The organism is Ornatilinea apprima, from assembly GCF_001306115.1.
GTDB classification, from domain to species: domain Bacteria; phylum Chloroflexota; class Anaerolineae; order Anaerolineales; family Anaerolineaceae; genus Ornatilinea; species Ornatilinea apprima.
On sequence record NZ_LGCL01000019.1, the window covers coordinates 115,344 to 230,686 of the forward strand.

The window sequence follows — 115,343 nt, forward strand, 5'->3', positions numbered from 1 at the left end:
GAAAGCGGCCCGGTGATCGGCGCCTGGCGCAAATCGCAACAAGCCAGGTCACAGGCGCAACCCGTTTTATTCAGAAATATGCTGCTTTCGCTACAAGACAGCCAGCCCGGTTGGCAGGTCTTGGAACAGGCCATTATTTTAGCCCGTAAGGAAAACGCGCAAATCTCCGCTTTACACCTGGTGGAAAATGAAACCCAGGTCAACACCCCGCAAACCCAATCGCTCATCGGGCGGTTTAATCAGCGCATGCATGAAGCCGGTTTGCAAGGCAGCCTGGCAGTTCATCCCGGCACCGCCGCCGCGGTGATCAGTGAGCGCGCGCGTTGGTGCGACATGGTGATCGTCAACCTGGCGCACGCCCCGGGCGGGCTGCCTATTGAAAAGATTCGCTCCGGGTTTCACACTTTGCTGCACAAAGTCGGCCAGCCCATCCTGGCCGTTCCCGGGGTGGCGCTTCCCATGCACAAAGCGCTGCTGGCTTATGATGGCAGCCCTAAAGCCAATGAAGCCCTTTACGTAGCCGCTTACCTGGCGCAAAGATGGAAGCTGGAGCTAACCCTTCTTACCGTCTTCAGCGACGATGCTGGCGCCATCCGCAGCGAAGCTCGCGCCCATCAATACGCCATGGACTATCTCACATCACACCATGTTGCTTTCGTCAACATGCTGTCCGAAGGAGACCCGGCTGAAGGCATTCTCAACACCGCCAGAGATATCCACGCCGATTTAATCATCATGGGGAGTTACGGTTATAACCCATTGTTGGAGGTTTTTCTGGGCAGCGCCATCGACCAGGTCCTGCAGAGCACCGTCTGCCCAGTACTCATCTGCCGATGACCCATCTTATCGAATCAGGCCTGGAGAAAAAACCCTAAAAGATGGATTGAAGAATGGTGTTGAGGCTCAACCCGATGATCAACAAACCAACCATCGCCATCATGACACGCGGCTTTACCACCTGAACCAGCCTCGCTCCCAGCGGCGCGGCCAGCACGCCTCCGGCCGCTAATCCCAGAACCAGATCCCAGCGCAGCTCTTTTAGCAGCGCTACAAAAGTAACGGCCTGGGCAAACGTAACAAAGAACTCGCTGAGATTAACGGTGCCAATTACTTTACGCGGTTCATTTCCGCGCGCGATCATCGTCGTAGTAACGATGGGCCCCCATCCCCCTCCGCCGATGGCATCCATCAACCCCCCAATAAAACCTAAAAACGCCAGGCGCGACTCCTTTTCATGGTGCGGTGTATTGCGAATGGCCCGCAAAACAATTTGTCCGCCCATCAACAACAGATACGCCGAAATGTACGGCTTGATCACCTCGCCATTGAGGTGCGTTAAGATATACGCCCCCAACACCCCGCCCAGCACACCAGGAACCGCCAACCGGATCAACCGCTGGCGGACGACATTCCCCAGTTTCCAGTGTGAATAGCCGGAGATGGCTGTGGTGATCACTTCCGAAAGATGCACACTGGCGCTGGCAGTCGCGGGTAAGATCCCCAGGTTCAGCAAAAAAGAGTTGGCGCTTACCCCGTAAGCCATCCCCAGGCTGCCATCGATCATCTGGGCAATAAACCCGACCAAAATGAATCCGATAACCGTCCAATCCATATCTTTCAGCCTTTACCTTGGTTTCATGCCCACGGATCTGTTGAAGATCAGCTCCCTATTTTCCAAACAGCTCGCGGTTGCGAAAAGGAACCAGCGCCAGAATCACAGCATGCTCATATAGTGCCGTGCGGTCAATCACGTCTTGGGTTAATATGCCAATCGCTCCATTCGACTGTTTGGAGTTGTAACGTTGAAACACCATGTCATCCGCTTTGCCCAATTCCACACCAGAATGCACCAGGTCGCGGATCACCGATGGCAGTTCAAAAGACCCTGACCGGCTCTTGCCAATCCCATCCGGGGATCGAACCACAACCCAGGCAAAGGCGTGCAGGTCATTCTCGTGCTCGTACACACCGCCTTCGATACCAACCCAATAATCCGCGTTAGAGATCAGCTCGCGCGCCCGCTGACTGCGATTCAACGCCCCTTGCAAAGTTTCTTCATCCGTCATCGGCTGGTCGCTGACCCCTGAAGGCACTTCAAGTGTTTGGATCTCGAAGGTCTCTTCCGTAAACATGCGCTGGAAGCCCTGTAAAACGGCTTTGGCCTTCACCGGATTTGCAGATGCCATCACGATTTTCTTCATTTTTCACACCCTGTCACACCAAGATACACAAATTTTACCTGTTTTTGCCTTTATGCAGCCACCCTGCTACACCTTAAAAAACAAATGGCCTCGCCAATCGCGACAGCCATTTGTTTTGGTAAGTATCTTCAAGAATGCGGGGTAAGAAAACTCGCCGGTTACTCCACGCGCAGGCTCTCAATCACCCCATCCAGCGCGTCCAAACCGGGGTTAAAACTTTCATCCGGCTCAGCGCGTAGTTGCTCGCCAATTTCCATCAGGTAGCCCAAAAAATTCTCTTCAAACTCAGCCGTGTATTCAAAATCATCGTAGGGTTCCAAAATCGCGTGCGATTCCGGAAAAACCGCCGAAATGTAATATTTTCCATCAGTGGTAATCCCCTGAAAGGTGTAGATCATCTGCCCATTCTGAATCGGGTAGGTCGCCTGTTGGAACTGCGTCAGGTAGCGCAGCCCATTAACCGAATCCGTGTTGATAAACTCCACTTTGGTGAAAAAGCTCTGTGCCGCGTTGAAAATTGGCAAGAAAGGTAGTCCGTCTGGCCGGCTGGCTCCCAAACTCTGCCAGCTGATCAGGTCCTTAAGCAGCGTTATTTGCGCCGCGGCTCCGGGATTCACCCGTTGGTATTCTTCCAGCGGATAAACATTGATCAGCGGGGTCAAAAAATGGTCTGCCAGGCTGTAATTTTGAAATTCAAAAACCCGGTGGTCCACTTCAATGAGAAAATAAGGGTCGTCCGCGTTGGGTGGCGGCGCGTCATAAATGCTTGCCGCAACATCACTGGCCAGCCATGCCGGGTACTCAAAGTAAACTCCATTCACGTTGTTCACCCGTTTGGTTTCGTCCGCGGTAGGCACCTCAGCCGGAGCGCTGGTGGGCGGCGCTGCTGGTTCCGCCGGAGCTGCTGGAACCGCCATCGCGGTTTGCGTTGCCGCCAGCTGGTCGGCCTGGATCGACAGCTGCGTGGCTTGCAGCGCCAGCTGTGTTTTCTGCAGGTCCACTTCACTGTCGCCAGTATCGGCAGGCGCCAGGCCCGATAGGCTGCAAGCCATCATCACCAGCCCGCATACCAGACCACCAATCATCCATTTCAATGTGTTATGGTTTCTCATCGTCTTATCCTTAATCTCCATATCTGTGATTCGCCTGGGAGGCAATCGCGCATTAACCAGACGGTAATTAAGGAACCTGCGCCTTCCTCCCCTCTTGCTATAATTCTAATCCTGCATCCAATTATTCGCTCTACCTTCAAAATCAAATCCAGGTAGAATATTCATATCGGTTGCCGGTTGTTGAGAAATGAGTTAAAAGATGACCGCTGAAATTCATCCCATTAAAATCATCCAGTCCGCCTTCCCCGGCATACAAGATTCATTGGCGCAAGAATTGGTCGAGGCCGGCAAAGAAATCCAGGTTGCCCCGCAAACGGTCATCTGCCGCGAAGGCGCGGTCGAGAACACTTTCTATATCATCCTCAACGGAGAAGTGCGTGTGACCAAGCTGATCAACGAAGCAGAAAACCGTCTTCTCACCCACCTGCGCCCCGGCGATTTTTTTGGTGAAATGGCCATCATCCACAATGCCCCGCGCGCGGCCACCGTTACCGCTGTTCAACCCACCACCCTGCTGGAAATCAGCAGTCAGGTCTTCTCTGACCTGATTGAGCGTAGCAGCAGCATGTCACTTGCTATGGTTCGCGCGGTCAGCAACCGCCTGCGCGACAATGATGAAATGGCCATCGAAGACCTGCGCCAGAAAACGCGCGAGTTGGCCCACGCCTACCAGCAGTTAGCCGAACAGGAAAAGGCTCGCAGTCAGTTTCTCACCACCATTGCCCACGAGCTGCGCACGCCGCTGATGGCCGCCGCGGGTTTTCTCCAGGTCGTGCGTACCGGGCAGTTGCAGGGTGATTCACTTAATTCCGCTCTTGAGACCATCTCATCCAACCTCCAGCAGATCATGAACCTGACCAACGACATTCTTTTCTTGCAGGAGATGGACCTGATTCTAGCTGAATTTCAGCTCACCGACGTGACCGCGCTTCTGCATACCTGCGTGGAAAAGCTGCGCCTGCCTACCACAAAATCGCCCATCACCATTCACTTCAATCTTCCCACCGGCCTGCCGCGCGTCCCGGCCGACCCCAAAAGCCTGGAGCGCTCACTTTCCGCCGTGCTCGACAATGCGGTTAAGTTCAGCCCCGAGGGTGGCGTGATTGAAATCAGCGCCAGCTTCGACGCGCAGACCCTCTCCATTCAAATCACTGATCACGGGGTCGGCATCCCTGCCGAAGCCCTTCCTCACATTTTTGACCGTTTCTTCCACCTCGATCAGGCTGGCAACCACCTTTTCCGCGGTGTTGGCCTGGGCCTTTCAATTGCCCGCCAGGTGATCGAACAGCATCACGGGAACATCCAGGTGCAAAGTCCTCTCGGCCTGGGCAGCACCTTCACCATCACCCTTCCACGCTGAAGGCGCGTCAACAGCTTCCACCAACAAACAACAATTCTTTCAGCCAGCGCCTGTTGAAGCAGACAATGCCATCCCTGCCTGCGCCGTGCGCGGCAGCACCAACCCGCTAGGGCGCTCTATTCCTTGCTTTCTCCTTACATTTATGAAAAGAAAATGAAACGGCTTGCAATTAACCTTCGATTCGTTTATACTGTGCATAAAAGTGGTAGAAAGTGGGAGAAAGTGGAGCGCCGGATCATTCCGGCGTTTGCCAGTTATACCAGGGGTAGAACTTATGTTCTTAGGTCAATACGAGCATTCCATCGACAGCAAAGGCCGGCTCACCATTCCGGCCCGTTTTCGCGACTTGCTGGAAGATGGCGCTTACATCACGCTGGGGTTCGACAGCAGCTTGATGGTGATGACCTCTGATTATTTTAACCGCATGGTGCAAAAGATCAACGCCATGAACATGGCCGACCCCACCTCCCGCCAGTTCCGCCGCTTCATTTTCTCCAAGGCCGACCACCAGGAGATCGACCGCGCCGGGCGCATTCTCATCCAGCAGTTTCTTCGTGATGCGGTAGGCCTGCAAGACACGGTCATTGTCGTTGGCGTGGGCGAGTATGTTGAAATCTGGACGCCGGAAGCATGGAACCGGCAAAATGAAGCCCTGCTAAATGCCGAAGAGACAGCGGAACGCTTTGCCTCTCTCGACCTTACTGTGAGCCGGCCATGAACGCGCCCATTCCAGGCGATTCGTCGCCGCACTTACCTGTACTTTACCAGGAAGTCATCCAGGCCCTGCAGCCGGTGAACCGTGGACGATATCTCGACGCCACATTGGGGGCAGGCGGACACTCCTGGGGGATACTGACCGCGTCCAGCCCTGCCGGAGAAGTACTCGGACTGGATCTAGACCCCCAGGCGCTGGCCATCGCGAGCCAGCGCTTGTCCGTTTTCGGATCGCGCGCGCATCTGGTTCAGGCATCCTATGTAACTCTGCTCGACCAGATTCACGCCCTGGGCTGGCAGACAGTGGATGGCATTGTCATCGATCTGGGCGTGTCTTCCATGCAGGTGGATACGCCCGAGCGCGGCTTCTCGTTCCTGGCTGACGGCCCGCTGGATATGCGCTTCAGCCCAACCCAGCCCGCCACCGCCGCCGACCTGGTTAACCATCTCTCCGAGCAGGACCTTTCGGAGATCATTTGGAAGTACGGTGAAGAGCGCCATGCCCGGCGTGTGGCGCGCGCCATTGTGGAAAACCGTCCATTTTCCACCACCGCGCAGCTGGCCGCGCTGATCGCCAAAACACTTAAAGGTCAGCACGAACGCATTCACCCGGCCACGCGCACCTTTCAGGCTTTGCGCATCGCCGTGAATCAGGAGCTCCAGGCGCTGGAAGACTTTCTGCCGCGGGCGTTACAGGCACTCCATCCGGGCGGACGCTTGGCGGTCATATCGTTTCATTCGCTGGAAGACCGCATCGTCAAGCAGGTCTTCAAGCGCGAAAGTCAGGACTGCATCTGCCCGCCAGAGCAGATCATCTGTACCTGTGGGCATAAAGCTCAAATCCGACTCATCACCCGCCGTCCGCTGATGGCCGGTGAAGATGAAATTCAGAACAATCCGCGCGCGCGCAGCGCTCGCTTAAGGATCGCAGAGAAGATATAATTGGCACGCTTTTTGCATGTTTTTTGGGTAACTTACCCATATCAATAAAGGCGAAATTAGGAAATGGCTCAACAACTTATCCAGGCATACAAACAGGCTCCCTGGCGCGTCCAAATTCAACGGATCGGCGTCTTTATGCTGATTCTGGTAGTTGCGCTGGTTATTGCGGGCTTGTATTTGTATGTCAGTGCCCAATCGGCGCAGGCTGCCATTGAGCTGCGAAACTTAAAGAACGACATAGCCATTTCTCAGCACAACGCATCAGACCTCTCTACCCAACTGGCCAACATCACCTCGGCTGAAGCCATGCAGCAGCGCGCCTCAGAAATGGGTTTTGTCCCTTACCGCTCCGAAGAAGCCAGCTATCTCATCATCCCTGGCTATTACGGGCGCAAGCCGGCCATTGCCGCCCCGGCACCCGGCCGTCAGCCCCTTCCGCAACCGCTGGTCAAACCCGCCTACTCGCAGTCACTCTGGGACTGGATGACCGAATCCTATCAGATGTGGACGGAACCGCCAGCCATCGGAGGCGTCCAATGAAATACAATTTCAAGGCACGTCTTGCGACGATCAACTTTGTCCTCTTCGTCATGGGAGGTCTGATCATTTTTCAGGTAGGCCGCTTGCAATTTAGCACCAGCGCTGACGCGAACACGCTGCGCACCAGAATCGAAAAAGATTACGGCGAAAGGTCGGAGGTCATCCAACCAGTGCGCGGGCAGATTTACGACCGCTGGGGAAATCTGCTGGCCGGCAACCGCGAAATGTTTGAACTTGGCGTCGACTTGAACCAGGTTCGCCTGGCGCAAAACCAGGACACCATCGCCAACGTCCTGGCGGCTACCTTACAGTTGAAACCGTACGATAAACCGCATGATATTGACTACTACACCAATGCGTTCAATGGTGCGCTGGCAAACGAAAACTCTGTTTACCTGATGCTGGAAAACCAGGTTTCACCAGAGCAAATCAGCCAGATCGAAGCGCTGGTCAAGCAATACAGCAAGAATTACGACTCAAAAAGCAAAACGCCCGGCAAAGATACCCTGGCCGGGCTTACCTGGTCGCCGAAGCTGATGCGCTTCTACCCCGAAGGCGATCTGGCCGGCAATGTGTTGGGCTTTGTGACTGAATTTAACGGTCCCTTCTACGGCGTGGAAGAAAAATACAACGATCTGCTCAGCGGCGTGCCGCTCACCACCACCGTCTCCTATGATCCCAACAAGATCAACAATGAGCAGTCCATCCCGCATGGAGCGGACCTGGTGCTGACCATCGACCGCGATGTCCAGCTGGCCATGGAACAGATCCTTGACCAATCGGTTCAGGATACCGGTTCTGAAGGCGGTGTGATCATTGTGATGGATCCGCGCAACGGCGAAATTTTGGCTATGGCCACAAATCCCCGCCCCAACCTCAATGAATTTCTAACGTTTGTGAATAATAATAAATATTTCAACCCTGCCATCGACAAAACCTACGAGCCGGGTTCGGTCTTTAAGCTCATCACCATGGGCGCCGCGATCGACGTGGGAGCGGTTACCCCCGATACGCCCTATTTCGACCAGGGTTATTACTACAACGGCGGCATTACCATCCGCAACTGGAACGGCGGCGCCTGGTATGACCAGACCATGACCACCTGTATGGTGCACTCGCTCAACGTCTGCCTCGCAGAGATGGCCTTTGAGAAGCTTCAGCAAGATCGTTTCTACGATTATCTCAACCGCTTCCAGTTCAACCGCCGCACCAACATCGACCTGGCCGGTGAAAGCATGCAGCGCCCGCCCCTCCCTGGTGATAATGGCTGGTATCTGGCCACCTTCTTAACCCAGTCTTTCGGACAGGGTATTGCGGTGACTCCCATTCAAATGACCATGGCCGCTTCCTCGCTGGCCAACGATGGAAAAATGATGGCTCCCCGCGTTGTACGCTCCATCATTCAAGATGGTATCCAATACAACACGCAAGAAGTGGTGGCGGGAATGCCGATCAAGCCCGAGACCGCCAAAACGATGACGGAGATGATGGCCGTATCCGTGGAGGACGAAGCCTCCAAAGCCAAATCAGAACACTATCGCATGGCCGGAAAAACTGGCACGGCCTCGGTAGTCATTGATGGCCAGTATTCAGACTCGGTAACGAACACCTCTTTCTTGGGTTGGGGCCCGGTAGATGATCCCCGCATGCTGGTTTATATCTGGCTGGAAAAACCAGAGTCGTCTGAATGGAGCTCCGTGGTCACCGCCCCAGTCTTCAAAGAAGTGGTGGAAAAACTGGGCGTTTTATTAGAAATACCGCCCGATGATATTCGCAAGCAAATTCTGGCGCAGAACTAGGAGCAGCGCGTGATTTTACTGGCCGACTTGATCGAAGCCCTTAGCGGAGTCCGACCGCCCAACGCCCCACTGATGATCAGCGAGGCGGCTGTTGATTCTCGCCAGGTCATTCCCGCAGGGTTGTTCGTGGCCCTGCCCGGCGAGCGGGTAGACGGTCACGACTATGTGGAAGAAGCTTTCCGCAAAGGGGCTTCGGTTGCCCTGGTACAGAAAGACCTTTCCATCCCGTACCCCACCATCACACTGACCCCCGGGCAATTTTCCGCCCAGAATACCATGCCACGCGCTCCCTTCTGCATCCGGGTAGAAAACACCCTCACCGCCCTGCAGAAAATTGCCCAGTTTTGGCGCTCCAAACTGGACCTGCGCGTGATCGGCATCACGGGCAGCGTTGGCAAATCCACCACCAAGGAACTGGTAGCGGGCGTGCTCAGCCAGCGTTACCGCACCCTGAAGAACATCGGCAACCTTAATAACGAGATTGGTCTGCCGCTTACTATTCTGCGCCTCGGCCCAGGCCACCAGCGCGCCGTTTTAGAGATGGGCTTTTACGTTCCCGGCGAAATCGCCCTGCTTTGCGAAATTGCCCGGCCGCATGTGGGCATAGTGACCAACATCGGCGCCGTTCACGCCGAGCGCGCGGGCAGCATCGAAGCCATCGCCCGCGGCAAAAGCGAGCTGGTGCAGGCCCTGCCGCCTGCTCCCGCTGGAACCGCGATCCTCAATTACGACGACGACCTGGTGCGCCCGATGGCCAACCTGACCCACGCCAATATCTTTTTCTACGGTCTCGACCCCAAAGCCGACCTGTGGGCCGACCAGATTGAAAGCCTCGGGCTGGAAGGCATTCGCTTCCGCCTGCACTATCGCAAAGAATCTATCCAGCTCCGCGCCCCGCTGATTGGTCAGCACTCGGTTCACACCGCCCTGCGCGCGGCAGCCGTGGGTCTGGTGGAAGGCCTCAAATGGCAGGAGATCGTCACTGGCCTGCAAAAAGGCCACACCCAACTGCGCCTGGTAACCGTTCGCGCTCAAAACGGCGCGCTGCTGCTGGATGACACCTACAACGCGTCGCCCGAATCCACCCTGGCCGCTCTCAATCTGCTCGGCGAACTGGAAGGCCGCAAAATCGCCGTGCTGGGTGACATGCTCGAACTGGGACAATACGAGGAAAAAGGCCATCACATGGTTGGTGTGCGCGCCGCCGAAGTGTGCGCGGAGCTGATCGCGGTTGGCGAGCGCAGCCAGATGATTGTTGACGGCGCGAAATCGGCCGGCATGCGCCCTTCGCGCATCTCCTGGGTCAGCGACGTTCCCGAAGCCATCGAGCTGCTCAAGAAAAAGCTCAAGGCCAACGATGTGGTCCTACTCAAAGGATCGCATGGGCTGCATATGGAACGCATCACCGCCGCGTTGGAGGCAGACTCATGACCGAAGCATCCCTCTCCCTCGCGCTTAGCACGCTCAGTTTCATGATGGCCGTCATTTGGGGCGGACCGCTCATCCGCATTCTCCGCCACCTGCGCATTGGCAAGCTCATTCGCGTGGAAGGCCCCAACAGCCATATCACCAAGATGGGCACCCCCACCATGGGCGGGCTGATGATTATTGTGCCGGTCGTGTTGCTCACCGGCTTGTTGAACGCCGCTTCACTGATTGGCCTGCGCACCCAGGTGATGGGACAGTCGGTTCTGCTGCCCATGCTTGTTATGGTATTTTACGGTCTGCTCGGTATGATTGACGACTGGGAAGGCGTGCGCGGCCCCCGCCGTGGATTGGGCATGCGCGCCCGTACCAAATTTGCCTTTCAGGCTATCTTCGCTTTCGTTATCGCCATCATTTTGCGCTACGTTCTTCACGTGCCAGAAATGTACTGGCTGGGAGTAAACCGGCCCTTTGAGCTGGGCATCATCTTCCTGCCGATTGCTATGTTCATCATCATCGGCGGCTCCAACGCCATAAACTTCACCGACGGTCTGGATGGCCTTGCCGGGCTGATCTCGGCTACCGCTTTCGCGGCCTACGGCGCCATCGCCCTGCTGCAGGGCCAGGTTTATCTCACCCGGTTCTGCTTCACCCTGGTGGGCGCGCTGTTTGGCTTCCTATGGTTCAATGTTCACCCCGCTGAATTGTTCATGGGTGATACCGGTTCGCTCTCGTTGGGCGCCACCCTGGGCGTCATCGCCCTGATGACCGGACAGTGGCTCTTGCTGCCCATCATCATCATTATCCCGGTCAGCGAAGCCCTCAGTGTCATCATTCAGATTGTCTACTTCAAGCTGACCGGCGGCAAGCGCTTCTTCAAAATGGCACCCCTCCACCACCACTTTGAGCTAACCGGCTGGAGCGAAACCCAGGTTGTGCAGCGCTTCTGGTTGGTCAGCCTGTTATCCGCCATGTTGGGCATCGCCCTCATGTTTGTAAAGGTTTAGCACCCATGCAAAATTGGCAGAATCGCAACGTCATCATACTTGGGGCAGCCCGCCAGGGGCTGGCTCTGGCCCGTTATTTAACGGCTCAGGGCGCGCTCGTTACCATCAGTGACCAGCGTTCTCCCGCGCAGCTTGAACAGGCTCGCCAATCCCTGCAGGGGAAGAATATCCGCTGGGTGTTGGGCGAGCATCCCTTCTCCCTGCTTGAAGATGCTGACCTGCTCTGCCTTTCGGGCGGCATTCCGTTCACCCTGCCCATCGTCATCGAAGCGCAGCGCCGCGGTATTCCGCTCTCCAACGACTCGCAAATCTTCATGCAGGCCGCGCCCTGCCCTGTCATCGGGATTACCGGCTCGGCGGGTAAAACCACCACAACAACCCTGGTTGGGCGCATCCTGCAGGCCGCTTTTATGCCCGAACATACGGTGTGGGTGGGCGGCAACATTGGCCTGCCGCTGATTGATCTGGTGGGCGATATCCAGCCCGCAGACCGGGTTGTTTTGGAGCTTTCCAGCTTCCAGCTCGAGCAGATGACCCTCTCGCCGCAGATCGCCGCCGTGCTCAACATCACCCCCAATCATCTCGACCGGCACGGCACCCTCGAAGCATACACCGCTGCCAAGGCCCGCATTCTGGATTTTCAAACGCCCGATTCCACCGCCGTGCTCAACCGCGAGGATCCCGGCTCCTGGAATTTGCACTCGCGCGTTCGGGGAAGGCTGGTTTCTTTTGGCCTTCAGCGCCCGCAGGAAGCCTTCCAGGGCGCGTATGTGGAAAACGGCTGGTGCTGCCTCTTCGACGGGCAGAAAACCCTGCGTGTGGTTCCGCTGAAAGACATCCAATTGCGCGGCGAGCACAATCGTCTCAACATCCTGGCTGCCTTCGCCATTGCTTTTGCCGCGGGCTGCCCGGTCCAGGCCATGATCGCCGGCCTGCAAGACTTCAAAGGCGTCAAACACCGTCTTGAGTTCGTGCGCGAGTACCGCGGTGCATATTGGTACAACGACTCCATCGCCACCGCCCCCGAGCGCACCATGGCCGCCGTCCGATCCTTTGACGAGCCGCTGCTCCTCTTGCTCGGCGGCCGCGATAAGAACCTGCCCTGGCAGGATCTGGCCCAAATGGCCGTCCGGCGCGTAGACCAGGTGGTGATCTTTGGAGAGGCAGCCCCGCTCATTGAGAAAGCCCTGCGCGACGCGCAAAACGGCGGGAAAAGCCCTCATATCCAGGTCGTTTCACATCTTCACGAAGCGGTACAGGCCGCGGCGAAGGTGGTTACCCCCGGCATGGTGGTGCTTTTCTCCCCCGGCGGCACCAGTTTTGATGAGTTCAAAGATTTTGAAGAACGCGGTGAAAGGTATTGCGAATGGGTGAATCAACTTTCGTAGCATCCCAAGAGACGACGCAGCCGCGCGCGCGACAGCGACCGGTGCATTCTCTGCGCCTGCAGATGGATGTGCCGCTTGTGCTGATTGTGGCCAGCCTTCTGGTGATTGGGCTGCTGGCTGTCTACTCTTCCAGCTGGGAATTCTCCCTGCGCGAGTACGAAGATACCAGCGGTGTATTCCTGCGCCAGGTTGGTTTTGTGCTGCTGGGCTCAGGTGTGGCCGTTGTTTTGAGCATGTTTGACTACCACCTCTACCGCAAGCTGGCCGTCCCCATGATGCTCGCCACCATCGGCCTGCTCGTGCTGGTCATCATCCTCAACCGCAACAATGATGCGGAATACAGCCGCACCCTGTTTGGCGCCAGCGTTCAACCGTCCGAGCTGGCCAAATTGGTCGCCATTATTTACCTGACCGTCTGGCTGGCCTCTAAACAAGCGCAATTGAACAGCTTATCCATCGGTCTGGTGCCCATGATGGTCATCCTCGGTATTACCGCCGCCATTATCATGATCCAGCCCGATTTTTCCGCTGCTATCACCGTCGTCCTGCTTGGCATCACGCTCTTCTTCCTGGCCGGCAGCGACCTGCGGCAAATTATTCTGCTCGTCCTGATTATTGCTCTGATGGGCGTGCTGGTGTATTTCATCAGCGATACCGCCCAGGAGCGCATTAACAACTTTGAAATCGGCCTGAAAACACCCACCGAAGCCGCTTATCACGTCAAGCGCGCTTTTGAAGCCGTCATCAAAGGCGGACTCTTTGGCGTAGGCATTGGACGCGGCACCACCAAGTATATGGGCGGCCTGCCGGTTCCCTGGACAGACAGTATCTTCGCCATCGTCGCTGAAGAAACCGGTCTGATCGGCGCCAGCGTTCTGGTGCTGCTTTTCCTTGCATTTATTTGGCGCGGCACCCTTATCGCAAACCGCGCCCCCGACCTCAGCGGAAAGCTGCTGGCCGGTGGTGTAACCTTTTGGATTGGCTTTGAAGCCATTTTGAATATCGCCGGGCTGCTTAACCTGGCTCCTGTGGCTGGCAACGCGCTGCCGCTGATCAGCGCCGGGGGCTCCAACATGGTGGCAACTCTGGCAGGCATTGGCATTTTATTCAATGTCGCTCGCAGCGACCATCGCAAGCAGACTGATACGGAAGGGAGAAACTATCGTGCGGTTGTTGATCTGCGCGGGCGGAACGGGGGGCGGCGTGTATCCCGCCGCGGCCGTTCTGCAGGCCGCATCAGCCAGTAAAACGCTCCCACTCGAAACGCTGTGGGTTGGCGGTCAGGGCGGCATGGAGGCCGATCTGGTCGCGCGCCTGGGCGTTGCCTACCAGAGCATCCCCGCCGCGGGCGTCCACGGCGTCAGCCTGCTGCGCCTGCCCGGTAACCTGTGGAAGCTCTTCCAGGGCTGGCTGGCTTCCCGCCGCATCCTGCGCGAGTTCAAACCCGATGTGCTTCTGCTCACCGGCGGATACCTGGCCGTGCCAATGGCCATCGCCGCCCGGCGCGTGCCTACCCTTCTCTACGTTCCCGATATCGAACCCGGTCTGGCGCTGAAAACTCTGGCGCGCTTTGCGGACCGGATTGCCGTCACCGCGGAGGACAGCCGCGCGTTCTTCCAACCCTCCGCTCCCATTGTGGAGACTGGCTACCCCACCCGGCCGGAACTGGCCGCCTGGGAGCGCGCCGCCGCCTTGCGGCATCTTGGGCTTTCGGACGACAGCCCGGTCTTGCTCGTCTTCGGCGGCAGCAAAGGCGCCCGCACCATCAACCGCGCCCTGCTCTCCATCCTGGAAGACCTGCTTGCCCGCGTGCAGGTGGTTCACATCAGCGGCTCGCTCGATTGGGAAGAAGTGCAGGCCGCCCGCCAGAATCTGCCCGCTCACCTTCAGCCGCGCTACCATGCCTTCCCCTACCTGCACGAAGACATGGGCGCCGCCCTGGCCAGCGCTGACCTGGTGGTCTCCCGCGCCGGCGCGTCTTCGCTTGGCGAATACCCGCTCTTTGGCCTGCCCGCCATTCTGGTGCCGTACCCGTATGCCTGGCGCTATCAAAAAGTCAACGCCGAATACCTCGCCAGCCGCGGCGCTGCCCTGCTGCTGCGCGATGAGCACATGCCCCAACAGCTGCACGCGCTTATCACTCAACTTCTGGACGATCCCCAGAAACTACAGGCCATGCGTGCCGCCATGCGCTCGCTGGCGCTGCCCAATCCCGCACAAAAAATATCCAGCCTGCTTTCTGAGCTGGCCGGTGAAAAACCCATCTCAGGAGGGGAACATGGTCGGTCTTAATGTCTTATTCTGGTTTTTCATCGTCCTGTTTGCCGTTATCGGTGTGATGCGCGGCTGGGCCAAAGAGCTGCTGGTATTATCATCGGCCATCCTGGGCTTGTTCCTCATCACCATGCTCGAGACCTTTGTGCCCTTCATCAAAAACAATCTGGCGGTCTCTCCCGGTCCGGGCCTTTTTTGGTTGCGCATGATCATCTTCATTGTCCTGGCTTTCTTTGGCTACCAGACGCCCAATATCCCCAAGCTGGCCTCCTCCGGTCGCTTCGTTCGCGAGCGCCTTCAAGACGCCCTGCTTGGTTTCTTTCTCGGCGCGGTGAACGGGTATTTCCTCTTTGGCAGCGTGTGGTACTTCCTGCAAGACGCCGGCTATCCCTACCCCGGTGTGGTATCTGACCCGTCTGGCACCCAGTTTGCCGAGACCGCGGCCTCCCTGATGAAACTTCTCCCGCCCGTCTGGTTGGGTTCACCCGCCATCTACTTTGCCGTGGCGGTGGTATTTGTGTTTATCCTGGTGGTGTTCTTATGATGCATGTGCACCTCATTGGAATCGGTGGCACCGGCCTATCGGCCATTGCCCGCGTCCTGCTGGAGAGCGGTTACCAGGTCAGCGGATCTGACCAGACGCTCTCTGACCTGGCGCAAGATGTGATGCGCCTGGGCGCGCGGGTGTTTGTGGGCCACCACGCCGATAACATCCTCGGCGCGGACTTGGTCGTGCGCTCCTCAGCCATCTCCGATGCCAATGTGGAAGTCGCCGCCGCCCGCGCCGCCGGCATTCCGGTTCTCAAGCGTTCCGAGTTCCTCGGCCGCCTGATCGCCGATCGGGACAGCATCGCCATCGCCGGCACGCACGGCAAAACTACCACCACCGCCATGATCGCCTACCTGCTCACCGCTCTTGGTGAAGACCCCTCTTACATCATTGGCGGCGTGGCCAAAGACCTGCACTCCAACGCCCACGCCGGCCAGGGGCGTGCCTTTGTCATCGAAGCTGACGAGTACGACCGCATGTTCCTGGGCCTGCACCCCGCCGTGATGGTGGTCACCAACCTCGAACACGACCACCCCGACTGCTACCCCACCCTGGCTGAATACCAATCCGCCTTCAGCGAATTTGTCAGCCAGCTCAAGCCCGAAGGCATTTTGCTGGCCTGCGCCGACGACCTGGCCGCCAAGACCATGCTCTTCTCACTTCCCCAGGGCTGTCGCGCCTTCACCTACGGTCTCGACCCCTCCGCCGATTACCAGGCCCGTCAGGTGCGTGTCGACGACGCGGGCGGCATTCAGTTTGATCTGTGGCTCAACGCACCCGGCGGCGAGCGCCAGTTGGTTTCTGCCAGTCTGGCGATCCCTGGCCTGCACAATGTTCGCAACGCAGCGGCAGCGCTGGCCGTCATTCACCAGATGGGCCTGCCCCTCGAAACCGCCGCCTACAAGCTGCAAAGTTTCAGCGGAACCGGCCGCCGCTTTGATATTCTCGGTGAAGCGTTGGGCATTACCCTGATTGACGATTACGCCCACCACCCCACCGAAATCAAAGCCACCCTGGCCGCCGCTCGCGCGCGCTTCAAAAACCGCCGCATTTGGGCCGTCTGGCAGCCGCATACCTTCTCACGCACCCAAACGCTCTTGCAAGATTACCTGACTGCGTTTGGCGACGCCGATCAGGTGATCATCACCGAGATCTACGCCTCGCGCGAAGCCCCATGCGATTTCTCCTCTCAACAGGTCGCGGCGAAGATGAGCCAGCCCACCGCGCGCTACGCCGCCACCCTGCAGGCCGCCAAAGAACTGCTCGTATCCGAGCTGCGGCCCGGTGACGTAGTGATCGTGCTTTCCGCCGGGGACGCCGCTCAAATGAATGCCGATCTGCTCCAGGATCTGCGCCGGAAGGAAGGTTTAGCATGACAAAAACTATCCAAGCGCCCCTCCAGCCCGCTCCCAAGGCAGGGGAAGAAAACGCAAAAGCCCTCTTTCCTCCCCCTGCACAGGCCGCGCCCCGACCTGCCGGTTCACCGGTTAACCCTGAGACGCTCAAACGTCTCATTACGACTCTGAAAACTCTTTAAGGCGAATTGACTGACGTGATGGATGAAACTGTTCTGACCAACCTTAAGCAGCTCTTTGGCTCCCGGCTCAAAGAGAATGCCCCCGTTTCCGCGTTCTGCACCGCGCAGACCGGCGGAAAAGCGGACATCTTGTTGGTCGTTAATTCCGCGACCGAGCTGCGCGAGGCGGCCTTGCGGTTGTGGCAGGCCAACCTGCCCTTCCGCGTGCTCGGCGCCGGTTCCAATGTTCTCATCGCCGACAAGGGATATCGCGGAGCGGTGATTATCAATCGCGCCAAAGCCTACCAGATCCATGCCGAAGCCGATCCTCCTTACCTCTGGGCCGAATCGGGCGCCAATTTGGGCGGGCTGGCCCGCCAGGCCGCCATCCAGGGCCTTTCCGGCCTCGAATGGGCCGCTCCTGTGCCTGGCACATTGGGCGGTGCGGTTTACGGCAACGCTGGCGCGCATGGCGGCGATATGGCTGGCAATTTGGCCCTGGCAGACATCTTGCATCCTTCAGGAGAAATGACGCAGTGGAATGCCAGCCAGATGGCGTATCAATACCGCTCCAGCGCTCTCAAGCGCAGCGCGGAAAAGGCCGTGATCCTTTCCGCGTCTTTGCATCTCTCGCGCTCCACGCGCCAGCAGGTTACCGCGCTGATGACAAAAAATCTGGAACAGCGCCGCCGCACCCAGCCTCCTGGCGCGAGTATGGGCTCCATGTTCAAGAATCCCCCCGGCGACTACGCCGGACGCCTGATCGAAGCCGCGGGTCTCAAAGGCGCGCGCGTGGGCGGTGTGCAAATCAGCCCGCTGCATGCCAATTTCTTTGTCAATACTGGCAGCGCCACCGCTGCCGATATTTACCAGCTTATCCATCAGGCTCGCCAGGCCGTTCAAGAACGCTTCGGCGTCTTGTTGGATTTAGAAATCGAGCTGCTCGGCGATTTTGAAGCAGCTTAACCATAAGGACAGGTAACGATGAAGACGGATCGTAAAATTCATATTGGTGTGCTGTTCGGCGGCCGCTCAGGCGAGCATGAAGTATCCCTCATGTCTGCCCGTTCAGTGCTTTCGGTTCTTGATCCTCAAAAGTATGAGATTATTCGTGTGGGCATCACCCACCAGGGTGAATGGTTTGCCGGTGAGAACGCCCTTGAGGCTCTCCAAAACGGCGATACCAGCGGACTGACCCGCGTTACGCTGCTGCCGCAGCCGGGCCTGAACCAGCTTTATGCCATTGAAGAGCAAGATGGCCGCGCCACTCTACGCCCTTACGCCCCCCTCGATGTGGTCTTCCCCGTCCTCCACGGCACTTTTGGAGAAGACGGAACCCTGCAAGGCCTGCTGGAAATGGCCGACCTGGCCTATGTGGGCGGCGGTGTGCTGGCCTCTTCGGTGGGTATGGACAAAGCCCTCTTCAAAGAGATTTTGCGCTCGCGCGGCATCCGCGTGGTGCCATCGCTCACCTTCACCCGCCGCCAGATCCAGACCGATATCGAAGCGGTGCTCGACCAGGCCGAAACCATCAGCCACTACCCCCTGTTCGTCAAGCCGGTCAACCTGGGTTCGTCCGTAGGGGTGAGCAAATGCCGTGACCGCCGCCAGTTGCGCCTTGGGCTGGAAAACGCCGCCCGCTACGACCGCCGCATACTGGTGGAATTGGGCGTCAACGCTCGCGAGATCGAAGTATCGGTGCTGGGCAACGACCAGCCCATCGCTTCCATCCCTGGTGAAATCCTGCCTGCGGGTGATTTCTACTCCTACGAATCAAAATACATCGATGAACGCTCCGAGCTGGTCATCCCCGCCCCATTGGATGAAATCACCATGGAAGAGATCCGCCGCATCGCCGTGGAAGTCTACCGTGCCATGGATGGCGCGGGCATGGCGCGCATTGATTTCCTGCTCGATCGCGAGACGGGCATTGCCTACGTCAACGAAGCCAATACCATCCCCGGCTTCACCAAGATCAGCATGTACCCCAAACTCTGGGAAGCTTCTGGCCTATCGTATCAAGAACTGGTAGATCAGCTCATCGAACTGGCTTTTGACCGCAAGAAAGACCGCGATCAGACCATTCGGGAATATGGGAGTGCTGCATAATGGCAGAGCGATCTTCGGCCACCACCCGTGCAGACCAGGTGCGCGCGCGGCGTTCCACGCAAAGCAGCCAGCGCGCAACCCAGGCCAAACAGCGCATTCGCTACGCATCCGAGGCCCCTCAGGTCATCGTGCGTGGCAACATTGGCACGCCCGTGGCGCGCCGCGCCAGCACGCACCCGCGCCGAAAAATCGCTATTCCACTGGGCCAGCCCGGCGCCGAGCTGCACATGCCCGCCATCCCCATGGTGAACCCCGGCTGGAAACTGCTCTCGGCACTTATCACAATTGCAATGCTCGCGTTGATCAGCCTTATGTATAATCTTCCTGTCTTTCAAGTTGGCATTCCAGAAGTGGAAGGGGTTTCGCGCATCAGCCCCCTGGATGTTGCCGCCGCCCTCAACTTGCAGGGTCTGCCTGTCTTCACCATCGACCCGCAGACCGTTCAGCAGCAGGTGGAGCGGGCCTTTATTGACCTCAAAGACGTCAAAGTCTCAGTGGCTTTCCCGAATCAGGTGCGCATCACCGCCGTGGAACGCCAGCCCATTATCCGTTGGCACGCCGAAGGATTGGAGTACTGGTCGGATAACGAAGGGGTCCTTCTACCAGTGCGGGGAGATATGGAAAATCTTCTCCTCATTGAGGTCAACGGCGCTCTGCCGGTGGTTAAAGCGGAACCCGTTGCGAAGGAAGAACAAACGCCCGAAATGGCCGCCATCCAGGCGCTGAACCCGGTTCAAGCGCGGCAGGTGCAGCCAGAAGCCACCGAAGCCGCGATTAAGCTGCGAACCTTTCTACCCGCCGAGATCACCAGCCTGGCCTACAGCGAAGCCGACGGCATTGGCTGGACAGACCCCCGCGGATGGCAGGTATTTATCGGTAACAATCTTGAAAACCTGGATGAAAAAATGGCAGTGTATGAGGCCATCGTGAGTCAGCTGCAAGATCAGGGGATCACCCCCGCCATGATTAGCGTGGAATTCATACACGCCCCATTCTACCGCCTGGAGCAATAGCAGTATGGACGAATCTATTGTTGTTGGTATTGATATCGGCACCACCAAGGTCTGTACCCTGGTTGCCAGAATTGAGGGGGAGCGCAACCTGCGCATCCTGGGCGTGGGCATTGCCCCGTCGCAGGGCATTCGCAAAGGCAACATCATCGACCTCGCCGCCGCATCCCAGGCCATTGCCCGATCCGTGGAAAAAGCCCAACGTACCTCCGGCCTCGAAATCACCTCGGCGCTGGTCAGCCTGGCCGGGTCGCACGTCTCATCCGTCAACAGCCGCGGCGTCGTGGGCATTTCGGGCCGCGTCATTGACCAGTATGATGTGGACCGCGCCCTGGAATCCGCACAGGCCGTTGCCATCCCCCACAACCGTGAGATTATCCACGTCATCCAGCGCGGCTTCACCGTCGACGGGCAAGACGGCATCCGCATGCCGGTTGGCATGCACGGCTACCGTCTGGAAGTCGAAGCCCACATCATCACCGCGGCTGCCGCCACCGTGGAAAACCTGCGCCAGTGCGTGCAGGCCGCCGGTGTACAGGTTTCTCAGTTTGTGTTGAACCCGCTCGCTTCAGCCGAAGTGGTGCTCACCGAAACCGAGCGCCAGATGGGCTGCGTGGTGGTGGATATCGGCGGCGGAACCACCGATATGGCCATTTATATTGACGGCGACGTGTGGCACACCATGGTTATCGCCATTGGCGGCAACCTGGTTACCTCCGACATTGCCCAGGGGCTGCGCCTGCCCATCTCGCAGGCCGAAGAGGTGAAGAAAGAGCACGCCTTCGCGGTTGAAAGCGCCATCTCAGCCGACGACGTCTTCACCACCCGCCCCTTCGGAGAAGACCAGCCCATCCAGTTCAGCCGGAAAGACCTTGCCATGATCACCGAAGCCCGCCTGGAAGAAATCTTTACCTTTGTCATGCAAGAGATCAAGCGGTCCGGCTACGATGGTCTCCTGCCGGCAGGCATGATCCTTACCGGTGGCTCCAGCCTCATCCCCGGCATTAAAGACCTTGCCAGCCGTGTGATGAACATGCCCACCCGCGTTGCCCGCCCGGAGAATCTCATCGGTCTCGTCGACCAGCTCAACTCTCCGGCCTATTCAACCAGCGTTGGACTGCTCTACTGGGCCATGTTTCTCAATGAAACCGCCCCCAAAACACACCGCAAACCCGGTCCGCAGATCAATGTGAACTGGGATACGATCAAAAACATATTTAAGAACTTGCTGCCGTAAACAGAGGTATCCACCTGGATTAAATTTCTGCCAACCAAGGCATTCACAAAACTGTGTCAGTCATTTAGCGGAGGAACAAAATGGAACAACTCAACCAATCATTCTCAGAATCGTTTGCCCGTATCAAAGTTGTGGGCGTCGGAGGCGGCGGCTGTAATGCAGTCAATCGCATGATTGCAGAAGGGCTGCAGGGAATCGAGTTCATCGCCGTCAACACCGATGCGCAGGCGCTGCTCATGTCTCAGGCCAAGACGCGCGTTCGCATCGGAGATAAAGTAACCCGTGGTTTGGGCGCGGGCGGCAACCCCGATAATGGTAAAAAAGCGGCCGAAGAATCCGCGGATGAGCTGTACGAAGTCCTCAAAGGCTCTGATATGGTCTTCATCACCGCGGGTTTGGGCGGCGGCACCGGCACCGGCGCGGCCCCCATTATCGCCCAGATCTCCAAAGAGATCGGCGCGCTGACCATTGGCGTAGTTACGCGGCCCTTTACCTTTGAAGGCTCCAAACGCCAGACATCCGCCGAGAACGGCATCGCCAACCTCAAAGAAAAGGCCGATACCCTCATCGTCATCCCCAATGACCGTCTGCTCCAGATTGTGGACAAGCGCGCCAGCCTCAACGAAGCTTTCCATGTAGCCGACGACGTTCTGCGCCAGGGCATTCAAGGCATCTCCGAACTGATCACCGTCCCCGGGCTCATCAACCTCGACTTCGCCGACGTCCGCACCATCATGTCCGAAGGCGGCGCGGCCCTGATGGCGGTTGGCAAAGCCTCTGGCGAAGACCGCGCCCGGGTTGCCGCGGAAATGGCCATTTCCAGCCAGCTCCTCGACATTACCATTGATGGCGCGCGCGGAATCCTCTTCAATGTTACCGGCGGCGAAGGCCTGACCCTCTTCGAGGTCAACACGGCTGCCGCCATCATCAAAGAGACCGCCCACCCCGATGTCAACCTCATCTTTGGCGCTGTGGTTGATCCGACCATGGGTGATGAAATCCGCGTAACCGTTATTGCCACGGGTTTTGACCACACCGGCGGCGTGCGCCCGATCTCCACTCCTCGCACCATGCGCACAGAGCAATCTGCACCTCGCCGGCCAACCATGCAAGACCACGTCGACCCCATTGATCAGCGCAGCCCGGCCCCGGCAGAGTTTGCGCCGCGCGTCCTCAATACCGAAAACCTCGATATTCCGGCCTTCTTGCGAAATCGGAACGGACGGTGATCGGACGCGGGTAACATCCATATCCATCTTCCAGGCGGCTTGATATCTGGCTGGCCTGGAATAAGACCCTGCCGCAACGCAGCCTCACCGCGCTGGTCTTTATTCCTGCCTGGATCCACTCCCTTCCCCCTCCGCGGGGTGGCTTCATACCGCTTGCCAGTTATTCTCAATCTGCCCTGACACAGAAAGAAACCAGGTTCCCGCTAAGAACCTGGTTTCAATTTAATCTCGTTGTTTTGCGATGCGCGCGCCCCCCTTAAGCTTCGCTGCGCTCTCTCTCTTGGCTGATGCGCTTTTGCACCTGCCGCCAGGCCACCGAAGGGTGTGTGGGCGCCACCTTGCGGTGCGACTCTTTGCTCAGGCGAAAAGCGGCGTCTTCCAGCAGCCCCGACACATCCGGGTTAGTTCCACCGTAGAGCAGCGGCTTGCCAATATTAATGGCGCGGATAAAGTCTTGCGACGCAAAGGGAATTTCCAGACGGATCTTGACATTCAGGGCATCTTCAATTTTGCGTGCCGTCAACCCCGTAGATTCGGCCACATGGTTTAGCACCAGTTGAATTTTGTCCATCTTGTAGCCAAGTTTGTCATACGTGTCCAGCGCCACCGCCGCCCCACGAATGGAAGCCATCTCCGGCGCCAGTACCAGCAGAATGGTATCCACCGCGTCCAGCATGTGAATACTTGTCTCGCTGAAATCGTGCGGAATATCAATCACCATGTACTCATATTTGGTGCGCAGAATGTTAATCGCCGAACGCAGCGTGTCGTTTGGCACCATCTCTGCTTCGGCTGGCCGCGCCGGGCCGGTGATGAAATGCAGGCCGTGCTTGTGCGCCCCAATAATCGACTTAAGCGCCTCAATATCCAGGTCGGCTGGTGAAATTTGCGCCAGGTCGGCCCAGGTTCGCTTCATCGGCGCGTTGAGCATCAGCGCCACCGAACCGGCCGTCATCACCGAATCGACGATCAGCGTTGGCTTCTGCCAGATCTCCCAAAAGGCAATCGCCAGGTTCACTGCGATGCTGCTGCAGCCCACCCCGCCGCGCAGGCTGTGCACGCCAATCAAGCGCGCCTGTTCAATTTTAACCTTCTCTACATCTTTTACATTTCTCAGCAGGTCGGCCCGGCGCAGCAGCACGGTCATGCGCGCCACCAGCTCTTCCGGGTCAAACGGCTTGCTCATATAATCGTCCGACCCCGATTCAAAGGCGCTCAGTTTATCTCCCAACTCCGAACGGCTCGTCAGCACCAAAATGGGTGTCAGCGTGAAGCGCGGATTTTTTCGCAGCTGCCGCGCCACTTCATAGCCGCTCATGCCTGGCATCATCACGTCCGTGATCACCACGTCCGGTTCCAGCGCCGAGGCTGCGTTTAAGCCTTGCATTCCATCCAGAGCAAAGTAGACCTCATACCCCAGCGGCCGCAGGGCGTGGTCAATCATTTGGTGGTAAATGGGCTCATCATCAATAACCAGAATGCGGGCCATAGGGCTTCTCCTCAGATAATTTGAATCGATACAGCTGTCTGCCGGTAAAAAGAGTGCTGGCAGTAATGCGAATTACGTCCTTTCCTGGATTTCGCTTTCCCCGGCCAGGCGGGCGTAGTATTCTTCCAATCGCTTTGCTTCTTCTTTTATACCATTAATCGTCTTGCCAATGGCGGAATACTCTTTTTCACGAGAATTGATTTCTAACTGGACCGCCAGTTCAGCCAGATCGTCGGCATTAAAGTTTCTCGCCACACCTTTCAGATTGTGCGCCTGCAAGCGCAGCGTTTCAAAATCTTCCACCCGTAGCGATTCACGCATCTCGGTCAGCTTATCGGGCAGCGAATGAAGAAAATCTCCCAACAGACGGGTGTAAAACTGGCGGTCATTGCTGAAGCGCGGCATGGCTTTCTCCAGGTTCACCGGCGCGTTGGGGTAATGCGGCACGCCGTCTCCTCCCAATTCACCTATGAAGATTTCACCATCCGCGGTCCGCTCTGCTTGACGCAGCTTATCCAGCCCTACCCAGCGGTCAATCACATCCACCACATAGTCCGGGTCCAGCGGTTTGGAAACATAATCGTCCATGCCCACTTCCAGACAGCGTTCCTGGTCTCCTTTCATCGCGTGGGCAGTCATTGCCACAATCGGAACGTGCCTCTCGCCCGCTTCCAACCTGCGAATTTCACGTGTCGCGTCAAAGCCGTTCATTTCCGGCATTTGCACGTCCATCAGAATCAAATGATAATCACCATCTTTCCACGCCGTCACCGCCTGCCAGCCGTTCTCCACCGCATCAATCGTATAACCGCGTTTGGTCAGTAAAGCCACTGTCATCTCGCGGTTAATTTCATTGTCCTCGGCCAGCAGCAGTTTCACTTGCTTTCTGGCCCGCATCGAAGCGCCTTGCAGCGACTTCATCACCTCCGGGTAACGTGTGGCCCGCTTGGGTTTTTTCCCTAAAATCTCGCCAATCACCTCAAACAAGTCATTTTGCTTGACCGGCTTCATCAGGTACCCATCGCACAGGCCGCTTTCTTCCATTTGCGCCGCGTGGGGTTGTCGTCCAATAGACGTCAACAGCAGCACTTTCATGCCCTCCAACAGCGGCTCGTCTGGGAAGGTTTGCAACACTTTTTCCACTTCCGCGTCCAGCATGCACAGCTCCATAATGACCAATTCAAACGGCAGATGGTCAATGCTGGCTTCTTTCAGCACGCTGAGCACTTCCTCCGCTTGCGAAACACAGGTAACCTGGCAGCCAAAACTTTCCAACATTTTACCGTACGCATCGCGGTTGGCCGCGCTGTGATCCATCAGCAGAATATTCAAACCGCGCAAGAACATTGGCATCGTATCCGAGCGGTTGGTTACCGAAGCTGAACGCTCCATTTCGCAGGTGAACCAGAACGTGCTGCCCTTTCCCACCTGGCTGATAACCCCCAACTCCCCGCCCATTGCCTCGGCCAGCTGCCTGGAGATGGTCAACCCCAGACCAGTGCCGCCATACTTACGAGACGTGGAGCCATCCGCCTGAGTAAAGCGGTCAAAAATGGCCGTCTGCCGCTCAGGGGTGATTCCAATTCCGGTGTCTTTCACCTCAACCCGCAGAATCACCTGCTTGCGGTGCATTTTCTCGGTGGTGACCAGCACGCTCACATCTCCCTCTTCGGTGAACTTGATCGCGTTCCCCACCAGGTTCATCAGAATTTGGCGCAGGCGGCTGGGGTCGCCGCGCAGCATCATCGGCACTTCCTGAGTAATGCGTGCCGACAGTTCCAACCCCTTGCTTTCCGCTTTCAGGGCCAGCACCTGCGCCACGCCCTCAACCACACTGCGCAGGTCAAAATCTATCGATTCCAGATGCAGCTGCCCGGCCTCAATCTTTGAAAAATCGAGAATATCATTCAAAACATTCAACAACGCGTCTGAGCTTTCACACGCTCCGCGTAGAAAACTGGACTGCTCATCCGTCAGGTCCGTTTCCAGCATCAGCTTAATCATGCCAATGATGCCGCTCAACGGCGTGCGAATCTCATGGCTCATATTCGCCAGGAACTCGCTTTTGGCCCGGTCGGCTTCCTCTGCTCGCTGCCGTGCCTTCACCAGCTCGGTGATATCGTGATACATAAACAGCGCGCCCACAATCTCATCCTGCAAAATCACTGGCACGCCAAACACTTCCACATCCGCTTCGCTGCCATCTTTGCGCTTTCGACGGTCAATGAACTGCACCGAATTCCCCTCCAGCACTTGCTGGCTGTAGGTGTGCGCGCTGTCAATATCATTGGGCAGCGCCAGAAGCCGGTCTTGATCGTACCCCAGCACCTCTCCCCGCGAGTAGCCAAACAGGCTTTCAAAAGCCGGGTTATACGACAAAATCTTTTGTTCCATATCCAGCGTAACAATGGCTACCGGGCTATTGTTCACAATCGCTTCCAGGTAGCGCTTTTGCTGGGTAATGATCGTTTCGGCGTTTTTCCGCGCTGAAATATCACGGATGATGAAAATGGTGCCGTGCGGCTCATCCTGCAACTGCACCGGGTATTGGTTGATATCAAACCAGCCTTGCATGCCAGGAATCTGCGTTTCCCCCTCCAGCTTGAGCAGATTTCTGTTTTTATTGCGGGTTTGCTTCAGGAGCACCTGGTCGATTTTGCGGTGGATGATCTGGTCGTAGGTCGTAGCCAGCCAGATGATCGCCGCCTGATTGCAGCGAATGATCTGGCCGGTCGAATCGGTGACCAGAATGGCATCCTGGACCGCGTCAAAGGTGGCTTCCCATTCGCGCTTTCCCCGGCTGATCACCGCTTGAAGATCGTTGCGCGTGCGGTTTTCCTCACGCAGCGCCTCATTTTCGGTTTTCAGCTTTTCAAGCAGCCAGGTCCGCTCCGCGTCGCGCTTTTCTTCCTGAAAACCAACCAGACCAAAAGTCAGCCCCAGCACCACCGGCAGCAGGCCAATGGCGTAATAATATAACGGATTCAATTGCAAGAATTGGGTTCCGGCTGGCACGCCAGGTTCTTGCCGAGCGGCAATTGCCAGCAGCAACACCAGGCCAGAAAGAACAATTCCCAGCAAGAGGCCAGAAATTCCATATCGAAATGTTTTACCCGAAAACCAGTGCCGGTATCTGTTGAACATATCGCCTCCCCCTGACTTGTCAACCCTTAATCCAAAACCGATAGAAATGCTCCATCCATCCAAGTCAGGGAACAATCGCCTGTGCGCCCTGTGAAGTTTCTGGCCGTGTTTCTAGCCTTTCCTAATTATACAAGCAAATCAACAGGATAATTATCGATGCAAGAAAAAAATGTGGATCTCATAAATAATCAAGAGACCTGCGGATCCGTTTGTCCTATCTGTTGCGTGGGTGCCATCCAGCTTTCAATCCACTGCAGGGCGTCAAACAAATCCGCCGCCACATGCACCGCCAGGCCAACCGCCTCTTCAGACGGCACCGCCAGGTCGGGCACCCAGATCACGCGCAAGCCCGCCGCGTGCGCTGCCCGCACTCCCACCTCCGAATCCTCCAGCGCCACACACTCGTCCGCTTGCAGACCACACCAGTCGATAGCCGTCAGATACACATCCGGCGCGGGCTTTCCCCGCAGCACCCGGTCAGAACTGGAGATGAAAGAAAACCACTCCAGCAACCCCGCTTTTTGCAAGCGGAAGCGCGCCATCTCCTCCGTCGAGGATGTCGCTACCACTCGTTCCACCCCTGCCGATTCCAAGAACGACAGCAGTTCCACAATACCGGGTTTCAGCGGCACCCCATTTTCTTCATAAAATTGGTGGGTATGCTGCTGCCGCACAGCGTAGACATCTTCAAACCGCACCCGGCCACCAAACCGCTCCGTGATCATCGCGCTTACATCCGCGGTGCTGATCCCCAGGAATTGCAGGTATTCCTCATCGGTCAAATCAATTCCAAATTGCCGGAAAGCGTGCTTCCACCCCATGCGCGCCACCCGCTCGGTGTCTACCATTAAACCGTCCATATCAAAAATCGCGGCCCGGAGTTGTTTTCGCATTATTAGTTCCTCTAAAAATTTAACTTTCCCCATTATAACCCAACCCGTAAGAGACTCTTATTCACCAGTTTGCGCTTTTCCTCCTATTGCGAGCGATTCTCTCCTGTGGTACATTTTAATTGTCTTACAATTGCCGTTTCTTCTTTGCACCCTTAATAAAAACGGATAAAATAGACATAGTGAAGTCTTCTCTTCAAACCTGTGAAGGAGGAATCGCTTCAGCCACTCAAATTTACCCGTAATGAATCTGTTAATTAAATATTAATTTTGTTGTGATGATGGATGACAACAAGAACCAATCTACGCTCTTTCGTCAAGAAGGAATTGAATTATGACGCGTCTGTAAAGTTGAAATTAATCCCTGAATGGGATGATAACACAAGCATTCTGGTTGGGTCGACTAACTTTTAAATAGAAGGGAAAACTATGAAAAAACACAATTTTTATGCAGGTCCGTCCATTTTGCCGCAGTACACCATCGACGAGTCCATCGCGGCTATGAAAGATTTTGCCGGAACGGGTCTTTCAATATTGGAAGTCTCGCACCGCAGCAAAGAATTTGACGCCGTCATGGCCGAGACCGAAGCCTTGTTCAAAGACCTTCTCAATGTACCCCAGGAATACCGCGTCATTTTTGTTGGCGGCGGTGCCAGCACCCAATTTTTCACGGTTCCCTACAACCTCCTCCAGACCCGCGCAGCCTACCTGAATACCGGCGAATGGGCCACCAAGGCCATTGAAGAAGCCGAAATCTTTGGTGAAGTGGTTGTCGTTGCTTCTTCCAAAAACAAGAATTTCACCTACATTCCTCGCGACTTCACTATCCCTACCGACGTTGATTACTTCCATTTCACCAGCAACAACACCATTTACGGCACCGAAATCCGCGAAGATTTTGACTCGCCGGTTACCCTCGTCTCTGATATGTCTTCCGACATCCTCTCGCGCCCGGTGGACGTCTCAAAATACGGCTTGATCTACGGCGGCGCGCAGAAGAATCTCGGTCCGGCTGGCGTTACCTTCGTCATCCTCAAAGAATCCATCCTCGGCAAAGTCGAGCGCCGCATCCCCACCATGGTGGATTACCGCACCCATATCAAGAAGAATTCGCTCTTCAACACCCCGCCCGTCGCCGCGGTCTACTCCTGCCTGATGACCCTGCGCTGGCTCAAAAACCTGGGCGGTGTGGAAGTTATGGAAAAAATAAACATCGCCAAATCCAGCCTCCTCTACGAAACCATCGAATCGAGCAAATTCTTCCGCCCCACCATTCCCAACCCGCAAGACCGCTCGCGCATGAACGTCTGCTTCGTGCTTAAAGACGAATACAAAGACCTGGAAAAACCGTTCCTGGAGTTCGCCTCTGGCCGCGGCATGGTGGGCATCAAAGGCCATCGCTCGGTGGGCGGTTTCCGCGCCTCACTCTACAACGCGCTGCCGCTCGAATCGGTACAGGCGCTGGTGGATTGCATGAAAGAATTTGAGGCCGCGAATTAGTCCGGCTACCGGTCAATCTTGAAAGGATTCCCCTATGACGAAAGTCTTACTTGCGACTGAAAAACCCTTTTCCCCCGCAGCGGTCAAACAAATTCAAGCCGTCGTCGAAGAAGCCGGCTTTGAATTCGCTTTGCTGGAGAAATATACCGCCCCCGAGCAGTTCTACCAGGCCGTTTCCGGCGCGGACGCGCTGATTGTGCGCTCTGACCTGGTTACCCCGCAAGTGCTGGAAGCCGCGAAGGCTTTGAAAATTGTCGTGCGCGCCGGCGCTGGCTTTGACAACATCGACCTGCCCACCGCCACGGCCAAAGGCGTGGTGGTGATGAACACCCCCGGCCAAAACGCCAACGCCGTCGCCGAACTGGCACTGGGGATGATGGTCTACCTGGCTCGCGGCTGCTTCAACGGCAAATCGGGCAGCGAGCTGCGCGGTAAAACCCTAGGTTTGCACGCCTTCGGCAACGTGGGCCGCCGCGTGGCCGAGATCGCCAAGGGATTTGGCATGCACGTCTACGCCTATGACCCTTTCCTCACCAAGGACGCGATTGAAAATGAGGGCGTTACCGCCCTGGCCAGCGTCGAGCAGCTTTACGACACCTGCCAGTATGTCTCCCTGCACATCCCCGCCAATGAGCAGACCCGCGGCAGCATTAACTACGCGCTGCTCAACCGCATGCCGCAAGGCGCCACCCTGGTCAACACTGCCCGCAAAGAGGTGGTCAACGAGGCCGATCTGCTCAAAATCTTCGCCGAGCGCCCTGACTTCAAATACCTCTCCGATGTTACCCCCGACTGCGCCGCCGAGATCGCCGAAAAGTTTCCCGGCCGCTTTTACTTCACCCCCAAGAAAATGGGCGCGCAGACTGAAGAGGCCAACGTCAACGCTGGAATCGCCGCCGCCAATCAAATTCGCGATTTCTTCCAGAAAGGCGATACGCGCTTTCAGGTCAACAAATAAGATTCTACGAAAGGCTCTCAACGCCGCATGAACAACCCGAACCCCATCCCGGTCACCACCGTCAACGCCGACGCCATTCTCTTTGATCTGGATGGGGTTCTCATCGACTCCACCACCAGCATCGTGCAGCACTGGCGCGAGTGGGCCGAACAGCACAACCTCAACCTCGATTTCATCCTGCAAAACGCGCACGGCATGCGCACCATCGAAACCATGCGCATTGTTGCCCCGCACCTCAACGTCGAAGAGGAAGCCCTCCGGTTTACAGCCAATGAAATCACCGACACCGCCGGTGTGGTGAGCATTGAAGGCGCGCGGTCCTTATTAACCGCCCTGCCACCCGCCAGTTGGGCGATTGTTACCTCTTGCGGTTTGGATCTGGTTCAAGCGCGTATGGGCGCCACCGGCCTGCCCATTCCTGCTGTCCTCGTCACCGCTGACGACGTGCAGAACGGCAAACCTTCCCCTGAACCTTACCTGGCTGGCGCGCGCCGCATGGGCCTTCCCGTGGAACGCTGCGTGGTCATCGAAGACGCCCCCGCGGGGATCATAGCCGGGAAGAAAGCTGGAATGCGTGTCATCGCGGTTGCGTCAACCCATTCACCTGAAGAGCTGCTGGCAAGCGGCGCCGATTTTGTGGTCGCGAAGCTGCAAAACATTCATGTAACCCGGTCAAATTATCATTCACGCCTGACTATTCATTTGGAGGGTGTGTAAATGGAACCCAGAATCAGCATCATCACCCTGGGAGTTGCCGACCTGGAACGCTCCATCCGCTTTTACCGCGACGGCCTCGGTCTGCCCATGCGTGCAGGCTCGGTGGGCATCGCCTTCTTTGAAACCAAAGGCACCTGGCTGGCGCTTTACCCCCGTGAAGCCCTGGCTGAAGACGCCAACCAATCCCCTGCCGGCAGCGGATTCAACGGCTTTACCCTGGCGCACAACCTGCGCTCCAAAGAGGAAGTTGATGCCCTGCTGGCCCAAGCTGCTTCCGCCGGCGCGCAGATCGTCAAACCCGCCCAAGACACCGACTGGGGCGGCTACTCTGGCTACTTCAAAGACCCCGACGGCTTCCTGTGGGAAATCGCCTGGAATCCCTACTTCTCGATTGAGTAAACCTGGTTAACAATACGTAATTTAACTCAACTTCGATAGACAAGGAATTCTTTTATTCTTACTCCTTCCCCCATTTCATGGGGGAAGGTTGGGATGGAGGATCCCTCTCACCGCCACCAGCACGCCAGCGGACGTTCATCCCTTCATATAAATGCCAGCGCCTGCTTCAAATCGGCGATCAGATCGTCCGCGTCTTCCAATCCCAGCGCCAGCCGCACCAGATTATCCGCGATTCCCAGCGCGTGCCGCTCTTCGGGGCTGTAAGGATAATACGACACCAGCGCCGGCTGCCCTACCAGGCTTTCCGTGCCGCCCAGCGACGGTGAAATATACGGAATTTGCAGCGCGTCCACAAACTGCGATGTGCGCCGCAAATCGCCGCGCACGGTGAAGCTCACCACCCCGCCAAAGTCGCTCATCTGCCGCAGCGCCGTCTCGTGGTCTGGGTGACTTGACAGACCCGGATACCAGACCCGCTCAATGGCCGGGTGCGAGGCCAAAAACTGCGCCACCTGCAGGCCGGTATCGTTCTGATGCCGCACGCGCACCCCCAGTGTTTTCAAACCGCGCAGCAGCAAATAAGCCGTATTGGCGTCGCTCACCGCTCCCATTACCCCGTTTGTCTCGCGGATGGCCGTGATCTTCTCCCGGCTGCCGGCCACCACCCCCGCCAGCAGATCGTTGTGCCCGCCCAGATATTTCGTGGCCGAATGCGCCACCAGATCGATGCCCCAATTCAACGGCTGCAGATTCAACGGGGTGGCAAAAGTGCTGTCCACCAGGGTGGTTACCCCAAACCGGCGGCCTATCTCGGCGAAGCGCTCCACATCCAGCACGCGCAGGTATGGGTTGGTGGGCGTTTCAGATACCAGCAGGCGCGTGCGCGGATTAATCGCGCGCTCCAACGCGGTATAATTGCCCATCGGTACCACCGTGCAGCCAATCTTCAGTTTCTTTAAAAATTCCCCACAGAACTGCCGCGTGCGCCGGTAGCAATCATCCGTGATGATCAACTCATCCCCGGCGCTTAAAAACGTGAGCAGCGTGGTGGTGATCGAAGCCATGCCCGAACCCAATAAAACGGCTTGCTCCGCACCCTCCAACGCTGCCAGGCGTTCTTCCACCGCGCTGACCGTGGGATTTCCATAACGGCCATATTCCACCCTGCCCTCGTCCTTCCCGGCCAGATGTGCCTCCATGTAACTCACCAGGTCCGCGGTATTGTCAAACGTGTATGTGGACGTAGGCACAATCGGGTCAATCAGCGAGTGGTACGGTTTTGCCCGCCGCGCTCCGGCGTGCACCGCCGCCGTAGACTCGTGCCCACTGTGCAGGGTGTCGTATCGAACCGGTGAAGTGGTGAAGCGAATATCTTGAGTGGTCATGCTGGTTTCCTCCAAAAGGGTTGGCAAAAATTCCAAACAAAAAGGGGCTGTCCTGTTGGACAGCCCCGCGTTTGCGTTTCCTCGTTATGGCAAAATTATGCCTCTACGTGTGCTGTCCGTAAGGGTGCGCGGCGCATCATCATGACCATCATCATGGACATGGACATTGCGAACATCGCGAACAGCACAACAATCGAATTCATTCTGGTATTTTTCTCCGTATTTCGCTTGAGGATACCCGGTTTGACCGAGAAAGTCAATAGAAAAAAAGATGAGATTCTCTGCCGCCTACCCTACTGGCGATACCCGCACCTGGCAGGTCGCCGTGCGGCCTTCTTCCACCACCAACCCCACTGCCCCGCACTCCAACGGTGCCTCGCTGTCCTCCACAGAGAAGAGCAGCCGCCCATCCACCGCCGCTTGCAGCGAATGGCCTTTCACCTCCAGGCACATGCTGGCCATCTCGCCAAACTGCCAGTCAAAATCCGCCTGCGCCAGCACCGTCTCTTCATCGTCGCGCACCTTCACCAGCCGGGCTTTTTGGCCTTCACACAGCAGCAGGGCATAATAGCGCCGCATGCCCTGCACCCGCGCCGCCAGCCCGGCCGCTTTGGCCAGATGGGGGGTAACGTCCGCGCAGACACGGTAATCTTGCCATTCTTGCGCGCCCTGGATGACCAAACCGCGCCCCTCATTCTGCACCAGCCGCAGATGCTCTTGATCCCACGGCTGCACACCCTGGTCCAGTCCGTCCACCCAGGCCGCCCGGCGCATCTCGCCGCTGCCCTCGCCGTGGACGAACTCCACATCCGCGCTGCCCTGCCAGCCAAGCGCGTCCAGGTAGAGCTTGCCTTCCAGCGCCACCGCGCTGCGCGCTTCCACCCCCACCCAGGCAATCGGCGTCATTGTCCGGTCATCCAGCTTCCAGGTGATCTCAACTGCTTCTCCCGCCATCAACCACGCGCTGGGTCCGCTGACCAGGCAAAGATCATCATTACAATCGTAATAGCGCAGGTAAAGCCCGGCTTCCACTTTCCCCGCGTTGCCTTCATCCGCGGAGATCAGCGCGGTGAGCGTCTGGCCGGGGTAGACCGCCGGTGAAGCCAATAACTGGTATCCCGGATTTTCAAAATAGTGCTTGGTTTCCAGCGCAGGGATGAAGACGGGCGTGCCCGCCCGTGAAACCTGCCCGGCAACAGTGTGTTGGAAGGCCAGTTCCAGGCTGCGTTTGCCCAACCGGCTGTTACCAGCAGCATTGCGCAGGCTCAGCGTGGTGCCGTCTTCCGCGGAGAACCCCTGCAGCGACCCCGGCAGTTCAAAGTGGAAGCGCGCCCCGCCCTTTGGCCGCAACACGGGCAGATTGGCCAGCCTTCTGCCCATGTTCGCGATCTCCAGCGCCTCACGCGCCGCGTCGCTGATCGCCCGCCCGCCGTCCGCCGTGGGCAAATACAAGCGGTCCGCCACCGGTCCGCGCCAATCCACCCCACCGCCCTCAAAACAGGCCAGGCCATTCTTGATTCCCAACAGACAGCCCACATTGCCCGCGTTACAGTCCGTGTCCCATCCGCTGCTGTTGACAATCATCATTGTCTCGTTGAAGTCATCCCCGCCGTACAACAAACTGAGTTGAATCAAACCATGATTGGGCACCACATGCACGTTCCCGCCAAAGCGGCGGTAACCGTAATGCTCATCCAGCCAGGCGCGGGTCTTGCGCCAGTCAGGCTCCTTTTCGCGCCGGTCGCGCAGCTCGCGCGTCAGCCGCGCAATCACCGAATCCGCCGGGATCATCCGCAAGCCCTCATCCTGCAGCCGCTCCAGCGATGGCTCCACAAAAGCCAGCGCTTCCATTGCCGCCAATAACTGCGCCGCGTAGACCGCCTCACCGTCGTGGCTCACCCGCGCCGCCTCCCCGGCAAAATAAACCGCCCGATGCGGGTCGCCCGGGCAGACCATGGCCCAGCCATCAATGAAGATTTGCGCGCCAATCTGCTCAGCCACCACTTTGCCGTTCAACTCTGCCGAACCACTGCGCGGCGCGGGGATGCCGTGCTTCAGGCGCAAATAGGCGGTATGCTCGGTGGAATTGCCCATTCCGCTCCACCACAAGATGGTTTTATTTTCGATCAGGTAATTCAGCCAGCTCTGCCCGATCTGCCGCGCAGATAAGTTCGCGTCAAACCCGTGATCAGCCAGCGCGCGTACAAACGTAAATGTACCCGTGATGTCATCATCCGTAACAATCAGCGGTGCGTAGAAGTGTTCGTTAACATAGCCCCGCACCTCCCCCAGCTCCGCTGATACGCGTTCATAGGTCCAGCCTTCAAACGGCCGCCCTATATAAACGCCAATAATCTTTCCCAGGACGCCAGCATAAACTCGTTGCAAATAATCTTCAGGAAGTTTCATACCCTCTCCCATTTTTTGTTCTTCAACATTGAGCCGTAAAGCCATTGGAGATTCAAATTATCACATAAGCGTACCGCTTTGCAAAGCCGCTTGTATTTTGAACGTATTTTCTATATATTATAGATGAGGTGATTCATGAAAATCAACCCCCCCATTTCCTGGCTCTTATCCCAACCTGAACCCTGGGTGCGCTACCACACCCGCGTGGACTTGCTTGGCAGCCCCGATAATGACCCACAAGTGATATCAGAACGCTCCGCGATGCTAGCCCACCCGGTAGTTCAAAACCTCATCCTTCAAGCAGAAAATTGGCCCAACCAACCGCTCAAGCGCCACAATGATGCCAGCCATCCCCTGCATGTGTTGGGTGTGCTGGCCGATTTTGGGCTTAAGAAGTCTGACCCTGGGATTAGTGATTTGGTGGAAAAGATCACCGCGCATTCTTCCCCGCAAGGCCTTCTTCAAACCTTATTGCATGTATCCCCCCGCTATGGTGGCAGCGCGGAACCACAGTGGAGCTGGATGCTGTGCGACCTGCCCCTGATCTTGCACGCCTTGATGGCTTTTGGGCTGAATAATCACCCGCTTATCCAAACCAACCTCAACCACCTGCTCAGTCTGGTGCGTGATAATGGCTGGCCTTGCGCCTGTGACTCAGCCTGGCAGGGTTTCCGCGGACCCGGCCGCAAAGACGACCCCTGTCCTTACGCCACCTTAATCAGCTTGCGCGCCTTCTCCCTTCTCCCCGAAACGCACACCTGGCCAGAAGTGCAAGCCGGCGTGGACATGCTGTTAAATCATTGGCAAATGCGCAAAGAGAAAAAATACTATCTCTTTGGCATCGGGTCAGACTTTGGCAAACTCAAATATCCGCTCATCTGGTACGACCTGCTGCACATCCTTACCGTCCTCAGCCGTTTTGAAAACGCTCGCCGCGACCCGCGCCTGCAAGAGATGGCCGCACTCCTTGCCAGTCAGAAAGACCCAAACGGATGCTTCACCCCCACCTCAGTGTGGATGGCCTGGAAAGGCTGGGATTTTGCCCAGAAAAAAGAGCCTTCACCCTGGCTCACCTTGCTCTCCCACCGCGCTCTGTCAGCCATTGCACATTCATAGTTGCGTAAACCCACCACCCTGGGATGGATCATCCTCTTCTTTTCTTCCCTTCACATAGTGGTACAATCCACATGCAATTTTATTCCCCCAGGAGGTATCCTTTGGAACAACAATCTGGTACTTTCGCAGTCAAAAAAGGTCTGGCGCAAATGCTCAAAGGCGGCGTCATTATGGACGTTGTTACCCCGGAACATGCCCGCATCGCCGAAGATGCCGGCGCCTGTGCCGTGATGGCCCTTGAGCGCGTTCCGGCCGACATTCGCGCCTCGGGGGGCGTCGCGCGGATGAGCGACCCCGAATTGATCCTGCAAATCATGGACAGCGTAACCATTCCGGTGATGGCCAAATGCCGCATCGGGCACTTTGTGGAAGCCCAAATCCTCGAATCGCTGGGCGTGGACTACATTGACGAATCCGAAGTGCTCACCCCCGCCGACGATCAGAATCATATCTACAAGCACAATTTCCAAGTGCCCTTCGTTTGCGGATCGCGCAACCTGGGCGAAGCCCTGCGCCGCATCGGTGAAGGCGCGGCCATGATCCGCACCAAAGGCGAAGCCGGCACCGGCGATGTGATCGAAGCCGTGCGCCACGCCCGCCAGATTATGGGCGATATACGCCACCTGCAAACCCTGCAAGACGAGGAAGTGATGGCCTACGCCAAACAGATCGGCGCGCCCTACGAACTGGTGCTCGAAGTGCGCCAGCTCGGCCGCCTGCCTGTGGTCAACTTTGCCGCCGGCGGCGTGGCCACCCCCGCCGATGCCGCGCTGATGATGCAGCTGGGCGTGGATGGCGTGTTTGTTGGCTCGGGCATCTTCAAGTCGGGCGACCCCGCCAAACGCGCCGCCGCCATCGTCAAGGCCGTCACCCACTATCAAGACCCCGCCATTCTGGCTGAAGTCAGCCGCAACCTGGGCGAGCCGATGGTCGGCCGCCAGGTAACCGAAATCCCCGAAGCGCAGCGCATCGCCGGGCGCGGCTGGTAGCCAGCGTTTGTCTATGAAAATTGGCATTCTCGCCTTGCAAGGCGCTTTCATCGAACACCAGGCCATTCTTGATCGCCTGGGCGTGGATACCAGCCAGGTGCGCCTGCCACAGCACCTCGCTGGACTGGATGGGTTAATCATCCCCGGCGGCGAATCGACCACCATTGGCAAACTGATGGTGGCCTTTCGCCTGCTGGAACCGCTGCGTGAATTTGGCCGCGAAAAGGCCATTTGGGGCACCTGCGCCGGGGCCATCCTCCTCAGCAAAGACGCCGGCCGCGACCAGCCACTGCTTGGCTTGATGGACATCACCATTCAGCGCAACGCCTTTGGCCGCCAGGTGGAGAGCTTTGAAGCCGCCCTCGACGTTCCCGCCCTGAAGCCCTTCAACAGCAACGGCAGCAATCCGCCTTACCAGGCCGTCTTCATCCGCGCCCCTCTCATCGCCGCTGCCGGCCCCGGCGTGGAGGTCTGCGCCAGCCTGCCCGACAGCCGCATTGTCGCCGCCCGCCAGGGTAAGCTGCTTGCCACCTCCTTCCACCCCGAACTCACGGAAGATGACCGCTTTCACCGTTGGTTTTTAGAACTGGCAAAATAACGCTCAGCCTAAAACCAACTGCTTGCCACTCCCCCATCCGCACAACGCGCTGGGGGAGATTTTTTATGTAACCTTTTTCTTCCCTCTGCATCTAACCAACGATATTACCCGCAGAGGAGCAAAAAAATGGATTCTCAACCCCGTGTGATCATCTTCACCACCCCCACCTGCCGCTATTGCAGCACTGCCAAGCAGTACTTACAGCAGAAAAAAATCCGCTTCAAAGAAGTAGACGTAACCCGCGACGCTGCCGCCGCGCGCGATATGGTGCGCCGCTCCGGCCAGCAGGGCGTTCCCGTGATCGACATCGGCGGCAAAATTATTGTAGGCTTTGACCGGTCCAAAATCGACCGATACCTCAATTTGAACTAAAAAGGAGAAATCGACATGAGTGAAATTAAAATCCAGCCATTGGGCGCGCGCGTGCTTGTCAAGCCGCTCGACCAGGAATCCAAAACACCCTCCGGCTTGCTGTTACCCGACACCGCCAAAGAAAAACCCCAAACAGGACTGGTGGTGGCCGTTGGCGATGATGAAGATATCAAACTGCGTGAGAACGACAAAGTGATCTTCGCCAAATACTCCGGCGCCGAAGTGCGCCTGCACGGCGTGGACTACCTGCTGATGGAATGTGGCGACATTCTTGCCCGCATTGTTGAATAAATTTCAATCAAAAAAGGCTCCCCAAAAATCCATAAGTTTTGGGGAGCCTTTATTATTGCTTAGCCTCTCACCTTCTTCACCGTCTCCACCGCCTGGCGCGCCCGCCGTTCCACTTCTCCCCAGTCCGGCTTGTCTGCCAGCCCCGGCGCGGAAATCCACGTTCCCGTGCAGGCCGCCACACACGGCAGCCGCAAATACTGTTCCAAATTCTTCTCATTGATTCCCCCCGCCGCGATGTAACGCATCTCCGGGAAGGGCGCGGCCATCGAGTTCAACACCGGAGCACCCCCCAACGCCTCCACCGGGAAGAACTGCGCCAGCCGCAGGCCCGTCTTCATCACATGCATAATCTCACTCGGCGTTGCCACACCGGGAAGCACCGGCAGACTGTGCTCAAAACACCAGTCTACGATGTCAAATTCAAAGCCGGGCGATGTGTAAAACTGCGCCCCGGCGCGCATGGCCGCTTCTCCGCGAGATATGGAGAGGATCGTTCCTGCGCCAATCACCAGGTCCGGGAAGCGCTGCCGGGCCATGCGCAGCAATTCCTCCGCTTTCTCTGTCCGAAAAGCGATCTTCACACAGTTCAACCCCGCCCGCGACATCGTCTCTAAAAAAGCGACCACCTGCGTCTCATCTTGCGCGTCAATCTGCGCGACTACCCCTGATTTGATAATCCGTTCAAAAACTTCGAACATCCTGCCTCCTTGTGCTGGTCATCCAGTTCAACGCGCGTCCACGTTTACCAGGTTTCATCCTTCAGCGCCTCGCAGACCGCCTCCAAAAAGAAGTGGTCTCCAAAGATCAGGCTTTCATCCACCCCCAGTCCCAGGCGCACATGATAAATCCCATGTTTTATGAGTCCCTCCCACTCCTCCGACTCGCTCGCCAGAAAAGTCGTGGAGGTCAGCGTATCCAAAATTTGCAGCGCCGACTGGAGGTACAGAACCGCCCGCGAGGCGTCGCCCGTCAGCCGCGCCAGCTTCCACAGCCCGCAGGCTGCCACCGCCGCCGCCGAAGTCTCAAACCCAAAGCGCGGACCCGGTTCGTCAAAATCATTGGGCGGCACGCCGTGGGCCGGAGCGTTTTCCAGGTAATACTGCGCCAGCAGCTCCGCGCTTGCCAGGTCGTGCGCATCGCGTGTGTATTCATACACCTTCGCAAAACCGTACAGCGCCCAGGCCTGCCCGCGCGCCCAGCAGGAATCCGCCCGCCAGCCCTGCCGGGTGCCCGGCTTGATATACTCCCCCGTAATCCGATCAAACAGCCCTTCCTGGGCCGTGCTGCCGTCTCCGCGCAGCAGCATCCGCCGGCTTGTTGATGTGTGATTACGAGCCATGCGGAACAAGCCCCGGTCGCGTTTGACCTGCGCCGCGTAGAAAAGCAGACCCACATCCACCATCTGGTCAATCAACAGGCTCTCCGGCCCAAACGCCGAGCATAGATAGTGACCCTGCGGCTGGTAATGCTTTGCCAACGTCTCGGCTGCCTCCAGGGTTACCGCCTGCCACTCTTCACTGCCGGTCAGCTCGTAAGCGCGCAAAGCCGTGAACAGAAACAAATAACCCAGGTCATGCATGGACTCATCTGCCCTGCGCGATGCGATCAAACGACTGTAATGCTCAGCGCGTTCTTTCCAAACCGCCTTGCCTGTTACCGAATACAACAACCACATCATCCCCCCAAAAAAGCCTTCACACCAGGTATCGCGCGCTTCTTGCGTGCATGACCATACACCCTGCGTGGTGAAGACGGGGAAGCAGTCCGGATGTTGGCTCACCATCCGCTCTACCTGCTTCTCCGCAAAGGGAATCACCGCTTCCAGCCGCTCGCGCAGCAATTCGTTGGGATTATCCAATCCAACCTCCCGCAGCATGGGGTTTTCGAAATGCGTCGGGTATAAAATGGGCGAAGAAGCCCAACCCTACGCGTCATAAACCTATCATATCGAATACCTCCCCCGCCGTCAATGAAAACCATTCTCTCTCACCACCGACTATTTCAATCCCCTGCCAACCTCGTCTTTCAGCCGAAAGTAAACGGCTGCCGTTCTACCACCAAAAAGCGGGAGATTTCTCTCCCGCCTCGCGATATCTGCCTTCACTTTACCGCATAATGGGCAGGTATAAATCAAACGAATAGGCATCGGGATGAAAATCTCCTTTCAACCCGGCCAACAGCGCCTCCACAGAGCACATTTCTTCCAGCCATTGGTGTTTTCCCACCAGATATTCGCTTTTTTCCTGCCAGGCCGCCAGTTGCTGCCAGTCCTGCATGATCGTTTCCAGGCTCTCGCAATGCCCCACCGCGTATAATCCACCCTCAAACAGCTTAATGGTTACCTCATTGCTGCCCTCAACTCCTTCAGGCACAGTCATCCATTGCTCGTAACCATAATTCGGGCTGCCGGCCGATGGGTTTGGGTTATTGAACCCAAAATACCGGTTCTTTCGCGCATCGGTCAAGAGACCTTTCTCCTCTGCCCAGGAGAACAGTGTTTGAATAGCAATCGTCTCTGGCTCACTGCCAAACCCCAGGGCAGCCGCTACACGCATGGGCGCCAGTTCCACAATCCGGATACTCTTTTCATCCATTTCGTAAAATCCCTTTCCATCAACAAAGTCAAGATAATGCTATAATACCGTTCAATACCTGACATCTATTGTCATTTATTCCACCTCAATGCTGGCAATTTGATGCGCGCAGACCGTCTTTTATCACTCCTCATGCTTTTGCAAACTCGCGGCACCACTTCCGCGGCTGAGCTAGCCGTTGAACTGGAAGTCTCGGAACGCACCATCTACCGCGACATGCTGGCGCTCACCACGGCTGGTGTGCCCGTCTATATGCAGCGCGGGCCGGGCGGCGGCTGCGCCCTGCTCGATTCATACCGCACCACCCTTACCGGCCTGTCGGACCCCGAACTGCGCGCCCTGTTCATGCTCTCCATTCCGGCGGCACTGCGCCAGTTAGGCATGGGCAGCCATCTTGAGGCCGCCCTTCAAAAACTCCTTGCCGCCCAAACCAGCCAGCGCCAGCAGACCAGCGTCAATGTCCGCCAGCGCGTGCTGATCGACCCCGGCAGTCAGGCGCACTCCCTTTCACCCCAGCCCCAGCTTTACACCCTTCACCAGGCTGTCTGGCAGGAAAAAATGGTGCTGCTGCGCCTGCGCTTAAGCTTTGGACAAACCGCCGAAGGCCGCTTCGCGCCTTATGGTATGGTGTTTGACGACCAGAATTGGCGCCTGGTTGTGGAAGACCCGCGCGGACTGATGCGCGCCGTGGATTGTGAGCAAATTTTAGAAGCGCGCCTGCTTGATGAACCCTTTTCACGCCGCGCCGATTTTGATTTGCATTTGTTCTGGTCGCAGTGGAAAGAAAAACAGTTGGCCGCGAAGCCTTCCCTGCAGGTAACCCTGCGCATAGTACCGCAATGGGCCAGCGAACTTCCGCTCAATTTCGGCTTACCATACAACCAGCTGCTCCGGCAGGCTTCTCCTCCCCTGCCAGACGGCAGCTGCCTTCTCACCCTCTCATTCAATGATCTCGAGACCGCCCGCAGCTTTGTACTCTCACTCGGCGCCGCTGTAGAAGTCCTCGAACCGCTCGCGCTGCGTCTCAGCGTGATCGACTTCGCCCGCCAGACCCTGCAGGTATACACATCTACTGGGTTAATGGAATAAATTCATTACTTTTGGATTACAAATTCCTTACAATCCTCCCCAATAGTCCGTACCGGTTTACAGAAATCCCGGCTTTCTCTATAATCATTATCATATCGATCGAATGATGGGGTGTGATCAAAACGCAATCATTCCAGCCAGGTCGCTCCACAACTGCCGGTTTGTAGAAAGCGCTACATGAATTTTAATCTCTTTCCGGTCGTCAACCTGATCTTGTTGGGCGCGAGCGCCTCTGCCATCCCGGGAATTTTGGGCCTGCTGCGCGCTATCGAATCGCGCCTGGGCAGGCTCTTTTCTGTTTTTTCCTTTGGCATCGCCTTTTGGATCTTTTGTTACGGCCTCGAAATCCTTTTTACCAGTTTCTCGCAGAAGATTTTCTGGGCGAACTGGCAAATTCTCAGCGCGGCTATCGCATCGATCAGTTTTTTCCTCATCGCCCTGACCTACACCGGCCGCGGGCGCTCCATCAACCCGCTTGTCATCTCTCTGTTCTCCCTCATTCCCCTCACCACCCTTGCGTTCGCCTTTACCGATGAAAAGCACCATCTGGTGCGCCAGTTTGTGGGCATCGCCTACGTTCGCCAGCCTCTTTCCTTTGTCAGCCTCGAATTTGAATACGGCCCCCTGTATTGGGTGAATACCGTTTACTTGCTTCTGGTGGTGCTGGCTGGCGTGCTGCTCATTGCGCGCTACGTTCATCGCGCCAGCCCAACCATGCGAGTTCAGGGAGTAACAATGATGATCGGCATTCTGCTCCCCTGGGCCGCCAATATCATCACCATTTTGGGGTTTAATCCGCTAGCCCCTCTCGATATCACCGTTTTCGCCCTGCTGATCACAAACGTCATCTTCGCGGTATCCATCATCCGCCTGCGCCTCTTTAACCTCATCCCCATCGCCCGCGACACGCTCATTGAGAGCCTGCCCGATGCCGTCCTGATCATGGATAAACACGGTCTGGTAGTCGATGCCAACCCTTCCAGCCTGCGCCTTTTGCACATTGAGCAAAAAGAAATCCTCGGCAAACCGGCCGCCAGTCTGATCCCCGATGATCTTACCGCCTTGCTCAAGCAGTCTTCTCAAGAAAAAAAGCCGATCTGCAAAGAGATTCAGATTAACGGCCAAGGCTCCCCCCGCTATTTTAACCTCACCGCCGCCCCGCTCACCGGCCAGGGCGCCATCGCGGCTGGCTGGCTGGTTACCCTAGCCGACATCACGCCAGTCAAAGAATCGGAACAGAAAATCCAACTTCTCTTGGAATCGGAGCGCGAACAGCGCATTCTCGCCGATACGCTGCGCGAATCGAGCAACATCCTCAGCACCGCCCTCAATATGGAATCGATCCTCGACCATCTGCTGGGGCTGGTGCGCCGGGTAGTGCCCTACGACTACGCCCGCCTCTTTATCGTGGAAAATAACCAGGCGCGCATCGTCCGTCAAGCCGGTTTCGAACATCTCCCCCCAGACGTGGTCTATAAAATCTCCAATCACACCCTCAATGTTCAAACAACAGAAAATTTGCAGTGGATGGTGAATCACCGCCAGCCCATGATCATCTCCAATGTCGCCGAATTCCCTGGCTGGATTAATGTGTCGGGAGATCTGGATATCCATTCCTGGCTGGGCGCGCCCATTTTTGCCCAACAAGAATTGATTGGCTTCATTTCCTTGATCAGCATCCAGCCCGACCTCTACCAGCAATCTCACGCTGAACGCTTATTCGCCTTTTCGGGCCAGGCCGCGCTCGCCATTCAAACCGCCCGCCTCTTTGATGAGCTGCGCCGCATGGCCATCACCGATTCGCTCACCTCGCTTTTCAACCGCCGGCACTTCTTTGACCTGGCCCGCCTGGAGTTTGAGCGCGCACGCCGCTATGGAGAGGAGTTGTCCGTCATCATGCTGGATATTGACCACTTCAAACAGGTCAATGACACCTACGGCCATGTTGCCGGCGACTCGGTTCTGGCCACCCTCGCCCGCGTTTGCCGCGCCGACCTGCGCGAGATGGACATCCTCGCCCGCTATGGTGGAGAAGAGTTTGTCATCTTGCTGCCCAACACCAGCATCGACGCCGCCCTGGTTGCCGCTGAACGTCTGCGAAAAAAAACCGAAAACACCGCTATCGAACTCAACACCACCACACGCCGTGAATCTGCCGGTTATACTTCCAATTCCGCGCTCCCTTCCCACCTCCATGTGACCATCAGCTTGGGCGTCTCCGCCCTCGACACCTCCGTGCCCGACCTGGAAAACCTCATTAACCGCTCCGACCATGCCCTCTACGACGCCAAACAATCCGGCCGCAATTGTGTCTGCGTTTGGAAGTAGATTCCTCTCTTTCTACATCAGCCTTTCCTGCGAGCGCGCGAGGCTAACCACCCCGCAATCCCGCCTCAAACAAGCATAATCCAGCAAAAACACGCTCTTTCGTGAAGACAATGATATACTCAAGGCATAACCCTTTTTTCCCAATGAGGTGAGTATGCTGGCTGCCGAAAGAAGACAATATATTCTGGAATGCCTGCAGCGTGACGGGCGCGTGCTGGCCAACCAGCTCTCAGCGGAGCTGAACGTCTCCGAAGACACCATCCGCCGCGACCTGCGCGAGATGGCCGCCGAAGGCCTGCTCCAGCGCGTTCATGGCGGCGCGCTGCGCAAATCTCCCGCCCTGGTCAATTATAAAACCCGCCTTTCGCAAATCACCGACCAGAAAATGACGGTTGCCAAAAAAGCCGCCGCGCTCATTCAAGACGGCATGGTGGTTTTTATGGGCGGCGGCACCACCAATACACAGGTGGCCGGTTTTCTGGCCCCCAACTTGCAGGCCACCATCATCACTCACAACCCCAATGCCGCCATTGCCCTCGCCGAACACCCTGGTGTGGAAGTCATCCTGCTGGGCGGGCGGCTTTACAAATATGCCCAGGTAACTGTGGGCGCCGAAACCCTCGAACAGGTGCGCCAGGTGCGCGCCGACCTGTGCCTGCTGGGGGTGTGCAGCCTGCACCCCGAGGTAGGCATCAGCCTGCAAGACTTTGAAGAGTCGCGCATTCAGCGCGCCATGGCCGACAACTCCGCCGAAGTTGCCGCGCTGGCCTCCGCCGAAAAAATCGGCACTGCCGCTCCCTTTGTGGTGGGCGGCCTGGATTTGCTCAACTATATCGTAACCAGCGGGGACCTGAGCGAAGAAGAGCTTGCCCCGTACCGCCAGTTTCATCTCGAAATCCTCTGACACGGCTCCGGCTGCGTGTGTGAATAAAAAAACCCCGCGCGCTTATGCGGGGTTTCTCAATAATCATCGTTTCAGGGCTTACCGCTGCTCTTTAATCGTCGCCGCGCGCCGCAGCCGGTCTTGAATTGCCAGGCCAATTCCCTGACTGCCAAACTCTCGCGCCACAATATAGTCCATTCCGGCCGCGTCGAGGTCGCGCAGCGCCAGGTAAAGGTTGCGCGCAATCTCTTCCAGATGCTCAACCGAACCCACCAGGCGCACAACCGCGTTGGTGCCCTCAAAATAGATCAGGTCTTCCACCGCGCAGATCACCCCCACCTGCTTCCCTTCCGCCAGCAGACCGGTTACTTTCTCCTGCATCTCCGCGCACACCCGCGCGTCACCATCACTTTCATACAGAATCATCACCGCGTGCGGCGCGTAATGCCGCGACAGCATCCCCGGCGAAAGCTGCGGCAGGTTGTCGGGGCTGGCTTTCTGCCCGTTGATCATCACATTTTCCAGCACCTCACACAGCGCCTCATACGAAACGCCCCCCGGCCGCAAAATACGCGCCGGGGACTGGCTCACGTCCAACACCGTCGACTCCACCCCAATCTGCGTGCTTCCCCCATCCAGAATCAAATCGATTCGCCCGTCCAGGTCGGCCAGCACATGCGCCGCCGAAGTGGGGCTGGTGTGCCCAAACCGGTTGGCCGAAGGTGCCGCCACCGGCAGACCCGCCGCGCGGATCAAGGCCAGCGCCACCGGGTGGGCCGGCATGCGCACTGCCACATTTTCCAGGCCGGCCGTTACCTCAGCCGGAATATTGGCGTGCTTTGGCAAAATCAGCGTCAGCGGACCCGGCCAGAAGTGCTCGGCCAACAGGCGCGCTTCTTCTGGAACGTCGCGCGCCACCTGCTCCAGCATACTCAGGTCAGCGATATGCACAATCAGCGGATCGTGAGAGGGCCGCCCTTTGGCCGCGAATATGCGCAGCACCGCCTGCACGTCCAGCGCGTTGGCCCCCAGCCCGTAGACCGTCTCGGTGGGGAAGGCCGCCAGCCGCCCGGACTGAATCACCCGGGCGGCTTCTGCAATCACAGCATGTTCTGGATTTTGGGAATGAACCGTTAATACGTTCGTCTTCAAACTGAACTTACCACCTTACTCAGCCTTTATCAACGCCTCATAATCGCTCACAATGCCGCCATCCAGGCAGCATTCGATAATTTGCCGGCCCAGCGGCGTGAGATCAGGCTGGTTAAAATCCTTCAAACAGCGCAGGAAGAAATCCCTCAGCATACTTGCGCCCTGGTCGTAGGCTTCCACGCCCACTTCGGGCTGCGTATCCACCTGCAGGAACCAGCGTGGAATCTGATAGCCTTCCACATGCACATTGTGCAGCGCGTAACCCAGCAGCGGCGAACGCGCCGCGCGAATATGTTCGGGGCGGAACTTGGCATTACCGCGCCGCGCCAGGTACTCGCGCGCCAGCCACTGCGGCATAAAGCCAACCCGCCACGCCCCAATGTACTGGTTGGGTGTCAGAATGTAGCGCATCTGTCGGAATTGATCGAACTGCTCCAGCAGCAAATTCGCCTGGCGCACCATTTTCCCCGCCGCGAAAGGCCAGTACGAACCCACGCCCTCGCTGCTCATGCCTTCTTCGCTCACAATGCTCGGGTTGTCATACCCGCGCGGAGAGACCAGCCGCCACAGCCAGGCCAGCGCCGGCGGCAAAATATGAAACAACCCAATGATCCCATAGGTGGGATTTTCTTTCGTGCAGGGCGGCGTGCGCACCCCAAAAGAGCGCACATCCACCGTGACCGGTTCTTTAATCACATTGGGAACCAGGTTGCGCGGCACAATCACGCGTGGATTCGGACAGGGCTTGCCCGGCGCGTCTTGAATATGCTCCCAGATCAACGCCCGGCTGTTCGGCGCGGCGTCAATATTCAAAAACAGCAGCGGCTGGCTGGGCTGCGCGGTTATGCGCTCCAGCGACGGATCAACCCCATAGCTGTCAATATGATTAACGCGCACAAACCACGCGTCCTCTGCGTCCGTTACCCGCATACGCCCGTGATAGCGCTGCAGCGAAGGGTGGCAGATCGCCATGTCGTCGGTCACCGGCTTCAAATCGCAGGTGCGCGGAATGGTTACATAACGCTTCTCACCCGTTATCACATTCTCACCCAGCAGCAGCCGCCCGTCCGACTCGCGGTGCGCCTGCTCCAGCATCTCGCTTTTACCGCCGCCGCTGGCCCCCTCATGCATAATCACAATCGCGTTATCGTAAGGTGTAACCACCACCACCGTCGAGCAGTGCGGCGCCACCCAGCCTTCGCGCGCGCCAATATCAATCACAATGCCATAAACACCCTTCTTCGCGCTTGGACCGGGGTAAAGGTTAAACGAGAAAATCTCGTACAGATCGGGCCTGCGGTTGTGCACCACAATCTGCTTACCCTTAAAATGCGTATGCCGGAAGGGAGGCGCCACAAACAAAACGGCCTTGGGTTGAAAATCAGCGTCGAGTTCCTCCACCGGCGTAATGCCCTGCAGCATCGCCAGCCCCAGCGCGAAAAAGCCCGCGTTCAATGGCGCAATCGCCAGCGCATCCACACCCATGCCTGGCTGCCCGGCCGTAAACGCGAACACCGCCAGCTCCTGGCCTTTCAGCCACTCCAGCGCGCTGGCACGCACCGGCTCAAACTCTTCACCGTAGATTTGCTTGTAGGTTAACTTATCCGTGGCGTCTTCATCCCCCACCACCAGCGAATCGGGGTCGCGGCGGCGCATATACGGCTCAACATAATTCACCGCGATACCATTTCGCACCCGCGCCACGGTCGCCTCGACCGTTTGTCCCTTACCCGGCACATCATACGCCACCTCATAAAAGGAATTATCGGGCGTGCCAGTCGAAAGAGCGAAAAGCTCATCCAGCGTGCTGGCCACCACCACCTTCGGCGCGCTTCTAAAAATCTCTGCAATTTCTTCGGGGGGATTTAACTTCTGCCACATTGGTTCACCTGCTTTTCTCACTAAAACGGAAACAGTTTAATTAGTCGATTATACACACAATTTGGAATTTTGATCAATAGGCGTGGAAAAGGATTATTTGGCAGGTGTGCAAATGAGGCGCGTGGGGATCACAAAAGGTCACTCTGCACCATGCGCAAGGCTTAGGAGTGTGAAATAAAAACTTTCAAAGAACTAAAGCGGCATTCTCAAAATCGATCCTTTTCATCACAGGCCTGTAACGTCGGTGTCAGCTTCTATTCAATGCAATTGGAAATCATCCATCAATCATTGGGACTTTCAATTGATCGCCATTTATCGAAAAAATTGTAATTACCCGTCGATATATTCAAATCAAAACGAATTACGTTCATAACGTGACCAAAATTCTGTAGATCGTATTGCGCATAAGAAACTACCAATCCGTGATTTCAATGGTTGTATATCCAGACCACGGAAGCTCGTATTTCTTTTCTGAGACAAAGATGGTATCGGGGAATTCATTATCATTTGAATCGAAGAATATAACTATATCTCTAATTCTTTAATTTCATTGTTTTTCAGCATACTTTCTACTTGTTATTGTTGGGGAAATAGCTTGTAATAATCCAAATCAAAGCAGGCTTGATTAACATTCCCGGTGATAACATCAAAAAAATCTGTTGGCGTCAAGGAAGTCAATTGTGTCAGATCAATCCAATCTGTGAACTGGTATTTATCATAAGAACCGTAATTTATTAGAACTTGTTGTATGTTTTGATCTTCAAGCGGGCAAGCACGCAAAATGTGCTCTGGCTTGTAAATCACCTGGTTTCCAATGTATTGTATGTACATTTCATCATACATCCACGCCATATCATAACTTATGCGGCCTTCTGGGCCTTCATACATGATGACAAATACTTGTTGGGGGACTCCATTGGCCTCCATTACACGATCAGGCCGAAATGCAAGCCAATCTTCCCCAGAAATATCAGATGCATGGATACCTGAGATTCCAACGCTAACTTGATATACAATTCCTTTGGATTCCGATAGCGTTATCTCCACTTTCAAATTATGTTTTTCACCGCTAATTGTCGAATAATAATACCTATTGGAATCTGCAGTTAGTTCATACCCAACGCCTCCGATTGATAAAAGTTTTTCAATCGCATCATCAAAATTTGTCTTCTTAGGTTCAATTCCCCAAAAACAATTATTTGAGCAATCATCGTTTGTCTCCATTAGTCTGATAATCTCTTGTTGAGCCGACTGCTCATCGAGGATTTGAAGCGGAGTCTCACTTGGGGTAATTGAAATTATTGGTTTTTCAAAACTGGTTGAAACAGGAGAAGCTGCAACTGGAATTGAATAATTAAGCGGAATTTGAGTGTGCAATTCAGTCAGGCTTTGATCCGTTGGCAAACCTTTAGATGGAGTTCCAATGTTGCTTGTGCCGCAACTAGTTAACAAGAAAATATCAAACCAAATTATCAGAGCGAAGAACAATGAAGTTTGGTAATTTCGCATTGTTTACCTGGTTTCTCTTATCATTTTCCAAAATCATTAGATGGTCGAGCAGTATAAGCAGTATTATATTGAGTTCGAACTCATTAAGTCAGTTACCCAATATAGAATAATTAATTCGAATATTTTTCAGCAGACCTTCTCTGGTATTTTCTTGTTAGATTTTCTGTTCTAAGACATTTCTTGCTTTAACGGCTCATTGATTCTTTACTCAAAGATAGTTGCAACCAACATACAGGTAAGACCAAGAGCCATACAAATTCCAATAATCCCACCTATTCTTACTTCAACCATCAATAAAGGGTATTTTTCAGCGAATGATTTTGGGCTGCTGTCTAGCAACTCAAACATCTTACGATTTCTTGGTGTTAAAAATTTTTCCTTTGTAACCTGATAAAAGAAAATTTTTATAGATTTCATGATTGAAACAGCTATATACAACGGGTTAACTATACTTATGATCCCAATTGGAAATAGTAAAAATATCAGAAATACTCCAAAATACATTTGGAATTCTCCCGTTATATCCACAACATTCAATTCGGCTATAAATAACTTCTTTGACCCCCAAAAATTTTTTGCACGGCTCTCAGACAGGAATTATGCCATTACACCGCCTACGCCCTAATGTAATACCCCTCTGAATTGTCTTGCATAATTCGAGAAAAACAACAAAAAACGTGCGTCTCTCTGAGGGTAGCAAACAACCTGTCAGTTGCAAAAGACCGCGGCTCGAACGCTTAAATAATTAGGCGCCCCCGGCGCGACTCGAACGCGCAACCAACTGATTCGAAGTCAGGTACTCTATCCATTGAGCTACGGGGGCGTGCTCTTCTTTAACCTACCGTATTATATCCGCTTGCGCCGATCCCTGTCAATGATCGCCCCCAACCCAACCGCGCCCTTTTTTACGCACCCTTTACACTCCCCTTATCCCAAATTTACCCACCTGCGGCCTGCTTCGCCGTATGATAGACAAGGCATAATCGAATCGATTCATTTCTCTACCAACAGACCTTATGACTCAAACCATTGCCATTTCCAATCAGAAAGGCGGCGTCGGTAAAACGACGACCTGCGCTTCCATTGGCGCTGCGCTTGTCAAGAAAGGCGCTCGCGTTCTGCTCGTCGATCTCGACTCTCAGGCCAGCCTCAGCGTCGCGCTCGGCCAGGCGGTCCACCTCAACGATGAATCCATCGCCGACCTGCTCGACACGTCGCCATCCTCCGGCGAGCTTTCCCCCGCCGATCTCATCCACCCCACCAGCCTGCCCGGTCTCGACATTGCGCTCGGCGACCCGCGCCTGGCGGTGGTGGAACATCACCTCCCCGAGCAGACCGGCTACGAACACCTGCTCAAAAACCATCTCCAGTCGCTCGCGGCGGGCTACGATTTCGTTCTTCAGGATTGCTCTCCCTCTCTCGGCCCCCTCACCATTATGGCACTCACCGCCGCCAATCAGGTGATCGTTCCCGTCCAGCCCGATTACCTGGCTGCCTGGGGCATTATGCGCCTGATGGAGACCATCGAAGCCGTTCACCAGCGCACCAACCCCCATCTCCAATACCGCATTCTGGCCGTTATGTACGACCAGCGCAACACCATCACGCGAGAAATGCTCAACCGCCTCCAGCAAAACTTCAACGGGCGCATCTTCAAAACCATCATTGGCGTCGATACCCGCGTCCGCGAGTGCGCTGTTACCGGTGAGCCTCTGCTCCAATACGCTCCCTCCACCCGCGCCAGCAAGCAGTACCTTCAGGCTGCCGGCGAATACCTGCAGTGGATTGGATCATCGGAAGGATAACATGAAAAAACCCTCCAAAATGAAAGCTGCTCTCGACAGCCTCTTCTCTTCAACCCAGGCCGTGGAAGATCTGCCGGTTATCGAGAAACCCGCGCCTGTCAAAGCGCCGCGCAAGACCGCGCCCAAACCCAAGGCCGCCCCGGTCGAACCCAAACCTGCCGAGGCCGAAACCCAGCCAGCAGCCCCGGCAGCCGAACCAGCCGATCCACCTACCGCTGCGGCTGTTCCCCCCGCGCCAGCTCCGGCCAAACCCAATCCAGCCCCCGCGCCTGCCCCCGAGCTTGCGCCCGCGCCAGCCGAGAAACCAGTCCCCGCCCAGCCGCAGAGCGCCGCGCGCGCCGAGCAGCTGTCTTCGCAGCTCGACGACGCCGTGGAACAGCTTGTCATTTTCAGCCTGGCCAATGAATTCTTCGGCCTGAAAATCGACAAAGTCGACGGCATTATCAAACCGCAGGCCATCACCCCCGTGCCCCACACCAAAAAGCACATTATCGGCGTCACCAATCTGCGGGGCACCGTTTTGCCCGTCATTGACCTGCGCCTGCGCTTTGGCCTGCATTCCGCCAGCCTTGACGACAATACTCGCGTCGTCGTCATCAAAGCGGGCGATCTCAACGCCGGTCTGATGGTGGATGAGGTTACGCAAGTGGCGCAAATTCCTTTGTCGGCCATTGACCTCACCCCTCAAATCACCGTGTCGCTCGACTCGAATTATGTTCGCGGCCTTGCCAAAACCGATGAGCGCATTGTTATCCTCCTCGATCTTGAAAAAGTGCTGGCCGCCTCGGCTCCCCGCCAGGCGGGATAAAGAAATATAAATTTTGAAAGCATCCCTGCGGACGGGATGCTATCTTGTCAGTAGTAATAATTTCATTACCAAAAGACTCAACCTTTTATTGTTTTGGTCGATAATCAAACCAGATCGATTATTGTTTGCGATTCATGCCCTGGTTTGCAGGCTGTTAACACACACTCAATTCCACACAGGAGACCAAAGCTGCCATGAATTTTTGGAACAATTGGAAAGTCAGCACCAAAGTCATTGTGGGTTTCACCCTCCAAATGCTGATGATTCTGCTCATTGGGGGATTGAGCATCTTCCGCAACGCTCAAATCTCCGACACCGTAAAATCGCTATCCGAACAAACCGCCGCCGAGCAGCGCCTGGCCGAGCGGCTGGCCGGCGAAATTGCCAATGTTCAGCTCAAAGCCTTCGAGTATATTCAAACCGAAGACGAAGAGAAGTATCAGGTCTTTATAGACGCCTATACCGCCTACGAAGGCCTCCTCAACGAAGCTGAAAGCACCATCCGCAACTCAGACCGGCTGGTCTTGCTGCAGCAAATCAAAAACGGCATCAATGAGTATTACCGCTATGTCAAAGGCATCCACAACCTGTTGGTTGAACGCCGCACCGCCATCGATACCGTCCTTGAAGTGGATAGTAAGCTGGTATACACCCGCCTGGCGCAAATTGAAGACCGTTATTACCGCAACGAACGCTTTGCCGAACAGCGCCTCACCAGCATCATGTACAATTCCTTTGCCAGCATGGAAGCCTCGGCGCTGCGCTACCTTTCCAACCGCACCGACGAGAATTACCTCGAGTACACCAAAATGTACAACGCGGCAAAGCAGAGTTTTGAGAACCTGAATGAAATTCTTACCTCTGAATCAGAACGCCAGCTGGTAAAGCAGGTGATGGACTCGGTGGATTCGTACAATACCGGGTTCAAAGACGTCAAAAGCAGCTCAGACGTCCAGCAAAACCTGATCTACGACACCCTGTTCCCCATTGGATTAAACATCCAGGCGGCTGCCAGAGAAATGTCGGACAGCACCGAATCCGATTTCAGCAACGCGGCTGAGCTCTCCAACCAGAGTGTAGCCCAAACCCGCGTTATGCTTCTGCTGGTTGTGATTGCTAGCCTGGCGGTGTCAGTAGCGTCAGGTGCGGCCATTGTTACCAGTATCAACCGGCCCATTTCTCTGATCACCACCATCGCCCAGCGCCTATCCAAAGGCGACCTGAACCGCGATCTTTCAGAAAAAGACCGTGCCGCCATCACCAACCGCCGCGATGAATTTGGGAAAATCGGCAGCTCTTTTATTTCTCTCATAGACGACTACCTCCAGGTGCTGGCCGACCGCTCACGCCAGGTTGCCGCCGGAGATCTCAGCGTCAGCATTCAGCCCCAATCCGACCTGGATGAGCTGGGAATCGCGTTAAACCAGATGGTCAGCGAACTGCGCGGCCTGGTCGGTGAAGTGAAAGACCACACCGAAGCGATGGTCAGCTCAATTGAGGATGTCGCCTCAGCCTCTCACCAGTCCAGCGTGGCCACCAATCAAATCGCCTCCACTATTCAACAGGTCGCGCGCGGCATCGGCCAGCAAGGCGATTCGATTAACTCAACGGTTGTTTCGGTTGAGCAGATGAAACGCTCGATCGAAGGCGTGGCACGCGGTGCTCAGGAACAGGCCGCGGCCATTTCCCGCGCCGCAGCCGCCACTTCAGAGCTCAGCTCAACCATCGATTGGGTCGTCGATGCCTCACAACAACAATTTATGGCTGCTTCCGCTGCCTCCGAAAAGAGCCAGGCCGGCGCCGAATCGGTTACCCAAACCATCGAAGGGATGAACCGAATCCGCGAACAGGTGCAGCTCTCCGCCGAAAAAGTGCGCGAAATGGGCAAAATGTCCGAATCAATCGGCAATATCCTCGAAACCATCGACGACATCGCCTCGCAAACCAATTTGCTGGCGCTCAACGCCGCCATCGAAGCTGCCCGCGCCGGCGAACACGGCAAAGGATTTGCTGTTGTTGCCGACGAAGTCCGCAAACTGGCCGAGCGTTCTTCCTCCGCCACCCGCGAGATCGCCACGCTGATCAAACAGGTTCAAAAATCGGTGCAAGACTCGGTTCAGGCCATGGATCGCTCAGCCAAAGAGGTGGAAAACGGCGTCAAGCTCTCCGCCCAGTCCGAACAGGCCCTGGGTGAAATTCTGGGCGCGTCGGAAGGTTTGAAGATGATTGGTGAAGAGGTTTCCTTCACTGCTGAAAAAATGAAAAACCTCGCCGCAAATCTGGTGAGCATCATGGACGACGTCTCGGCAGTGGTGGAAGAAAACACCGCCTCATCAGAAGAAATGGCCGCTGGTTCCGACGAAGTATCCCTCTCCATCGAGACCATCGCTGCCGTCAGCGAAGAGAACTCCGCCGCTGTTGAAGAGGTATCCGCCTCCACCGAAGAGCTTAACGCCCAGGCTGAAGAGGTTACCGCCGCAGCGTCAGACCTCACCGGCATGGCCCGCGACCTGCTTGCCACGGTGCAGCGCTTCCGCCTCAACGGCCAATCCGCCAGCCCGGAGACTGAAGAAACCGCAGATAACCAAGACTGGACAGAAGAAGCGGCCACGCCTCTTGCCGAGGCCGAACCCGCTTAAGCCGGTTTCAGGTTTTTCCAGTTCACAAACCCTGCTCAAAATAGAGCAGGGTTTTTTTTGGTTATCCAAATGACAAAAACACTTTATAAACCTTATACATAGAAACGATTTTAATTAGACAAAGATGATACGAATAGGTATTATTGTGATCAATAACCTGAACAACAAACAGGACCTACCCGATAAAAGAATTGAAAAGGAGTTACCCATGAAAAAGCTGTTCTCGCTATTCTCTGTACTGATGGTAGCCGCCCTGGTGCTGGCTGCCTGTGCTCCGGCTGCCACCCCCATGCCCGAGCCTACCCCCGTTCCTCCCACCCAGGCGCCCGAGCCGACCGCGGTGCCCACCGAAGCCCCCAAAACCATTGTGGATATTGCCGTAGAAGATGGACGCTTCACCACCCTGGTTGCTGCCGTACAGGCCGCCGGACTGGCCGAGACGCTCTCTGGCGAGGGACCCTTCACGGTCTTCGCCCCCACCGATGACGCCTTTGCCAAACTACCCGAAGGCACTGTCGAAGCTCTCCTGGCCGACATTCCCACCCTCTCCGAAATTCTCCTTTACCACGTCGTTCCTGGCGCGGTGATGGCTGAGCAGGTCGTAGAGCTGAAATCCGCAGAAACGGCTGCCGGTATCGATGTACGCATCAAAGTGATGGACGGAAAAGTGTTTATCAACGATGCCGAAGTGCTGATCACCGATATTGAAGCTTCCAACGGTGTCATCCATGTGATTGACTCGGTCATCCTGCCGCCCGCCGATATTGTTGACATCGCTGTTGCCGATGGCCGCTTCACCACCCTGGTCGCCGCCGTACAGGCTGCAGGACTGGTGGAAACGCTCAAAGGCGAAGGCCCCTTCACCGTCTTTGCCCCCACCGATGACGCTTTCGCCAAGCTGCCCGAAGGCACGATCGAAGCCCTGCTGGCCGACATTCCCGCCCTTTCCGACATTCTGCTCTACCATGTTGTGCCCGGTAAGTACTACGCTGAAGACGTGTTAGCCATGCCGGTTCTCGAGTCCGCTCAGGGATCGTCCTTGCTGGTGAAATTGATGGAAGGCAAAGCCATGCTCAATGACGCCGAGATCATCATCACCGATATCCCCGCCCGCAACGGCGTGATACACGTCATCGACACCGTCGTGACCCCAGGCAACATTGTTGAAACCGCTGTCAAAGATGGCCGCTTCACCACCCTGGCTGCCGCTCTGCAAGCCGCCAACCTGGTGGAAGCCCTGCAAGGCGAAGGTCCCTTCACTGTCTTCGCCCCCACCGATGAAGCTTTCGCCAAACTGCCCGAAGGCACCGTGGAAGCTCTGCTGGCCGACATTCCAACCCTCAGCAACATTCTGCTCTACCATGTGGTAGAAGGCTCTGTCAAAGCCGCCGACGTGGCTGGCCTCAGCAATGCCGACACCCTGGCTGGTGAGAAACTGAATATCATGATCGATGGCGAGAAAGTCATGATCAATGACGCTCAGGTGATCATCGCCGATATCGTTACAACCAACGGCGTGATCCATGTCATCGACACGGTTCTACAGCCCCGCGACATCGTCGACACCGCCGTAGCCGACGGCCGCTTCACCACTCTGGCCGCCGCCCTGGAAGCCGCTGGCCTGATCGAAACGCTCAAAGGCGCAGGTCCCTTCACTGTATTCGCCCCCACCGATGACGCTTTCGCCAAGCTGCCCGAAGGCACCGTGGAAGCTCTGCTGGCGGACATTCCGGCCCTCACCAATATTCTGACCTACCATGTCGTGGCTGGTGAAGTATACGCCGCCGATGTGGTCAACCTGGAAAGCGCGGCCACCGTTCAGGGCCAGCCGGTCTCCATCAAAGTGGAAGACGGCAAGGTCTTCATCAACGAAGCCCAGGTCATCATCACCGATATTGCCGCGAGCAATGGCGTGATCCACGTGATAGACTCGGTCATTCTCCCTCCCCAATAATCGCCAATTGCGCGGCACGAAAAGCGGCGGCCTCTATAACAGAGGCCGCCGCGTTATTTTTTTCCACAACCACGTCAGGCTTTTCCCAACAAAGCCAGCAAAAAAGTTTTCACATCCGCTTTTTGCCCGGCGATCAGGTTCTGCGCGCGGAACATACCCGCCGAAGCGCGCACTGTCAGCACGCAGGTCACTGCCAGCAGAGCTACCGCCAGCCCCGTCTGCCATAAAGGCACATCCGTCGCTGCCATGCGCGTCATCATCGCCATCGGCGAGCTGAGCGGGAACAGGCTTAAAAACACCGATAAGGCCGCGTTTGGCCGGTTGATCAACGCGCTGATCAGCATCAGCGGCACAATCATCGGCATCATGATGATAAACGTAACTTGCGACGCCTCTTTAATATTTGGTACCAGCGCGCCCAGGCCACCCAGCAGACTGGCATAGATCGCGTATCCCAGAATAAAGAAGACTACAAACCAGACCAAAATCTGCGGCGGCAGTTGGAATTCTTCCGGCAGGTTAAAGGTCTGTCCGCCCAGGCGCAGCAGCAGCAGGCCCGCCCCGCCCCAAACGACCGACTGCAGCAGGCCAACCAAACCCAATGCGATGATCTTACCGGTTAGCAGTTGTATGGGGCGCACTGAAGACAGCAGAATTTCCATCACGCGGTTCTGCTTTTCATCCGAAATGCTGTTCAGCATGGTGCTGGAAGACGACATCACCATCACATAGAACAACATCGTTACACCATAGGGCAGGAAGAAGGTCATCAAATTGTCTTCATCCCGCTGCGATTGCGGTTTGAGGTACTTGCGCTCCAGCACCAATGGATTCGCCAATCGTTCCGCGATCACCGGGTCTTCCGCGGCCAGGCTGCTCTGTAATGCGGCCCGCAAGCCAGATGCTTCGTCAAACGCCGCCAGTGGGTTGAAATCCGGGCGGTAATAAAACACCTCTCCCGTTTCCACATAACCAGCCGTGATCACATAATAAGCCGCAATCTTGCCGGCCTGTAAATCCGCTTTAGCGGTTTCCTCGTCTTCGTAGCGCACAAACCGCTCCCGCAAGTCCGGGTCTTCCTCCTTCAACAGTCCGCTGAAATCAATATACCCTTCCATCTCGGGCAGGTTGCCCTCATCGCTAAACACATTCGCAATGGTGTTCTCCGCCTCTGTTCCGCGCAGCTTACCAACAGCCCACATCGCCACAAAAGAAACCAGCGGGATCAGCACCAGCGCCAGGAGGAACGAGCGGCGGGTTACAATGCGAATAAACTCATTCTTCAGTACAAACCAGGTCTTATTCATCTTAAGCCTCCTGCCGGCGGAAAATCTCAGCCAGTTTCAGGCGTTTCCCATACTGCAGCATACCCAGGCGGAAAGCGCGTCCGGCCAGCCACAAGGCGCCAAAGGCTGTTGCGTACAGCAGCCCCAGCGACACAACAATCTGCCACACCGGCAGAACCGTGAACGCCGCGCGCGCGGCCAGTGTAACCGGCGCGGTCAGCGGGAACAGACTTAATCCCACCGCCAGCAGGCTGTTGGGGCTTTCAATCAACGGGGTTATCAACCAATACGGCACAAAAAGCGGTATGGTGAACAACCCGGCCATCTGCTGCGCCTCGCGCGCTTCGGTGGCTGTCGCGCCGACCGCGGCCATTAACGCGGCTACCAGCACAAACGCCGCCGGCAGCGCGGCCAGAGAAAGCCACACATAGCTGCCGCCCAGGTTAATATCCCTCAAGAAGGGCACAAACGGGCGCACACCCAAGAACACACCCACCGGTACGGCAAACCACACCAGAAGCTGCGTCAGGCCAACGCTTAAATTTCCCAAAATCTTCCCGGCCATTAACTGTTCAGGGGATATGGACGTGATTACAATTTCCATCGTGCGGTTTTCTTTTTCTTCCACCACCGCCTGCAACAGATAACCGCCGCTCGTGTTCACCGCCAGCATTAAGAAAATTCCCATCACCAGCGGGATCACCAGATTGACCCAGTCATTTTCACCCGCTTTGCGGGTTAAGTCTTCCAGCGCGCGCACTTCGATCTTGCTTCCATCCATCAGGCGCTCAGCGACAGCCGAGTCCAAGCCTTTCACCAGATTGACCTTCAAAAAATCCACAAAATCGTCCTGAGCGTTTTCGCCAACCGGTTCTTCTGCCACCAGAACCACTTCCCCCGTTTGCAGGTAGTCTTTAGCGACCACATAATAACCTTGAATCTGGCCCTCTTCCAACGCCTGCTGGGCAGAAGCGTCATCCGCGAAGGCGATCATATCTACTCTGCGCTCGGCCGTTTGCGCGGGCGCTGCCGGGTTGGTCAGCAAACCCGAATGGTCTACATACCCAATCGGGTCATTGTTCATCATCACCACCACCGCCAGCACACCCACTCCACCGCTCAGAACAATAATCAGCGGCAGGCTGAGCAGCACCAGGAGAAAGCGCTTGCGCAATACCTGGCGCGCGTATTCATGCCAGAACACCAGCCAGATGTTTCTCATGCCTGGGCTCCTTCTCCCTTCACCACCTGAATAAATATCTCATCCAGGGTCGGAGTAGCCACCTCAAAATGCTCCAACGCCACACCCATTTCCAATAGCGCTTTCAAGACAGACTGCGGAGAGACGCCGTCTGCCAGCACCAGGCGCGTTAACCCGTTATGGCCTTCCACCTTCACCACGCCCGGAATAGTATCAGGGATCGGATTGAGCGCCCGCACCAGCAGATCCTGCTCCGCGAACTGTCGTCGGATCTCATTCACCGAGCCGTACAGCATCGATTTACCGCGGTTGATCAACACCATGCGGTCGCATAGCTCTTCCACCTGGTGCATCTGGTGCGTGCACATCACAATGCAGGTGCCCTTCTCGCGTTCTTCCATCAGCAGATCTTTGACCATCTGCGTGTTCACCGGGTCTAACGCCGAAAAAGGTTCGTCAATAATAATCAACTCTGGCTTGTGCGCCAGAGTAACAATCAACTGCGCTTTCTGCTGCATGCCTTTGGAAAGCTCTTTCACCTTCTTTTTTCGATGCTCCGTCAAATCAAAGCGCTCCATCAGCGGCTCAATTCGCTCTTGCGCGGCCGCCGGAGAAAGCCCTTTCAAAGAAACCAGATAGTTCAAGCAGCGTTCCAGCGGAATTTCCTGGTACAGCCCGCGTTCCTCTGGCAAATAACCAATCCGGTTCTTTTTAGCCTCACTCATTGGCCCGCCCAAAACACTCACGCTGCCGCTGTCTGGCTTAAAAATATCCAGAATAATTCGAATCGATGTCGTCTTCCCCGCGCCATTGGGGCCTAGCAGCCCAAAAATTTCTCCTGGCTCCACCGCAAACGAAACACCGTCCACGGCGCGCTGCTGCCCAAAGGTTTTGGTAATTTGCTCAACTACTACGGATACCATTGAATTTTCCTCCATGTCGTTACAGACCCGGCCAACGCCAGATCAATGCACTTTAGATTGTACCTGAAATCGGCTTTTGCTCCCTTAGCCGCCTTACCCAATCGGAATGCCCCACCTGGGCAGCATTAAATCTCCCCAACTGGCCAGGGTGCCAAGCATTCGGGGGTGGCAGTCTATCCCCCTATGCCCATCGACAAACATTGAAGCTGGCGAAGCTCTCAGAGAGGTCAGACTATTTTGGCTCGACGGTTCCTCTCCAATCCTCAACGCAACCTCTGTGCCAGCCTTCCAGACAGACCAGCGGCTGTTAAAGACCCCACCCCCCTCCAAGGTGGAAGGGGGCGGGTAAATTCCAGGCTTGAAGCAAACAGCTTACTCTTTTTCGTACGGCACACCCTCGGCGGCGGGTGCTTGCGAGCGGCCTACCACCCCGGCCAAAACGATCATCGTAACCACATAGGGTGCCATCAGCAAGAATTGTGACGGAATTTGCACCTGCAAAATCGCCAGGCGCGAGGCCAGCGAATCCGCGAAACCGAACAGCAGACCCGCGCCAAACGACCCGAACGGCATGTAATTGCCAAAGATCATCGCCGCCAGACCGATGAAGCCACGTCCTGCCGTCATCACCTCGTCAAAGCGGCCCACCGAGCCAAGGGTGAAATATCCACCGGCAAACCCGGCCACCATGCCACCCAGAATCACGCCCATATAGCGCGTGCGGTTCACGTTAATTCCCAGAGTGTCGGCCGCCTTGGGGTGTTCGCCAACGGAGCGCAGGCGCAGCCCCCAGCGCGTGCTGAACAAAGCCACCTGCAGCACCACCAGCAGCACAAACAGCAGGTATACAAACAGGTTGTTGTCAAACAAGATCGGCCCCAGAACCGGAATCTTGGAGAGCAGCGGAATTTGAAAAGGCTTAAAGATACCGGGGTTATTCAGCTCCTGATACGTCTGCAGGAACTTGGCCGAGATATAAGAGGTCAACCCGGTTGCCAGAATGTTAATCACCGTGCCCGAGATCACCTGGTTGGTCTTATATTTAATCGACAGCACACCCAAAATCCAGGCCATCAACGCCCCAACCGCAATCGCAGCAAGCAAGCCCAGCCACAAATTCTTGGTCACACTGCCAACCAGCGCGCCCACCATTGCCCCCGAAAGCATCATACCCTCAATAGCAATGTTGACAATGCCGGAGCGTTCGCACAGAATACCGGCCAGCGCGCCCAATGTGATCGGCACCGCTTTGCCCAGGGTGGTGGCAAATAAGCCCACCAAATTCAGCGACTTGTCTGCCGCCGCCCAGGTGAGAAAGCCGAACACAAAGAAAGCCACCACCACCGCCAGCACCCAGTTGGTGTAGCGCTTAAACCCGCGCGCCAATTGCACACCGCCCAACACGGCGCTTAACACCGCCAGGATGGTCAGCGTTGATTGGGTTGGCAGCTCCCAATCGGGAACCTGGATCGCGGTTGCCCCGCGGTTCAAACCAAAGGTGGTAAATGTCTCCGCGGCTGTCGTGCGCGCGAAGAAGAAGTAGATGCTGAAAGCCACCAGCAAAAAGATAACGCCCATCACCCGCTGCCGGGTCGGGGATTCGATCTCTAAATGCCGGTGATAGGAATTGGTATTGGCTGTCATCGCTTATTTCCCTCCCCAGGATCGGATCGAAATACCCTCGCCCGCGCGGCTTTCCTTCAAACGATAGATCGTTCGGATGATCGCCGGCGCGGCAATGAACATCAAAATGACCGCCTGCAAAATCGAGATAATATCAATCGGAATGCCCGCGGTTACCTGCATGCGCGTCGCCCCGTTGCGCAGGGTGCCAAACAGCAGCGCGGCCAGCACCACACCTGCCGGGTGATTGTTCCCCAGCAGCGCCAGCGCGATCGCGTCAAAACCATACCCCGAAGAAAACGCCATCGCCAGGTTGCCAGAGACGCCCATCACCTCGTTAATCCCGGCCATTCCCGCCAGCGCCCCCGAAAGGGCCATCGCCAGGATGGTGTTGCCGACCACATTCATGCCGGAATATTTCGCCGCGTCGGGGTTGGCGCCCACGGTGCGCAGATTAAAACCCCAGGTGGTCTTGAACAGGAACCAGTACACCAGGTAGGCCACCGTCAGGGCCACGAAAAAGCCCAGATGGAAGCGAATTGGGTCCGCAAAGAACTTCGGAAACACCGCCGAGGGTTCGATATTGGGCGTAACCGGGTTAAAACTCTCTGGGCGTTTCATCGGGCCGGTCAACAGCCAATCACTCAAGCGGAAGGCAATGTAGTTCATCATGATCGTGTTGATCACTTCATGCCCGCCCGTCTTGGCTTTCAGCCAGCCGGGAATGTAGCCCCACAGCGCGCCGCCGGCCGCGCCGGCCAAAAACGTCAGCGGCATGTGGATGACCGCTGGCAGTCCCTTGATCGAATAGCCAATGAACGTGCCGGCCAGCGCACCCACAAAAATTTGTCCTTCCGCGCCAATATTGAAAACCCCGGCGCGAAAGCCCAGTGCCACTGCCAGACCCGCAAAGATATACGGCGTTGATGCCACCAGGCTCTCCAGGAAGGGATTGAACGCCCGGCGGATATCCATCGCATCCCCCGACTGCAGCGCGGCGATGATCCGCGCCGGGTCGCCAATAGAACCGGTGAACAGCGCCACATACGCGCCTTTCACCGTTTCCCAAGCCGCTTTCATGCCCGCGCCAAACGATTCGCCAAAACTGGCATACACCGATTCGGTGGTCAGAACAATAAAAATACCACCTATCAACAATCCGGTGATCACGGCCAGCAGTGGAATTAAGACCACCTGCCAGAAACTCTTCTTTTCGGCCACTTCCTCCAGAAAGACTTTACCCGCGTCTTGGTTGGAGGATGCTTCCGAAGAAATTTGGTTTTTCTGCTCGTCACTCATGAATAATCCTCCTTTGAATCAAGCCGCGGCTTGCGCCGGTTTGCCGCTCATTTTCTGGCGCGCCTCTTCCGGGGGAATCCCGGCCATCAGCAAGCCAAGATATTCCTTGGTCGCTTCTTCAGAAGGCACAGTGGCGACAATCTTGCCCCGATACATCACTGCGATGCGGTCCGAAAGCTGCAGAATTTCGTCCAATTCGGTGGAGACCAGCAGAACTGCCACACCGCTGTCGCGTTTTTTCAGAATTTGGGAGTGAATGTACTCAATTGAGCCAACATCCAGGCCGCGCGTGGGCTGTGAAGCCACCAGGAGATGAATCGGCCGTGAAAGCTCGCGTGCCACAATCACCTTCTGCTGATTGCCGCCCGAGAGATTGCCCACATGGGTATCGTAGCCCGGCGTGCGAATGTCGTATTCACGAATTAATGCTTTGGCATTCTCCACCACGCGATCCCATTGGATCACCGCGCCGCGCGCGTAGGGTTCTTTATAATAGGTGTTCAATACCAGGTTGTCTTTTACCGGGAACGCCAGCACCAGCCCATCTGCCTGCCGGTCTTCGGGGACGTGCGCGCTGCCCAGCTCGGTGATTTTGCGCGGCGTCAAGCCGGTGATCTCATTCCCCATCAGGCGGATGCTGCCGCTGGTCACCTTGCGCAGACCAGTGACCGCTTCGGCCAGCTCGGTTTGCCCGTTGCCCTGCACGCCAGCCACGCCCAACACTTCACCTTTGCGCACAACAAACGAAACCCCATCCACAGCCACCTGCTTGCGGTCATCAGCCACCAGCAGATCCATTGCCTCCAGAACGGCTTCCCCGGCCTCAAGCGGCGTCCGCTCCAGCACCAGGTCCACCTCACGCCCTACCATCATCGAGGCCAGCAGATTCTGATCTGCTTCGGCCGGGGTGGTGCCGCCCACCACTTTTCCGCGCCGGATGACCGTGATCCGGTCAGACACATCCAGCACCTCGCGCAGTTTATGCGTGATGAAAATGATCGACTTACCCTTCTCGGCCAGCGAGCGCATGATCTTAAACAACTCATCCGCTTCCTGGGGGGTCAATACGGCGGTCGGCTCATCAAAGATCAGAATGTCGGCTTCGCGGTACAGCAATTTGATAATCTCAACGCGCTGCTGCACACCGACCGGCAAATCGCGAACATAACTACTCGGGTCCACTTCCAGCCCGTACTGCTCTGAAATCTGGCGGATCTTTTTGGCCGCTTTCTGCCGGTCCAAAAACCCACCGGGTTTCACTTCTTCTTCACCAAGCATGACATTCTCTGTCACGGTAAATACCGGGACCAACATAAAATGTTGGTGGACCATGCCAATGCCGGCCTTGATCGCGTCACTGGGTGAATGGACGGTGATTCGCTCTCCACGCACAAAAATTTCACCCTCCGTGGGCTGGTAAAGCCCATAGAGGATGTTCATTAATGTGGTTTTTCCCGCACCATTCTCGCCAAGAAGCGCGTGGATTTCCCCCTGCTCCAGCGTCAGATCGATATGATCGTTGGCCAGCACACCCGGAAATTGTTTGGTGATCCCTCGCAGCTCTAGAATTGGCGCCATACATTATCTCCGTGTGTGATCATAAAATTTGGAATGATTTTACCATATTGCTTCATTAATGGAAACTAAATCGGCAATTGTCTGACAAACCCCTGGTTCAGTCAAAAACACACCACCCTCCCATATCCTCCACCCACCGCGCGCCATTCTTTGCCTGCCCATTTCCACCACCCCATACCCATCAGGTGGTAACCTCATTCTTCGGTTTTCGCCCTGATCGACTTGCATGACAGAGACAAAAAGAGCCGGCGCATGCGCGCCGGCTCACCAACTACTTCAATCGTCAGAGGATTATTTTCCGACTTTGACATCGCCGGCAATAATCATCGCCTTCAGAGCTTCCACTTCGGCCTTCAGATCAGCCGGGACCATGCTGTCCAGGTCGTGGTATTCAGCCAGACCCACGCCGCCATTCTCCAGCGTGCCCAGGTAAGCGCCGCCAGCGAAATTGCCAGCCGCCACAGCCTTAGCCGCTTCAAACACAGCCACATCCATGCCCTTCTCAACCGAGGTCAGCATGATCGAGGCATATTCCGGAGCGCTCACGTACCAGTCGTAGTCCACGCCAATCATGTAGGCGTTGCCGCGTTCCATGATAGCCGCCGCGGTGCCCAGGCCCACAGGTCCGGCTACCGGCATGATGATGTCGGCGCCTTCGTCCATCAGCGTCTCGCCCAGCGCGCGGCCGTCATCGGTGCTCTCAAAGTTGCCGGTGAAGAGGCCGGTCTGCGTTTCCGGATCCCAGCCCAGCACTTCCACTTCGGTGCCCTTCTCCTGGTTGTAGTAGGCCACGCCCTCAGCAAACCCGTCCATGAAGATCGTCACGGTCGGGATCTGCATGCCGCCGAAGGTACCCACTTTGCCGGTCTTGGTCATGCCAGCCGCCAGATAACCAGCCAGGAAACCAGCCTGGTCGGTGTCAAAGGTCAGGCCCAGCACGTTCTCAAACGCCGGATCGTAGGCAAAGTCCACAATCGCGAACTTCTGGTCCGGGTTGGCGGTTGCCGCGGCAGCCGTCGCGTCGCCCAGCAGGAAGCCCACCGTCACGATCAGATCGCACTCTTCCTCAAGGAAGGCGTTGATGTTCTTTTCGTAATCGGTTTGCTGCTGCGACTCAAGGTATTTGCCCTCAAAGCCCATCTTGTCAGCGGCTTCGACAACACCCTTGTAAGCGGTGGCGTTGAACGATTTGTCATCGATACCGCCCGCGTCCGTTACCTGGCAAACCTTCATGCCCGCACCGCTGGGGAGCGCTTCGGCGCTGCCGGCAGCCTGCTCAGCAATAACTTTGGCTTTCAGGGCTTCCACTTCGGCTTTCAGCTCATCCGGTACCATGCTATCCAGATCGTGGTAGGGGGCCAGGCTCACGCCGCCATTCTCCAGCGTGCCCAGGTAAGAGCCGCCAGCGAAATTGCCGTCTACAACAGCCTTAGCCGCTTCAAACACAGCCACGTCCATGCCCTTCTGAACCGAGGTCAGCATGATTGAGCCGTATTCCGGAGCGCTCACGTACCAGTCGTAGTCCACGCCAATCATGTAGGCGTCGCCGCGTTCCATGATCGCCGCCGCGGTGCCCAGGCCCACAGGTCCGGCTACCGGCATGATGATGTCGGCGCCTTCGTCCATCAGCGTCTCGCCCAGCGCGCGGCCGTCATCGGTGCTCTCAAAGTTGCCGGTGAAGAGGCCGGTCTGCGTTTCCGGATCCCAGCCCAGCACTTCCACTTCGGTGCCCTTCTCCTGGTTGTAGTAGGCCACGCCCTCAGCAAACCCGTCCATGAAGATCGTCACGGTCGGGATCTGCATGCCGCCGAAGGTACCCACTTTGCCGGTCTTGGTCATGCCAGCCGCCAGATAACCAGCCAGGAAACCAGCCTGGTCGGTGTCAAAGGTCAGGCCCAGCACGTTCTCAAACGCCGGATCGTAGGCAAAGTCCACAATCGCGAACTTCTGGTCCGGGTTGGCGGTTGCCGCGGCAGCCGTCGCGTCGCCCAGCAGGAAGCCCACCGTCACGATCAGATCGCACTCTTCCTCAAGGAAGGCGTTGATGTTCTTTTCGTAATCGGTTTGCTGCTGCGACTCGAGGTATTTGCCGTCAACACCCAGTTCGTCCACGGCGAGCAACACGCCTTTGTAAGCAGTTGCGTTGAACGATTTGTCATCGATACCGCCCGCGTCCGTTACCTGGCAAACTTTCAATTTTGCCGGGGCTTCAGCCGCCGGGGCTTCCGTTGCAGGAACCTCGGTCGGTTGTTCTGCAGCCGGAGCCGCAGCTTCGGTAGGTGCGGGTGTCGCAGCCGGCTGGCAAGCCGCTAAAAGCATGGACGCCATCACAAGCACTGCAACAAGAATATTAACCTTTTTAAACATTCGTCTTCTCCTTCATCCTGATTTTTATGGGATGTTAAGACTCAGGCACAGGCACGCCCTGTACCCATCTGAAATTTAAGTATAATCCGAATGAAAATACCTCGCAAGACCACCAGCGTTAACAAATGAGAGTGCCATTAAAAAGCGGGCGCTTTCGCGCCCGCCTCAAAAAAACCTCAGAACCACCCCTATTTTGCTTCACCCCGGCGCACCCCCACCATCATCGCCAGCGCGAAGAGCAGAAAAATCGGACTGATCAGCATCATCAGGTTATAGTTGTTCCCCGAGAACTGCACCGCCGCGCCAAACGCCAGCGGACCTACCACCGCCGCGGTCTGCGACGAAAAGTAATACAGCCCGGTATAAGCCCCCAGGTTTTCATCGGTAGTCATATCCACTACCATGGGCAGCGAATTGATGTTAATCAGCGACCAGGCAAACCCCGCCAGCATCAGAATAAAACTGACCGGGTAAATCCCCGCCGTTTTGGTGACCGACGCGATCCGCGCGCCGACGGTTATGCTGGGAGGCAGCACATACATTAATCCCAAAGAGACAATCATCATTACAATTCCAGTGATGATCGTACGCTTGCGGCCAAATTTAGCCGCAATATAGCCAGATGGAATGGCGAAGACCAAGAAGATCAGCGATACATACGTTAATTGGAAAGCCGCGTCGGCCTCGCCCAGTCCCAGGTGCTTCACCGCGTACAGGGTGAAGAAAGTCTCAATCGCGTACCAGCTCAAAAACCAGAACAGAATCGCCGTCAGCATGCGCGCCGCGCTGCGCTCTTCTTCGGCAAACACACTGGTGATGCTTTTCCACACATCCGGGCGTTCCGCCTTTTGGTCGTCGCGCGTTGAATATTCCTTCGGCTCGCGGATGAACACCAGCACCAGAATCGCCGAAAGCGTAACCAGCGCCGAACCCAGCCAGAAAGCATAATTGGGGTTTTTGGCGTAGAGCTGTGACCCAACCGCAAAGGAAATTACCGAGGCCAGCCCGCCCATAAAGTTGATAATCCCGTTAGCCTGCGAGCGCTGCGCCGAAGGGGTGATGTCTGGCATCAAGGCAATCACCGGCGTGCGCCAGAACGCCATGCTCACCAGCACCGTTGTGGCCGTCAGCACGAACAGCACCAGCGATGAGCTCAACGGCATCAATCCAAACGCGATGGCCGCCACTGGCGCGCCAATCAGAATGAACGGCAGCCGCCGCCCCAGGGGCGTGCGCAGCCGGTCAGACCAGGCCCCCACCCAGGGTTGGATCAGCACCGCCGCCAGGTTATCCAGCACCATAAAAATGGCGATCCAAAACGCGCTCAGCCCAAACTGCCGGTCTAAAATGAGCGGCACAAACGCGTTATAGATCGCCCAGATGATACTCACACCAAAGAAGCCAAAGCCCAACAAGAACGTCTTAGGGTAGCTAAATCGTTTCTCTTCCATGCCTCTCCTGATGATTGCTGATTGAATAATGAAATGGTTGGGTTAAACGTCTTCAGACCGGCTCAGCGCCTCGCGCAGCTTCTTCAAAAATGCCTGGTCCTTTTTCGACAGATCCATCGCCTCCAGCAAATCGGGCCGGCGCTGCAGGGTGCGCTCCAGCGCCCGCTCGCGCCGCCAGCGATCAATTTCCGCGTGATTTCCGCTCTGCAGCACCGCCGGCACACCCCAGCCGCGAAACTCCGGCGGCCGTGTGTAATGCGGATACTCCAGCAGCCCCGATGCAAAAGAATCATCCTCCGCGCCGGTCGGGTCGCCCAGCGCGCCGGGGATCAGGCGCGTCAGCGCGTCGATTAACACCATCGCCGGCAGCTCGCCGCCCGTCAGCACAAAGTCGCCAATCGAAATTTCATCCGTCACCAGGTGCTCGCGCACCCGCTCGTCTACCCCCTCATACCGCCCGCACAGCAGACCAATCCGCTCGTAGCCTGACAGCTCATTAGCCACCTGCTGGGTGAACTGCCGCCCCTGCGGCGTCATCAGAATCACCGGGCACGCCGGCGGAGCGCCCAGCACCGATTCCACCGCCGCGAAAATCGGCTCCGGCTTCATCACCATCCCCCCCCCGCCACCATACGGCGTATCGTCGGTAATGTGATGCTTATCGGTTGTCCAATCGCGGATATTGTAGAGCGACACCTCAATCAGGCGATTCTCAGCCGCGCGCTTCAGCATGCTGGTCGCCAAATACGAAGAAAACATTTCCGGGAATAAGGTAAAAACGTCAAAACGCATACGCCTATTGTATTGTGAACCGCCCCGCCAGGCAAGCCAAACCGTTCTTGCTCATCCTCGCGCCAAATTTCTCCCTTTCCCTACAACCGCCCGGAAATGCCCAACTTGTGACCAACCCGTTGGCCCTCATTTCTTCTTCCTTCCCCTAAAATCTGGCGTTTTTGGGGGAAGGCCAGCATGGAGGTCTTCTGCGCCAACATTTTCGGCAAAGCTAGGGTATGGTCACCTCAAAATTCCCCGCAAATACCGCCCCGTGACCGACTCTTCGCTGCTTGCCACCTGCTCCGGCGTTCCTTCCGCCACCAGACGCCCGCCAGCCGCGCCGCCTTCCGGCCCCAGATCGATCACCCAGTCTGCCGTCTTCACCACTTCCAGATTGTGCTCAGTCACTACCACACTGTTGCCCGCCTCCACCAACCGCCGCAGAACCTCCAGCAGCCGCGCTGTGTCAGCCAGGTGCAGGCCCGTAGTCGGCTCATCCAGCAGATACAGCGTCTGTCCAGAAGTTCGCCGCCCCAGCTCTTTGGCCAGCTTCACCCGCTGGGCCTCTCCACCCGAAAGCGTCTTGGTCGGCTGGCCCAACTGCAAATAACCCAACCCCACATCTGCCAGCACCTGCAAGCGGCTGGCCGCCGCCGGAACGTCACGGAACAATTCCAGCGCTTCTTCAACGGTCAGGTCCAACACCTGCGCAATATCCAGCCCTTTATAGCGCGCGCTTAACGTTTCCGGCTTGAAGCGCCGGCCGTGACACACCGGGCAGCGCACTTCCACATCGGGCAAGAAATGCATTTTTACTGTCAGCACACCACTTCCCTCACAGCGCTCGCAGCGCCCGCCCGGCACATTGAAAGAAAAATGCCGCGCGGCCAAGCCCCGCTCTCGCGCCGCGTCCGTTGCCGCGAAAGCCTCGCGGATCGCCGTGAAGGCATCCGAATAGGTCGCCGCATTGGAGCGCGGAATCCGCCCCACATGCTCCTGGTCAATCGTGATAATCTTATCCAGATATTCGCAGCCCTCTAGCGCGTCGTGCTCGCCCGGCGACTCCGCCGCCCCATACAGCCTCTGGCGCAGCGCCCGGTCGACAATATCGAACACCAGCGTAGACTTACCCGACCCCGAAACACCCGTTACTGCCACCAGCGAACCCAGCGGCAGACTCACCGTCAGATTCTGCAAATTGTGATGCCGCGCTCCCCGGATGGTGAGCGCCTTGCCGTTCGGGGCGCGCCGCCGCTTTGGCACCACGATGCGCGCCCGCCCGGCCAAATAATCGCCCGTCAGCGACCCGGCCGCCCGCGCCACTTGCGCCGGTGTGCCCATCGCCACCACCCGCCCGCCGTGCTTGCCCGCGCCGGGGCCAAAATCGATCACCGTGTCCGCCGCCGCGATGGTTTCCAGATCGTGCTCAATCACCAGCACTGTATTTCCCAGATCGCGCAAGCGCTTCAGCACTTCAATCAACTTGTGTGTATCGCGCTGGTGCAGGCCAATGGTCGGCTCGTCAAAAACGTAGAGCAGCCCGCTCAACCCTGAACCCAACAGATTCGCCAGCCGCAGCCGCTGCGCCTCCCCCGCCGAAAGGCTTGGCGCGGAGCGTTCCAGGGTCAGGTAGCCCGCCCCCGTCTCCACCAGCCGCCCGATGCGGTCCTTCAAATCCTGCAAAATGGCGTCAGCCAGCCGCATCTCCTGCGCACTGAAAACCGCCGGCAGCCCCTCCAACCACGCGCCCAGCTCGCTCAAGGCCATGCGGCTCACCTCTACAATCGACCTGCCGCTCACCGTAACCACCCGGCTTTCCGGACGCAGGCGCGTGCCTTTGCAGTCTGGGCAGGTTTCCGTCACCAGCAGTGCTTCCATCTTCTCGCGGTAATCCGCATCCTCAATCCGGTCCGCATACCGCCGCAGCACATTGGTGGCAATTCCCTCAAACCGCCCCTTGCTCACCGTAGCCGGCGGCTCTACATCGGGAAAATGCCGGCGGAACTGCGGGCTGTTTGCCCCATAGAACAACAAATCGCGCTGCGCCGGGCTGAAGTTTTTCACCGCCCGCGATAAATCAAAATCAAACCCAAAATAACTGGCCGCGGCAGTCAGGGTGTTCAAATAATGCCGGATATAATGAATATCCCACCCTTTCACCGCGCCTTCAGCAATGCTCTTCTCTTCATCCAGCAACCGGTCTACATTTACCCGATGAATTATGCCCAAACCCGTGCAGGTAGGGCAGGCTCCCTCCGGCTTATTGAAGGAGAAGAACGCCATCCCCATTTCCGGTATCGCGGCCTCGCAGTGCGGGCAGGCAAAGGTCTGGCCGCTGCCGTCCGCGTCCGAATCGGTATCGTCTTCCCAGTCCAAACCGGCGCTGGCATGAACTGGCGGCACATTTTTGCCGCAAACCGGGCAAGGGCGGTGCCCCAGCCGCGCAAACAGCACCCGCAGATAAGTGTACACCTCCGTCACCGTGCCCACCGTTGAACGTGGATTCTGGTGCGTCAGATGTTGGTCTACGCTGATGGTCGGTGAAAGCCCGCTAATGCTCTCCACCGGCGCTTTGGACAGCCCATACGTTACCAGCCCCAGCGATTCCATATACTGCCGCTGCCCTTCTTTGAGTAAAATATCAAAACCCAGGGTTGATTTCCCTGAACCCGAAACCCCGGTGAATGCCACCAATTGGCCTTTTGGAATATCCACGGAAAGATTTTTTAGATTATGCAGCCGGGCGCCGCGAATGTTAATTTGGTCAGTCATCGTTCCTCCATGGTTAGCAAATGGGCGGTCGTTTGCGAACCGTCTCTTTTTTGATTATAAAACCCTGGTGCGCAAGTGGAAGGTTTATTCGATTGAACCTGCAAAGGGGTGGATTTTTTTGATATTTTTACCCAGATTTGGATTAATTCAGCTTAAGAACACATCCCTCTCCTTGCTCACCATCTTGACGCATCTAAAAACAGAATGGTAAGATGAAATCATGTATCTCAAAGGAAGCAAACTCAGCATGACACGCCGCCGGTCGCGGTCGAACCCGCTGCGGCTTTTTATCCTCATCGTTCTTGTCGGTGGGGCGTTATATGTGAACCAGGTGGTCGTGCCGGCCACACCGCCCTTATTTGTGCCTACCCCCACGCCCACCCGCTCGCCAGAGTCGTACATCACCGACGCGGACGCCCTGCTGGAAGAAGGCAAAATCTCGCAGGCTATCACCGCCTACGAAAAAGCCATTCAGGCCAACCCCAAAAACCCGGCCGTATATATCACCACCGCCCGCCTGCAGGTTTATAACGGCATGTATGATGAAGCCATTGCCAACGCCGAGAACGCCCTGCTGCTCAACGCCAACAACTCGATTGCGCACGCCCTGCGCGGATGGGCTTTGGGGTTCAAAGGTGAATATCTTGAGGCCGAGGCAGCCATTAAAACTGCCCTCGAAATTGATCCCAACAACGCCGCGGCATACGCCTACCGCGCCGAAATTCTGGCCCGTCAGTGGGAAGCCGGCGGTGGTCTATTGGGCACCCTCGACAATGCCATTGAAGCCTCCCGCGAGGCGGAACGCCTGGGCCCCAACCAGTTGGAAACCCACCGCGCGCGCGGCATCATTCTGGAACTGACCGCCAACTACGAAGACGCTTCCCGCCAGTTTGAGAGCGCCATCGCCATCAATCCCAACATTGCCGACCTGCACCTGGCCCTGGGCCGTAATTACCGGACGATGGAGCTGTACGACCGCGCCGTGGAAGAGTTCAACCGCGCCCTGGCGCTCAACCCCAAAGATCCGCTTCCCAATACCTACATCTCCCGCACCTATGCCACCGTGGGTGAATACGCCAAAGCCATTCAATACGCCGAGCAGGCAATCAAAGCCAACCCCTCCGACCCCTATCTTTATGGCAACCTCGGCCAGATGTACTACAAAAACGTCCAGTACAAAGACGCGCTCATCCCGCTGCGCCTTTCTGTGCGCGGCGGCACAACCGCTGAGGGTGTGGAAATTAAAGGCCTGCCGCTGGATTACGGGCGCGTCGCTGAGTATTACTATACCTACGGGCTTACCCTGGCACAGATGGGTGAATGCGGAGAAGCCTTGCCGCTATCTCAGCTTCTCCAGCAAGCCGTTCCCAACGACGAATACGCCATGTACAACGCCCAAGAAATCATCAACATCTGCTCAAAGGTCGCCGAAGAGGCTCCCCGCAACCCGCAATCTACCACCCCTGAGCCGTCGGCCACACCTGAGTCGTAACCAGAATCGGTCAATCGTATGAACAGACCCCTCAGCCGTCCGCTCTTTCACAAGCAGCGCGCGCGCAGCGAACCTTACCGGGTATTGGTTTTGCTCCTCTTGCTGGTAGCCGGCCTCTTTGTTTTGCGTGCCGTGGATCAGGACCAAATCCGCTCACCGTTCGACCCCACCCCCGTTCCTACCCGCACGGGCTTCTCATGGGCAACCGAAGCCCAAACTCAATTCCAGGCTGGCAACCTGGTGATGGCGATCAATGCCTACCAGTCCGCCCTGGAGCTGGAGCCCAATAACGCAGAAATGTGGGCCGAGTTGTCCCGCATCCAGTCGTACCGCTCCACCCAGCTCACCACCGACGCCGAAAAACGCGAGCAGTTACTGGCCGCCATCGAATCGGCTGACCGCGCCATCGCCGCCGACGACTTCAACAGCAACGCTCATGCCGCCCGCGCCTTCGCCCTCGACTGGTTCTCCAACCCCAACCTCTCTGGCGCCGACTCAGAACGCTACCTCACCGAAGCCGAACAGGAAGCCGTGCGCGCCATCCAGCTCGACAATCGAAACGCCCTGGCTCTGGCCTATTATGCCGAAATCCTCAACGACCAGATGAAATGGACCCAGGCATCCCAATACATTGTCCAGGCCCTCGAGCGCGATTCAACCCTGATGGATGTGCACCGCGTCAACGCCGGCATCCAGGAAACCCTCGCCAACTACGGCGAAGCGATCAACGAATACAAGCGCGCCACCGAAATCACCCCCAATCTCACCTTCCTGTACCTCAACATCGGCGTTAATTACCGCCAATTGCAGCAGTATGAACGCGCCCTGGAATATTTTGCCAAAGCCGCCAACATTAACGAACAGCTCGGCGTGAACGACCCCACCCCCTATATTGCCATCGGCAAAACCTACTCACAGGTTGGCGAATTCTTCATCGCCGCGCGCAACGTGCGCAAAGCCCTGCAGCTTAACCCCACCAACCCTGATGTCTACGGATCGCTGGGCATCATCTACTTCAAATCGCGCAATTACGAAGGCGCCATCGAAGCCCTCAAGTGCGCGGTGCGTGGATGCGACGCGCAAGAGACCTGTAATGTGCGTATGGGAAGCGTCTGTGAAGAAAGTGAAGTGGATCCACAGTTTACCATCGAAGGCATGCCTCTCTCCGGCAGCACGGTGGTGTATTACTACACCTACGGCTCTGCTCTGGCTGGCATGGCGCGCCCTTACAATGATTACTGCGTCGAGGCCCGCGCTTTAATGAATGAAGTGCGCGCCCAGTTCAGCGGCGAGCCGGTGGTGATGCAAATTGTGGAAGAAAACGAAGCCGTTTGCGACCAGTTTGTAACCTATCCCTGATCTGTATCAGAATTTTATAAGAAACAGTTAATCTCTCTTGACTTCCTTTTCAAAGCAAGTTATTATTCCTCATGCAATTAGCACTCTTATTAATAGAGTGCTAAATCGCCAGAATATAGGCATGATCCCTTTCAAACTTGATACAGGAGGAAATGTATGTCACTCAATCTTAAACCCCTTGGCAACCGCATCGTGGTAGAGCCTTTGGAGCAAGAAGAAAAAACTTCAGCCGGCCTTTATCTGCCCGATACCGCCAAAGAAAAACCCCAACAGGGTGTTGTTCTGGCTGTTGGGCCTGGCGACCGCGACGAGAAGGGCGAGCGCATCCCCATGGATGTCAAAGTGGATGACATCGTATTGTTTGCCAAATACGCAGGCACCGAAGTGAAAATCGACGGCAAGAAAATCCTCATCATGCGTGAGAACGACCTGCTTGCCATCGTTGAGAAGTAGTCTTTCCCAACTATCGAAATAAAAAAATCATTCATTAAGGAGTTTTCCTATGGCTAAACAGCTTGTTTTTGATGAAGAAGCCCGCCGAAAGTTAAAAGCCGGTATCGATATCGTTGCGACCGCCGTTGCCACTACCTTAGGCCCCAAGGGCCGCAACGTGGCGATCGATCGCAAATTCGGCTCTCCCACCATCACCCACGACGGCGTGACTGTAGCCAAAGAAATTGAACTCGAAGATCCCTTCGAGAACATGGGTGCCCAACTGCTCAAAGAAGCGGCTACCAAAACCAACGACATCGCCGGTGACGGCACCACCACTTCCACCGTATTGGCCCACGCGGTTGTTTCTGAAGGCCTCAAAACCCTGGCCGCCGGCGCCAACCCCATGCTCCTCAAACGCGGCATCGAGGCGGCCACAAAAGCCATCTCCGACGCTATCCGCGACCAGTCCATTGAACTGACCACCAAAGATGACATTGCCAATGTTGCCACCATCTCGGCGCAAGACCGCACCATCGGCCAGCTCATCGCCGATGTGATGGACAAAGTTGGCAAAGACGGCGTCATCACCGTGGAAGAGTCCAAAGGCCTGGAATTCGAACAGGAATACGTTGAGGGTATGCAGTTCGACCGCGGTTACATCTCGCCCTACTTCGTAACCGACGCCGAGCACATGGAAGCCGTGATCAATGAGCCGTACATCCTCATCTACGACAAGAAAATCTCTGCCGCCACCGATATCGTCCCCCTGCTGGAGAAACTGGTGCAGATCGGCAAGCGCGAGCTAGTGATCATCGCCGAAGATGTGGACGGCGAAGCCCTCGCCACTATGGTTCTGAACAAACTGCGCGGCATGCTTAACGTGCTGGCTATCAAAGCCCCCGGCTTTGGTGATCGCCGCAAAGCCATGCTGCAAGACGTCGCCATCCTCACCGGCGCCCAGGTCATCTCGGAAGAGACCGGCCGCAAGCTGGACACCGCCACAGTTGCCGACCTCGGCCGCGCCGAGAAAGTCGTCGCTGACAAAGACAACACCACCATCGTGGGCGGCAAGGGCGATGAATCGGCCATCAAAGGCCGCATCGAGCAGATCCGCGTTGAAATCGACAAATCGACCAGCGATTACGACCGCGAGAAACTGCAAGAACGTCTGGCCAAACTCTCTGGCGGCGTTGCCATCATTCGTGTTGGCGCGGCCACCGAGACCGAGCTCAAAGAGAAGAAACACCGCGTGGAAGACGCCCTCTCGGCCACCCGCGCTGCAGTGGAAGAAGGCATCGTCCCTGGTGGCGGCGTGACGCTGATCAACGCCATCGAAGCGGTTGATAAAGTCAAACTGGAAAACGAAGACGAGCAGATCGGTGTTTCGATCATGCGCCGCGCTCTCGAAGTGCCCATGCGCAAAATCACCGAGAATGCTGGCAAAGATGGCGCCGTCATCATTGCCAACGTCAAACGCGAACAGACCGAAGCCAAGAACTCAAAGATCGGTTACGACGTACTCTCTGAGAAATATGTCGACATGGTCAAAGCCGGTATCATCGACCCCGCCAAAGTAACCCGCGGCGCTGTTGAGAACGCGGCATCCATCGCCGCCATGATCCTCACCACCGAAGCCCTCATCACCGACATTCCGGTGAAAGAAGCCCCGGCCCCGGCTCCCCAGCCGCCCATGTACTAAACCGTTCGGAAAACGACGAACAAAAAACAGGAGCGCGGACGCGCTCCTGTTTTATTATGAAATCCGTCATCCCAACCGGGAGCCAACCAAAGTCTTCTTATCAGGCTTTCGCCGTTACCTGTTTTCGCCAACGAATAGCGATAAACAGCACCACCGCGATTCCGCACACCACAATCACCACGTTCTGGTAAACCCCAATCCACTCAGCCACCACGGGCCAGCTAGCCCCCAGCAGCCGCCCCGCAAACGACAGCACAAAATTCCACAATGAGGTGCCCAGCACGGTGAAAAATAAAAACTTCACCATGTTCATACTGGCCAGCCCGGCCGGGATCGAGATCAGGCTGCGCACAATCGGCACCATGCGCCCAAAAAAGATCACCCAATCGCCGTAGCGGTCGAACCAGCGCAGCGAGCGGTCAAAATCTTCATTCGAGATCGTCAGGTACTTACCGAATTTATCAATCAGCCAGCGCACCCGCTCTTCGCCCAGCAGCTTGCCCAGCGCGTAAAAAACCAGCGCCCCGGCCAGCGAGCCAAGCATACCCCACAGCACCACACCCAAAATGGAGAACCGCCCGGTCAGCGTCAGGCTGCCCGCCAAAGGAAGCACGATTTCGGAAGGAATGGGGGGAAACAGATTCTCTAAAAACATCACCAGAGTCAGGCCGGGGTATCCCAACGAACTGATCACCGATTCTGCCCAGATTTTGATCGCGTCTAAAATTTGTCCAAGATTCATGGGGTATTCATCTCCATTGAATTTCCCTGAAAAAAAACAGGGGGTTGATGTCTGATTTTAACATAGATTTTCGCCTTCTGCCCAACCCGCTGCCTGCCACACCCGCACAGCCCCAACAGCCATAGATTCTGGCGAAAAACTGCGGCTCATTTGCATAGACAACCCCATTTCGCTTTTGTTTTTCAGCGCTTCTTGATATACAATAATTTTAAGAGCCATCCTCAACCCTTTCGCCGCGCTGGAGCTGTAGAAAGTGAGCATTGGCATGCGCTTTCCTGACATTAATCCAAGATTAACTATTGAAGTTGTCAGGGCGAATGTGGTAAAATTTTCTACGCTCCGAAAAGTTTTTCAATTTTCCCAGCGCAATCTATCCCGGCGTGGTTGGGGTTCGCGAGGCTCTTCTTCTCTGTTCCCCCTATCCATTCCAACGCAATACAGGAGGTGTGACAATGACTGTTCATTTGTACCTGTCCCTTGTGCCCGAGGCGCTGATTGCATCCATGCTGGATCCCGAAGAGTTCGGAGTCTACTACGCCGTTGGAACCGAAAAGAAATCTCGCGGCCAGGCCATCTTTTTCGAAATTGATCCCGCCTACCGCAACGATTTCTTCGCCATTGAAGAAGGCGTTCAACGCTGTGTTCCCCACGAGGACGGCGCCCCCAAAGCTTCCATTTACATCTCTGTCTATCGCGTCTTGGAACACATCTCTATGGATGCCATTCAGGCTCTTTACCTGACCACCCAAGACGGCCGCACACTGAAACTCGAAACCAGCAGCGATATCCCCGCCCCCACCAGCCGGCTGCACCTCTACCAAGAAATTGCCCCCGTCAGCCCCTTGGTTTGCAGCACCCTCGACCCGGTCAAATTCTACGACCTGATCGTGCGCAACCCTGCCTCCCTGCTCACCTTACCGGCCATCTGCTTTGTGGATCTGCGACTCGGTGAGCTGGCAGAAGACCCAATGGGCGGCGCGGTGGGAGACCTGCCCTACGATAATATTGATCATTTACGCGAAGTTCTGGCCAGTATGAAAACCAAGCACACAAAAATGGTGGACCGCACCCATTCTGCCACCCTCGCGTACCGAACCATAAAAACCGGTGTTTATGTCGGTAATAAAGAAAAGTTGTTGTTCTTCCCCATGCCGACTCAGGAAGAACTGAAAGCTCACCATTACAACTGGTGGCGTTCCGCTAGAATGTAAGCGCGGACCCCGGCGGTGGCCCCTCAGTGCTGCCGCCGGTTAACCCATTTCTTTGGACACCGCACCCCGCTGTTGAGGGGCTCTAGCGCTTTTGGGCTATCCGCCTCACGCGGGGTGAAGTATGTCTGGAGACTTAATCAAATTTTTTTTATAGGAGAGTCGTATGGATCAAATCTGGTTGTTCATTGCAATCGCGATCGGCATTGTGTCGGTCGGTGTAGCCATCTGGCTATATAACTGGGTCATGCGCCAGGATCCTGGCACGGAAAAGGCTCAGGAAGTAGCCTCTTGGATTCAAGAAGGCGCGCGTTCTTACCTGGCCAAGCTTTACCGCGCGCTCACCCTGGTAGCTGTTGCTTTGGGTATCATCATCGCTATTGTTTTCAGCTTTGATGTCTCTGGCGCGACCTCAGGCGTGGAAGCCTACCCCCTGCGCGGCATTTTCACCGCCCTGGCATTCATCTTCGGCGCGTTGTGTTCTGCCGTTGCCGGCTACATGGGTATGAGCATCGCCGTCCAAGCCAATGTTCGCTCAGCCACCGCTGCCAACAAAGACCTCAACACCGCCTTCCGCGTGGCCTTCTACGCCGGTTCGGTGATGGGTCTCGCCATGGTTGGCCTGGCCGTCATCGGTATGTCCACCATTTACCTTCTCACTAAAGACCCCGAAATTGTGTTGGGCTTCAGCTTCGGCGCCTCATTGCTGGCGCTGCTGGCCAAAGCGGGCGGCGGCATTTACACCAAAACCGCCGACATCGCTGCTGACCTGGTGGGTAAAGTTGAAGTGGGCATCCCTGAAGACGATCCCCGCAATCCCGCCGTGGTCGCCGACAACGTGGGTGACAATGTGGGTGACGTGGCCGGTATGGGCGCCGATATCTTCGACTCTTACGTTGCCAGCGCCGTGGCCGTTATGCTCCTCGGTGCCAGCTTTGCCGACAAGGCCCTTGCTGCCAAATACATCGTCTTCCCACTGGTGGTCTGCATGCTGGGCGGCCTGGCTTCCCTCATCGGTATCCAGTTTGTGCGCGTGGGTAAAAACGGCAAACCCGGCGACGCTCTTAATCGCGGCACCATCATCACCTGCATTCTCCTGGCCGCTCTGATGGTACCCATGATCTTTATTGGCGACTACAACATCGGCGTTCTGTGGGCCACCCTCATCGGTATCACCACCGGTGTCATCATTGGTTTCACCTCCGAATATTTCACCAGTGAAGAATTCAAACCCGTCAAAGAGACGGCCAAAGTCTCCGGCTCCGGCTCCGCCATCACCATCATCACCGGCTTCAGCTACGGCCTGGTTTCCATCGTTCCTTCCATTGTCGGCATCGTCATTGCCACCCTGGCATCCTACTACGTCACCGAAGCCGCTGGCTTGCCCGGCATCTATGGTATCGGCGTGGCCGCGGTGGGTATGCTCTCCGTCTCCGGAATGATCGTTTCCGCCGACGCCTACGGTCCCATCGTAGATAACGCCCGCGGTATCGCTGAAATGGCCGGCATGGATCAGCACGTCATCGAAACCGCCGATATTCTCGACTCGGCCGGCAACACGGCCAAAGCCATCACCAAAGGCTTCTCTATCTCCGCCGCCGCCCTCACTGTGCTGGCCCTTTTCGCCGCCTACGCCGAAGTGGTCCAAGCGCGCGGTGTCGAGCTTACCATCAGCCTGCGCGATCCGCTTGTGGTCGCCGGTGTTCTGCTGGGTGCCATGACCCCGCCACTCTTCAGCGCGCTCACCATGCTCTCGGTAACGCACAACGCTTTCGACATGATCGAAGAAATCCGCCGCCAGTTCCGCGAAGATCCCGGCATTTTGGCTGGCACCTCCAAACCCGACTATGTAACCTGTGTGGGTCTGGCCGCCCAAGGCGCGCTGTCCTCACTGGTCATCCCCGCCTTCCTGGCGGTTGGTCTGCCCATCCTGGTCGGCCTCGTGCTGGGCCCCAACCCCCTGGGTGGTTTCCTGGGCGGCGCCATCTTCACCGGTGTGATCTTTGCCCTGCTGATGGCCAACGCCGGCGGCCTGTGGGACAATTCCAAGAAATACATTGAAACCGGTCAATTCGGCGGCCCCGGCTCCGAAGCCCACAAAGCCGCGGTTGTTGGTGACACGGTCGGCGACCCCTTCAAAGATACCGCTGGTCCGTCCCTCAACACCCTCATCACGGTGATGTCGCTGGTTGCTTCTCTGTTCGCCCCCATCATCGCAATGTTCCACCTCTTCTAAACCAGAGGACAAATTTTACTCCCCCATTTTTCGATCTGGAAAATGGGGGAGTTTTCTTTTAACGATAAGGTTGTGAAGATCTGAGCGACATCCTAGTTCATCGTCGGATAGGCGACACCCTTCATGCGCACCGCCAGGTCGGTTACCACCGATCCCAACAGTTCCAGGCGTGTCGCGGCAGCCTCTTCCATCGCGCCCATCTCCACATCCACCTTCCTGGCCGCGAAATGCAGCGGCACGCTCAGCGGAGATACCACCGCCCGCAGAGAATGCGCCACATCCGTCATCGCGCGGATCGTGTTGATTGAGGCTTGATCACCCGCCGAAGAAGCGATCAACCCCACCACGCGATTTTCCAAAAAAGATTGGCCGCCTTGTTTCAGAAATACCAGAAAATCCATCGCGTTCTTGAAAGAACCAGCCATGCTGCCATTGTAGGCCGCCGTGCTCCAAATCATGGCGTCCGCGTTCCTGGCGCTTTCCACCAGCCGCTTCACGTTCTCGCCATACGCTTCCAACGGCTTGCCCGGCACAAACATTGGCAGGTCCAGCTCGCGCAAATCAAGCAGCTCAACAACCGCTCCGGCTTTTTCAGCCGCGCTCAACGCCTTCTTCAAGCTCGCCAGGCTGGTCGACTTTTCGGCCAGCGTTCCACCTATTCCCAAAATTCGCACTTGCTCGTTCATGGTTACCTCAATCAAGACCCCTAAAAATAAAGTAGAAGATGCAATTTAAAAATTTGCCAATAAATCCGTATACTGCTGGCCGAATGGCGCAGTTGGACGCGCCATCCAGAAATATTCCACACTCATTAACCGGCGCATCTCTTCGGCAGGCACCCGGCGAAACAGATTCTGCGGTCCAAACTGCGTTGCGTGACATTCCAAAGCCCGCCATTTGGCATCCACATAATCGCTTACGTCCACCGCGAAGTTGATTTGCGCCTCCCACGCGTCGGTCTGCGCTTTTTCCAGCCAGGCCAGATCGCTCGCGTCCTGCCCCAGGCGCTGCATCGTCTCGCGCAGACCGGCGAAGAAAGACTGTGGGATGCCCGTAAAGAACAGCCGCTCAGCCCGGTGCGCCGCGCCCAACCCCGGCCAGACTTGTTCATCGGCGGCCAGGTCAAACGCCTTCACCGTGTGCTGGTGAATGGCAATGTGGTCCGGGTGCCCGTATCCGCCGTTGGGTTCAAAAGTGATCACCACATCCGGGCGGAATTGGCGCATAATCTCGACCAGCTTGCTTTGCACCTGGTGGGCATCGGCATTAACAAACGACAGCGGGCTGCGGTTCAAGTCCGTTCCATCCATCCCCGAATCGCAGTAATCCAGAAAATGCACAGCTTGAATCCCCAACGCCTTCGCCGCGCAGCGCAATTCCTGCTCGCGCACTTCACCCAACTGCTCGGCGGTTGCCAGGCGGCTGTCAGAAATCTCACCGGCTTCACCCCTCGTCGCCGAGACCAGTTCCACCTCATGCCCTTCAGCCGCACAGCGCGCCAACGTGCCCCCCACACCAAACGCTTCATCATCCGGGTGCGCGAAAACCGCCAAAATTCGTTTACGCATTCGCCTGCCTCTTCCTTTAGGGGATCAAGGCGACCTGTTGCCCGTCTTGATCCCCCATGAATGATCGTCTACCCTTGACCGGCTTTGATCCAGCCCGCCACCTTCACCAGCCGCCGCGTCATGTAGCGCACCGCGTCTAGCGCCGCCGCGGATACCGGCTCACCGTTGGCGCTTGTGCTCACACCATACGGGTTTCCACCAGCCGCGAAGACCGCCGCGTCTGTATAACCGGGCGGCACGATAATGCTGCCCCAATGATAAAACGTGTTATAAAGCGCCAGCAGCGTGCTTTCTTGCCCGCCGTGCGGGTTCTGGGCGCTGGTGAATGCAGCTACCGCCTTGTTGGAGAGTTTCCCCTGCGCCCACAATGGGCCGGTAGTATCGATAAACTGCTTCATTTGAGACGCAACGTTTCCAAATCGGGTTGGCGCGCCAAATAAATAGGCATCTGCCCAATCCAGATCATCCAGGCTTGCCACCTGAACATCATTGCTGTCTTCCACATATTGCTTCCAGGCCGGGTTAGAATCAATGGCCACCTGGGGAGCCAGCTCTTGCACCTTGCGCAATCGGACTTCAGCCCCGGCATCTTCTGCCGCCTGCTTTGCAGCCAGCGCCATCTGGTAATTTGCGCCCGTTGAGCTGTAATAAATAATTGAGAGTTTAACTTTAGACATATTGTTGTTCTCCTGTAATGGTCAGTAATGGATACCGCTAACTGGATTTTGCCAGCCGGGAGGTTCTATCTGGATCGATTACGCCGGATGGACCCTCTCGGCCAGTGAAATCCCAAGTTTTTTGCAGAGGCGTCCCAATTCCTCTTGTTCTTCGGCGTTCAACGCACCCATCAACTCCACAATCCTCTCCACATGCTGCGGGAAGATGGCCGAAATCAACGCCTTCCCTTCAGATGTCAGATGCACGGTAACGACCCGCCGGTCATCCTGGCTGCGAACCCGCTTCACCAAACCGCGTTTTTCAAGGTTATCAATCACCAGGGTCATGTTGCCGGTGCTTTTCAACTGCTTCGCGCTGATCTCGCAGTGCGGCAGCGGCCCCAGGTGATAGAGAGTCTCGAGCACGCCGAATTGGGTGATCGTCAAATCACTGTACGCCCCATTCGCCGCCAGATACGACATTACCGAATTGGCCGCTCGCGTCAGCTTGATGAAGGCGTTCAAACTACGGATTTCTTCTTCTGTCCCCTGATAATGGGTCGCCATAATACCTCCATATCAAACTATTTTATGTTTATATATTATCTAATTCTATCTTTATTGTCCATTATTACTCCCTCAGAACCTTATACAGACCCCTCACCTTGAATCCGCTCGCAAAAAAACGCGTTTTTATAGTATGATATTGGCTAATACCGATGAAACGGCACAGGTCTATGCAAGAAAAAGAAAACCAAACCGCCCAACCCCGCTCTTTTCAATCCCTTCTTCCCACGCTGGGAATCGGATTTTTGTTAACCATCGTCCTCATCTCGTTGGGGTTATCCATCTGGATGACCGCCCCCTCTTATCTCGCGAAAGTGCGCGGCACGCCAACCCCCAGCCCTTTACCCCCCACGGCCACCCTGCTGCCCACCACCACCGCCACCATCACACCCCTGCCTTCAGACACACCTCTGCCCAGCGCCACCCCTTATCCTGCCTCCGCTTGGAAGGTGGAAGACCTGAGCCAGGTCAACCCTCCGATTCCAGGCCCGGCTTTGGAGGCCATTGTTCTCAACAATGACACCAGCGTTACCGTTGATCCGCCCTTCTCGTCCATTTTATGGACCAATTCAGCTGATCTCGGCCTGGGCATCGATTTTGAAGACGACTTTTACGCCACCTACAGCGCGGGTTCGGCAACCTGGGCGCTCGATAAACCACTTGCCCCCGGCTACTACCAGATCTACGTTCTCGACACGGCTTACAGTTCTGGCGGCGTTTTGGATTACGTTGTCTCCAACAGCACCGGCCAGATCGGTCCTATCTCTGGCCGCACGCGCGTACTCTTCTCTTCCAGCTTTACCACTCCGCCGCAAACCAACAGCACATGGGAATCCATCGGCATCTATAAACTCGACCAGCCTGATCTCCTCACCATCTCCACTGCTTGGGAAGACCGCAACGAGTACACCATCGTTGCCATTGACCGCGTGCTGATCACCCGCCTGCCCGATTCGACCGGACAATTGCTCTCTGAGCTGCCTCACAGCGGTTTGAATTATGTCTACGACGATCTCAGCGCCAACCTGACAGTGCGCGACCCCTTGTTTGAGCGCGAAGGTCGCTCTTGGGGCGACCGCTACCAGTCGATCCTCAACCCCGAATATGACGTTACCCTCACCTGGAAATCTGATAATGTTATTCCGGTTGCCAACTACGAGATCTTCGCTTACCTGCCGGCCACCAAAGGCTCAGTAGAAGGCGAGTTTCATTTCCTCGTCAACGGTGATGAGTTCTTAAAAGACCCCGAAACCATCTCTCTCAACACCGACACGGCCGGTTGGGTCTCGCTCGGCACGCTTGAAATCCCCGAAGTCTACGGTGTGGCCGTAAACTTCGAGATGAGCATGAAAGTGCCCGCGGGTTCGGTTGGAGAAGTTCCGCTTGACGCCGTGGGGTTGGCTCAGCGCTGACCCCTTTTTCTGGCATCCCATTACTGTTGCTCTTGCCAGGCGCAATGCTCATGTATAATTTCATTAGACAGGTTTGACAATCTCGACTGCGGTGTGAGAAAAAACGACCGCCTTGTTCGCCAACAGACAGCCAGGAATCAAGAGAGTTTAGGATCCTTATGGGTGAGACAGATACCTCTCCACAAGATAATCATTCCGGGGCTTCATCCACAATTCATGAGCTATCTGCGAGGATTATGCAGTTGGCCTCTTTTCTCAATGCCAATCTGCAACATGATCGCGCCGTCACAGAGCTATCCAGCATCAAAAATCTGGCCGTAGAACTGGCCGGGCGCAGCGGCGCGCTGGGCCTGCACGAAGTTAATCAATCGGCCAAGAACATTGAAAGCGAGATCAACCAGATTCTCACCGAGCGCGGCCTTACCCGTTCTACCATCGAAGCCATTCATGAAGAAGTCAGCCAGCTCAAACAGTCCCTCGAAGAGATCCAAACCGCTAAACTGCCTGCCGCCCCCGCGCCTCGAGAAACCAAATTCCGCCAATATGGCCAGCTTGTCTACCTTGAAGAAACCACCTCTACAGACCAGCAGGAATTGATCACCCAGATTGGCTATTTTGGCTACCAGGTAAATTCATTCCACACCATGGAAGAGTTGAAAGAGTCCATCAACAACTCTCTTCCCACCGCCGTATTGATGGACGTGGTCTTTTCCAACGGTGAGTTGCGCGACGCTGCCTTTATTCATGACCTTCAAGATTCGCTCCCCGCTCACGTTCCACTCATTTTCATCAGCGAATACGACGATCTCTCCTCCCGCCTGCAGGCCGTGCGGTCCGGCGGCGTGGCCTACTTCACCAAACCCGTCGATGTGGTTTCGCTCATCGACGCCCTCGATCGCGCCAGCGGCAGCCACCCCATTGAACCGTATCGTGTTCTGCTCGTGGAAGACTCGAAATTCCAGGCCAAACTCTACGCCCAGGTGCTGATAAAGGCCGGTATGCAAGTCAACATTATCACCGATCCTATGACGATCCTCGAAGCCCTGGCTGAATTCAACCCCGACCTGGTATTGCTCGATATGTACATGCCAGACTGCACCGGCATGGAGCTGGCTCAGGTCATCCGTCAGAACGAAACCTTTGTCAGCGTTCCCATTGTATACCTCTCCTCAGAGACTGATAAAGATAAACAGTTGGAAGCCATGAGCTTCGGCGGCGACGACTTCCTCGCCAAGCCCATCCAGCCTCATCATCTGATTACCGCTGTGACCTCGCGCGTCGAGCGTTATCGCAAACTGCGTTCTTTTATGACCCGCGACGGCCTCACCGGGCTTTTCAACCACACCACCATTAAAGAACGCCTGGAACAGGAAATCTCTCGCGCCCGCCGGCACAACATCACCATCTCCTTTGCCATGCTCGACCTCGACCAGTTCAAAAAAATCAATGACACCTATGGTCACCCCACCGGAGACCGCGTGCTGCGCAGTCTCTCGCGCCTGCTGAAACAGCGCCTGCGCCGCACCGACATCATCGGCCGCTACGGCGGCGAGGAGTTTGCCATCATCCTCACCGAAACCGATGCCGAAACAGCCCGCAAAGTGCTGGATGAGCTGCGCCGCGGTTTTGCCAACATCAATCAGGTGTCTGGCAGCCGCCGCTTCAAAACGACCTTTAGCTGCGGTGTCGCCGAATTTCCTGCTTATTCTTCCGCCGCCGCCATTACCGACGCCGCCGACCACGCGCTCTACCTGTCCAAACTCCAGGGCCGCAACCGCGTAGAGATCGCTCCACCTCCGCCGTCCGAATACAACGAGCTTTAGATCCCGGTTCAAAAACGACCCCTATTCAAGAGAGCGTTGAAATCATTAACCCAACCGTAGGCTTCCATGTGCTAATCTGAGAAAAAATTGAGCTGTTCTCTGCGGATTGCTGGCATCCTGGCTCAGTGACCAGGCCTAAAGCTGCCCACTCCACTCTGGACAGGCAGCAAAAACCGGCGCATAATCAAGGCGGGTAGTAAACTAAAGATCGTTCCTTTGATAACCGAGACACATTAGGAGAATAAAATGAATATTCAGCGAACCCGGGCCGCCATTGTGCTGGCCTTCATAACCATTTTGCTTCTCGCGGGTTGCGGTCCGGCGGCTCCGCAGGCCGCCCCCACCCTCAACCCAACCGAGATGGAACAGCAGGTAATATTGCTGCGCACCGCTGCCGCCGAAACCGTTGCGGTTCAGCTCACTGAGCAGGCCGCCCTCTTCCCGTCGGCCACGGTAACCGCCACCGCCACAGAAGCCCCCACTCATACCGCCCAGCCGGCCCAGGCCGAATCGACTCCCATCACCCTGCCGGATGCCACCCAGGCACCCACAACATCGGTTGTGCTGGTTCCCACGGCAACCGCGCGCCCGGCCGCCAACACCACGCCCGCGGAGTGCAAAGTGGTCAGTGTATCTCCTGTTTATAATAACCAGTTCCGCCCCTCCACCGACTTCGACGTCCGCATCACTGTTCAAAACACCGGCACCTTCACCTGGAGTGATGACGACATGGAACTCCGCTACATCACCGGCGACAAATACGAAACGGCCTCCGACAGCTATAAACTAACCAAAGAAGCGAAACCCGGAGAAAACGTGGAATTTGCGATTGATATGATCACCCCCAAAGATGCCGGCCAGTACTCAGCCGCCTGGGGACTTTTCCGCGGCAGCAAAAACCTGTGCGTGATTTACATCAACTTGCAGGTGGTGGATTAGCTCCCGGCTGTATCATTCTGCGCTTCAACCAGTCCGGCTTCGGCCGGGCTGGTTTCTTTTTGGGGTTGAGCGGTGTTGACCAGATACACGCCCAGCAGCACCACGCCGCCGCCCAGTAACTGCCAAATCGCCAGATGCTCGCCAACCAGGGGAATCGCGGCCAGCGCGGTCAGCACCGGCTGCGCAATCATCGTCGGCGAAACCACCGCCGCCGGCAGGTGACCCAGCGCGTAGCTCACCATAAAGTATCCCCCCACCTGCGAGATCACCGCCGCTCCCACAAATGCGAGCCACGTCTCACGCGAATACCCGCCCAGCGAATAACCCATTCCCAGGCTGGCCGCCAGCAGGCACACCGCGCTCGCCGCGGTCATCAGCCAGATATAGGCCAGCGCCGGCAGCTTCTTGCGTCCCTGCTGTGTCACCAGAAAATAGGCCGCGTAAAACACACTCGAAAGCAGTGCCAGAGCATCGCCGCCGCTGAAATGCGGGTGCAGAATTAAGTCGCTGGCCAGCACCACCGCCGCCCCGCTCAACGCGCAGGCCAGCCCCACCCAAAAACGCCCGCTTAATCGCTGCCGCCAAAACAAATAAGAGAGCAGCGCCACCCACAACGGGGCGATATTGTTAAGCAGAGTGGCATTTGCCACCCGTGTGAATTGAATGGACGTGCTCCAAAAACCATGATCCAGCGACGTGAACAGTCCTCCAATCAACGGGAAAACCAGCAGCCCCGGCGAGAAGGCCGGCAGTCCACGCCAACTGCGCAGCCCCAGTGGAACCAGCAGCAGCGCGGCAATAGCCATCCGGTAAAAAGAGGTTACCACCCCCGGCGCCTGCGCCCAGCGCACAAATAGACTGGAAAGCGTCAGCGCCAGCACGCCGCCGCCCAGGGCCAGATAAGGAAGGATCGATTTACCATCACGCATGAGCAGAGATTATACCCTCCGCTCTCCATTCTTGGGTGTTTTTTTCTCTTCGGCAGCAAAATAGTGGTTTCCTTGTCTTGCGGCGGAGATTCTGCTAAGTTCCAGGTTGATGACAATAACACCAGCCTTTGCGCGCAAATCCCTCAGCGAGGTCAAATCCCGTTATAATCAATATCAACCCACCCAACAACCAAACAAGGAGAAGACCATGCGAAAAATCCATCTGCGTGGGCTCGCCACCTTATTCCTCATCACCTTCCTGGCCGCGGGTTGCGCGCTGTTCACCACCCCGGCTCCTCCGGTTAGCTCCGCTCCCACCGCTGTACCGGCCACCGCCACCATTGAACCCACACCCACCACCCCGCCCCAGCCCACACCCACCATCGCAATCCCGGTTGACGCGGCAGTACTCCCCGTTGTCCTCTCGCCCTCTTTTGAAACGCTCGATCCGCGCACCGAATCTTCACCCGAAGCGCGCGCGCTGCAATCTTTGCTCTACCAGACCCTCGTTGCACTCGATACTGCCGGGAATCCCATTGCCGGGCTGGCCTACGGTTGGGAAGCCACCGCAGACGGTCTCTCTTACACCTTCTTCATCCCCACAGGCGCGTCCTTCTCCGACGGGGCCACCATCACAGCCACGGTTGTTTCCCAGAACCTGAATGAGTTTCTACTCACCGCTGGCAGCGCAGCCGCCGTCTACCCCTACAATATCATTGACACCATCGATGCCGTCGACGAAGCCACTCTGGCCATCCGCCTTAAGCAGCCTTGCAACACTTTCCTGCAAGCCCTGGCCAATCCGCGCCTGAGCATCATCTCGCCTGAGTGGATCTCGCGCCCCTCTGCCAGCCTGGCCGATTCTCCCGCCGGCAGCGGGCCTTTCCGGTTGGTGAGCATGGAGACCGGCTCTCAACTCACCTTCTTGAAACGGTCCGAGTACACAGGCGCACCCGTGTTTTTTGATCTCGTGCGCGTAAGCCTGGTTCCTTCCGCCGCCGAAGTCCGCGACCAGCTCACTGCCGGGCAGGCTCTGCTTGGCATCTTCCCGCAGGCCGCCCAGCGCGACCCGCTTCCGACTGCAGAATCCGGCCTGCAAACCCGCCTGCTGGCTCTTCCTGAGATGCAAGTTATGGCCTTTAACTTTACCCGCCCCTTCTTCAACAGCCTTCAGGTCCGGCAGACATTCAACCGCGCCATTGACCGCGCCGCGCTCATCCAGACCGTCTTTATGGGCGACGCGCTAGCGCCCTCCGGCATCTACCCCATCGGCATGTTCGGCGCTTGCGCCGGCGAGGAAGACTACGCATACAACCCCAGTCTCTCCTCTTCGCCGCTCCCCTGGGAAAGAGTTACCCTGCGCGCCCTGGCTCCCGAAGGCCTTTACCGACAAGACCGCGCCCTCATCGAAGCCATGAGCAGCCAGTTCGCCCTGGTTGGCATCAACCTCACCGTGGATTACACTTCGCGTGAAGACTATCCCCGCTCAGTGATTGAAAATCAGCCCCTCGCCAATTACGATCTGTATTTTGTGCAGTTTGAATCTCCCTCTTTCTCCCCCGCTGCGCTCGACGAGTGGTTCCGTTCCAATGGGGCTTTGAATGGCGGTAAATACGCCAACCCGCAAGTCGATGATCTTCTCTCCCGCTCCAGGAACGAGCTGGAACCCGAGCTGGCCGAAGCCCAATACTGCCAGGCCGCCCAGCAAATCTGGGCAGACGCGCCCTATCTCTTCCTCCTCCAGCCGGCGTACACAGTGGCGTATTCATCCTCTCTGGAGGGTTTTACTGCTTCTCCCAACGGGTGGCTGCATCTCGATCTGCTGCGCACAGAGCTGACTACCCCCCCAGAGTAGCCCATAGAATCAAGACCGCCGGATGGGTATCCCCCCGGCGGTCTTCTCTTTATCTTCACGGTCTGTATCCCTGCGCCCACGCTTCCACGCGAACCACATCCGCGGCCACTTCTTCCGGCAGCCCAATCCACACCTCGCTGGCTTCTCCAGGGCTCCAGTAGCCTTTTTCGGGCGACCCAGTCACAATATCTACCAGATGGCTGCTGCCGTCAAACAACGCCGCCGCCACCAGCGGTTTCTCCACCGCCTCACCCGCCTTATTCAAAACTTGCACCGCCGCCGCCGGGATTCCTTGAGCATTGAGTCGAACTGTTGCCCCTGTAACCATAATTTGGTCTTGAATGTACTCGCCGCGATATTCTTCCGGCAAGATTTCAAACACCACCTCCCCGATGGAGCCCCTTTCCACAGCGATCTCAATCACCGCGCCGTTCATGCTTCCCGGCGGGGTAACGTCCAGCAAAGTGTAGCTTTCGCCACTGCCGATCACCTCACCCTGCGAGTTAAGCACCGTCGCCCGTACCAGGGTGAAATCTATCGCCTGAGGCTGGTTGTTGCGCAGCACGGCAAACACCCGCGCCCGCCCTTCACTGCTTACCCGCCAGCCGGATTTTACAATTTCGATTGCCGGCCGCGGCGTGGGGCTGGGCATGCGCGTAATCTGTAGTTCAATCACCTGTGGCGTTTCCGTTTTCCACGCGAAGCGCCGCGTTTCGGCGGTGGCAGTGTTCTCCGCTGCGACCTGTGTCTGGCGCGCGGGCAGGGCTTGCAGCCCCGCGCCAACCACCAACCCGATGCCCAGCGCGCCCGCCAGCCCTGCCAGTAACAGATACAGCCGTTTGTTGGGAGTTGCCTCGTTCATGGAATTGATTCTACATCCACAAGCGATTTACGGCTGTGCAATTTCACTTATTCCGTCATTTCATAGGTAATCATGCCGTTGTCCCACTTCACCAACCGGTGAGGGGCATCCAGCTCATACCAGGCCGTCTGGTCTCCCAATTTCACCTTCCAGGTGAACATCGTCCCGGCCGGAACGGTAACCGTGTCCAGGCCAATCACCACCATCACCTGATCGCGCTGGGTGATCGTGCTGATCCCCAGGCTGGCGTCATACTGCGCGGGCCACACCACGCTCGTTTCACGCGCCACCCCGGCGCTGAAGGTCTGGCCCATCAGCCGCCACGGCCATTCCTCAATGACCAGCGTGTCGGCGGGGAATGACAGGCTTCCTGTGGCCGTGCCATCTTGCGAGACACTCAAAGATACCTCGCCGCCCTCGGTTTGGGCTTTCACCGTGTCAACACCTTTCGTGTTGGTTCGCTCGCGCTGCAGCGCGGTCAGGCTCATATCCTCCGCCAACCAGCGCACTTCGAGATGATCCTGATAGGCTTCACCCGCCCACAGGCTGTTTCCGGTCTGGTATTCAAACGTCTCCTGCTGAATGTTGCAATCCAGCGCGTACGCGCCCGCCGCGGGAGTTAACTGGCATTGCGCCTCACCCACCGCCTCGCCGCCTTTGTGGTTCAGCTGGTAATTCATCACCAGCGGCTCGCTCCAGGCCGGGTCTCGTAGTTGCAGTGTTTGCCCCATCGCCAGCATTTCCGGGAACTTGCCTACCACCAGTTCGCCCAAGGCCATCAGCAGGTAAATGGGCAGCGCCGCCAAAACCGGCCAGTAACGCGCCAGCCAGCCGGGCTCGCCTTCCACAGTTTCAACCCGGGCCTCTTCCACAACCGCGGGAGCGGTCTTGCTCAGCAGAACAATGCCCACCAGTACCACCGCCAACCCAACCAGCGCCGCCCAGATCGAAAAGACAGGCAGCGGATTCGAAGGGTTGAACGAGCTTTGAATGCTTACCAAACTGGAGAAAGCGTTGTTCCCAAAATGCACCAGCATCGCCGTCCACAGCGACTGCGTGCGCCAGTACACCCAGCTGATCAACACCGCGATCGGCAGCAGCGCGGGCAGCCCTTGCAGGCGCATGTGATAGATCACAAACAGCAGCGCCGGGATCAAGATACCCGTCCACTTTCCATAACGCGCCCCATATGCGCGCTGGATCAGGCCGCGAAAGAACACTTCCTCGGCCAGCGGCGCGGAGACCGCCAGCGCAAGAAACGCCAGCAGTGCCTGGGTCGCCGTACGCGGCAGCGCGTCTGCCGGCATAGGCATGCTATAACCCATCACCTGCGACATGGTTACATCAATCAGCGCCGCGAACGGCCAAACGCCAATCCCAAGCAGCAGCGCCAGCCCGGCTGTTTTCCAGCCCGGCCAGTTCAGCCGCAGCGATGAACGCAGCGGCAGGCGCTTGATCAACACCAGAATCAGCGCCGGCGCCAGAATACAAACCAGCTCTGTGGCGATCAGTCCTGGGTAGAAACTCGTCAATTGCATGATCGAGCCGAGAGAAATCAACAGAATCAACCCCACCAAATACAGCCCATTGGCTGCCCGAATCGAAACGGTCTCCTTGTTCATCGTCAATGCTCCACCTGAATTATTCATAAGCCAGCACGTCGCGCACCGTCAAACGGGTCGCATTGCGCGCCGGTAATAAGCTCGAAATGGCCGAAATCACCAGCACCATGATCATCCAGATAAAATAGCCATCGGGCGCCAGTACAAAGCGCATGGGCACATTCACAAACGCCACGCCGATCACATAATTAAGAAACAGGGTTATCGGGAAGGCGAGAATCATGCCAATCGCCCAGCTCAGCAGGCCGACCACCATGCCCTCCACCACCACCATTTCCAGCACCGAGCGGTCCGACGCGCCAATCGAGCGCATCACGCCAATCTCGCGCGTGCGTTCCAGCGTGTTCATCGACATCGTGCCCATCAGACCCAGCCCGCCCACCAGCGCGATCAGCACCGCCATCACCAGCAGCGTGTAGATTAGAATATTAATCACCGTCGACTGCTGCGCCATATTTTCCGCGCCTGTCGTTACGCTGGCTACCTTAATGCCGTTTGCTTCAAACAGAGTTTTGATCTTTTCTGCCGTCCGCTGCTGTGTTAGGGGATCATGCTGTTCGGTTACCACCCTCAGGTCAAAGATTCGACCCATCTGATTCAGGGTACGGTTCAGCGGTTCTTTATTGGCAAACACCATCGGCGGGATGACTGTGCCTGCCATATTATAGATTCCCACCACTTTCCATTGGCTTTTCTGTCCATCCATGGTCAGCGTCAGCGTATCACCCACTTTCACATCCGGGCGCAGCTTGATAAAGTGGTTACCCACCACAATCGCGTTCTCATCCTCAGGCAGCAGCCAGCGCCCGCTGGTAATATCGGCCTGCACCAGCTTTGAACCGGCCGGCGGCGCCATGATTGTGATCTGGTCCGAGGTCACCCCGTCTGCCTGCAGCACTTCCGCCATAGAATATCCCCACCCCTCGGCCGCAGTGATTTCCGGAATCGCGTCCACCAGCGGCTGGATTTCTTCCATGCGATGATAGCGGTCAAAGTTCACATTCACATCGGAAAGAAAATAGCCCAGCGTTTTCTCAATTTCCAGATAGAAGGAATCGCGCACGTTAATCACACCGATAAATACCGCCCCCGCCAGCGACAGCGTCGTCAGCGTCAGCAGCATACGTGCCTTCTTGCGAAAAGCGTTGCGCAACGAAATCAGCACCGGGCGCGGCAGTCCGCGGATGCGGTCAATCAACCGGTCGATCCAGTTATCGCCAAACTTTCCATTGCTCAAACCGTAACTGCTGATCGCCTCACGCACCGTGATGCGCGTTCCGCGCCGCACAGGCAGCAGTGAAGACACAAATGGCACACCCAGCCCCACCAGCAGCGTCAGCGCCAGGGTGGACGCGGGAACGCGGAACCCTTGCAGATCAAAATTAAGAAAACTGCTGATGCCCAGCGCAACCAGATAGCCAACCACAATGGATAGCGGCGCGGCGATGAGAAACGCCATAAGCCCAAACGCCTCTACCAAAATGTAATACATTTTCCGCAGTTGGCTTGTGCTGGCGCCTATTGCCTTCATCATCCCAATCTGGCGGATATGCTGGCTTAACAGCGCCGCGATAGTATTGATCACCAAAAAGCCGCTCAGCACCACCGCCATTGCCCCCAGCACACCCAGCATCGCCGCCAGGGCGGTGGTGATGTCTGAGGCAAAATGCCGCCCTGGCTGGTACACCAGGGTAAAGTACACCGTCCGACCGCTTTTTTCTACCTGCTCGGCTACCCGCGTAGCGACCTCGCGCACGTGTTCTTCATCCATGGGGTTTTCGGTTACCGTCAGTACCATTTCCGTGTACTGCTGATAGCCTCCCAGCCAGGCCATGGTATCAAAGTTGACATACCCCAACGCCATGTTGCTGAAAATAGCCGGCGCCTGAGTTACATCGTGGATGAAGCCGCTCACGGTCAACTCGCGGACCGTGCCGTCAGGCAACGTGACCGCCAATTTGTCGCCCACTTTCACGCCCAACAAGCCGATAGCCGACCGCTCGATGAGAATTTCGCGCCTTCCCAGCCGCATTTCTTCGCCAGGGATCATAGGCTCAAAACGGTCAATCTTGCGTTCCTCCAGGTCTTCTACCTGGTACATCAATATGGAATATTCCGCGCCTGTGGGCAGATTCACTTTTCCCGAGGTGCTGGCGCGCCCCTCCACTTCCTTCACGCCCTCAACCCGTTTCAACGAATTGAGCAGCGCTGAATCAAACGGATCGCAATAGATACTCGCTCCGTGCGGATTAGCAGCCAGATAATCGGCCTGCATGTCGTTTAACAGAAAGTCAAAGGAGGAGGTCACCATCCCAACCGCGAAAACCCCCACCCCAATGGATAACACAACCAGGATCGTGCGGATTTTATTGCTCCACAGATCCTTCAACACCTTCCGCCATTGAGCCGAAATCATAACTTCTCTCCGTCTCGAGCGCTCACATTCTCATTCAAATGCTTGCTGGCATTGTATTCCATCGCGTTGCGCGTTTGCTCCGACTCAGCCAACAGCGCGTCAAAATCGGCATGGTCGAGCGCGGCAACTTTAACGCCGCTGGCCGCCGCGCGCACCGTCGCCACCGCGGAGCGGTCTTGCATCAGCTCAATTTCGCCAAAATACTTGCCCGGCCCCAGCCGCGTAACCACCACGTCCACGCCGTCGGGCCGCTTCAGCGCGATTTCCACTTCGCCCTCGGTTACAATGTAGAAATGATCTCCAGGGTCGCTTTCGCGCATAATCACCTGCCCCGGCTCAAAGGTCATTGGCACCAGTTCTTTGGTGACATGCAGCATTTGCTGGTGCGTCAGCGTCGGCATGGCGCGGAAAACGTACTCGTTTACCACTTCGCCATCCGCGATCAACACCGTCCGAGTAACGCGCTTGGCCAGGCTTGAATCGTGCGTTACCATCACAATCGTCTTGCCGCGGTCAATCAACTGCTCAAACATCGCGAAAACCGCTTCAGCGGTCTTTGAATCCAGGTTGCCGGTGGGCTCGTCGGCCACAATCACGGGGGGGTCGTTGGCCAGCGCCCGCGCAATAGCCACCCGCTGCTGCTGCCCGCCTGAGATGGCCGAAGGCAATTTGTTCGCGTGGTCTTGCATCTCCACCATCCGCAGCAGGTACATTGCCCGCTCATACCGCTCGGGCACGCTGTACATATTGCAGAAGTCCATCGGCAGCATCACATTTTCCAGCAGCGAGAGCATCGGCAGAAGCTGGAAGAACTGAAACACGATCCCCATGTTACGCCCACGCCAGATCGCCATCTCATTTTCGCTCATCGAATGAACGGCTACGTTCCCCACATAGACTTCACCTTGCGTCGGCCGGTCAATGCCGGTGATCATATTAATCAACGTGGACTTCCCCGACCCGGATTTGCCAATCACTCCCACAAATTCACCGGGGTAAAAATCCACATGAATGTTCTTCAACACCGTAAAGTCTCCCGCCGTGCTGCTGTAGGTTTTTACCAGGTCGCGAATGCGCACAATCGGCTGGGATTCACCCGTTGTTTGTACTACCGGCACTTCCAATTTTTTGCGAAATAGGCTCGTAAGCATAGGTTCACCTGATTCAGTCGGAGCAAAATAAAAACAAAATAAGAACCGTGATCAAGCCCCTTGATCCGTTATCATATACGCCGGAATGGTCCATAAGTTGCAGGTAAGAAAGGAAAACCGTTGAGTCGCTACGCGCCGCCTTCAGCAGAATGATCACCGCAGCATTTCTGCACGCAGTCCAACAATTTGTCAGGCGAATCAGATTTATTGATAAACGCGTTCGCCCCCAGCGCCATCGCCAGCTGGCCCACCCGCTCGCGCCCGCTGATACTGACAATTTTCACATTCTCAATTTCCCTGCGCAGCTGAGTGATCAACTGCGCGTTGGTTGTAACGCCCGGCAGCTCCCACTCCAGAATGACAATCTTCGCCCGGTGTTCCAACGCCTTATCCACCAGGCCATCGCTGCTTTCCAGTTCAATAATCTGGCCGCACTGCGGCTGCTGCTCTAAAAGTAAACGCATCGCAGAGCGAACTTTAGGGTCATGATCAGCAAGAAGAATGGTCGTCATAATTTTCCTCCAGGTTTGAAGATGCGGGCAGGCAAGGTAGGAAATTGACTCAACCTGTGCGCGGGAAAAACCACGAATTTCAAAGTACAGATAGACTTAAATGTCGTGCTTCTAGCATACCCCGTCTTTCACCTTCGCAAGCCCTTCAATGGAAGGGTTTGCGAGCTGGCAGACTGGGGTAAATTCAAACTGGCCGCCTGGCCAGGAATGATCTTCATCTTTTTGGGGAACAACAATTCAAGTGGAATCCGGCACAGTCCATTCTTCCTCCCCGCCCAACAACCCGCCTGGGGCGTTAAGCTTTCCATCAAAATTGGGAAGGTGTGCCCGTAAAAGCCCAAATCAGTCATCCTTAACAATCAAAATAATGTAAAGAAGCTGCTTAAAGATTAATTCCAACCCCTGCTCGCTTCAACACGCAAATGGTCAGGTCTTACCTGGTCAACTGGCCAGGTTTCGCCTGACCAAACAAAAACCCCCGCCGCGGCGGGGGATCGTTTGATAAGTTAATCCTTCTTCTTCACCAATTTCTCTTTTAAGGCCACTGCCACCGCCTCGGTGCGGCTGGTTACATGCAGCTTGGAGAGAATGCTGGATACATGGAATTTAATCGTTGATCGGCTTACCACCAGTTTATCCGCGATCTCTGGATTGCTGTACCCTTCCACCAGCAGTTCCAACACCTCCCGCTCGCGATCGGTCAAATCAAATCCCGGCCGGTCGGCAGGCATACGGCTGGCATGGATCAACGCCTGGGCCGCCTCTGGCGCCAGGGTGGGCCGTCCCGCGTGCGCCGAGCGAATCGCGTCTGCCAGCTCATCTGCCCCCACATTCTTCAGCAGATATCCAATCGCCCCCGCCTGCAGCGCGCCCTGCACCAGCTCGTCTTCCTTGAAACTGGTCAGCGCCACAATCTGAATATTCTGCCATTTTTCGCGAATTGCTTTGGTAGCCGCCGCGCCGTCCATCTCTGGCATCACCAGGTCCATCAAAATCACATCTGGCTGCAGTCGTTCCGCCAGGCGCACTGCTTCCCGGCCATTACTGGCTTCTCCAACCAGTTCCAGGTCATCAAACACCATCAAGAATGCCCCCAGGCCGCTGCGCACTACATTATGGTCATCCACCAGCATTACGCGGATCGGTTGATTTGCGTTCATTTAGTCTCCTTCTGATTGGTTGCCGGACCAGACCGCTTCAATGCGGGTCCCCCGATTAATTTCGCTTGAGATTGTCAGTATCGCGCCAATGGCCTCAGCGCGTTCTTTCATTATACCCACACCCAGGTGATCGGATGAGATATTCCTCATATCAAACCCGCGCCCGTCATCCTTGACAATCAATTTGACCTGACCGGGCAGGCAAAACAGGCTCAGTTCCACCTGTTCGGCATGCGCGTGCTTGGCGATATTGTTTAACGCCTCTTGCGCGATGCGGTACATAGCCACACGCACATCCGGGGGCATCGTGCAGTTCTTCTCCAGCGTCAGCTTCACCGGCACCCGCGAGCGTCCCATAAAAGCCTCTGAAAGCTGCCGGAAGAGTTCTTCAATTTCCGCTTCCAGCAGCGCGGTTGGCCGCAGCTCCATCAACAACGTGCGCATTTCGGCCAGCGCGCCGCGTGTTAGCTGGCGCAGCTCTTCCAGACGCCGTTTACCCTCATCCATGTTGCGATCCCAAATGCGCGGCAGTACCTCCGCGATCAGGCTCGCCGAGAACAGCGTCTGGGTAACCGCATCGTGCAAATCCCGCGCCAGGCGGTTGCGTTCGGCAATCACCGCGCTCTGCTCGCTCTGCTGCCGCAGATGAGCATTCTCCAGCGCCAGCGCCGCCTGATCCGCCAGCATGCGCGCCAGTTGAATCGTTTCCTCAGTGAATTCCTGCTGTTCAGTGAAGTAGAAAGTCAGGTTGCCAAAGCCCTTGGCTTCCGGTAAATCCGGCTCGCGCAGCCCAATAGGAATTACCAGGTAGCTCTTGAAATACTTGATCTTCAATTGATACCACTGCCGGTGAATATCGTTTAAGTCCGGGTTCTCCAGATCTGGTCCAAAGGCGGCAGCAATGTCTTTGATCACTAGCGGCTTCTGAGAGATGAGAACCTGATCTTTGGGAGTGTAAATCAGCGGCGTCATCTGGATCACGTCAAATTCTTCCGGCAAACCCGAGCTGGCCAGCGTCATGACCATTTGCTGCTTAAAATCTCCCCGCCTCAGCATCGTCGCGCTCGCCCCCAACAGATCGCGCGCCTGGTTCACGATTAAACTCAATACTTCATTAAGTGAGCGGCTCGAGTTGAGTGTGCGCACAATCACATTCAGGCCTTCGGCCACTCTGCGCCGCCGCTCGGCGTTCTGCGCGCTGCGCTGCGCCTCGCTGCGCAAGCTGGCATTTTCCACCGCCAGCGCGGTGTGATCTCCCAGCGTCATCGCCAGGCGCGTATCCTCTTCATTGAACTCACGCGGCTGGGTGTAAAAGAAAGTCAGGCTGCCAAACAGTGCCTCTTGAATGTACAATGGCACAACCAACGCGCTGCTGTAGGTTTTCAACAGCAGGTTGATCGCATGTGCTTGTTCAGGGGCCATGTTTTTCAACGCCAGCTTATGGTAAACCGCCTTAATATCCGGAATCACCATTGGCTTGCGCTGCCTCAACACCAGACCACTTTCATACAGAATGGGAGAGATTGCCAGATGAGCAATCTCCGGATGCACATTAAAGCTGGCATCCAGCACAAATTCATTGGTATGGTCTTGTTTGCGGCGGATCAATGTGCTGCTCGCCCCCAACAGCTCACACGATTGGATGGTGATGAAATTCAAAATCTCTTCCAGCGAACGGTTGGAGTTTAACACCGAGAGAATCTCGCGCAGGCCTTCGGCCACCACCCGCCGGCGCTCGGCCTCTTGCCGCCGCTCGCGTTCTTCACGGTAATAATGCGCGTTTTCCAGCGCGATCACCGCGCCGGTGGCAAGCATCGTCAGCAGCAGCTCATCTTCTGGCCGCAAACCGCCCGGCTGGTCGTTTGCCACCGTAATGGTGCCAATCTGCCTGTTTTCCGCCAGCAGCGGCACCACCAGAAACGAGCGAACGCCCGCCATCCGGGTGACCTCGGTGAAAACGCGCACATCCGTCTCTGAATCGGTGATCAGGATCGACTCGCCCATCTCCAGCGCCAGGCCGCCAACCGATGTTTTCATCGGCATGCGGTACCCAATTAATGATTTGTCCACCTTTCCTGAGAGCACCGATAGCACCAGATCGTCTCCATCCACCAGGAAAACTGTGCTCATGGTGGTATTGGTTAGCCGCCGCGCCGCGTCCGCGATCATTTGCAGCACCGAGTCCGGGTCCAGCCGGCTGGTGATCGCCTGCTGCACCGTATTGAGGGTCTGCATTTCTTCCGCCCGCCGCCGCGCATCCGCATAGAGATTTTGCAATTCTAACTGGCGCTGCTGCTCCACCTCATACAGGCGCGCGTTCTCAATCGCCAGTGCGGCCTGGTCCGCGAAGGTAATCGCCAGGTTTATATCCTCATCGCTGAAGTAATGCGGTGTGGGGTAGTACATGGCCAGACCACCCAGAGCATTGTCTTTAACGATCAGCGGAACTGCCAGGATCGCTTTATAACGGCTCTTAAACAATTCCAGCAAATCCCACTGGTCATCGCGTATGCGCACATCGTGCTCGCCTAGCGATTTTTCAGGGTTTGAGAACACCTTGATCTGGTCAATATCCGAGAAATAGACCGCGCGCTTCTCACCCACCGCCCGGCCAACGGTCCCATACCCCACTGACACGCGCATATTTTCCAATATATCGGTGTCCATTCCCCGAGATGCCTGCAAATGCAACCGCTCCGAGCCTGTTTCCAGCAGATACACGGCCACCACGCTCGTATCCAGCAGGCTGTCCGCTTTCTCAACGATGAAGTCCAAGGTTTCATCCAGGGTGCGGTTGGAATTGATCACCGCGATAATGTCGCGCAGGCTTTCGGCCACTTTCCGGCGCGTCTCAATTTCTCGCGTGCGCTCCTCCACCCGCCGTTCCAGCGTTTGAAAAGCAGTTTGCAGGTCTTCTTGCTTGCGTTTCTGCTCAATCGCCATCCCGGCCAGGTGCGCGGCCACTTCCATGGTGTGCAGTTCCGCTTCGCGCGGCATGCGCGGGTAGCGGTAATACATCGCGAAGGTGCCCAACAAACGGCCATCGGCACCCATCACCGGCTCCGACCAGCATGCCCGCAGACCGTGCTTCAGCGCCTCAGCGCGCAAGGCGTGCCAGCGCGCGTCTATGGCGATATCGCTAACCAGCACCCGCTCTTTGCGGAACGCCGCCGTACCGCAAGAGCCAACCTGCGGTCCAATTTCCAAGCCCTCCGTAAAATCAAGGTAAGCCAGCGGCAGGCTCGGCCCGGCGCCCACATGCAGATAACGTCCATCTTCATCCAGCAGCAGCACCAGACCCAGCATACCCGGCATCTGTTCTTCCACAATGCTCACCAGCGCGGTCAGCGTTTCGCTGAAAGACCCCTCGGTGGCCAGCAATTCCATAAAACGACTCTGGCCCTCACGCACCTGCTGCGCCTTTTGATGCTCCAGCGCGTTGATAAAAACCTCCCCCACTACACGCAGCATGCGAATTTCAAAATCTGACCAGGTCTTGGTCTCGCGGATCGAGTCAAATCCCAAAAAGCCGATTACCTGCCCCTGATAACTCAGCGGGATGGAGATGATCGACTTTACCCCCTGCTGCTCAAAGAGTTCCCGCTCCAGGCGCGCTTCTTCGGGCATAGCCTCCACATCCGGCACGTTCAGCACCATGCCATTGAGCAGAATTTGGTTGGACCATTTCAGCGCGTCAATCGAGAAGTCCTGTAAATCCGCTTGCAGGCTTTCCGTTCCCTCGCTCACCCATTCGTGTGTGTTCGACATTGTGTGTCCCTCATCCAGATATTGGAACACATACCCGCGCTCCACGCCCAGCAGGCGCGCCAGCAGACCCAAACCGGTTTGAATACCTTCATCCACCTTATTTGACGGCAGGTTAATGAAGTGGGTGGAAATATCGGTCAGCAGCGCCTCAAACTGGCTCTGGAAGCGCAGCTTCTCTTCCACTTCTTTCTGCTCCGTGATATCCATCACCAGCCCATTGTAATGAGTGGCCTGACCGGCCGCGTTGAATACCGGAGTTGAAAGAACATGAATCCATTTCCAGGCGTTCTTCTTGGGGTTGAAAACGCGCACAATCTGGTCAAAAGCCTGCCCCTTCTCCCAGGTTTTCTGGTTGGCTTGTTTTATCCGTTCCAGATCGTCGGGGTGCAGGTTTTTGAACCATGCCGCGTAGTTATACGGCTCGTCCGTTCCAATAATTTCCGTTACCGAAGGGCTCACCAACACGATCTTCCTGCTCTGAGGCTGGTCCAAATCGGCTTTCACTCGAAAGATCGCGAAATTCGTCGCGTTTTCCATCAGCGAGCGTAAATCTTCCTCGCTGCGCCGCAGCTTGATCAGCGCCTCTTTTTGCTCGGTAATATCTGTATCAGACCCTGCCATGCGGTAAGCGCGCCCAGATAAATCGCGCGCCGAGATGCCGCGGGTTAAGAACCAGCGGTACTTGCCATCGCGGTGCAGCACGCGGTGTTCAAAATTCAGAATATCCGTCTTGCCATCCAGATGCGCCTGAATCGACTGCATGGCCGCGTTCATGTCATCGGGGTGAACCCGCTTGAGCCAGCTATCCAGGTGATTGGGAAGCTCATCATCCTGAAAACCCACCATCGCCTTCCAGCGCGGCGAAAAGTAAATCTCATCCGTTACAAGGTTCCAATCCCACACCCCATCGTTGGTGCCGTTGATCACCAGGTTAAAGCGCTCATCGCGCTCACGCAGAGACTCGAGCGTTTTGGAAAGGTCCTGCTGCGTGCGCACATCATCCGTGCGGTCCGTCACCACCTGTAAAACACCGCGGATTTCACCCTTTTCTTCCAGCGGCAGCAAAACGGTGTCCCAATAGGTAGTTTTCTCCGCCTGGCGCATGGGCAGAGACGTCTTGCGAACCACCTGCCCGCGCAGCGCCTGTTCAAACAAGGGGCGCGCCTGTCCTTCCAGGTCTGGCATCAGGTCGAATATCTTCACCCCCGGCCGCATCACCTTCTCATCGCCCACAAAATGGCGCATCCCATATTCAGCCCACTGCGGATTAAAGCGCTGCACCCGCAGTTCCTCGTCCAGCATCACCACACCCATAGGCATGCGTTCAAAAAGCAAATCCTGTAATGCGGTGCTGATTGGTGTGTGATGTTCACTGACCATGAAGAGCCTCCAATCCCCGGTTGGAATCGACCACCATTGGGAATTCATCATTCAGAAAAGGAAAAACCATCTTCGATTATAAAAAGGTTTGTAATTACTTTCAATCAACAAAATAGACGCTTTTTACTCCATCTCCTCGCCCACAAGTATGGACCTCTTTCATTTTTCTCCCAAAAATCGCAGATTTTGGGGGAGACGCAAGAGGGGGTCTTGCCTTCCGCGCAAAAAAGTCTTACACTTCCCTCCGGAATACACCTCATCTCTTCACAAGGACGTCCCCCATGACTGAACTTGCTTACCAGCTCGACAGCTACCTGCAAAGCATCGAGGCCCGCGTTGCCGCCCTCGACACCGAAACCCATGCCGTTCAACTCGACCGCACCGTTATCTACCCCGGAGGCGGCGGTCAGCCCCACGACACCGGCCTGCTCGAAACCCCTTCTCAAACCTACCCTGTCATTAAAGCGAAAAAAATCGGCGGTGAAGCCTGGCACTACCTTTCCCCCGAAACGCCCCTGCCCGCCGTGGGAAACGCCGTTACCGTGCGCGTCGACTGGCCGCGCCGCTACCAGCTCATGCGCACCCACACCGCCATGCATATTCTCTGCGGCGTAATCTACCGAGACTTCGGCGCTCACGTTACCGGCGGAGATATGGACCCGCTCAAAGGCCGTATGGATTTTGAGTTTGAGAACCTCTCCCGCGACCTTATCTCGGTGATCGAAGAAGCCGTTAACCGCGAAGTGGAAGCCGCCCGCGATGTTCGCGTGCGCATCCTGCCCCGCGAAGAGGCCTTTCAAATCCCCGACCTCATCCGCACCAAAATCAACCTGCTGCCCCCAGAGATTGCCGAAATTCGCACGGTTGAACTGGTTGGCCTCGACCTGCAAGCCGACGGCGGCACGCACGTCGCCAACACGCGTGAAGTTGGGCGCATGCGCATCGTCGACTACAAAAGCAAAGGCAAGATCAACAAACGCATCTATGTGGAGATGGAAGACTGACCCTAATAGTCAATCTCTCGTCCCAACATCGTCACCGCCAGCGTCATCAGCTCGCCCACCTTCTGAATCTTCTCCACGTCGATGATCTGCGGGGTGTCCAGCACGGTGTGCGCCAGGTGGTCCGAACCGTCCCAGCTCACCATGGCCGACACCGCTGTGTTGCTGCCTGATCGCGCGAAGCTCGCCAGGCCAAAATGCGGCCCGCGCCCGCGGGTGGTAACCGGAATATTCAACCGCTCGCCGGCCTCCTGCAGCAGCGCGATCAGGCGATAACTGCTCTCCGGGTCGATGGCGACCTCTGAGCCGGTACCGTAGCCCACCCCGCTCAACTGCATCACCGCTTCCACCGTCAGCGAGGTGAAGCCCGTCTTGGCGTTCATCACGTTGTCTACCACCAGCCGTTCAAAGCGCTCGCCGCCGCTCCAGGCCACAAACATAATCGTCTTCTTCGGCTGGTAATCGCCTTCCTTCAACACCCGCGCAATCTCCAGCATGCTGGCCACCCCGCTGGCATTATCATTCGCGCCGGCGTACAGCGTTCCATCCGGCCCGGTGCCCAGACCATCGAAATAGGCGCTCACCACAATCACCTGGCTGTCCATCCCTTGCCCGCGCGCGCCGGTATCAGACCCGATGCCGGGAATGTAGCCGATCACGTTGATATAGCGGTCGTGATAGCCTTCCTCGTCCGGCAGCAGCGACACCGAGACCAGACTGCCCTCGCCCGTCAGGCCATACTTATCCGGCGGCAGTGTCGCGCCCAGGGCGTCCAGCTCGGCCAGGCTGCTGCCCGCTGTAGCCAGCAAACGTTCCGCCGTCTCCTCACTGATGTTCATCACTGGGAAGTTCAAGCGCGCGAAGAACGGCGAAAGATATTTCTTCTCCATTACGCTCGCGTCATCCGTGACCACCAGCACCCCCGGAACAATGCCATTCACGGTAACCTGCTGGAACACCTCTTCGCGCATCACCAGCACGCGCTCGTAAAGGGCAGGGTCCATCAAAATCACCGGGTCTACCCGCTCGCCCTCGCCCAGCGCCACACCGGTCACCATCCCCGCGCCCACACCAAAGGTATTGAACCCGTCAATTCGCTCCACAAAATCTTCGCGATAGGTAAAAGCCTCGCTCACCACGCCGGTCTCGTCCAGGATTTCCAGGCGTGGCATCTGGCTCAAATGAAAGCGTGGATTGCGCAGCGCCTGGATATAGGTGTTCTTTTCCCCCGCCGGGAACAGCCCAATCTCTTCCATGCGCCGGGCGATAAACTCGGCCGCCGCCATGTTGCCGTCGGTGCCACTTTCGCGCCCCGCGAAGGCCGGTGAGCTTAACGCCTCAATATCCGCCAGGGTATTCGCCGCGTTAAATTCCAGCGCCTGTGAGCGGTACATGCCCATCGGTGTCGCCGAGCGGAACAGCACTACTGTGATCACCGCCAGGCCTACCGCCGCGCTGGCGGTATAGCGGTTCATAAAGCGGTTCAAATTAATGCGGCTCTCCTCCAGAAAACGCCGCAGACCCTCTCCCCACACATTGAACGCCAGAATGGAGAAGAAGAACATCATCCCAGGGTACCAGGCCACCCATGGGTAACTGCGCCACCAGTTGCGAATATTTGCCAGCAGCGAGCCCCATTCGGGAATGTCTGAAAAATGGTAAATGCCCACCCCAAACAGGTCTACCCGAAAGCCACCCCCCAGGAAAATATTCAAAAATCCCAAATCGGCGAGCAGCATCAGCACGCCGCCCATTTCCATCACCGCCATCACCAACACAGATGGGATCAGGTGCGGCAGTATGTGGTTGGTGAGAATCTGGCCAGTCCCCGCCCCCACCGAGCGCGCCGCTTCGATATACAATGCCGGTTTCTGTGCGATCACCTGCCCGCGCACGAATTGCGCGATCTCTCCCCAGCCCACTACACAAAACGCGATGATAAACACATTGATTCCGCGTTCAATTCCCAGGGAAAGAATAATCAGCATGGCAAAAACGGTTACCGGGAAAGCCGCCCATACATTGATCAATCCGCTGACGAGCTGGTCAAACCATGAATGCCGCCACCACCCGGCTGCCATGCCGATGGCCAGCCCCAGCATCACCCGCGCCAGCATGGCAAACAGCGCCAGCGAGAGCGTTTGCCGCGCCCCATGCAGCACCAGCGCCTGAATATCCCGCCCCAGCGCGTCTGAGCCCCACGCGAACACGCTCGAAGGCTCAAAGGGCGGCCCATATACCTGCCCCTCAATGATCATAATATTGTGCGATTCAAACGGATCGGCCGCTGTCATTTGCGCGCCAAAAATAGCCAGCCCCAGCAGCGCGAGGATCATCAACGATCCCCCCACCAACGGCAGATTGGTCACCCCCGCCCGCGCGATGCGCTTGCGTTCCTTGCGCGCGTATTCCACATCCTCCGCGCGCGGCGCCCGCGCCGGTTTCCGTGACCAGCCGCGTGTCAACTGGTTCCAATACCCGGCCAGCGACTGCTTCACGCCTGCCAGCGCCTCTTTCACAGAAACTGCCGCCAACGGCTGCCAGGCTTCATCCAACTGATCTTCCACGGCCGCCGCCTGCTTGCGCAGACGCGCGTCGATCAGGGGATATACAATCTCCAGCCCCTGATTAATCAACAAAAACATCACCCCCAACGACACAATCAGGTCCGCTACCAGAGTTGGCATATCCAGGGTAAAGGCTTGCAGAATAGCCAGCCCCAACCCCTCCCATAAGAAGAAGCTCTCCACGACCGGCAGGCTGGCCAGCGCAAATCGCAGAGACGTTCCCAGCGTGGTTAACACGGGAATAGTGATATTCTTCAGGGCGTGATGTGCCAGTTGCAGCCGCTCCGAAAGCCCTTTGGCCTTCGCCAGGCGCATATAGTCCTGGTTAAGCACGTCGCTCAGCGAAACATACGTTACCTGCATAATCTGCGCGATGGGACGCGCCGCCAGCACCAGCGCCGGCATAATCAGGTGCAGGTCCCAACCGAACCCCACCGGCGGCAGCGGAGCCTGATCCATTCGCAGCCAGCCCGCGGTTTTAACATTCACCACCCAGAACAACATCCCCAGCAAAAAGCTCGGCGTCGACATCCCCAGAATTGAAATCGCAACAATCAGCGGGCCGGCTGCCTTGTTGCGCGCCAGCGCGGCGCGCACCCCCAACCCGCCGCCGATGAGCGTTGCCGCCGCCATCGAAACCAGCAGCAGCCCCAGGCTCTTGGTAAACAGGTCAAAAATCAGTGCCCCCGCCGGCACAATCTCCTTGTGCCAGATGTACTCTTTGGGATGCTGCGTCAAATAATCCACGGTCTGCCGCAGCGTTTCCGTTACCGCTGAGCGCACCGTCACCGGCAGGCCTTGGCGGCCTTGCTGCGCCAGGTGCAGGGCCAAAAACGTCAGCAGCAGAATGCCTGCCAGCACCAGCAGACTATTCGCCACCCGCCGGGCAATCGCCCGCCGCAGCGCCAATTTATGAAAGGTTTCATCATTGGAAGAAGTCACCACCCGCCAACTCGCTTTCTCAACCCGACCAACACAAATAATTCATGAATAATCGCGCCCACCACCTTCATCAAGGCCGCCTGGTACGGGCAAGTGTAGGATGCAGTGCCGCCGTACCGTCTTCTCAAAAGACGGAAAACTAATGCCGCCCGCGTCCCACCTTCAGCACCGATCTCTCAATAATCCAACTCCCGGCTGGTTAATTGCAGCACCAGCATCGCCGTCTCGCCCGATTTGCGCAACTTTTCCAGATCAATCCGTTCCGGGGTATCCTGCGCCGTGTGACTCAACTCATCCGATCCATCCCAACTCAAATACGCCGACAGCGCCGACCGGCCCGCGAAAGCCATGATCGCCTGCCGCCCGGCATGCGGCCCACGCCCGCGGGTCGTTACCTCCACACCCACGCGCCTGGCCGCCTCTTCAAACACCTGAATCAAACGGTAGCTGCTGTCTTGCCCCAGCGCCAACCCGTCTCCGCTCCCCGCCCCCACCCCAGCGAGTTCCATCACCGACTCCACCGTCAGCCCATCAAAACCGCGCTTGGCGCCCATCACATTCGTCACGCTCAGGCTCTCCATCCGCTCGCCGCCGCTCCAGGCCACAAAGACTACCGTTTTATTGGGCGGATACGGCGACTCTTTCAACAGCCGCGCCATCTCCAGCATCACCGCCACCCCGCTCGCGTTATCATTTGCCCCCGGATAAAGAACGCCATCTGGCCCCACACCCAGGCCGTCATAATACGCGCTCACAATAATCGTCTGGTTATCGAGATTGCGGCCTTCTTTGGTTTGCATTTCTGACGCCGCGCCCGGAATATAGCCGATCACATTGTAATGTTCTTCGTGAATGTTCTCTTCCATCGGCGCCAAAGATACTTTAATCCAATCTCCCGCGGCCGTGCTGGCAAACTCACCGGCTGGCAAATCTTCATTCATTGTCCGCAAATCATCCAGGCTACTGCCGCAAGATTTGAGCAGTTCATCCGCCGCCTCCGGGCTGATCTCCAGCGCCGGGTAACCGCGCATCCGCGAATACATCTGCACATTCGCGGCCAGGTCACGTGTCAGCGTGAATTGCGGGTCAGAAGAAACCACCAGCAGACCGGCCGCCCTCTGCACGTCAATGCGCGTTACCATGCTGTCCAGCATCAGGATCACCTTATCTTCCAGCTCATAGTCGCGCAGCACAAATCGCTCGCTGTCCGAGCCGGATTCACTCAACCCGACGGTGATACCAACCACCTGTCCCACGCTCTCGCCCGCGAAGGCCTGAATGGAAGCAAACTCCTTGAAGTCCTTGCGGTAGGCGAACTCCTTCTGCACCGTTCCCTGGGCGTCGGTCATCGCCAGCGCTGGCATCTCTCGATAATGGTAGTAGATGCGGTTGTAGGTCTGAATGAAGGTTTCATCATCCCCCGCCGGGAACAGACCAATCTGTTCCATGCGTTTCGCCAGATAATCGGCCGAGATGCGCGCTTCGGGTAAACCGGTTTCACGGCCCATCAGCGCCGGCGAGCTGAGCGCCTCAATATCCGCCATTGCCCGCGCTGCGTCAAATTTCTGCGCCACCGGGGTATACAGTTCCAACGGATTGTTGCCGCGCAGCCCCCACATCATCACCGCCGCCAGCACCACACCCAACAGCAGCGTGTAGCGGTTGATCAGCTTGCCCAAATTGACCCGCGTATCCTCCAGGAAGCGCCGCAGACCCTCGCCCCACAGATTGAAGGATAAAATTGCCGCGAAGAAGAATAATCCCGGCCACCAGGCCAGCCACGGGTAGCTGCGCCACCACGCGCGAATATTCGCCAGCAGCGCCGACCATTCCGGCACGTCGGAGAAGTAGTAATAAATGGGCGACATGCGCGCGCCTTCGGCGATAGCCGCTTTGAAGCCCCCACCCAGGAAAATATTCAAAAAGCCCAACTCAGCCAGCAGCATCAAAATGCCGCCCATTTCCAGCACTGCCAGCACCACCCCCGAAGGCAGCAGGTGCGGCAGAACGTGACGCATCAGAATTTGCGAAGGCCGCGCGCCCACCGACCGGGCCGCCTCAATAAACAGCGAAGGTTTCAGCGCGATCACCTGCCCGCGCACAAACTGGGCAATCTCTCCCCAACCCACCACACACAGCGCCACGACAAACACGCCCACGCCGCGTTCAATGCCCAGCGCCACAATCAGAATCATCGCGAAAACGGTAACCGGGAAGGCCGCCCAGATGGAGATCAGGCCGTTCACCAGCCGGTCCAGCCAGCTGTTTTGCCACCATCCCGCCAGCATACCCAGCACAACCCCCAGCGCCACCCGCGCCAGCATGCCAAAAAAGGCCAGCGACAGGGTTTGCCGCGTGCCATTCAGCACCAGCGACTGGATATCCCGCCCAATCGCGTCTGACCCCCACGGAAAGGTGTTCGACGGCGGGAAGGGCGGCGCGTAAACTTTGCCCTCAATCATCATCACATTGTGGGTTTCATAAGGGTTGGCCCCGGTAAACAGCCCGCCGAATACCACCAAACCTAACAGCCCCAACACCATCAGGCTGCCCAGCAGAAAAGCTGGGTTCTTCAGCGCCGCTTTTACCAGATAGGCTTTGCTGCGCGCGTGCGGCGGTTCGGCCGCCATAGAAACGCTCTTCTTGTCCGCCAGGGGGGCGCGGGGTTTGCGGTTCTTATTGCGGAACAAACCGGTAACCGCCTTCGCCGTCCATTGAACATCCAGCTTTAACCCTTCCAGAAGATCCCCCAGCGATCCCGCCGTGCCGCGCCATTCCATTTCACTTTCGTCGTAAACGCCGTTGTTCTTTCGCAGGCGTGGGTCAATCAGCGGATATACCATCTCAATCAGCAGATTGATTCCCAGGAACAGCAGCCCCAGGGAAACAGTCAGATCGGTTACCAGGTTCGGCATTTGCAATTCAATCGCCTGCAGAATGCCCAACCCAATCCCCGACCACAAGAAGAAGCTCTCCACCACCGGCAGGCTGGCCAGCGAAAAGCGCAGCGAGGTTCCCAGGGTCGTCAGCACAGGGATCAGAATGTTGCGCAGCGCGTGCGAGAATAGCTCAACCCGCGGCGACGCGCCTTTAGCCCGTGCCAGACGCATATACTCCTGCCCCATCACCTCGCGCAGGCTCACATACGTTACCTGCATAATTTGCGCCAGCGGCCGCGCCGACAGCACCAGCGCCGGCATCACCAGGTGCGCGTCCCAGCCAAAGCCGGTGGGCGGCAGCAGGGCGGTTTGCAGCCCCAGCAGCGGATAGATTTTGGCGTTGGCCACCCATAACAACATCGCCAGCAGAAAACTCGGCGTGGAAATCCCCAAAATCGAGGCAAACACAATCACCGGCGCCAGGCTGCGCTGCCGGATCCACGCCGCCAGCATGCCCAGCGCGCCTCCTGCCACCGCGGCCATCAACAGTGAAATTAACAGCAGCCCGGCGCTGGCTGAAAACAGGTCCAGCACCACCTGCAAGGCCGGCTGGGTTACTTTGTGCCAGGTGTAACTGGCCGGGTGGTGAACCAGATAATTGAAGGTCTGCGCCAGGGTATCAGCCATGGTGGTTGAAAACACCACCGGCAGGCCTTCGCGCCCGCGCTGGGCAAGGTACAGCCCCAGGTTGGTCAGGTAGGCAATCCCCAGCAAAATCACCAGGCTGCTCGCCAGCCGCTTCCACAACAGGTTCAGCACCACTTTCCAACCCTGGTTTTGCGAGATCACCGGTGTTTCCTCGGTCAGCGGCGCGGCAGGCTTTTCTTGCGCCGGTCGCTGCACGCGCGCCTGCGCCCAGGCCAGCCCTTTTTGGGCGCGCTGGCTGTTTGGGTTCAGCTTCACTGCCCGCTGCGCGTAAGCCACACTCTGCTCCCCCTCGGTGAGCGATGCCAGCAGCAACCAGCCTTCTTCCCGCTCTGGGGCAAGCTGCGCCGCCTGCAGTGCAAACTGGCGTGCTTCTTCAAGGTTGCCGGCTTGCAGCGCGGATTTCGCCTGGTAAAAAGCCAGTCGGGCTTCGCGGGTCGGGTCATTCACATTCATCTTTGATTGCTCCAATGGTGTGGGGTTGGAAAGGAGGCCATTCGCGTCAGTTTATGCGCGGGTCTCCCCAATGGCAAATTTCAGCAAAGAAATTCAACCAATGCGTAGGCTGCTATTGTATTGTACAAAAAAGCGCCTTGTCTGGCGCAGAATTATACCTGGCCAAAGGGATAGTTTATTCCTATCCCTTTGGCCAAATCGTTACTGCCTGCGCTAGCGCACATAGATATACAGCTCGCCCGGCTGCAGCGCGTGATACTTTTGCCGCGGATTTAACCGGTGCAGCGCGTCTGCCATCTGCCCGGCAGGCAGCGTGTTGGCTTCAAACAGGTCGTTGTGCCCGCTTAAGAGCACGTCCCAGCCCAGGGTCCGCGCCATCTGAACGGCTTCTTCCGGCAGCAGATTGCCCACAATGCCGACCGCCTCACGAAAGGCGTCCCTGCCGTTGGCTGCCACCAATCCAATATCCGCCTTGGGCAGTTGCTTTAATCGTTCCAGGTAGCCGGGGTAAATGATCGTGTCGCCGCTGTGGAAGAAAACCACCCCATCCGCCTCCAGCACATAGCTCAAAAAGCGGTAGCCGCGTTTTTCATCATATTCCACATCGTAATGCCCCGCCGGAACCGCCCACACCCGCAGGCCGTTCACATCCAGCGGTTGGTCAACCCGGGGCGCGATTCTGCGCTCAATGGGGATGCCTGCCTCGTCCAGTTGGGACGCCGCCCACAGTGGGGCGATGAATACGGCCCGAGGCGAGGCTTGCGCGATCTCGCGCAGCGTTTGCGGATCGGCATGGTCGAGGTGATCATGCGTGCACATGACCACATCGGCATTGCTCACCAGCGCTGCCGCCACCGGCGCAGCAAACGCCCGCCGGAAAGTCTCCGCCGATTCAGGGAAAGTCTCTGCCACTACATTACTGAGAACCGGGTCAATATAGACCATTTTCTGCCCGGCGGTTTTGACCGCCACCCCCATCTGGCCCAACCCCCACACAGCCAGGCTGCCCGCCCCCACCTTCAGCGAGTTCATCTGCCGGATCAAATCCAGATCAAAATGTTTGCTCATGCTAACCTCTTTTTTACCGAAAATTTACTTTAAGTCTCAAGTTCCCATCTTAAGAGCCGATAAAAATAATAAGGCAATTTATCCACAGAAACGGCGAGTCCATTATAATAGGGTTGCTGTCGCAGACGAATAACTCATGCCAATTTCAACGTCAAGTTGATGACAGCCCCTCAAACGAGGTGAAACATGGTAACGGTTCAACCAGAATTGAGAATGGTGATGACTTCAGATCCACGCCTTGGCTTCATTTTTCACAAACCAAAGGACCCGACCGCTCCAGGAGCGCCGCGCCTTGACATTGTGATTCAAGAGGTCCCCAGTCTGCACCACTTCGACCCGGAAAAAATTATCCTGAACATCATCACCGCAGACGAGACCATCTCCAAAGTTACCCTGCGCCATCCGTTTTATGCGCTGCGCAATGAAATCCGTGTCGCTGCTGGGCAGGTAGCCATGATAGACCGCGTGGGCAAGCGCGTGGAAGCATTCACCTTTGGCGGAGAACTGTTGGTGGAGAGCAACGAAACCTACACGGTTTTCTCGCTTGAATCTCCCGCTCCCATCCTCTATCTTGACGATATGACCTCGCTGCAGATGCGCCTGGTGGATGAAGTGAAAATCATCTTCGCCCAGAGGCGCGCCGCCTGGTTGCACGACCTCTCCCGCTTTGAGAAACGGTTGGCCCAGGTGGATCCGCTGATGCTTTACGCCGCCTGTCTGATCAAATTAGAGGCCAACCTCAAAAAATACCCCTGCTCCGGCACCGATCTCGTCTCGCGCTTGGGCGCGGTCGTCAAACAAGAAATCAAACGCCTCAAATCTGAAGGCGCCTGGCCTCCATTTGTAAAACCCATCGAAGAACTGATCTAAAATGCCAGCAGCCCCGCGAAAATCGCGGGGCTGCATTTTATTCAAACAGTTAGCGCTATGTCAGCTGGTTCGCGGTTGAGCCGCACTTTGCGTCAGGCGGTCAATGATGATCGCCATCACCACAATGCTGATCCCGCCATTGAATCCGCGGCCAACATCAAGACGCGCGATTCCATTCAGCACTTCTGTGCCTAAACCGCCCGCGCCGATCATCGACGCGATCACCACCATGGCCAGCGCCATCATAATCGTCTGGTTCACGCCCGTCATAATCGTCGGCGCAGCCAGCGGTAATTGCACTTTTAGCAACATCTGGCGACCGGTGGCTCCAAACGCGCGGGAAGCCTCAATCACATCCGCGGGCACCTGGCGAATGCCCAGGTCAGTCAGCCGGATCACCGGCGGAATGGCATAAATCAGCGTGGAAAGCAGCGCCGGTACCTTGCCCAACCCAAACAACATCAGCGCCGGGATCAGA

89 protein-coding genes and 1 tRNA gene (2 of these 90 cut by a window edge) are annotated in these 115,343 nt (G+C 56.7%); 46 read left to right on the forward strand and 44 right to left on the reverse strand.

Features of this window, described 5'->3' with window-relative positions:
- Positions 1-837: the 3' portion of a universal stress protein gene (locus ADN00_RS07415; protein WP_075062328.1), read on the forward strand. The gene continues 933 nt to the left of window position 1, outside the view; the window shows 837 of its 1,770 coding nt (coding positions 934-1,770); the start codon falls outside the window, past its left edge; the stop codon is at positions 835-837.
- A gap of 34 nt (positions 838-871) precedes the next feature.
- Here the strand turns inward: ADN00_RS07415 and ADN00_RS07420 are convergent, their stop codons facing one another.
- The 3 genes from ADN00_RS07420 to ADN00_RS07430 form a co-directional block, all read right to left on the reverse strand.
- Positions 872-1,612: a sulfite exporter TauE/SafE family protein gene (locus tag ADN00_RS07420; protein WP_075062329.1), complete on the reverse strand. Its 741-nt coding sequence runs from the start codon at positions 1,610-1,612 to the stop codon at positions 872-874.
- Positions 1,613-1,667: 55 nt separating this feature from the next.
- Positions 1,668-2,201, reverse strand: a complete 534-nt coding sequence (gene yjjX, locus ADN00_RS07425) for an inosine/xanthosine triphosphatase (RefSeq protein ID WP_075062330.1) — start codon at positions 2,199-2,201, stop codon at positions 1,668-1,670.
- Positions 2,202-2,359: 158 nt separating this feature from the next.
- A complete protein-coding gene (locus ADN00_RS07430; RefSeq protein WP_075062331.1) occupies positions 2,360-3,313 on the reverse strand; it encodes a hypothetical protein in 954 nt (317 codons plus the stop codon).
- Positions 3,314-3,512: 199 nt separating this feature from the next.
- Between ADN00_RS07430 and ADN00_RS07435 the strand changes: the two genes are divergently transcribed.
- The 17 genes from ADN00_RS07435 to ftsZ all read left to right on the forward strand — a co-directional run bounded on the left by ADN00_RS07435 (position 3,513) and on the right by ftsZ (position 22,413).
- On the forward strand, positions 3,513-4,673 hold the full coding sequence (locus tag ADN00_RS07435) for an ATP-binding protein (RefSeq protein WP_075062332.1): 1,161 nt from the start codon (positions 3,513-3,515) through the stop codon (positions 4,671-4,673).
- Between the two features lie 274 nt (positions 4,674-4,947).
- A complete protein-coding gene (gene mraZ, locus ADN00_RS07440) occupies positions 4,948-5,391 on the forward strand; it encodes a division/cell wall cluster transcriptional repressor MraZ (protein WP_075062333.1) in 444 nt (147 codons plus the stop codon).
- Positions 5,388-6,329 (forward strand): 16S rRNA (cytosine(1402)-N(4))-methyltransferase RsmH, encoded by a 942-nt coding sequence (rsmH, locus tag ADN00_RS07445; RefSeq protein ID WP_075062334.1) that lies wholly within the window; start codon positions 5,388-5,390, stop codon positions 6,327-6,329. The genes mraZ and rsmH overlap by 4 nt, the downstream gene beginning before the upstream one ends.
- A 63-nt stretch (positions 6,330-6,392) precedes the next feature.
- On the forward strand, positions 6,393-6,869 hold the full coding sequence (locus ADN00_RS07450) for a hypothetical protein (RefSeq protein ID WP_075062335.1): 477 nt from the start codon (positions 6,393-6,395) through the stop codon (positions 6,867-6,869).
- Positions 6,866-8,668 carry a peptidoglycan D,D-transpeptidase FtsI family protein gene (locus tag ADN00_RS07455; RefSeq protein ID WP_075062336.1) on the forward strand — a complete coding sequence of 601 codons (1,803 nt, stop codon included), beginning with the start codon at positions 6,866-6,868 and terminating at the stop codon, positions 8,666-8,668. The genes ADN00_RS07450 and ADN00_RS07455 overlap by 4 nt, the downstream gene beginning before the upstream one ends.
- Positions 8,669-8,677: 9 nt before the next feature.
- Positions 8,678-10,099, forward strand: coding sequence for a UDP-N-acetylmuramoyl-tripeptide--D-alanyl-D-alanine ligase (locus ADN00_RS07460; protein ID WP_075062337.1), 1,422 nt, complete (start codon positions 8,678-8,680; stop codon positions 10,097-10,099).
- On the forward strand, positions 10,096-11,100 hold the full coding sequence (gene mraY / locus ADN00_RS07465; protein ID WP_075062338.1) for a phospho-N-acetylmuramoyl-pentapeptide-transferase: 1,005 nt from the start codon (positions 10,096-10,098) through the stop codon (positions 11,098-11,100). The genes ADN00_RS07460 and mraY overlap by 4 nt, the downstream gene beginning before the upstream one ends.
- Before the next feature lie 5 nt (positions 11,101-11,105).
- Entirely contained in the window at positions 11,106-12,488 is a 1,383-nt protein-coding gene (gene murD / locus ADN00_RS07470) for a UDP-N-acetylmuramoyl-L-alanine--D-glutamate ligase (RefSeq protein ID WP_075062339.1), read from the forward strand.
- Complete coding sequence (locus ADN00_RS07475) at positions 12,467-13,735, forward strand: FtsW/RodA/SpoVE family cell cycle protein (protein ID WP_082389968.1); 1,269 nt, start codon at positions 12,467-12,469, stop codon at positions 13,733-13,735. Before murD ends, ADN00_RS07475 begins: the two co-directional genes overlap by 22 nt.
- On the forward strand, positions 13,653-14,780 hold the full coding sequence (gene murG / locus ADN00_RS07480) for an undecaprenyldiphospho-muramoylpentapeptide beta-N-acetylglucosaminyltransferase (protein WP_160317486.1): 1,128 nt from the start codon (positions 13,653-13,655) through the stop codon (positions 14,778-14,780). Before ADN00_RS07475 ends, murG begins: the two co-directional genes overlap by 83 nt.
- Positions 14,767-15,306, forward strand: coding sequence for a CvpA family protein (locus ADN00_RS07485; RefSeq protein WP_075062342.1), 540 nt, complete (start codon positions 14,767-14,769; stop codon positions 15,304-15,306). The genes murG and ADN00_RS07485 overlap by 14 nt, the downstream gene beginning before the upstream one ends.
- Positions 15,303-16,688 (forward strand): UDP-N-acetylmuramate--L-alanine ligase, encoded by a 1,386-nt coding sequence (gene murC, locus ADN00_RS07490; protein ID WP_075062343.1) that lies wholly within the window; start codon positions 15,303-15,305, stop codon positions 16,686-16,688. Before ADN00_RS07485 ends, murC begins: the two co-directional genes overlap by 4 nt.
- Positions 16,689-16,867: 179 nt before the next feature.
- On the forward strand, positions 16,868-17,794 hold the full coding sequence (gene murB, locus ADN00_RS07495) for a UDP-N-acetylmuramate dehydrogenase (protein WP_075062344.1): 927 nt from the start codon (positions 16,868-16,870) through the stop codon (positions 17,792-17,794).
- Between the two features lie 18 nt (positions 17,795-17,812).
- Positions 17,813-18,937: a D-alanine--D-alanine ligase family protein gene (locus ADN00_RS07500; protein WP_075062345.1), complete on the forward strand. Its 1,125-nt coding sequence runs from the start codon at positions 17,813-17,815 to the stop codon at positions 18,935-18,937.
- Complete coding sequence (locus tag ADN00_RS07505; protein ID WP_075062346.1) at positions 18,937-19,950, forward strand: cell division protein FtsQ/DivIB; 1,014 nt, start codon at positions 18,937-18,939, stop codon at positions 19,948-19,950. Before ADN00_RS07500 ends, ADN00_RS07505 begins: the two co-directional genes overlap by 1 nt.
- Positions 19,951-19,954: 4 nt before the next feature.
- Positions 19,955-21,184, forward strand: a complete 1,230-nt coding sequence (gene ftsA / locus ADN00_RS07510) for a cell division protein FtsA (RefSeq protein ID WP_075062347.1) — start codon at positions 19,955-19,957, stop codon at positions 21,182-21,184.
- A gap of 80 nt (positions 21,185-21,264) precedes the next feature.
- On the forward strand, positions 21,265-22,413 hold the full coding sequence (gene ftsZ, locus ADN00_RS07515) for a cell division protein FtsZ (protein WP_075062348.1): 1,149 nt from the start codon (positions 21,265-21,267) through the stop codon (positions 22,411-22,413).
- 256 nt (positions 22,414-22,669) lie between these two features.
- On the opposite strand, the gene ADN00_RS07520 is transcribed toward ftsZ, so the two are convergent.
- The 3 genes from ADN00_RS07520 to ADN00_RS07530 form a co-directional block, all read right to left on the reverse strand.
- Positions 22,670-23,902, reverse strand: coding sequence for a response regulator (locus ADN00_RS07520; RefSeq protein WP_075062349.1), 1,233 nt, complete (start codon positions 23,900-23,902; stop codon positions 22,670-22,672).
- 72 nt (positions 23,903-23,974) lie between these two features.
- The gene (locus ADN00_RS07525; protein WP_075062350.1) at positions 23,975-27,046 is read right to left on the reverse strand and encodes a hybrid sensor histidine kinase/response regulator; all 3,072 of its coding nucleotides are present in this window, start codon (positions 27,044-27,046) and stop codon (positions 23,975-23,977) included.
- A 188-nt stretch (positions 27,047-27,234) separates the two neighbouring features.
- Complete coding sequence (locus ADN00_RS07530; RefSeq protein WP_075062351.1) at positions 27,235-27,939, reverse strand: HAD family hydrolase; 705 nt, start codon at positions 27,937-27,939, stop codon at positions 27,235-27,237.
- A gap of 426 nt (positions 27,940-28,365) precedes the next feature.
- On the opposite strand from ADN00_RS07530, the gene serC reads away from it, so the two are divergent.
- The 4 genes from serC to ADN00_RS07550 are packed head-to-tail and all read left to right on the forward strand — an operon-like array spanning position 28,366 to position 31,510.
- A complete protein-coding gene (gene serC / locus ADN00_RS07535; RefSeq protein WP_075062352.1) occupies positions 28,366-29,436 on the forward strand; it encodes a 3-phosphoserine/phosphohydroxythreonine transaminase in 1,071 nt (356 codons plus the stop codon).
- Between the two features lie 34 nt (positions 29,437-29,470).
- The gene (locus ADN00_RS07540; RefSeq protein ID WP_075062353.1) at positions 29,471-30,394 is read left to right on the forward strand and encodes a 3-phosphoglycerate dehydrogenase; all 924 of its coding nucleotides are present in this window, start codon (positions 29,471-29,473) and stop codon (positions 30,392-30,394) included.
- Positions 30,395-30,421: 27 nt separating this feature from the next.
- On the forward strand, positions 30,422-31,111 hold the full coding sequence (locus tag ADN00_RS07545; protein WP_075062354.1) for an HAD family hydrolase: 690 nt from the start codon (positions 30,422-30,424) through the stop codon (positions 31,109-31,111).
- Positions 31,112-31,510: a VOC family protein gene (locus ADN00_RS07550; protein WP_075062355.1), complete on the forward strand. Its 399-nt coding sequence runs from the start codon at positions 31,112-31,114 to the stop codon at positions 31,508-31,510.
- Between the two features lie 143 nt (positions 31,511-31,653).
- Here the strand turns inward: ADN00_RS07550 and ADN00_RS07555 are convergent, their stop codons facing one another.
- Both ADN00_RS07555 and ADN00_RS07560 read right to left on the reverse strand, forming a co-directional pair.
- A complete protein-coding gene (locus ADN00_RS07555; protein WP_082389970.1) occupies positions 31,654-32,895 on the reverse strand; it encodes a trans-sulfuration enzyme family protein in 1,242 nt (413 codons plus the stop codon).
- Between the two features lie 288 nt (positions 32,896-33,183).
- Positions 33,184-35,304 carry an ADP-ribosylglycohydrolase family protein gene (locus ADN00_RS07560; RefSeq protein ID WP_075062426.1) on the reverse strand — a complete coding sequence of 707 codons (2,121 nt, stop codon included), beginning with the start codon at positions 35,302-35,304 and terminating at the stop codon, positions 33,184-33,186.
- A gap of 135 nt (positions 35,305-35,439) precedes the next feature.
- Here ADN00_RS07560 and ADN00_RS07565 point away from each other — a divergent pair, with 135 nt between their 5' ends.
- The 5 genes from ADN00_RS07565 (at position 35,440) to ADN00_RS07585 (ending at position 38,670) form a co-directional block, all read left to right on the forward strand.
- A complete protein-coding gene (locus tag ADN00_RS07565) occupies positions 35,440-36,420 on the forward strand; it encodes a hypothetical protein (protein WP_075062356.1) in 981 nt (326 codons plus the stop codon).
- Positions 36,421-36,491: 71 nt separating this feature from the next.
- Positions 36,492-37,409 carry a pyridoxal 5'-phosphate synthase lyase subunit PdxS gene (pdxS, locus tag ADN00_RS07570; protein WP_075062357.1) on the forward strand — a complete coding sequence of 306 codons (918 nt, stop codon included), beginning with the start codon at positions 36,492-36,494 and terminating at the stop codon, positions 37,407-37,409.
- A gap of 13 nt (positions 37,410-37,422) precedes the next feature.
- A complete protein-coding gene (gene pdxT, locus ADN00_RS07575; protein WP_075062358.1) occupies positions 37,423-38,007 on the forward strand; it encodes a pyridoxal 5'-phosphate synthase glutaminase subunit PdxT in 585 nt (194 codons plus the stop codon).
- A gap of 126 nt (positions 38,008-38,133) precedes the next feature.
- Entirely contained in the window at positions 38,134-38,379 is a 246-nt protein-coding gene (locus ADN00_RS07580; RefSeq protein ID WP_075062359.1) for a Uxx-star family glutaredoxin-like (seleno)protein, read from the forward strand.
- Positions 38,380-38,394: 15 nt separating this feature from the next.
- Positions 38,395-38,670 carry a co-chaperone GroES gene (locus ADN00_RS07585; protein WP_152966286.1) on the forward strand — a complete coding sequence of 92 codons (276 nt, stop codon included), beginning with the start codon at positions 38,395-38,397 and terminating at the stop codon, positions 38,668-38,670.
- A gap of 59 nt (positions 38,671-38,729) precedes the next feature.
- On the opposite strand, the gene ADN00_RS07590 is transcribed toward ADN00_RS07585, so the two are convergent.
- From ADN00_RS07590 to ADN00_RS07600, 3 genes are all read right to left on the reverse strand, one after another.
- Positions 38,730-39,368 carry a bifunctional 4-hydroxy-2-oxoglutarate aldolase/2-dehydro-3-deoxy-phosphogluconate aldolase gene (locus ADN00_RS07590; protein WP_075062360.1) on the reverse strand — a complete coding sequence of 213 codons (639 nt, stop codon included), beginning with the start codon at positions 39,366-39,368 and terminating at the stop codon, positions 38,730-38,732.
- 44 nt (positions 39,369-39,412) lie between these two features.
- Entirely contained in the window at positions 39,413-40,528 is a 1,116-nt protein-coding gene (locus tag ADN00_RS07595) for a glycoside hydrolase family 88 protein (RefSeq protein ID WP_160317487.1), read from the reverse strand.
- A gap of 247 nt (positions 40,529-40,775) precedes the next feature.
- Positions 40,776-41,264: an effector binding domain-containing protein gene (locus ADN00_RS07600; protein WP_075062362.1), complete on the reverse strand. Its 489-nt coding sequence runs from the start codon at positions 41,262-41,264 to the stop codon at positions 40,776-40,778.
- A 102-nt stretch (positions 41,265-41,366) separates the two neighbouring features.
- Between ADN00_RS07600 and ADN00_RS07605 the strand changes: the two genes are divergently transcribed.
- From ADN00_RS07605 to ADN00_RS07615, 3 genes are all read left to right on the forward strand, one after another.
- Positions 41,367-42,353: a helix-turn-helix transcriptional regulator gene (locus ADN00_RS07605; RefSeq protein WP_075062363.1), complete on the forward strand. Its 987-nt coding sequence runs from the start codon at positions 41,367-41,369 to the stop codon at positions 42,351-42,353.
- A gap of 177 nt (positions 42,354-42,530) precedes the next feature.
- Complete coding sequence (locus tag ADN00_RS07610) at positions 42,531-44,681, forward strand: diguanylate cyclase (protein WP_075062364.1); 2,151 nt, start codon at positions 42,531-42,533, stop codon at positions 44,679-44,681.
- Between the two features lie 154 nt (positions 44,682-44,835).
- On the forward strand, positions 44,836-45,585 hold the full coding sequence (locus tag ADN00_RS07615) for a DeoR/GlpR family DNA-binding transcription regulator (RefSeq protein ID WP_075062365.1): 750 nt from the start codon (positions 44,836-44,838) through the stop codon (positions 45,583-45,585).
- A 78-nt stretch (positions 45,586-45,663) separates the two neighbouring features.
- Here ADN00_RS07615 and ADN00_RS07620 read toward each other — a convergent pair whose 3' ends face one another.
- The 5 genes from ADN00_RS07620 to ADN00_RS07640 all read right to left on the reverse strand — a co-directional run bounded on the left by ADN00_RS07620 (position 45,664) and on the right by ADN00_RS07640 (position 50,929).
- Positions 45,664-46,716, reverse strand: coding sequence for an L-threonylcarbamoyladenylate synthase (locus ADN00_RS07620; protein ID WP_075062366.1), 1,053 nt, complete (start codon positions 46,714-46,716; stop codon positions 45,664-45,666).
- Between the two features lie 15 nt (positions 46,717-46,731).
- Positions 46,732-48,597: a DUF4914 family protein gene (locus tag ADN00_RS07625; protein WP_075062367.1), complete on the reverse strand. Its 1,866-nt coding sequence runs from the start codon at positions 48,595-48,597 to the stop codon at positions 46,732-46,734.
- Between the two features lie 576 nt (positions 48,598-49,173).
- Complete coding sequence (locus ADN00_RS19740; RefSeq protein ID WP_152966287.1) at positions 49,174-50,106, reverse strand: hypothetical protein; 933 nt, start codon at positions 50,104-50,106, stop codon at positions 49,174-49,176.
- 204 nt (positions 50,107-50,310) lie between these two features.
- Complete coding sequence (locus tag ADN00_RS07635; protein WP_075062369.1) at positions 50,311-50,610, reverse strand: hypothetical protein; 300 nt, start codon at positions 50,608-50,610, stop codon at positions 50,311-50,313.
- A gap of 246 nt (positions 50,611-50,856) precedes the next feature.
- Positions 50,857-50,929: transfer RNA gene (locus ADN00_RS07640), tRNA-Arg, on the reverse strand.
- Between the two features lie 193 nt (positions 50,930-51,122).
- Between ADN00_RS07640 and ADN00_RS07645 the strand changes: the two genes are divergently transcribed.
- The 4 genes from ADN00_RS07645 (at position 51,123) to ADN00_RS07660 (ending at position 57,312) form a co-directional block, all read left to right on the forward strand.
- Positions 51,123-51,911 (forward strand): ParA family protein, encoded by a 789-nt coding sequence (locus ADN00_RS07645; RefSeq protein ID WP_075062370.1) that lies wholly within the window; start codon positions 51,123-51,125, stop codon positions 51,909-51,911.
- A 1-nt stretch (position 51,912) separates the two neighbouring features.
- Positions 51,913-52,719 carry a chemotaxis protein CheW gene (locus ADN00_RS19505; protein WP_082389971.1) on the forward strand — a complete coding sequence of 269 codons (807 nt, stop codon included), beginning with the start codon at positions 51,913-51,915 and terminating at the stop codon, positions 52,717-52,719.
- Between the two features lie 194 nt (positions 52,720-52,913).
- Positions 52,914-55,358, forward strand: a complete 2,445-nt coding sequence (locus ADN00_RS07655; RefSeq protein ID WP_075062371.1) for a methyl-accepting chemotaxis protein — start codon at positions 52,914-52,916, stop codon at positions 55,356-55,358.
- Positions 55,359-55,566: 208 nt separating this feature from the next.
- On the forward strand, positions 55,567-57,312 hold the full coding sequence (locus ADN00_RS07660; protein ID WP_075062372.1) for a fasciclin domain-containing protein: 1,746 nt from the start codon (positions 55,567-55,569) through the stop codon (positions 57,310-57,312).
- Positions 57,313-57,386: 74 nt separating this feature from the next.
- Here the strand turns inward: ADN00_RS07660 and ADN00_RS07665 are convergent, their stop codons facing one another.
- From ADN00_RS07665 to uvrA, 10 genes are all read right to left on the reverse strand, one after another.
- A complete protein-coding gene (locus ADN00_RS07665; protein WP_075062373.1) occupies positions 57,387-58,619 on the reverse strand; it encodes an ABC transporter permease in 1,233 nt (410 codons plus the stop codon).
- A 1-nt stretch (position 58,620) separates the two neighbouring features.
- Positions 58,621-59,820, reverse strand: coding sequence for an ABC transporter permease (locus ADN00_RS07670; protein WP_075062374.1), 1,200 nt, complete (start codon positions 59,818-59,820; stop codon positions 58,621-58,623).
- Positions 59,817-60,722, reverse strand: a complete 906-nt coding sequence (locus ADN00_RS07675) for an ABC transporter ATP-binding protein (RefSeq protein ID WP_075062375.1) — start codon at positions 60,720-60,722, stop codon at positions 59,817-59,819. Before ADN00_RS07675 ends, ADN00_RS07670 begins: the two co-directional genes overlap by 4 nt.
- A 372-nt stretch (positions 60,723-61,094) precedes the next feature.
- Entirely contained in the window at positions 61,095-62,366 is a 1,272-nt protein-coding gene (locus ADN00_RS07680) for an ABC transporter permease (protein WP_075062376.1), read from the reverse strand.
- A 3-nt stretch (positions 62,367-62,369) separates the two neighbouring features.
- Positions 62,370-63,644 carry an ABC transporter permease gene (locus ADN00_RS07685; protein ID WP_075062377.1) on the reverse strand — a complete coding sequence of 425 codons (1,275 nt, stop codon included), beginning with the start codon at positions 63,642-63,644 and terminating at the stop codon, positions 62,370-62,372.
- 18 nt (positions 63,645-63,662) lie between these two features.
- Positions 63,663-65,222 (reverse strand): ABC transporter ATP-binding protein, encoded by a 1,560-nt coding sequence (locus ADN00_RS07690; protein ID WP_075062378.1) that lies wholly within the window; start codon positions 65,220-65,222, stop codon positions 63,663-63,665.
- A 291-nt stretch (positions 65,223-65,513) separates the two neighbouring features.
- On the reverse strand, positions 65,514-67,589 hold the full coding sequence (locus tag ADN00_RS20285) for a BMP family lipoprotein (protein ID WP_075062379.1): 2,076 nt from the start codon (positions 67,587-67,589) through the stop codon (positions 65,514-65,516).
- Between the two features lie 188 nt (positions 67,590-67,777).
- Positions 67,778-69,040: an MFS transporter gene (locus ADN00_RS07700; protein WP_075062380.1), complete on the reverse strand. Its 1,263-nt coding sequence runs from the start codon at positions 69,038-69,040 to the stop codon at positions 67,778-67,780.
- Between the two features lie 42 nt (positions 69,041-69,082).
- A complete protein-coding gene (trmD, locus tag ADN00_RS07705) occupies positions 69,083-69,832 on the reverse strand; it encodes a tRNA (guanosine(37)-N1)-methyltransferase TrmD (protein WP_075062381.1) in 750 nt (249 codons plus the stop codon).
- Between the two features lie 222 nt (positions 69,833-70,054).
- On the reverse strand, positions 70,055-72,586 hold the full coding sequence (gene uvrA, locus ADN00_RS07710) for an excinuclease ABC subunit UvrA (protein ID WP_075062382.1): 2,532 nt from the start codon (positions 72,584-72,586) through the stop codon (positions 70,055-70,057).
- A gap of 247 nt (positions 72,587-72,833) precedes the next feature.
- Between uvrA and ADN00_RS07715 the strand changes: the two genes are divergently transcribed.
- From ADN00_RS07715 to groL, 4 genes are all read left to right on the forward strand, one after another.
- Positions 72,834-74,078, forward strand: coding sequence for a tetratricopeptide repeat protein (locus tag ADN00_RS07715; protein WP_075062383.1), 1,245 nt, complete (start codon positions 72,834-72,836; stop codon positions 74,076-74,078).
- Between the two features lie 18 nt (positions 74,079-74,096).
- A complete protein-coding gene (locus tag ADN00_RS07720; protein WP_075062384.1) occupies positions 74,097-75,437 on the forward strand; it encodes a tetratricopeptide repeat protein in 1,341 nt (446 codons plus the stop codon).
- Positions 75,438-75,593: 156 nt separating this feature from the next.
- A complete protein-coding gene (groES, locus tag ADN00_RS07725; RefSeq protein WP_075062385.1) occupies positions 75,594-75,890 on the forward strand; it encodes a co-chaperone GroES in 297 nt (98 codons plus the stop codon).
- A gap of 49 nt (positions 75,891-75,939) precedes the next feature.
- Positions 75,940-77,571 carry a chaperonin GroEL gene (gene groL / locus ADN00_RS07730; protein WP_075062386.1) on the forward strand — a complete coding sequence of 544 codons (1,632 nt, stop codon included), beginning with the start codon at positions 75,940-75,942 and terminating at the stop codon, positions 77,569-77,571.
- A gap of 100 nt (positions 77,572-77,671) precedes the next feature.
- On the opposite strand, the gene ADN00_RS07735 is transcribed toward groL, so the two are convergent.
- Both ADN00_RS07735 and ADN00_RS07740 read right to left on the reverse strand, forming a co-directional pair.
- Positions 77,672-78,313, reverse strand: a complete 642-nt coding sequence (locus tag ADN00_RS07735) for a DedA family protein (protein WP_075062387.1) — start codon at positions 78,311-78,313, stop codon at positions 77,672-77,674.
- Between the two features lie 57 nt (positions 78,314-78,370).
- Positions 78,371-78,580: a hypothetical protein gene (locus ADN00_RS07740; protein WP_075062388.1), complete on the reverse strand. Its 210-nt coding sequence runs from the start codon at positions 78,578-78,580 to the stop codon at positions 78,371-78,373.
- 185 nt (positions 78,581-78,765) lie between these two features.
- Here ADN00_RS07740 and ADN00_RS07745 point away from each other — a divergent pair, with 185 nt between their 5' ends.
- Together ADN00_RS07745 and ADN00_RS07750 are read left to right on the forward strand one after the other, a co-directional pair.
- Positions 78,766-79,524, forward strand: a complete 759-nt coding sequence (locus ADN00_RS07745; protein WP_075062389.1) for a hypothetical protein — start codon at positions 78,766-78,768, stop codon at positions 79,522-79,524.
- A gap of 163 nt (positions 79,525-79,687) precedes the next feature.
- Positions 79,688-81,757 carry a sodium-translocating pyrophosphatase gene (locus ADN00_RS07750; RefSeq protein ID WP_075062390.1) on the forward strand — a complete coding sequence of 690 codons (2,070 nt, stop codon included), beginning with the start codon at positions 79,688-79,690 and terminating at the stop codon, positions 81,755-81,757.
- 92 nt (positions 81,758-81,849) lie between these two features.
- Here the strand turns inward: ADN00_RS07750 and ADN00_RS07755 are convergent, their stop codons facing one another.
- The 4 genes from ADN00_RS07755 to ADN00_RS07770 all read right to left on the reverse strand — a co-directional run bounded on the left by ADN00_RS07755 (position 81,850) and on the right by ADN00_RS07770 (position 84,548).
- On the reverse strand, positions 81,850-82,443 hold the full coding sequence (locus ADN00_RS07755) for an NADPH-dependent FMN reductase (protein ID WP_075062391.1): 594 nt from the start codon (positions 82,441-82,443) through the stop codon (positions 81,850-81,852).
- Between the two features lie 45 nt (positions 82,444-82,488).
- On the reverse strand, positions 82,489-83,325 hold the full coding sequence (locus ADN00_RS07760; protein ID WP_075062392.1) for a PIG-L family deacetylase: 837 nt from the start codon (positions 83,323-83,325) through the stop codon (positions 82,489-82,491).
- A gap of 68 nt (positions 83,326-83,393) precedes the next feature.
- Positions 83,394-84,002, reverse strand: coding sequence for an NAD(P)H:quinone oxidoreductase (gene wrbA, locus ADN00_RS07765; protein WP_075062393.1), 609 nt, complete (start codon positions 84,000-84,002; stop codon positions 83,394-83,396).
- 78 nt (positions 84,003-84,080) lie between these two features.
- Positions 84,081-84,548, reverse strand: coding sequence for a MarR family winged helix-turn-helix transcriptional regulator (locus ADN00_RS07770; RefSeq protein ID WP_075062394.1), 468 nt, complete (start codon positions 84,546-84,548; stop codon positions 84,081-84,083).
- Positions 84,549-84,718: 170 nt separating this feature from the next.
- On the opposite strand from ADN00_RS07770, the gene ADN00_RS07775 reads away from it, so the two are divergent.
- The 3 genes from ADN00_RS07775 to ADN00_RS07785 all read left to right on the forward strand — a co-directional run bounded on the left by ADN00_RS07775 (position 84,719) and on the right by ADN00_RS07785 (position 88,722).
- Positions 84,719-85,960, forward strand: coding sequence for a hypothetical protein (locus ADN00_RS07775; RefSeq protein ID WP_075062395.1), 1,242 nt, complete (start codon positions 84,719-84,721; stop codon positions 85,958-85,960).
- Between the two features lie 236 nt (positions 85,961-86,196).
- A complete protein-coding gene (locus tag ADN00_RS07780; protein WP_160317488.1) occupies positions 86,197-87,783 on the forward strand; it encodes a response regulator in 1,587 nt (528 codons plus the stop codon).
- Between the two features lie 246 nt (positions 87,784-88,029).
- Positions 88,030-88,722, forward strand: a complete 693-nt coding sequence (locus ADN00_RS07785; RefSeq protein ID WP_075062397.1) for an NBR1-Ig-like domain-containing protein — start codon at positions 88,030-88,032, stop codon at positions 88,720-88,722.
- On the opposite strand, the gene ADN00_RS07790 is transcribed toward ADN00_RS07785, so the two are convergent.
- Positions 88,719-89,651, reverse strand: a complete 933-nt coding sequence (locus ADN00_RS07790) for a DMT family transporter (protein WP_075062398.1) — start codon at positions 89,649-89,651, stop codon at positions 88,719-88,721. The two genes, ADN00_RS07785 and ADN00_RS07790, sit on opposite strands and share 4 nt — an antisense overlap.
- Before the next feature lie 208 nt (positions 89,652-89,859).
- Here ADN00_RS07790 and ADN00_RS07795 point away from each other — a divergent pair, with 208 nt between their 5' ends.
- The gene (locus tag ADN00_RS07795) at positions 89,860-91,506 is read left to right on the forward strand and encodes an ABC transporter substrate-binding protein (protein WP_075062399.1); all 1,647 of its coding nucleotides are present in this window, start codon (positions 89,860-89,862) and stop codon (positions 91,504-91,506) included.
- 55 nt (positions 91,507-91,561) lie between these two features.
- Here the strand turns inward: ADN00_RS07795 and ADN00_RS07800 are convergent, their stop codons facing one another.
- From ADN00_RS07800 to ADN00_RS07830, 7 genes are all read right to left on the reverse strand, one after another.
- Positions 91,562-92,368 (reverse strand): hypothetical protein, encoded by an 807-nt coding sequence (locus tag ADN00_RS07800; protein ID WP_075062400.1) that lies wholly within the window; start codon positions 92,366-92,368, stop codon positions 91,562-91,564.
- A gap of 47 nt (positions 92,369-92,415) precedes the next feature.
- Entirely contained in the window at positions 92,416-93,990 is a 1,575-nt protein-coding gene (locus ADN00_RS07805) for a CPBP family intramembrane glutamic endopeptidase (RefSeq protein WP_075062401.1), read from the reverse strand.
- Positions 93,991-94,009: 19 nt separating this feature from the next.
- On the reverse strand, positions 94,010-96,406 hold the full coding sequence (locus ADN00_RS07810) for an ABC transporter permease (protein ID WP_075062402.1): 2,397 nt from the start codon (positions 96,404-96,406) through the stop codon (positions 94,010-94,012).
- Positions 96,403-97,557: an ABC transporter ATP-binding protein gene (locus tag ADN00_RS07815; protein ID WP_075062403.1), complete on the reverse strand. Its 1,155-nt coding sequence runs from the start codon at positions 97,555-97,557 to the stop codon at positions 96,403-96,405. Before ADN00_RS07815 ends, ADN00_RS07810 begins: the two co-directional genes overlap by 4 nt.
- Before the next feature lie 128 nt (positions 97,558-97,685).
- Positions 97,686-98,069, reverse strand: coding sequence for a response regulator (locus ADN00_RS07820; protein ID WP_075062404.1), 384 nt, complete (start codon positions 98,067-98,069; stop codon positions 97,686-97,688).
- Between the two features lie 506 nt (positions 98,070-98,575).
- Positions 98,576-99,229: a response regulator gene (locus ADN00_RS07825; protein WP_075062405.1), complete on the reverse strand. Its 654-nt coding sequence runs from the start codon at positions 99,227-99,229 to the stop codon at positions 98,576-98,578.
- Positions 99,230-104,377, reverse strand: coding sequence for a GAF domain-containing protein (locus ADN00_RS07830; protein WP_075062406.1), 5,148 nt, complete (start codon positions 104,375-104,377; stop codon positions 99,230-99,232).
- Positions 104,378-104,658: 281 nt separating this feature from the next.
- Here ADN00_RS07830 and ADN00_RS07835 point away from each other — a divergent pair, with 281 nt between their 5' ends.
- Positions 104,659-105,381 (forward strand): alanyl-tRNA editing protein, encoded by a 723-nt coding sequence (locus ADN00_RS07835; RefSeq protein WP_075062407.1) that lies wholly within the window; start codon positions 104,659-104,661, stop codon positions 105,379-105,381.
- 2 nt (positions 105,382-105,383) lie between these two features.
- Here the strand turns inward: ADN00_RS07835 and ADN00_RS07840 are convergent, their stop codons facing one another.
- From ADN00_RS07840 to ADN00_RS07850, 3 genes are all read right to left on the reverse strand, one after another.
- Positions 105,384-108,887, reverse strand: a complete 3,504-nt coding sequence (locus tag ADN00_RS07840) for an ABC transporter permease subunit (protein ID WP_152966289.1) — start codon at positions 108,885-108,887, stop codon at positions 105,384-105,386.
- A gap of 176 nt (positions 108,888-109,063) precedes the next feature.
- Positions 109,064-112,927 carry an ABC transporter permease subunit gene (locus ADN00_RS07845; RefSeq protein ID WP_075062409.1) on the reverse strand — a complete coding sequence of 1,288 codons (3,864 nt, stop codon included), beginning with the start codon at positions 112,925-112,927 and terminating at the stop codon, positions 109,064-109,066.
- Positions 112,928-113,140: 213 nt separating this feature from the next.
- Positions 113,141-113,995 (reverse strand): MBL fold metallo-hydrolase, encoded by an 855-nt coding sequence (locus ADN00_RS07850; protein ID WP_075062410.1) that lies wholly within the window; start codon positions 113,993-113,995, stop codon positions 113,141-113,143.
- A gap of 219 nt (positions 113,996-114,214) precedes the next feature.
- On the opposite strand from ADN00_RS07850, the gene ADN00_RS07855 reads away from it, so the two are divergent.
- The gene (locus ADN00_RS07855) at positions 114,215-114,865 is read left to right on the forward strand and encodes a Hint domain-containing protein (protein WP_075062411.1); all 651 of its coding nucleotides are present in this window, start codon (positions 114,215-114,217) and stop codon (positions 114,863-114,865) included.
- A gap of 60 nt (positions 114,866-114,925) precedes the next feature.
- On the opposite strand, the gene ADN00_RS07860 is transcribed toward ADN00_RS07855, so the two are convergent.
- Positions 114,926-115,343, reverse strand: the 3' end of a protein-coding gene (locus tag ADN00_RS07860) for an ABC transporter permease (RefSeq protein WP_075062412.1). 428 nt of this gene lie beyond the right edge of the window; only the last 418 of its 846 coding nucleotides appear in the window; its start codon lies beyond the right edge, outside the window; the stop codon is at positions 114,926-114,928.

What these genes read in the sequence shown, in the direction of transcription:
- mraZ (WP_075062333.1), top strand. Translation starts at nt 4,948, where the DNA reads ATGTTCTTAGGTCAATACGAGCATTCCATCGACAGCAAAGGCCGGCTC.
- groL (WP_075062386.1), top strand. Translation starts at nt 75,940, where the DNA reads ATGGCTAAACAGCTTGTTTTTGATGAAGAAGCCCGCCGAAAGTTAAAA.
- ADN00_RS07455 (WP_075062336.1), top strand. Translation starts at nt 6,866, where the DNA reads ATGAAATACAATTTCAAGGCACGTCTTGCGACGATCAACTTTGTCCTC.
- ADN00_RS07580 (WP_075062359.1), top strand. Translation starts at nt 38,134, where the DNA reads ATGGATTCTCAACCCCGTGTGATCATCTTCACCACCCCCACCTGCCGC.
- ADN00_RS07720 (WP_075062384.1), top strand. Translation starts at nt 74,097, where the DNA reads ATGAACAGACCCCTCAGCCGTCCGCTCTTTCACAAGCAGCGCGCGCGC.
- ADN00_RS07760 (WP_075062392.1), bottom strand. Translation starts at nt 83,325, where the DNA reads ATGCGTAAACGAATTTTGGCGGTTTTCGCGCACCCGGATGATGAAGCG.
- ADN00_RS07555 (WP_082389970.1), bottom strand. Translation starts at nt 32,895, where the DNA reads ATGACCACTCAAGATATTCGCTTCACCACTTCACCGGTTCGATACGAC.
- pdxS (WP_075062357.1), top strand. Translation starts at nt 36,492, where the DNA reads ATGCAATTTTATTCCCCCAGGAGGTATCCTTTGGAACAACAATCTGGT.
- yjjX (WP_075062330.1), bottom strand. Translation starts at nt 2,201, where the DNA reads ATGAAGAAAATCGTGATGGCATCTGCAAATCCGGTGAAGGCCAAAGCC.
- ADN00_RS07855 (WP_075062411.1), top strand. Translation starts at nt 114,215, where the DNA reads ATGACTTCAGATCCACGCCTTGGCTTCATTTTTCACAAACCAAAGGAC.
- ADN00_RS07540 (WP_075062353.1), top strand. Translation starts at nt 29,471, where the DNA reads ATGACGAAAGTCTTACTTGCGACTGAAAAACCCTTTTCCCCCGCAGCG.
- ADN00_RS07505 (WP_075062346.1), top strand. Translation starts at nt 18,937, where the DNA reads ATGGCAGAGCGATCTTCGGCCACCACCCGTGCAGACCAGGTGCGCGCG.
- ADN00_RS07820 (WP_075062404.1), bottom strand. Translation starts at nt 98,069, where the DNA reads ATGACGACCATTCTTCTTGCTGATCATGACCCTAAAGTTCGCTCTGCG.
- ADN00_RS07790 (WP_075062398.1), bottom strand. Translation starts at nt 89,651, where the DNA reads ATGCGTGATGGTAAATCGATCCTTCCTTATCTGGCCCTGGGCGGCGGC.
- ADN00_RS07635 (WP_075062369.1), bottom strand. Translation starts at nt 50,610, where the DNA reads ATGTATTTTGGAGTATTTCTGATATTTTTACTATTTCCAATTGGGATC.
- ADN00_RS07755 (WP_075062391.1), bottom strand. Translation starts at nt 82,443, where the DNA reads ATGAACGAGCAAGTGCGAATTTTGGGAATAGGTGGAACGCTGGCCGAA.
- ADN00_RS07475 (WP_082389968.1), top strand. Translation starts at nt 12,467, where the DNA reads ATGGGTGAATCAACTTTCGTAGCATCCCAAGAGACGACGCAGCCGCGC.
- wrbA (WP_075062393.1), bottom strand. Translation starts at nt 84,002, where the DNA reads ATGTCTAAAGTTAAACTCTCAATTATTTATTACAGCTCAACGGGCGCA.
- ADN00_RS07545 (WP_075062354.1), top strand. Translation starts at nt 30,422, where the DNA reads ATGAACAACCCGAACCCCATCCCGGTCACCACCGTCAACGCCGACGCC.
- murD (WP_075062339.1), top strand. Translation starts at nt 11,106, where the DNA reads ATGCAAAATTGGCAGAATCGCAACGTCATCATACTTGGGGCAGCCCGC.
- serC (WP_075062352.1), top strand. Translation starts at nt 28,366, where the DNA reads ATGAAAAAACACAATTTTTATGCAGGTCCGTCCATTTTGCCGCAGTAC.
- ADN00_RS07745 (WP_075062389.1), top strand. Translation starts at nt 78,766, where the DNA reads ATGACTGTTCATTTGTACCTGTCCCTTGTGCCCGAGGCGCTGATTGCA.
- ADN00_RS07810 (WP_075062402.1), bottom strand. Translation starts at nt 96,406, where the DNA reads ATGATTTCGGCTCAATGGCGGAAGGTGTTGAAGGATCTGTGGAGCAAT.
- pdxT (WP_075062358.1), top strand. Translation starts at nt 37,423, where the DNA reads ATGAAAATTGGCATTCTCGCCTTGCAAGGCGCTTTCATCGAACACCAG.
- ADN00_RS07600 (WP_075062362.1), bottom strand. Translation starts at nt 41,264, where the DNA reads ATGGATGAAAAGAGTATCCGGATTGTGGAACTGGCGCCCATGCGTGTA.
- ADN00_RS07610 (WP_075062364.1), top strand. Translation starts at nt 42,531, where the DNA reads ATGAATTTTAATCTCTTTCCGGTCGTCAACCTGATCTTGTTGGGCGCG.
- ADN00_RS07625 (WP_075062367.1), bottom strand. Translation starts at nt 48,597, where the DNA reads ATGTGGCAGAAGTTAAATCCCCCCGAAGAAATTGCAGAGATTTTTAGA.
- ADN00_RS07485 (WP_075062342.1), top strand. Translation starts at nt 14,767, where the DNA reads ATGGTCGGTCTTAATGTCTTATTCTGGTTTTTCATCGTCCTGTTTGCC.
- ADN00_RS07715 (WP_075062383.1), top strand. Translation starts at nt 72,834, where the DNA reads ATGACACGCCGCCGGTCGCGGTCGAACCCGCTGCGGCTTTTTATCCTC.
- ADN00_RS07530 (WP_075062351.1), bottom strand. Translation starts at nt 27,939, where the DNA reads ATGCGAAAACAACTCCGGGCCGCGATTTTTGATATGGACGGTTTAATG.
- ftsZ (WP_075062348.1), top strand. Translation starts at nt 21,265, where the DNA reads ATGGAACAACTCAACCAATCATTCTCAGAATCGTTTGCCCGTATCAAA.
- ADN00_RS07835 (WP_075062407.1), top strand. Translation starts at nt 104,659, where the DNA reads ATGACTGAACTTGCTTACCAGCTCGACAGCTACCTGCAAAGCATCGAG.
- ADN00_RS07615 (WP_075062365.1), top strand. Translation starts at nt 44,836, where the DNA reads ATGCTGGCTGCCGAAAGAAGACAATATATTCTGGAATGCCTGCAGCGT.
- ADN00_RS07520 (WP_075062349.1), bottom strand. Translation starts at nt 23,902, where the DNA reads ATGGCCCGCATTCTGGTTATTGATGATGAGCCCATTTACCACCAAATG.
- ADN00_RS07770 (WP_075062394.1), bottom strand. Translation starts at nt 84,548, where the DNA reads ATGGCGACCCATTATCAGGGGACAGAAGAAGAAATCCGTAGTTTGAAC.
- ADN00_RS07665 (WP_075062373.1), bottom strand. Translation starts at nt 58,619, where the DNA reads ATGAATAAGACCTGGTTTGTACTGAAGAATGAGTTTATTCGCATTGTA.
- ADN00_RS07780 (WP_160317488.1), top strand. Translation starts at nt 86,197, where the DNA reads ATGCAGTTGGCCTCTTTTCTCAATGCCAATCTGCAACATGATCGCGCC.
- ADN00_RS07685 (WP_075062377.1), bottom strand. Translation starts at nt 63,644, where the DNA reads ATGAGTGACGAGCAGAAAAACCAAATTTCTTCGGAAGCATCCTCCAAC.
- ADN00_RS07740 (WP_075062388.1), bottom strand. Translation starts at nt 78,580, where the DNA reads ATGCCAATGCTCACTTTCTACAGCTCCAGCGCGGCGAAAGGGTTGAGG.
- uvrA (WP_075062382.1), bottom strand. Translation starts at nt 72,586, where the DNA reads ATGACTGACCAAATTAACATTCGCGGCGCCCGGCTGCATAATCTAAAA.
- ADN00_RS07690 (WP_075062378.1), bottom strand. Translation starts at nt 65,222, where the DNA reads ATGGCGCCAATTCTAGAGCTGCGAGGGATCACCAAACAATTTCCGGGT.
- ADN00_RS07845 (WP_075062409.1), bottom strand. Translation starts at nt 112,927, where the DNA reads ATGAATGTGAATGACCCGACCCGCGAAGCCCGACTGGCTTTTTACCAG.
- murC (WP_075062343.1), top strand. Translation starts at nt 15,303, where the DNA reads ATGATGCATGTGCACCTCATTGGAATCGGTGGCACCGGCCTATCGGCC.
- ADN00_RS07525 (WP_075062350.1), bottom strand. Translation starts at nt 27,046, where the DNA reads ATGTTCAACAGATACCGGCACTGGTTTTCGGGTAAAACATTTCGATAT.
- ADN00_RS07735 (WP_075062387.1), bottom strand. Translation starts at nt 78,313, where the DNA reads ATGAATCTTGGACAAATTTTAGACGCGATCAAAATCTGGGCAGAATCG.
- ADN00_RS07675 (WP_075062375.1), bottom strand. Translation starts at nt 60,722, where the DNA reads ATGGTATCCGTAGTAGTTGAGCAAATTACCAAAACCTTTGGGCAGCAG.
- ADN00_RS07585 (WP_152966286.1), top strand. Translation starts at nt 38,395, where the DNA reads ATGAGTGAAATTAAAATCCAGCCATTGGGCGCGCGCGTGCTTGTCAAG.
- ADN00_RS07815 (WP_075062403.1), bottom strand. Translation starts at nt 97,557, where the DNA reads ATGCTTACGAGCCTATTTCGCAAAAAATTGGAAGTGCCGGTAGTACAA.
- ADN00_RS07450 (WP_075062335.1), top strand. Translation starts at nt 6,393, where the DNA reads ATGGCTCAACAACTTATCCAGGCATACAAACAGGCTCCCTGGCGCGTC.
- groES (WP_075062385.1), top strand. Translation starts at nt 75,594, where the DNA reads ATGTCACTCAATCTTAAACCCCTTGGCAACCGCATCGTGGTAGAGCCT.
- mraY (WP_075062338.1), top strand. Translation starts at nt 10,096, where the DNA reads ATGACCGAAGCATCCCTCTCCCTCGCGCTTAGCACGCTCAGTTTCATG.
- ADN00_RS07750 (WP_075062390.1), top strand. Translation starts at nt 79,688, where the DNA reads ATGGATCAAATCTGGTTGTTCATTGCAATCGCGATCGGCATTGTGTCG.
- ADN00_RS07605 (WP_075062363.1), top strand. Translation starts at nt 41,367, where the DNA reads ATGCGCGCAGACCGTCTTTTATCACTCCTCATGCTTTTGCAAACTCGC.
- ADN00_RS07500 (WP_075062345.1), top strand. Translation starts at nt 17,813, where the DNA reads ATGAAGACGGATCGTAAAATTCATATTGGTGTGCTGTTCGGCGGCCGC.
- ADN00_RS07795 (WP_075062399.1), top strand. Translation starts at nt 89,860, where the DNA reads ATGCGAAAAATCCATCTGCGTGGGCTCGCCACCTTATTCCTCATCACC.
- ADN00_RS07830 (WP_075062406.1), bottom strand. Translation starts at nt 104,377, where the DNA reads ATGGTCAGTGAACATCACACACCAATCAGCACCGCATTACAGGATTTG.
- ADN00_RS07805 (WP_075062401.1), bottom strand. Translation starts at nt 93,990, where the DNA reads ATGAACAAGGAGACCGTTTCGATTCGGGCAGCCAATGGGCTGTATTTG.
- ADN00_RS07660 (WP_075062372.1), top strand. Translation starts at nt 55,567, where the DNA reads ATGAAAAAGCTGTTCTCGCTATTCTCTGTACTGATGGTAGCCGCCCTG.
- murB (WP_075062344.1), top strand. Translation starts at nt 16,868, where the DNA reads ATGGATGAAACTGTTCTGACCAACCTTAAGCAGCTCTTTGGCTCCCGG.
- ADN00_RS07775 (WP_075062395.1), top strand. Translation starts at nt 84,719, where the DNA reads ATGCAAGAAAAAGAAAACCAAACCGCCCAACCCCGCTCTTTTCAATCC.
- ADN00_RS07645 (WP_075062370.1), top strand. Translation starts at nt 51,123, where the DNA reads ATGACTCAAACCATTGCCATTTCCAATCAGAAAGGCGGCGTCGGTAAA.
- ftsA (WP_075062347.1), top strand. Translation starts at nt 19,955, where the DNA reads ATGGACGAATCTATTGTTGTTGGTATTGATATCGGCACCACCAAGGTC.
- ADN00_RS07850 (WP_075062410.1), bottom strand. Translation starts at nt 113,995, where the DNA reads ATGAGCAAACATTTTGATCTGGATTTGATCCGGCAGATGAACTCGCTG.
- ADN00_RS07430 (WP_075062331.1), bottom strand. Translation starts at nt 3,313, where the DNA reads ATGAGAAACCATAACACATTGAAATGGATGATTGGTGGTCTGGTATGC.
- rsmH (WP_075062334.1), top strand. Translation starts at nt 5,388, where the DNA reads ATGAACGCGCCCATTCCAGGCGATTCGTCGCCGCACTTACCTGTACTT.
- ADN00_RS07435 (WP_075062332.1), top strand. Translation starts at nt 3,513, where the DNA reads ATGACCGCTGAAATTCATCCCATTAAAATCATCCAGTCCGCCTTCCCC.
- ADN00_RS07550 (WP_075062355.1), top strand. Translation starts at nt 31,112, where the DNA reads ATGGAACCCAGAATCAGCATCATCACCCTGGGAGTTGCCGACCTGGAA.
- ADN00_RS19740 (WP_152966287.1), bottom strand. Translation starts at nt 50,106, where the DNA reads ATGCGAAATTACCAAACTTCATTGTTCTTCGCTCTGATAATTTGGTTT.
- ADN00_RS07420 (WP_075062329.1), bottom strand. Translation starts at nt 1,612, where the DNA reads ATGGATTGGACGGTTATCGGATTCATTTTGGTCGGGTTTATTGCCCAG.
- ADN00_RS07800 (WP_075062400.1), bottom strand. Translation starts at nt 92,368, where the DNA reads ATGAACGAGGCAACTCCCAACAAACGGCTGTATCTGTTACTGGCAGGG.
- ADN00_RS07655 (WP_075062371.1), top strand. Translation starts at nt 52,914, where the DNA reads ATGAATTTTTGGAACAATTGGAAAGTCAGCACCAAAGTCATTGTGGGT.
- ADN00_RS07825 (WP_075062405.1), bottom strand. Translation starts at nt 99,229, where the DNA reads ATGAACGCAAATCAACCGATCCGCGTAATGCTGGTGGATGACCATAAT.
- trmD (WP_075062381.1), bottom strand. Translation starts at nt 69,832, where the DNA reads ATGCGTTTTGACGTTTTTACCTTATTCCCGGAAATGTTTTCTTCGTAT.
- ADN00_RS20285 (WP_075062379.1), bottom strand. Translation starts at nt 67,589, where the DNA reads ATGTTTAAAAAGGTTAATATTCTTGTTGCAGTGCTTGTGATGGCGTCC.
- ADN00_RS19505 (WP_082389971.1), top strand. Translation starts at nt 51,913, where the DNA reads ATGAAAAAACCCTCCAAAATGAAAGCTGCTCTCGACAGCCTCTTCTCT.
- ADN00_RS07560 (WP_075062426.1), bottom strand. Translation starts at nt 35,304, where the DNA reads ATGAAACTTCCTGAAGATTATTTGCAACGAGTTTATGCTGGCGTCCTG.
- ADN00_RS07700 (WP_075062380.1), bottom strand. Translation starts at nt 69,040, where the DNA reads ATGGAAGAGAAACGATTTAGCTACCCTAAGACGTTCTTGTTGGGCTTT.
- ADN00_RS07590 (WP_075062360.1), bottom strand. Translation starts at nt 39,368, where the DNA reads ATGTTCGAAGTTTTTGAACGGATTATCAAATCAGGGGTAGTCGCGCAG.
- ADN00_RS07670 (WP_075062374.1), bottom strand. Translation starts at nt 59,820, where the DNA reads ATGAGAAACATCTGGCTGGTGTTCTGGCATGAATACGCGCGCCAGGTA.
- ADN00_RS07785 (WP_075062397.1), top strand. Translation starts at nt 88,030, where the DNA reads ATGAATATTCAGCGAACCCGGGCCGCCATTGTGCTGGCCTTCATAACC.
- ADN00_RS07680 (WP_075062376.1), bottom strand. Translation starts at nt 62,366, where the DNA reads ATGACAGCCAATACCAATTCCTATCACCGGCATTTAGAGATCGAATCC.
- ADN00_RS07565 (WP_075062356.1), top strand. Translation starts at nt 35,440, where the DNA reads ATGAAAATCAACCCCCCCATTTCCTGGCTCTTATCCCAACCTGAACCC.